At 62.1% G+C, this 110,369-nt stretch carries 113 protein-coding genes, 2 tRNA genes and 5 pseudogenes (2 of these 120 running past the window's edge); 73 read left to right on the forward strand and 47 right to left on the reverse strand.

What is annotated here, in order from left to right; genetic code table 11:
* Positions 1–252 carry the final stretch of an APC family permease gene (locus BPNPMPFG_RS03775; protein WP_258593290.1) on the forward strand. 1,170 nt of this gene lie to the left of the window's left edge, so the window shows 252 of its 1,422 coding nt (coding positions 1,171–1,422); its start codon lies off the left edge, out of view; the stop codon is at positions 250–252.
* Positions 253–909: 657 nt separating this feature from the next.
* Here BPNPMPFG_RS03775 and glnA read toward each other — a convergent pair.
* Positions 910–2,319, reverse strand: a complete 1,410-nt coding sequence (gene glnA, locus BPNPMPFG_RS03780; RefSeq protein WP_258593291.1) for a type I glutamate--ammonia ligase — start codon at positions 2,317–2,319, stop codon at positions 910–912.
* A 64-nt stretch (positions 2,320–2,383) separates the two neighbouring features.
* Positions 2,384–2,722: a P-II family nitrogen regulator gene (locus BPNPMPFG_RS03785; RefSeq protein ID WP_006205430.1), complete on the reverse strand. Its 339-nt coding sequence runs from the start codon at positions 2,720–2,722 to the stop codon at positions 2,384–2,386.
* A gap of 357 nt (positions 2,723–3,079) precedes the next feature.
* On the opposite strand from BPNPMPFG_RS03785, the gene BPNPMPFG_RS03790 reads away from it, so the two are divergent.
* A complete protein-coding gene (locus tag BPNPMPFG_RS03790) occupies positions 3,080–4,627 on the forward strand; it encodes an NAD(P)H-hydrate dehydratase (protein WP_258593292.1) in 1,548 nt (515 codons plus the stop codon).
* 2 nt (positions 4,628–4,629) lie between these two features.
* On the opposite strand, the gene BPNPMPFG_RS03795 is transcribed toward BPNPMPFG_RS03790, so the two are convergent.
* From BPNPMPFG_RS03795 to BPNPMPFG_RS03805, 3 genes are all read right to left on the reverse strand, one after another.
* Positions 4,630–6,162 carry an acyl-CoA carboxylase subunit beta gene (locus BPNPMPFG_RS03795; RefSeq protein ID WP_258593293.1) on the reverse strand — a complete coding sequence of 511 codons (1,533 nt, stop codon included), beginning with the start codon at positions 6,160–6,162 and terminating at the stop codon, positions 4,630–4,632.
* A 168-nt stretch (positions 6,163–6,330) separates the two neighbouring features.
* Complete coding sequence (locus tag BPNPMPFG_RS03800; protein WP_258593294.1) at positions 6,331–6,639, reverse strand: addiction module antidote protein; 309 nt, start codon at positions 6,637–6,639, stop codon at positions 6,331–6,333.
* The gene (locus tag BPNPMPFG_RS03805) at positions 6,636–6,926 is read right to left on the reverse strand and encodes a type II toxin-antitoxin system RelE/ParE family toxin (protein WP_258593295.1); all 291 of its coding nucleotides are present in this window, start codon (positions 6,924–6,926) and stop codon (positions 6,636–6,638) included. The genes BPNPMPFG_RS03800 and BPNPMPFG_RS03805 overlap by 4 nt, the downstream gene beginning before the upstream one ends.
* Before the next feature lie 548 nt (positions 6,927–7,474).
* Here BPNPMPFG_RS03805 and BPNPMPFG_RS03810 point away from each other — a divergent pair.
* On the forward strand, positions 7,475–8,896 hold the full coding sequence (locus BPNPMPFG_RS03810; RefSeq protein WP_258593296.1) for a DEAD/DEAH box helicase: 1,422 nt from the start codon (positions 7,475–7,477) through the stop codon (positions 8,894–8,896).
* Between the two features lie 108 nt (positions 8,897–9,004).
* Here the strand turns inward: BPNPMPFG_RS03810 and BPNPMPFG_RS03815 are convergent, their stop codons facing one another.
* Together BPNPMPFG_RS03815 and BPNPMPFG_RS03820 are read right to left on the reverse strand one after the other, a co-directional pair.
* Positions 9,005–9,979, reverse strand: coding sequence for an alpha/beta hydrolase (locus BPNPMPFG_RS03815; protein ID WP_258593297.1), 975 nt, complete (start codon positions 9,977–9,979; stop codon positions 9,005–9,007).
* A 95-nt stretch (positions 9,980–10,074) separates the two neighbouring features.
* Positions 10,075–10,896 (reverse strand): SDR family oxidoreductase, encoded by an 822-nt coding sequence (locus BPNPMPFG_RS03820; protein WP_258593298.1) that lies wholly within the window; start codon positions 10,894–10,896, stop codon positions 10,075–10,077.
* Positions 10,897–11,123: 227 nt separating this feature from the next.
* Between BPNPMPFG_RS03820 and BPNPMPFG_RS03825 the strand changes: the two genes are divergently transcribed.
* From BPNPMPFG_RS03825 to BPNPMPFG_RS03855, 7 genes are all read left to right on the forward strand, one after another.
* Complete coding sequence (locus BPNPMPFG_RS03825) at positions 11,124–12,158, forward strand: cysteine synthase A (protein ID WP_258593299.1); 1,035 nt, start codon at positions 11,124–11,126, stop codon at positions 12,156–12,158.
* Positions 12,158–12,901, forward strand: a complete 744-nt coding sequence (locus BPNPMPFG_RS03830; RefSeq protein WP_258593300.1) for an alanyl-tRNA editing protein — start codon at positions 12,158–12,160, stop codon at positions 12,899–12,901. The genes BPNPMPFG_RS03825 and BPNPMPFG_RS03830 overlap by 1 nt, the downstream gene beginning before the upstream one ends.
* A 140-nt stretch (positions 12,902–13,041) precedes the next feature.
* On the forward strand, positions 13,042–13,893 hold the full coding sequence (sseA, locus tag BPNPMPFG_RS03835) for a 3-mercaptopyruvate sulfurtransferase (RefSeq protein ID WP_258593301.1): 852 nt from the start codon (positions 13,042–13,044) through the stop codon (positions 13,891–13,893).
* Positions 13,894–13,898: 5 nt separating this feature from the next.
* A complete protein-coding gene (locus tag BPNPMPFG_RS03840) occupies positions 13,899–14,462 on the forward strand; it encodes a GNAT family N-acetyltransferase (RefSeq protein ID WP_258593302.1) in 564 nt (187 codons plus the stop codon).
* Between the two features lie 97 nt (positions 14,463–14,559).
* Positions 14,560–15,117 (forward strand): OmpA family protein, encoded by a 558-nt coding sequence (locus BPNPMPFG_RS03845; RefSeq protein WP_258593303.1) that lies wholly within the window; start codon positions 14,560–14,562, stop codon positions 15,115–15,117.
* A 165-nt stretch (positions 15,118–15,282) separates the two neighbouring features.
* Positions 15,283–15,750 carry a DUF1203 domain-containing protein gene (locus tag BPNPMPFG_RS03850; RefSeq protein WP_258593304.1) on the forward strand — a complete coding sequence of 156 codons (468 nt, stop codon included), beginning with the start codon at positions 15,283–15,285 and terminating at the stop codon, positions 15,748–15,750.
* Between the two features lie 118 nt (positions 15,751–15,868).
* Positions 15,869–16,003 (forward strand): hypothetical protein, encoded by a 135-nt coding sequence (locus tag BPNPMPFG_RS03855; RefSeq protein WP_258593305.1) that lies wholly within the window; start codon positions 15,869–15,871, stop codon positions 16,001–16,003.
* A 22-nt stretch (positions 16,004–16,025) separates the two neighbouring features.
* Here BPNPMPFG_RS03855 and ald read toward each other — a convergent pair whose 3' ends face one another.
* On the reverse strand, positions 16,026–17,141 hold the full coding sequence (gene ald / locus BPNPMPFG_RS03860) for an alanine dehydrogenase (RefSeq protein ID WP_258593306.1): 1,116 nt from the start codon (positions 17,139–17,141) through the stop codon (positions 16,026–16,028).
* Between the two features lie 156 nt (positions 17,142–17,297).
* Between ald and BPNPMPFG_RS03865 the strand changes: the two genes are divergently transcribed.
* Complete coding sequence (locus BPNPMPFG_RS03865) at positions 17,298–17,771, forward strand: Lrp/AsnC family transcriptional regulator (protein ID WP_010909317.1); 474 nt, start codon at positions 17,298–17,300, stop codon at positions 17,769–17,771.
* A gap of 49 nt (positions 17,772–17,820) precedes the next feature.
* On the opposite strand, the gene BPNPMPFG_RS03870 is transcribed toward BPNPMPFG_RS03865, so the two are convergent.
* Positions 17,821–18,474: a 5-formyltetrahydrofolate cyclo-ligase gene (locus BPNPMPFG_RS03870; RefSeq protein ID WP_258593307.1), complete on the reverse strand. Its 654-nt coding sequence runs from the start codon at positions 18,472–18,474 to the stop codon at positions 17,821–17,823.
* Positions 18,475–18,639: 165 nt separating this feature from the next.
* On the opposite strand from BPNPMPFG_RS03870, the gene BPNPMPFG_RS03875 reads away from it, so the two are divergent.
* Both BPNPMPFG_RS03875 and BPNPMPFG_RS03880 read left to right on the forward strand, forming a co-directional pair.
* Positions 18,640–19,905: an NAD(P)/FAD-dependent oxidoreductase gene (locus tag BPNPMPFG_RS03875; RefSeq protein ID WP_258593308.1), complete on the forward strand. Its 1,266-nt coding sequence runs from the start codon at positions 18,640–18,642 to the stop codon at positions 19,903–19,905.
* Positions 19,906–20,055: 150 nt separating this feature from the next.
* On the forward strand, positions 20,056–22,035 hold the full coding sequence (locus tag BPNPMPFG_RS03880; RefSeq protein ID WP_258593309.1) for a bifunctional 2',3'-cyclic-nucleotide 2'-phosphodiesterase/3'-nucleotidase: 1,980 nt from the start codon (positions 20,056–20,058) through the stop codon (positions 22,033–22,035).
* Positions 22,036–22,081: 46 nt separating this feature from the next.
* Here the strand turns inward: BPNPMPFG_RS03880 and BPNPMPFG_RS03885 are convergent, their stop codons facing one another.
* The 3 genes and pseudogenes from BPNPMPFG_RS03885 to BPNPMPFG_RS03895 form a co-directional block, all read right to left on the reverse strand.
* Positions 22,082–23,338: an SAM-dependent methyltransferase gene (locus BPNPMPFG_RS03885; RefSeq protein ID WP_258593310.1), complete on the reverse strand. Its 1,257-nt coding sequence runs from the start codon at positions 23,336–23,338 to the stop codon at positions 22,082–22,084.
* 59 nt (positions 23,339–23,397) lie between these two features.
* A pseudogene (locus tag BPNPMPFG_RS03890) lies at positions 23,398–24,243 on the reverse strand (DUF1365 domain-containing protein).
* Positions 24,244–24,255: 12 nt separating this feature from the next.
* Positions 24,256–25,600: pseudogene (locus BPNPMPFG_RS03895) on the reverse strand (NAD(P)/FAD-dependent oxidoreductase).
* Between the two features lie 293 nt (positions 25,601–25,893).
* Here BPNPMPFG_RS03895 and BPNPMPFG_RS03900 point away from each other — a divergent pair.
* The 17 genes from BPNPMPFG_RS03900 (at position 25,894) to BPNPMPFG_RS03980 (ending at position 39,949) form a co-directional block, all read left to right on the forward strand.
* On the forward strand, positions 25,894–26,028 hold the full coding sequence (locus BPNPMPFG_RS03900; protein WP_258593311.1) for a hypothetical protein: 135 nt from the start codon (positions 25,894–25,896) through the stop codon (positions 26,026–26,028).
* A 97-nt stretch (positions 26,029–26,125) separates the two neighbouring features.
* Entirely contained in the window at positions 26,126–26,416 is a 291-nt protein-coding gene (locus tag BPNPMPFG_RS03905; RefSeq protein ID WP_258593312.1) for a Dabb family protein, read from the forward strand.
* Positions 26,417–26,460: 44 nt separating this feature from the next.
* On the forward strand, positions 26,461–27,351 hold the full coding sequence (locus tag BPNPMPFG_RS03910) for a VOC family protein (protein WP_258593313.1): 891 nt from the start codon (positions 26,461–26,463) through the stop codon (positions 27,349–27,351).
* Complete coding sequence (gene kdsA, locus BPNPMPFG_RS03915) at positions 27,348–28,193, forward strand: 3-deoxy-8-phosphooctulonate synthase (RefSeq protein WP_258593314.1); 846 nt, start codon at positions 27,348–27,350, stop codon at positions 28,191–28,193. The genes BPNPMPFG_RS03910 and kdsA overlap by 4 nt, the downstream gene beginning before the upstream one ends.
* Before the next feature lie 163 nt (positions 28,194–28,356).
* Positions 28,357–28,560: a dodecin family protein gene (locus BPNPMPFG_RS03920; protein ID WP_027045027.1), complete on the forward strand. Its 204-nt coding sequence runs from the start codon at positions 28,357–28,359 to the stop codon at positions 28,558–28,560.
* A 185-nt stretch (positions 28,561–28,745) separates the two neighbouring features.
* Positions 28,746–29,111 (forward strand): PRC-barrel domain-containing protein, encoded by a 366-nt coding sequence (locus tag BPNPMPFG_RS03925; RefSeq protein WP_258593315.1) that lies wholly within the window; start codon positions 28,746–28,748, stop codon positions 29,109–29,111.
* A 390-nt stretch (positions 29,112–29,501) separates the two neighbouring features.
* On the forward strand, positions 29,502–30,776 hold the full coding sequence (gene eno, locus BPNPMPFG_RS03930; RefSeq protein WP_258593316.1) for a phosphopyruvate hydratase: 1,275 nt from the start codon (positions 29,502–29,504) through the stop codon (positions 30,774–30,776).
* Positions 30,777–30,940: 164 nt separating this feature from the next.
* On the forward strand, positions 30,941–31,264 hold the full coding sequence (locus BPNPMPFG_RS03935; protein ID WP_258593317.1) for an FtsB family cell division protein: 324 nt from the start codon (positions 30,941–30,943) through the stop codon (positions 31,262–31,264).
* Between the two features lie 194 nt (positions 31,265–31,458).
* Positions 31,459–32,496, forward strand: coding sequence for a pyruvate dehydrogenase (acetyl-transferring) E1 component subunit alpha (pdhA, locus tag BPNPMPFG_RS03940; protein WP_258593318.1), 1,038 nt, complete (start codon positions 31,459–31,461; stop codon positions 32,494–32,496).
* Positions 32,497–32,511: 15 nt separating this feature from the next.
* Positions 32,512–33,939 carry a pyruvate dehydrogenase complex E1 component subunit beta gene (locus tag BPNPMPFG_RS03945; RefSeq protein WP_258593319.1) on the forward strand — a complete coding sequence of 476 codons (1,428 nt, stop codon included), beginning with the start codon at positions 32,512–32,514 and terminating at the stop codon, positions 33,937–33,939.
* An 18-nt stretch (positions 33,940–33,957) separates the two neighbouring features.
* On the forward strand, positions 33,958–35,382 hold the full coding sequence (locus tag BPNPMPFG_RS03950) for a pyruvate dehydrogenase complex dihydrolipoamide acetyltransferase (RefSeq protein WP_258593320.1): 1,425 nt from the start codon (positions 33,958–33,960) through the stop codon (positions 35,380–35,382).
* A gap of 14 nt (positions 35,383–35,396) precedes the next feature.
* A complete protein-coding gene (locus BPNPMPFG_RS03955) occupies positions 35,397–35,813 on the forward strand; it encodes a hypothetical protein (RefSeq protein WP_258593321.1) in 417 nt (138 codons plus the stop codon).
* The gene (locus BPNPMPFG_RS03960; RefSeq protein WP_258593322.1) at positions 35,810–36,445 is read left to right on the forward strand and encodes an SGNH/GDSL hydrolase family protein; all 636 of its coding nucleotides are present in this window, start codon (positions 35,810–35,812) and stop codon (positions 36,443–36,445) included. The genes BPNPMPFG_RS03955 and BPNPMPFG_RS03960 overlap by 4 nt, the downstream gene beginning before the upstream one ends.
* A gap of 16 nt (positions 36,446–36,461) precedes the next feature.
* Positions 36,462–37,925, forward strand: a complete 1,464-nt coding sequence (gene lpdA / locus BPNPMPFG_RS03965; RefSeq protein ID WP_258593323.1) for a dihydrolipoyl dehydrogenase — start codon at positions 36,462–36,464, stop codon at positions 37,923–37,925.
* Between the two features lie 89 nt (positions 37,926–38,014).
* Positions 38,015–38,272: a GlsB/YeaQ/YmgE family stress response membrane protein gene (locus BPNPMPFG_RS03970; RefSeq protein ID WP_258593324.1), complete on the forward strand. Its 258-nt coding sequence runs from the start codon at positions 38,015–38,017 to the stop codon at positions 38,270–38,272.
* Positions 38,273–38,410: 138 nt separating this feature from the next.
* A complete protein-coding gene (lipA, locus tag BPNPMPFG_RS03975) occupies positions 38,411–39,376 on the forward strand; it encodes a lipoyl synthase (RefSeq protein WP_258597055.1) in 966 nt (321 codons plus the stop codon).
* A 114-nt stretch (positions 39,377–39,490) separates the two neighbouring features.
* Positions 39,491–39,949, forward strand: coding sequence for a type II toxin-antitoxin system RatA family toxin (locus BPNPMPFG_RS03980; protein ID WP_258593325.1), 459 nt, complete (start codon positions 39,491–39,493; stop codon positions 39,947–39,949).
* 78 nt (positions 39,950–40,027) lie between these two features.
* On the opposite strand, the gene BPNPMPFG_RS03985 is transcribed toward BPNPMPFG_RS03980, so the two are convergent.
* Positions 40,028–40,516 carry a CinA family protein gene (locus tag BPNPMPFG_RS03985; protein ID WP_258593326.1) on the reverse strand — a complete coding sequence of 163 codons (489 nt, stop codon included), beginning with the start codon at positions 40,514–40,516 and terminating at the stop codon, positions 40,028–40,030.
* Positions 40,513–41,742 carry a bifunctional 2-C-methyl-D-erythritol 4-phosphate cytidylyltransferase/2-C-methyl-D-erythritol 2,4-cyclodiphosphate synthase gene (locus BPNPMPFG_RS03990; RefSeq protein ID WP_258593327.1) on the reverse strand — a complete coding sequence of 410 codons (1,230 nt, stop codon included), beginning with the start codon at positions 41,740–41,742 and terminating at the stop codon, positions 40,513–40,515. The genes BPNPMPFG_RS03985 and BPNPMPFG_RS03990 overlap by 4 nt, the downstream gene beginning before the upstream one ends.
* 243 nt (positions 41,743–41,985) lie before the next feature.
* Here BPNPMPFG_RS03990 and dusB point away from each other — a divergent pair, with 243 nt between their 5' ends.
* The 8 genes from dusB to hflX all read left to right on the forward strand — a co-directional run bounded on the left by dusB (position 41,986) and on the right by hflX (position 52,184).
* Positions 41,986–43,014 (forward strand): tRNA dihydrouridine synthase DusB, encoded by a 1,029-nt coding sequence (gene dusB / locus BPNPMPFG_RS03995; protein WP_258593328.1) that lies wholly within the window; start codon positions 41,986–41,988, stop codon positions 43,012–43,014.
* Positions 43,011–44,153, forward strand: a complete 1,143-nt coding sequence (locus BPNPMPFG_RS04000; protein ID WP_258593329.1) for a two-component system sensor histidine kinase NtrB — start codon at positions 43,011–43,013, stop codon at positions 44,151–44,153. The genes dusB and BPNPMPFG_RS04000 overlap by 4 nt, the downstream gene beginning before the upstream one ends.
* The gene (ntrC, locus tag BPNPMPFG_RS04005; protein WP_258593330.1) at positions 44,150–45,610 is read left to right on the forward strand and encodes a nitrogen regulation protein NR(I); all 1,461 of its coding nucleotides are present in this window, start codon (positions 44,150–44,152) and stop codon (positions 45,608–45,610) included. Before BPNPMPFG_RS04000 ends, ntrC begins: the two co-directional genes overlap by 4 nt.
* Before the next feature lie 130 nt (positions 45,611–45,740).
* The gene (locus BPNPMPFG_RS04010) at positions 45,741–48,026 is read left to right on the forward strand and encodes a sensor histidine kinase NtrY-like (protein WP_258597056.1); all 2,286 of its coding nucleotides are present in this window, start codon (positions 45,741–45,743) and stop codon (positions 48,024–48,026) included.
* Positions 48,016–49,377, forward strand: a complete 1,362-nt coding sequence (gene ntrX / locus BPNPMPFG_RS04015) for a nitrogen assimilation response regulator NtrX (RefSeq protein ID WP_258593331.1) — start codon at positions 48,016–48,018, stop codon at positions 49,375–49,377. Before BPNPMPFG_RS04010 ends, ntrX begins: the two co-directional genes overlap by 11 nt.
* Before the next feature lie 160 nt (positions 49,378–49,537).
* On the forward strand, positions 49,538–50,401 hold the full coding sequence (locus tag BPNPMPFG_RS04020; RefSeq protein WP_258593332.1) for a D-amino-acid transaminase: 864 nt from the start codon (positions 49,538–49,540) through the stop codon (positions 50,399–50,401).
* 145 nt (positions 50,402–50,546) lie between these two features.
* Positions 50,547–50,792, forward strand: a complete 246-nt coding sequence (hfq, locus tag BPNPMPFG_RS04025; RefSeq protein WP_006202172.1) for an RNA chaperone Hfq — start codon at positions 50,547–50,549, stop codon at positions 50,790–50,792.
* A complete protein-coding gene (hflX, locus tag BPNPMPFG_RS04030; protein WP_258593333.1) occupies positions 50,793–52,184 on the forward strand; it encodes a GTPase HflX in 1,392 nt (463 codons plus the stop codon). It abuts the gene before it with no gap.
* Positions 52,185–52,250: 66 nt separating this feature from the next.
* Here hflX and mazG read toward each other — a convergent pair whose 3' ends face one another.
* Both mazG and BPNPMPFG_RS04040 read right to left on the reverse strand, forming a co-directional pair.
* On the reverse strand, positions 52,251–53,075 hold the full coding sequence (mazG, locus tag BPNPMPFG_RS04035) for a nucleoside triphosphate pyrophosphohydrolase (RefSeq protein WP_258593334.1): 825 nt from the start codon (positions 53,073–53,075) through the stop codon (positions 52,251–52,253).
* 168 nt (positions 53,076–53,243) lie between these two features.
* A complete protein-coding gene (locus tag BPNPMPFG_RS04040) occupies positions 53,244–54,428 on the reverse strand; it encodes an amino acid aminotransferase (protein WP_258593335.1) in 1,185 nt (394 codons plus the stop codon).
* A gap of 337 nt (positions 54,429–54,765) precedes the next feature.
* Here BPNPMPFG_RS04040 and BPNPMPFG_RS04045 point away from each other — a divergent pair, with 337 nt between their 5' ends.
* The 7 genes and pseudogenes from BPNPMPFG_RS04045 to BPNPMPFG_RS04075 all read left to right on the forward strand — a co-directional run bounded on the left by BPNPMPFG_RS04045 (position 54,766) and on the right by BPNPMPFG_RS04075 (position 59,144).
* Complete coding sequence (locus BPNPMPFG_RS04045) at positions 54,766–55,014, forward strand: GNAT family N-acetyltransferase (protein WP_258593336.1); 249 nt, start codon at positions 54,766–54,768, stop codon at positions 55,012–55,014.
* 7 nt (positions 55,015–55,021) lie between these two features.
* Positions 55,022–55,204, forward strand: coding sequence for a histidine phosphatase family protein (locus BPNPMPFG_RS04050; RefSeq protein ID WP_258593337.1), 183 nt, complete (start codon positions 55,022–55,024; stop codon positions 55,202–55,204).
* Between the two features lie 131 nt (positions 55,205–55,335).
* Positions 55,336–55,888, forward strand: a pseudogene (locus BPNPMPFG_RS04055) (sigma-70 family RNA polymerase sigma factor).
* Positions 55,885–56,658: an anti-sigma factor family protein gene (locus tag BPNPMPFG_RS04060; RefSeq protein ID WP_258593338.1), complete on the forward strand. Its 774-nt coding sequence runs from the start codon at positions 55,885–55,887 to the stop codon at positions 56,656–56,658. Before BPNPMPFG_RS04055 ends, BPNPMPFG_RS04060 begins: the two are co-directional and overlap by 4 nt.
* A gap of 22 nt (positions 56,659–56,680) precedes the next feature.
* Positions 56,681–57,397 carry a Bax inhibitor-1/YccA family protein gene (locus BPNPMPFG_RS04065; RefSeq protein ID WP_258593339.1) on the forward strand — a complete coding sequence of 239 codons (717 nt, stop codon included), beginning with the start codon at positions 56,681–56,683 and terminating at the stop codon, positions 57,395–57,397.
* A 176-nt stretch (positions 57,398–57,573) separates the two neighbouring features.
* A complete protein-coding gene (locus BPNPMPFG_RS04070; RefSeq protein ID WP_258593340.1) occupies positions 57,574–58,446 on the forward strand; it encodes an aldose 1-epimerase family protein in 873 nt (290 codons plus the stop codon).
* Positions 58,447–58,490: 44 nt separating this feature from the next.
* The gene (locus BPNPMPFG_RS04075) at positions 58,491–59,144 is read left to right on the forward strand and encodes a glutathione S-transferase family protein (RefSeq protein WP_258593341.1); all 654 of its coding nucleotides are present in this window, start codon (positions 58,491–58,493) and stop codon (positions 59,142–59,144) included.
* On the opposite strand, the gene BPNPMPFG_RS04080 is transcribed toward BPNPMPFG_RS04075, so the two are convergent.
* On the reverse strand, positions 59,089–59,439 hold the full coding sequence (locus tag BPNPMPFG_RS04080) for a pentapeptide repeat-containing protein (RefSeq protein ID WP_413776831.1): 351 nt from the start codon (positions 59,437–59,439) through the stop codon (positions 59,089–59,091). The two genes, BPNPMPFG_RS04075 and BPNPMPFG_RS04080, sit on opposite strands and share 56 nt — an antisense overlap.
* A gap of 201 nt (positions 59,440–59,640) precedes the next feature.
* Between BPNPMPFG_RS04080 and BPNPMPFG_RS04085 the strand changes: the two genes are divergently transcribed.
* Complete coding sequence (locus BPNPMPFG_RS04085) at positions 59,641–61,170, forward strand: winged helix-turn-helix domain-containing tetratricopeptide repeat protein (RefSeq protein WP_258593343.1); 1,530 nt, start codon at positions 59,641–59,643, stop codon at positions 61,168–61,170.
* 154 nt (positions 61,171–61,324) lie between these two features.
* On the opposite strand, the gene BPNPMPFG_RS04090 is transcribed toward BPNPMPFG_RS04085, so the two are convergent.
* From BPNPMPFG_RS04090 to BPNPMPFG_RS04110, 5 genes and pseudogenes are all read right to left on the reverse strand, one after another.
* Positions 61,325–61,654: a hypothetical protein gene (locus tag BPNPMPFG_RS04090; protein ID WP_258593344.1), complete on the reverse strand. Its 330-nt coding sequence runs from the start codon at positions 61,652–61,654 to the stop codon at positions 61,325–61,327.
* A 42-nt stretch (positions 61,655–61,696) separates the two neighbouring features.
* Positions 61,697–62,413, reverse strand: a complete 717-nt coding sequence (locus tag BPNPMPFG_RS04095) for a L,D-transpeptidase (protein ID WP_258593345.1) — start codon at positions 62,411–62,413, stop codon at positions 61,697–61,699.
* Positions 62,410–63,378 (reverse strand): ABC transporter substrate-binding protein, encoded by a 969-nt coding sequence (locus BPNPMPFG_RS04100; RefSeq protein WP_413776832.1) that lies wholly within the window; start codon positions 63,376–63,378, stop codon positions 62,410–62,412. Before BPNPMPFG_RS04100 ends, BPNPMPFG_RS04095 begins: the two co-directional genes overlap by 4 nt.
* 157 nt (positions 63,379–63,535) lie before the next feature.
* A pseudogene (locus tag BPNPMPFG_RS04105) lies at positions 63,536–63,766 on the reverse strand (hypothetical protein); the annotation flags it as partial.
* A 173-nt stretch (positions 63,767–63,939) separates the two neighbouring features.
* A pseudogene (locus BPNPMPFG_RS04110) lies at positions 63,940–64,421 on the reverse strand (ISNCY family transposase); the annotation flags it as partial.
* Between the two features lie 417 nt (positions 64,422–64,838).
* Between BPNPMPFG_RS04110 and BPNPMPFG_RS04115 the strand changes: the two are divergent.
* A complete protein-coding gene (locus BPNPMPFG_RS04115) occupies positions 64,839–65,486 on the forward strand; it encodes a GNAT family N-acetyltransferase (protein ID WP_258597058.1) in 648 nt (215 codons plus the stop codon).
* A 13-nt stretch (positions 65,487–65,499) separates the two neighbouring features.
* Here the strand turns inward: BPNPMPFG_RS04115 and BPNPMPFG_RS04120 are convergent, their stop codons facing one another.
* The 9 genes from BPNPMPFG_RS04120 to BPNPMPFG_RS04160 all read right to left on the reverse strand — a co-directional run bounded on the left by BPNPMPFG_RS04120 (position 65,500) and on the right by BPNPMPFG_RS04160 (position 75,276).
* Positions 65,500–66,318 (reverse strand): MBL fold metallo-hydrolase, encoded by an 819-nt coding sequence (locus BPNPMPFG_RS04120; protein WP_258593346.1) that lies wholly within the window; start codon positions 66,316–66,318, stop codon positions 65,500–65,502.
* Positions 66,315–67,133, reverse strand: a complete 819-nt coding sequence (locus tag BPNPMPFG_RS04125; protein WP_258593347.1) for a TatD family hydrolase — start codon at positions 67,131–67,133, stop codon at positions 66,315–66,317. Before BPNPMPFG_RS04125 ends, BPNPMPFG_RS04120 begins: the two co-directional genes overlap by 4 nt.
* Positions 67,133–68,683 carry a methionine--tRNA ligase gene (metG, locus tag BPNPMPFG_RS04130; protein WP_258593348.1) on the reverse strand — a complete coding sequence of 517 codons (1,551 nt, stop codon included), beginning with the start codon at positions 68,681–68,683 and terminating at the stop codon, positions 67,133–67,135. Before metG ends, BPNPMPFG_RS04125 begins: the two co-directional genes overlap by 1 nt.
* Before the next feature lie 138 nt (positions 68,684–68,821).
* The gene (locus BPNPMPFG_RS04135; RefSeq protein ID WP_258593349.1) at positions 68,822–69,877 is read right to left on the reverse strand and encodes a DNA polymerase III subunit delta'; all 1,056 of its coding nucleotides are present in this window, start codon (positions 69,875–69,877) and stop codon (positions 68,822–68,824) included.
* The gene (gene tmk / locus BPNPMPFG_RS04140) at positions 69,874–70,542 is read right to left on the reverse strand and encodes a dTMP kinase (protein WP_258593350.1); all 669 of its coding nucleotides are present in this window, start codon (positions 70,540–70,542) and stop codon (positions 69,874–69,876) included. The genes BPNPMPFG_RS04135 and tmk overlap by 4 nt, the downstream gene beginning before the upstream one ends.
* An 81-nt stretch (positions 70,543–70,623) precedes the next feature.
* Positions 70,624–71,787, reverse strand: a complete 1,164-nt coding sequence (locus tag BPNPMPFG_RS04145) for a D-alanyl-D-alanine carboxypeptidase family protein (protein ID WP_258593351.1) — start codon at positions 71,785–71,787, stop codon at positions 70,624–70,626.
* A gap of 114 nt (positions 71,788–71,901) precedes the next feature.
* Positions 71,902–73,134 (reverse strand): septal ring lytic transglycosylase RlpA family protein, encoded by a 1,233-nt coding sequence (locus tag BPNPMPFG_RS04150; protein ID WP_258593352.1) that lies wholly within the window; start codon positions 73,132–73,134, stop codon positions 71,902–71,904.
* A 464-nt stretch (positions 73,135–73,598) separates the two neighbouring features.
* Complete coding sequence (locus BPNPMPFG_RS04155; RefSeq protein WP_258593353.1) at positions 73,599–74,186, reverse strand: DUF1003 domain-containing protein; 588 nt, start codon at positions 74,184–74,186, stop codon at positions 73,599–73,601.
* A 412-nt stretch (positions 74,187–74,598) separates the two neighbouring features.
* Positions 74,599–75,276 (reverse strand): hypothetical protein, encoded by a 678-nt coding sequence (locus tag BPNPMPFG_RS04160; RefSeq protein WP_258593354.1) that lies wholly within the window; start codon positions 75,274–75,276, stop codon positions 74,599–74,601.
* Between the two features lie 400 nt (positions 75,277–75,676).
* Here BPNPMPFG_RS04160 and BPNPMPFG_RS04165 point away from each other — a divergent pair, with 400 nt between their 5' ends.
* The 9 genes from BPNPMPFG_RS04165 to BPNPMPFG_RS04205 all read left to right on the forward strand — a co-directional run bounded on the left by BPNPMPFG_RS04165 (position 75,677) and on the right by BPNPMPFG_RS04205 (position 82,482).
* Entirely contained in the window at positions 75,677–75,931 is a 255-nt protein-coding gene (locus BPNPMPFG_RS04165) for a tyrosine-type recombinase/integrase (RefSeq protein WP_258593355.1), read from the forward strand.
* 119 nt (positions 75,932–76,050) lie between these two features.
* A tRNA-Ser gene (locus BPNPMPFG_RS04170) sits at positions 76,051–76,140 on the forward strand.
* Positions 76,113–76,751: a beta-barrel domain-containing protein gene (locus BPNPMPFG_RS04175; RefSeq protein WP_258593356.1), complete on the forward strand. Its 639-nt coding sequence runs from the start codon at positions 76,113–76,115 to the stop codon at positions 76,749–76,751. The genes BPNPMPFG_RS04170 and BPNPMPFG_RS04175 overlap by 28 nt, the downstream gene beginning before the upstream one ends.
* 40 nt (positions 76,752–76,791) lie before the next feature.
* A complete protein-coding gene (locus BPNPMPFG_RS04180; RefSeq protein WP_258593357.1) occupies positions 76,792–77,589 on the forward strand; it encodes a sterol desaturase family protein in 798 nt (265 codons plus the stop codon).
* A 171-nt stretch (positions 77,590–77,760) separates the two neighbouring features.
* Positions 77,761–78,459, forward strand: a complete 699-nt coding sequence (locus BPNPMPFG_RS04185) for a DUF2161 domain-containing phosphodiesterase (protein ID WP_258593358.1) — start codon at positions 77,761–77,763, stop codon at positions 78,457–78,459.
* A 100-nt stretch (positions 78,460–78,559) separates the two neighbouring features.
* Positions 78,560–78,967, forward strand: coding sequence for a DUF930 domain-containing protein (locus BPNPMPFG_RS04190; RefSeq protein WP_258593359.1), 408 nt, complete (start codon positions 78,560–78,562; stop codon positions 78,965–78,967).
* Positions 78,968–79,154: 187 nt separating this feature from the next.
* Positions 79,155–79,814, forward strand: coding sequence for a TerC family protein (locus BPNPMPFG_RS04195; protein ID WP_258593360.1), 660 nt, complete (start codon positions 79,155–79,157; stop codon positions 79,812–79,814).
* Positions 79,815–79,960: 146 nt separating this feature from the next.
* Positions 79,961–81,274, forward strand: coding sequence for a 30S ribosomal protein S12 methylthiotransferase RimO (gene rimO / locus BPNPMPFG_RS04200; protein WP_258593361.1), 1,314 nt, complete (start codon positions 79,961–79,963; stop codon positions 81,272–81,274).
* Between the two features lie 101 nt (positions 81,275–81,375).
* Entirely contained in the window at positions 81,376–82,482 is a 1,107-nt protein-coding gene (locus BPNPMPFG_RS04205; RefSeq protein ID WP_258593362.1) for an acyltransferase family protein, read from the forward strand.
* Positions 82,483–82,528: 46 nt separating this feature from the next.
* Here BPNPMPFG_RS04205 and BPNPMPFG_RS04210 read toward each other — a convergent pair whose 3' ends face one another.
* The 8 genes from BPNPMPFG_RS04210 to BPNPMPFG_RS04245 form a co-directional block, all read right to left on the reverse strand.
* Positions 82,529–83,596 carry a BMP family ABC transporter substrate-binding protein gene (locus BPNPMPFG_RS04210; RefSeq protein ID WP_258593363.1) on the reverse strand — a complete coding sequence of 356 codons (1,068 nt, stop codon included), beginning with the start codon at positions 83,594–83,596 and terminating at the stop codon, positions 82,529–82,531.
* 50 nt (positions 83,597–83,646) lie between these two features.
* Complete coding sequence (locus BPNPMPFG_RS04215; protein WP_258593364.1) at positions 83,647–84,567, reverse strand: ABC transporter permease; 921 nt, start codon at positions 84,565–84,567, stop codon at positions 83,647–83,649.
* Positions 84,567–85,697, reverse strand: a complete 1,131-nt coding sequence (locus tag BPNPMPFG_RS04220) for an ABC transporter permease (protein WP_258593365.1) — start codon at positions 85,695–85,697, stop codon at positions 84,567–84,569. Before BPNPMPFG_RS04220 ends, BPNPMPFG_RS04215 begins: the two co-directional genes overlap by 1 nt.
* Positions 85,694–87,271, reverse strand: coding sequence for an ABC transporter ATP-binding protein (locus BPNPMPFG_RS04225; protein WP_258593366.1), 1,578 nt, complete (start codon positions 87,269–87,271; stop codon positions 85,694–85,696). Before BPNPMPFG_RS04225 ends, BPNPMPFG_RS04220 begins: the two co-directional genes overlap by 4 nt.
* Positions 87,272–87,549: 278 nt before the next feature.
* Positions 87,550–88,527 carry a quinone oxidoreductase family protein gene (locus BPNPMPFG_RS04230; RefSeq protein ID WP_258593367.1) on the reverse strand — a complete coding sequence of 326 codons (978 nt, stop codon included), beginning with the start codon at positions 88,525–88,527 and terminating at the stop codon, positions 87,550–87,552.
* Positions 88,528–88,556: 29 nt separating this feature from the next.
* Positions 88,557–89,363 carry a phosphatidylcholine synthase gene (pcsA, locus tag BPNPMPFG_RS04235; protein WP_258593368.1) on the reverse strand — a complete coding sequence of 269 codons (807 nt, stop codon included), beginning with the start codon at positions 89,361–89,363 and terminating at the stop codon, positions 88,557–88,559.
* Positions 89,360–89,974: a DUF1326 domain-containing protein gene (locus tag BPNPMPFG_RS04240; protein ID WP_258593369.1), complete on the reverse strand. Its 615-nt coding sequence runs from the start codon at positions 89,972–89,974 to the stop codon at positions 89,360–89,362. Before BPNPMPFG_RS04240 ends, pcsA begins: the two co-directional genes overlap by 4 nt.
* Before the next feature lie 14 nt (positions 89,975–89,988).
* Positions 89,989–90,885, reverse strand: coding sequence for a DUF2182 domain-containing protein (locus BPNPMPFG_RS04245; RefSeq protein WP_258593370.1), 897 nt, complete (start codon positions 90,883–90,885; stop codon positions 89,989–89,991).
* 112 nt (positions 90,886–90,997) lie between these two features.
* Here BPNPMPFG_RS04245 and BPNPMPFG_RS04250 point away from each other — a divergent pair, with 112 nt between their 5' ends.
* Positions 90,998–92,206, forward strand: coding sequence for a UbiH/UbiF family hydroxylase (locus tag BPNPMPFG_RS04250; RefSeq protein ID WP_258593371.1), 1,209 nt, complete (start codon positions 90,998–91,000; stop codon positions 92,204–92,206).
* A gap of 178 nt (positions 92,207–92,384) precedes the next feature.
* The gene (gene hspQ, locus BPNPMPFG_RS04255) at positions 92,385–92,708 is read left to right on the forward strand and encodes a heat shock protein HspQ (protein ID WP_258597060.1); all 324 of its coding nucleotides are present in this window, start codon (positions 92,385–92,387) and stop codon (positions 92,706–92,708) included.
* Positions 92,709–92,781: 73 nt separating this feature from the next.
* Here hspQ and BPNPMPFG_RS04260 read toward each other — a convergent pair whose 3' ends face one another.
* Positions 92,782–93,411 carry an invasion associated locus B family protein gene (locus BPNPMPFG_RS04260; protein WP_258593372.1) on the reverse strand — a complete coding sequence of 210 codons (630 nt, stop codon included), beginning with the start codon at positions 93,409–93,411 and terminating at the stop codon, positions 92,782–92,784.
* Positions 93,412–93,643: 232 nt separating this feature from the next.
* On the opposite strand from BPNPMPFG_RS04260, the gene BPNPMPFG_RS04265 reads away from it, so the two are divergent.
* Together BPNPMPFG_RS04265 and BPNPMPFG_RS04270 are read left to right on the forward strand one after the other, a co-directional pair.
* Positions 93,644–95,464, forward strand: coding sequence for an extracellular solute-binding protein (locus BPNPMPFG_RS04265; RefSeq protein WP_258593373.1), 1,821 nt, complete (start codon positions 93,644–93,646; stop codon positions 95,462–95,464).
* Positions 95,465–95,481: 17 nt separating this feature from the next.
* Positions 95,482–96,162: a DsbA family oxidoreductase gene (locus BPNPMPFG_RS04270; protein WP_258593374.1), complete on the forward strand. Its 681-nt coding sequence runs from the start codon at positions 95,482–95,484 to the stop codon at positions 96,160–96,162.
* Between the two features lie 216 nt (positions 96,163–96,378).
* Here BPNPMPFG_RS04270 and BPNPMPFG_RS04275 read toward each other — a convergent pair whose 3' ends face one another.
* Positions 96,379–96,579, reverse strand: coding sequence for a hypothetical protein (locus tag BPNPMPFG_RS04275; protein WP_258593375.1), 201 nt, complete (start codon positions 96,577–96,579; stop codon positions 96,379–96,381).
* Between the two features lie 199 nt (positions 96,580–96,778).
* Between BPNPMPFG_RS04275 and BPNPMPFG_RS04280 the strand changes: the two genes are divergently transcribed.
* Positions 96,779–98,671 carry an ABC transporter ATP-binding protein/permease gene (locus tag BPNPMPFG_RS04280; RefSeq protein ID WP_258593376.1) on the forward strand — a complete coding sequence of 631 codons (1,893 nt, stop codon included), beginning with the start codon at positions 96,779–96,781 and terminating at the stop codon, positions 98,669–98,671.
* Between the two features lie 270 nt (positions 98,672–98,941).
* Positions 98,942–100,306 carry a magnesium transporter gene (mgtE, locus tag BPNPMPFG_RS04285; protein WP_258593377.1) on the forward strand — a complete coding sequence of 455 codons (1,365 nt, stop codon included), beginning with the start codon at positions 98,942–98,944 and terminating at the stop codon, positions 100,304–100,306.
* Positions 100,307–100,367: 61 nt separating this feature from the next.
* On the opposite strand, the gene gor is transcribed toward mgtE, so the two are convergent.
* From gor to rpiA, 3 genes are all read right to left on the reverse strand, one after another.
* Entirely contained in the window at positions 100,368–101,759 is a 1,392-nt protein-coding gene (gene gor, locus BPNPMPFG_RS04290) for a glutathione-disulfide reductase (RefSeq protein WP_258593378.1), read from the reverse strand.
* Positions 101,760–101,997: 238 nt separating this feature from the next.
* Complete coding sequence (locus BPNPMPFG_RS04295) at positions 101,998–102,618, reverse strand: DUF2059 domain-containing protein (RefSeq protein WP_258593379.1); 621 nt, start codon at positions 102,616–102,618, stop codon at positions 101,998–102,000.
* Positions 102,605–103,336 carry a ribose-5-phosphate isomerase RpiA gene (rpiA, locus tag BPNPMPFG_RS04300; protein WP_258593380.1) on the reverse strand — a complete coding sequence of 244 codons (732 nt, stop codon included), beginning with the start codon at positions 103,334–103,336 and terminating at the stop codon, positions 102,605–102,607. The genes BPNPMPFG_RS04295 and rpiA overlap by 14 nt, the downstream gene beginning before the upstream one ends.
* 175 nt (positions 103,337–103,511) lie before the next feature.
* Here rpiA and BPNPMPFG_RS04305 point away from each other — a divergent pair, with 175 nt between their 5' ends.
* Positions 103,512–104,192 carry a phosphoglycolate phosphatase gene (locus BPNPMPFG_RS04305; RefSeq protein ID WP_258593381.1) on the forward strand — a complete coding sequence of 227 codons (681 nt, stop codon included), beginning with the start codon at positions 103,512–103,514 and terminating at the stop codon, positions 104,190–104,192.
* 141 nt (positions 104,193–104,333) lie between these two features.
* Positions 104,334–104,408 (forward strand) — tRNA-Val (locus tag BPNPMPFG_RS04310).
* Positions 104,409–104,848: 440 nt separating this feature from the next.
* Here BPNPMPFG_RS04310 and BPNPMPFG_RS04315 read toward each other — a convergent pair.
* Positions 104,849–105,187 carry a hypothetical protein gene (locus BPNPMPFG_RS04315; RefSeq protein ID WP_258593382.1) on the reverse strand — a complete coding sequence of 113 codons (339 nt, stop codon included), beginning with the start codon at positions 105,185–105,187 and terminating at the stop codon, positions 104,849–104,851.
* Between the two features lie 157 nt (positions 105,188–105,344).
* On the reverse strand, positions 105,345–105,827 hold the full coding sequence (locus BPNPMPFG_RS04320; protein ID WP_258593383.1) for a helix-turn-helix domain-containing protein: 483 nt from the start codon (positions 105,825–105,827) through the stop codon (positions 105,345–105,347).
* Between the two features lie 164 nt (positions 105,828–105,991).
* Here BPNPMPFG_RS04320 and BPNPMPFG_RS04325 point away from each other — a divergent pair, with 164 nt between their 5' ends.
* Positions 105,992–106,282, forward strand: a complete 291-nt coding sequence (locus tag BPNPMPFG_RS04325; protein WP_258593384.1) for a helix-turn-helix domain-containing protein — start codon at positions 105,992–105,994, stop codon at positions 106,280–106,282.
* Between the two features lie 39 nt (positions 106,283–106,321).
* Here the strand turns inward: BPNPMPFG_RS04325 and BPNPMPFG_RS04330 are convergent, their stop codons facing one another.
* Complete coding sequence (locus BPNPMPFG_RS04330; protein WP_258593385.1) at positions 106,322–106,615, reverse strand: hypothetical protein; 294 nt, start codon at positions 106,613–106,615, stop codon at positions 106,322–106,324.
* A gap of 153 nt (positions 106,616–106,768) precedes the next feature.
* Here BPNPMPFG_RS04330 and BPNPMPFG_RS04335 point away from each other — a divergent pair, with 153 nt between their 5' ends.
* The 8 genes in view from BPNPMPFG_RS04335 to BPNPMPFG_RS04370 are tightly spaced (at most 11 nt apart) and all read left to right on the forward strand, a layout consistent with a single transcriptional unit that may run on beyond the window.
* The gene (locus tag BPNPMPFG_RS04335; protein ID WP_258593386.1) at positions 106,769–107,614 is read left to right on the forward strand and encodes a ParB/RepB/Spo0J family partition protein; all 846 of its coding nucleotides are present in this window, start codon (positions 106,769–106,771) and stop codon (positions 107,612–107,614) included.
* Positions 107,614–108,072, forward strand: a complete 459-nt coding sequence (locus tag BPNPMPFG_RS04340; RefSeq protein WP_258593387.1) for a hypothetical protein — start codon at positions 107,614–107,616, stop codon at positions 108,070–108,072. The genes BPNPMPFG_RS04335 and BPNPMPFG_RS04340 overlap by 1 nt, the downstream gene beginning before the upstream one ends.
* 11 nt (positions 108,073–108,083) lie before the next feature.
* Positions 108,084–108,215, forward strand: a complete 132-nt coding sequence (locus BPNPMPFG_RS04345) for a hypothetical protein (RefSeq protein WP_258593388.1) — start codon at positions 108,084–108,086, stop codon at positions 108,213–108,215.
* Complete coding sequence (locus BPNPMPFG_RS04350) at positions 108,212–108,379, forward strand: hypothetical protein (RefSeq protein WP_258593389.1); 168 nt, start codon at positions 108,212–108,214, stop codon at positions 108,377–108,379. Before BPNPMPFG_RS04345 ends, BPNPMPFG_RS04350 begins: the two co-directional genes overlap by 4 nt.
* The gene (locus BPNPMPFG_RS04355; protein WP_258593390.1) at positions 108,376–108,666 is read left to right on the forward strand and encodes a hypothetical protein; all 291 of its coding nucleotides are present in this window, start codon (positions 108,376–108,378) and stop codon (positions 108,664–108,666) included. Before BPNPMPFG_RS04350 ends, BPNPMPFG_RS04355 begins: the two co-directional genes overlap by 4 nt.
* A complete protein-coding gene (locus tag BPNPMPFG_RS04360) occupies positions 108,663–108,848 on the forward strand; it encodes a hypothetical protein (RefSeq protein ID WP_258593391.1) in 186 nt (61 codons plus the stop codon). The genes BPNPMPFG_RS04355 and BPNPMPFG_RS04360 overlap by 4 nt, the downstream gene beginning before the upstream one ends.
* Positions 108,841–109,221, forward strand: a complete 381-nt coding sequence (locus BPNPMPFG_RS04365; RefSeq protein ID WP_258593392.1) for a helix-turn-helix domain-containing protein — start codon at positions 108,841–108,843, stop codon at positions 109,219–109,221. Before BPNPMPFG_RS04360 ends, BPNPMPFG_RS04365 begins: the two co-directional genes overlap by 8 nt.
* Positions 109,218–110,369 carry the 5' portion of a TnsB C-terminal domain-containing protein gene (locus BPNPMPFG_RS04370; protein ID WP_258593393.1) on the forward strand. Its footprint extends 1,023 nt past the window's final position, so only the first 1,152 of its 2,175 coding nucleotides appear in the window; it begins with the start codon at positions 109,218–109,220; its stop codon lies beyond the right edge, outside the window. The genes BPNPMPFG_RS04365 and BPNPMPFG_RS04370 overlap by 4 nt, the downstream gene beginning before the upstream one ends.

Consider the following 110,369-nt stretch of genomic DNA (forward strand, 5'->3'; position numbering starts at 1 on the left):
GCGTTTGTCGGCCGCCGCGCCGGCACCACCGATGGCGGGCATTACCGCATGCCGCTGTTCCCGGTCCCGGCCGTCCTCGCTTTCCTGGCGCTGATCTACGTCGCTTACCAGAACTATCTGGATGTCGCCTTCGGCCGTCCGAGCCTGATCGCAACGGGCCTGATCATGGTCGTGGCGGCGGTCTATTACCTGCTGGTCCTGGCCAGGCGAACGGACTGGAACCTGCACGGTCCCGACGAACTCGCAGGGTAGATCCACGTCCCTCCGACGGTCTGCTCCTGCAGGAGCCCCGGCCTATGCCGGGGTTCCTTTTTGCGCTTGCCTCGAAGATCTGATCTCGGGCAAAACATACCCAGAAAAAGTCAGGCAATTCAGGCGGTCGCAAATCCTGCCGGCCTTGGCATGCCGCCATGGCCGTTTCCAACGACAATCTGTCGAAAAGCCCGGAAAACCGCCCTTTCCAGCATTCTTCGGCGCTGCAACCGCTCCATAAGCACTTGCTAAAGCTACGAAATCGACTGTCCACGGCTCGGTTGGCGGCGTTGACAGATCGCAGTGCAGCATGGCGTATTCGTAGCTCTTGGGGTTACGTCACGCGATGCTGTTCGGACGGGCGGGGTTTTCTTGAACGGCAGCATTGGCGGGGGCGCCGGACGAGCGGGCACTGTAGCCTGAGGCAGTGCGCCGCTCGCTCCTGGCTTTATCTTCATGATCGACTGACCTGTCGGCACCTGCCCGGCAGCGCGCTGGGTTGATCAGCCCAAGGCACTCACACCATCGTCGAAAAGCTCACTGACAAGAAAGCGCGCGGTCGCGATCGCTTGATCGGCATGCGCGTGGCTATGAGACGGCAGCAAAAGGCCCTTGAAAGAGGAAGCTCCTTCAAGGGCCTTTTGTGTCAATCGGATCTTAGACCGAGTAATACATGTCGTACTCGATCGGATGCGGGGTCATCTCGAAGCGCATCACCTCGGCCATCTTCAGCTCGATGTAGCTGTCGATCTGGTCGTCGTCGAAGACGCCGCCGGCCTTCAGGAAGCCGCGATCCTTGTCGAGGCTCTGCAGCGCTTCACGCAGCGAGCCGCAGACGGTCGGGATCTTCTTGAGCTCCTTCGGCGGCAGGTCGTAAAGGTCCTTGTCCATCGGTTGGCCGGGGTGGATCTTGTTCTTGATGCCATCGAGGCCGGCCATCAGCATGGCGGCGAAAGCGAGGTAGGGGTTCGCACCCGGATCGGGGAAGCGGATCTCGACGCGCTTGGCCTTCGGCGACGAGCCGAACGGGATGCGGCAGGACGCCGAGCGGTTGCGCGCCGAATAGGCGAGCAGCACCGGCGCTTCGTAGCCGGGCACCAGACGCTTGTAGGAGTTGGTCAGCGGATTGGTGAAGGCGTTGATCGCCTTGGCGTGCTTGATGATACCGCCAATATAGAACAGGCAGCTTTCCGACAGGCCGGCATACTCATTGCCGGCGAAGGTCGGCTTGCCGTTCTTCCAGATCGACATGTGGACGTGCATGCCCGAGCCGTTGTCGCCGAAGATCGGCTTCGGCATGAAGGTCGCCGTCTTGCCGTAAGCGTTGGCGACCTGGTGCACGACGTATTTGTAGATCAGCATCTTGTCGGCATTGCGCACGAGCGCGTCGAACTTGATGCCGAGTTCGTGCTGGGCGGCTGCGACTTCGTGGTGATGCTTCTCGACGCGCACGCCCATTTCGGCGAGCACCGTCAGCATCTCGGAACGCATGTCCTGCGCGGAATCGATCGGCGGCACCGGGAAATAGCCGCCCTTGACGCGCGGACGATGACCGAGATTGCCGGTCTCGTAATCGGTGTCGTCGTTCGACGGCAGTTCGGTGGAGTCGAGCTTGAAACCGGTGTTGTAGGGATCGACCTTGTACTTCACATCGTCGAACACGAAGAATTCGGCTTCCGGGCCGACGAAGATCTGGTCGCCGATGCCTTCCGACTTCATGTAGGCCTCGGCCTTCTTGGCCGTGCCGCGCGGATCGCGGTTGTAGGATTCGCCCGAAACCGGATCGAGGATGTCGCACAGGATGACCATGGTCGACTGCGCGAAGAACGGGTCCATGTGAACCGTGTCCGGATCGGGCATCAGCACCATATCGGACTCGTTGATGGCCTTCCAGCCGGCAATCGAAGAACCGTCGAACATGACGCCATCGGCGAACATGTCTTCCTCGACCTCGATGACATCCATCGTCACGTGTTGCAGCTTGCCCTTCGGGTCGGTGAAGCGCAGGTCGACGAATTTCACGTCGTTGTCCTTGATCTGCTTCATTATGTCTTTGGCTGTCGTCATGTCATGTATCCCTGTGTGATGACGTTTTTTGATGATGATTTTTTCAGGCGGATGGCCGGTCGGATCAGACCGCGTCCATGCCGGTTTCGCCGGTGCGGATTCGCACGACTTCCTCGATGTTGGAGACGAAGATCTTGCCGTCGCCGATGCGGCCCGTCTGGGCCGCCTTGCGGATGGCCTCGATCGCGCCTTCGACCGCGTCGTCGCCGAGAACGACCTCGATTTTCACCTTGGGCAGAAAATCGACGACATATTCGGCGCCGCGGTAGAGTTCGGTATGGCCCTTCTGGCGACCGAAGCCCTTGGCCTCGGTGACCGTGATGCCCTGCAGTCCGGCCTCCTGAAGCGCTTCCTTCACTTCGTCCAGCTTGAATGGCTTGATGATCGCTTCGATCTTTTTCATGTAAAAAGTGGCCTCCACTGCCAAAAAACGGGTTGTGAGCCCCCGCTTGCGCCTCCATCAAGCACGAACTGTGCCAATTGGACGAATTTGAAGCGGTCTCATTCGATTTCGAAGCCGCGCCGCACCGGGATGCAAATTCGCGTCATTCACTGCATCAGGTGCGGCATGGGCTGCTGGAACCTACACAGTGCCAGTGATTGCGTCCGCACAATAATTAGGCAAATCGCCCATCCGGTGGGCAGTTTTGCGCCCGCGATGCCCGGTCTCGCCGATAGGACCGCAAGTCGCGCCAACTCCTCTTTGTTTGCTTCGGATCGGAAACTGGACAATGCTTGATCGAATGCGGATCGGCAATCCATGAGCAACGAACTTCTTTCCCCCGCCGAAATGAGCGAAGCCGATCGGCTGACGATTGCCGCCGGTCCAACCGACGGTATCGGCCTGATGCGCCGCGCCGGCGAAGCGGTTGCGGCCGAGATCCTCAAGCACTTTCCGGCGGCGGCGCACGTCCATGTGCTTTGCGGCCCTGGCAACAATGGCGGCGACGGCTATGTCGTTGCCCGCATCCTGGCTGCCAGCGGCGTCGGCACGACGGTCTGGGCAAGCGGAGCACCGAAGCCGGAAAGCGACGCGGCTCTCGCTGCCGCGCAATGCCCGGTCAAGCCTCGGCCACTGTCTGGTTTCGACGCCGAGGCCGGCTCGATCGTGGTCGACGCGCTCTATGGGGCAGGGCTGTCCAAGCCGCTGTCCGGCGATGACGCGAAAGCCGTCGATGTCGCCACAGCGCTGCGCCTGCCCGTGATCGCGGTCGACCTGCCGTCAGGCGTTTCAGGGGCCAGCGGCGAAATATTGGGCAGCACGTTTCGCGCCGACATCACCGTGACCTTCGCTCGGAAAAAGCCTGGCCACCTGCTGCTCCCGGGACGCGGGCAATGTGGTGAAGTCGTGCTCGCCGATATTGGCATCGGCGACGACATCATCGCCCAGCTCGCCGTGTCGACCTTCGAGAACGGGCCGGACCTGTGGTTACGGGAATTTCCCGTGCCGGCGGTGGACGCACACAAATACAAGCGCGGCCATGTCGGCGTCTTTTCCGGCGGCCCGAGCGCGACGGGCGCGGCGCGGCTGTCGGCACTTGCCGCCGCGAGAAGCGGGGCAGGGGCGGTCACCGTGCTGTCGCCGGCCAATGCCATGCAGGTCAATGCCGCGCATCTCACCTCGATCATGCTGCGCAAGGCCGACGACGTTGCCGAGATCGAGGCGTTTGTTGGCGGCCATCGGCCGTCGGCCTTTGTTCTAGGACCCGGATTCGGTGTCGGCGAAAGAACACGGGATTTTGCGCTGAAGCTGCTCGCCTCTGGCCGGTCGAAGGATGCCTCCGCTCGGCTTGACGGCCTGGTGCTCGACGCCGACGCGATAACCTCGTTTCGCGACGCGCCGGACGTTTTGTTCAAAGCCGCCCGGCAACCGAACGCTCCGGCCCTGGTGATGACGCCGCACGAAGGGGAGTTCGCCAAGCTGTTTCCCGACATCGCCCGGAACATCGCGTCCTCCAAGCTGGCCAAGGCGCGCGCCGCAGCCAAGCTTGCCAATGCCGTCATCGTCTACAAGGGCGCCGACACGGTGATCGCGGCTCCCGATGGCCGAGCGGCGATCAACAGCAACGGCGCGGCCTGGCTTGCCACCGCCGGGTCGGGCGACGTGTTGTCGGGCATCACTGCCGGGCTGCTCGCACAAGGCATGCCGGCGTTCGAAGCGGCCTGCGCCGCGGTGTGGATCCATGCCGAGGCCGGCAGCCGGTTCGGGCCGGGACTGATCGCCGAGGATCTGCCGCTGGTGCTGGTGCCGGTGCTGCGCGAACTGGTTGAAGCCTCAACGCAGGTACTGAACACACACCACAGTTGAACTCACAGCGGGATGTTGTCGTGCTTCTTCCAGGGGTTCTGCATGTCCTTGTTGCGCAGCATCCGGAGAGCGCGCGCGATGCGGCGGCGGGTCGAGTGCGGCATGATCACCTCATCGACATAGCCGCGCTCGGCGGCGACGAAGGGCGACAGGAAGCGATCCTCATAAGCCTTTGTATGGGCCGCGATCTTTTCCGCGTCGCCGATATCCTTGCGATAGATGATCTCGACCGCACCCCGGGCGCCCATCACGGCGATCTGCGCCGTCGGCCAGGCGTAATTCATGTCGCCGCGCAGATGTTTTGACGCCATCACGTCATAGGCGCCGCCATAGGCTTTTCTGGTGATGACAGTGATCTTCGGCACGGTGGCCTCCGCATAGGCGAACAGGAGTTTCGCGCCGTGCTTGATCAAGCCGCCATATTCCTGCGCCGTGCCGGGCAGGAAGCCGGGGACATCGACAAAGGTGACGATCGGGATCGAAAAGCAGTCGCAGAAGCGCACGAAACGCGCCGCCTTACGGCTGGCGTCCGAGTCGAGCACGCCGGCCAGCACCATCGGCTGGTTGGCGACGAAGCCGACCGTGCGGCCCTCGACCCGCCCGAACCCGGTGACGATGTTCTTGGCGAAATTCTGCTGGATCTCGAAGAAGTCGCCCTCGTCGGCGACCTTCAAGATCAACTCCTTGATGTCGTAGGGCTTGTTTGCATTGTCGGGAATCAGCCGGTCGAGCGACAAATCGTGGTCGGTGACCGACTGGTAGCATTCGATCTCGGGGAGTTCCGATGTGTTGGAGGCGGGCAGCAGGTCGACCAGCCGGCGCATCTGCAAGAGCGCCTCGACGTCATTGTCATAGGCGCCGTCGGCGATCGAGGATTTCGTCGTGTGGACGGAGGCGCCGCCGAGGCTCTCGGCCGTCACCGTCTCATTGGTGACGGTCTTCACCACATCCGGTCCGGTGACGAACATGTAGGAGGTGTCGCGCACCATGAAGATGAAGTCTGTCATGGCAGGCGAATAGACGTCGCCGCCGGCGCAAGGACCCATGATCAGCGAGATCTGCGGAATGACACCGGAGGCGAGCACATTGCGCTGAAAGATCTCGGCATAGCCGCCAAGTGCCGCCACGCCTTCCTGGATGCGCGCGCCGCCGGCATCGTAAAGGCCGATGATCGGCGCACGGTTGCGCAGCGCCATCTCCTGGACCTTGATGACCTTCTCGGCGTGCGCCTCCGACAGCGAACCGCCGAACACGGTAAAATCCTTGGCGAAGAGGTAGATCGGGCGGCCATTGACGGTGCCCCAGCCGGTGACGACGCCGTCGCCGGCGATCTTGGTCTTCTCCATGCCGAAGTCGGTCGAGCGGTGCTCGACATACATGTCGAACTCCTCGAACGAGCCCTCGTCGAGAAACACCTCGATGCGTTCACGCGCGGTCAGCTTGCCCTTCTTGTGCTGCGCATCGATGCGGGCCTGGCCGCCACCCATGCGGGCGATGTCGCGGCGGCGCTCGAGTTCCTTGAGGACGTCTTTCATGGCCGATCTCCCGAGCAGGCTTACATTTTGTGGTAATGGCAGCCGCGGGAGAGCGCAAGCGTAACGCGGACGAGATCCGTCCAACGCACGAGCATCTTGGCAGGCTTCGCCGGGCGTGGCGGGGATACGGGTAGAAGCTTGGCTGTTACCCAGGCAACTTTTGGCGCGTTAGCCGGCTATCCCGGGCTCCGCAGGTACAGCCTCAGCCGTCAACCTGAGCCCGAGCGCCTTCATGACGCCAAGCAGGGTTGATAATTTGGGATCGCCCTTCTCGCTCAACGCTTTGTATAGCGCCTCACGCGTGACGCCAGCATCCTTGGCGATCGATGTCATGCCTCGCGCCCTGGCAACGTTGCCGAGCGCATGAGTGATGATGGCAGGGTCGCCGTCTTCGAATGCCGCTTCGATATAGGCAAAGATCGCCTCCTCGCCATCAAGGAATTCGGAAGCGTCCCATTTGGTGGTTTCGATGGTCACTTGACCTCCTTCGCCATGGTGATGGCTTTCTTGATGTCGGCTTTCTGCGATGACTTGTCGCCGCCGCAAAGCAGGATGATGATCGTGTTGCCCGCCTTGACGAAATAGACGCGGTAGCCCGGACCATAGTCGATCCGCAATTCGCCGATGCCGTCGAAAAACTTGGTGTCACCGAGATTGCCAAGCTCGACACGGTCAATCCGAACCTGAATGCGCGCCTTGGCCCGGATGTCCTTGAGGGACTTGAACCATTCGGAGAATTCAACGGTTTTGCGAACTTCAATCACGGTAATTTGTAATCCGCAGTTCACAGCTAGTCAAATGGAAAGTGAACTGTAGTTCACGAACTGTCCATCTGTCTCGCACTGTGTCAGTGCTTTGAACCCCTTAGCCAGCCGGCCGTGTTGACTGGACTGACCATGATGCAATCCAGTTCTCGGCCGCCGGTACCCTTGCCGACGGGCGTGGCAAACGACGAGCCTCCTTATCTCCGATGCCGGGTTTTGCTGCGCTGCAGCATAACGCCCCTTGCATTTGGCCGCGAACTGGGCCATATGCGGCGACATAGGCGCTTGGGCCGGGAACAATCCGGCCTTCTCGACAAATGAGACTGGTTGCGTCTGTTTTCCCTCTTTCCGGTATATCGGCCCCTCTTTCCGGTACATCACAAAGTGGCGAAAAAGCCCCGTGGCATGATGCCTGCGGGCACGACAGCGCAGCCGAGTGGACGAAACCGTCCGCCCGCCTTGTCGTTCCATGACAATTTATCCGACGGCAGGTTGCGCCCTGCCGCCATTGATGTTTGCGGCCAGGAGCCGCGTGAAAGAAGAATATTTTGACCAACGAAAACACTTTGCCCGGTACGGAAACTGGGGAACTCTCCGGTTTCGCAGCACTGGGAATTACGGGCGCGCTGCTCAAGGCGACCCATGCGGCCGGCTTTACCGAGCCGAAGCCTATCCAGGCGCAGGCGATCCCGCCGCAGATGGAAGGCCGTGACATTTTCGGCATCGCCCAGACCGGCTCGGGCAAGACCGCGGCCTTCGCGCTGCCGATCCTGTCGAAGATTATAGCGCTCGGCACCAAGCGCCGGCCGAAGACGGCGCGTGCGCTGATTCTCGCGCCGACGCGCGAACTCGCCGTGCAGATCGAGGACACCATCAAGATCCTCGCCAAGGGCGCGCATGTTTCGACCGCGCTCGTGCTGGGCGGCGTCTCCCGCTTCAGCCAGGTGAAGAAGGTTGCGCCCGGCGTCGACATCCTGATCGCAACACCCGGTCGCTTGACCGATCTGGTGCGAGAAGGCGACCTCATGCTTGCCGACACCAAATGGCTGGTGCTGGACGAGGGCGACCGCATGCTCGACATGGGTTTCATCAATGACGTCAAGCGCATCGCCAAGGCGACCGCGCCCGACCGTCAGACGGTGCTGTTCTCCGCGACCATGCCCAATGAAATCGCTGAACTGGCGAAAGGCCTGCTGAAGAACCCGATCCGCGTTGAAGTCGCGCCGCAAAGCACGGCGGCGGCCGAGATCGTTCAAGGCGTCGTCTTTGCCCGCACCAAGCAGAAGCGCCAGGTGCTGTCGACGATGCTCGCCGACGAAGCGATGAAATCCGTCATCATCTTTTCGCGCACCAAGCACGGCGCCGACAGGGTGACCAAGGACCTCGAGCGCGACGGCTTCAAGGCCGCCGTCATCCACGGCAACAAATCGCAGAATGCTCGCCAGAAGGCGCTCAACGATTTCCGCGAGGGTTCGGTCCGCATCCTGGTGGCGACCGACATCGCGGCGCGCGGCATCGACGTGCCCGGCATCAGCCATGTCGTGAATTTCGACCTGCCGGACGAAGCCGAAAGCTATGTCCACCGCATCGGCCGCACCGGCCGCAACGGCATGGACGGCATCGCCATCACGCTTTGCGATCCTTCGGAAAACAGCAAGCTGCGCCAGGTCGAGCGCATCATCCGCACCAAGCTGCCGATCGTTGCCGACCATCTTGGCAGCCCTGATCCGTTGCGCAATCCGGCTGAAAAGAACGAGCGCTTCGAGCCCGCCAATGACCGCAACGACCGCAATGGTCGGCGCGACGGCAGGCGGCCCGGTGGCGAGAACAAGGGCAACGGATTTGGCAAGAAGCGCTTCGGCGACAAGCCGGCCTTTGCTGGCGAGCGCAAGCCGGAAGGCGCCAAGCCCTTCAAGGGCAACAACAAGCGCCGCTTCGGCGGCAAGCGTCCGGCGGCGCGGGCTGCGTAAGCCACGCCGTGTTGCATCAGCCAGGCCTTGAGGCTTGGCCGATGGCCACTGAATGACCAGAAAAGGGCGCCCGCGGCGATGCTGCGGTCGCCCTTTTCGTCAGGAGGCTTACTTGGCCACCGCCTCGATCCAGACAGCGATCCGCTGCGCCAGAAAGGCCGTGGTCGATGGCGACAATGCATCGCCGGCAATGACGTGGTTGTCGGGATCGCCGGTGTTTTCGACCGGAACCAGTTCATGCGGCGCACCCCAGCGCGAGGCGATTTCGCGCGTGCGGTCCTCGCGCACCACCTTGTCGGAGTCGGAGAAGATGAAGAGAGCCGGTATGGTCGCCTTTTCCACCGGCGCGGCGTAGGCGAGCTCGGTCAGCGCCGCCATCGGCAGTGTCGCGGCCATCGGGTATTTGTGCGTCCAGAATTTCTCGTGCAGCGCGTTGCGCGGCACGAAACTGTGCTCCTTTCCGGCGACGAGTTCGGCGATCTGTTTGCCCCATGGCATGGTCAGGAGTTCGGCGCCGGAAGCCCTGACACCGAAATTCGGCGAGATGAACGCAATCGCCGCCACCCCGTCCGACGCGCCCGGCTGTGTTGCCGCCCATACCGCCAGCGAGCCGCCGGTCGAGGTCGAGATGACGATCACCTTGTCGCCGATCGCGCGGCCGATGGCGAGCGCCTCCTCATAGTCGTTGATCCAGGCATTGACGCTGCCTTGCGTCATCGCCGCACCGTCCTGCCCGTGTCCGGTAAGGCGGGTGTAGAAGAGGTTGGCGTCGAGCTGGTCGGCCACCTCGTCGGCCAGCGGGCGAATCTCGCCCTTCGATGCCGAAAAGCCATGGATATAGACGATCGACAGCCGCGTCCTGGCATGCACCATCGGATCGGCCCAGACGATCTCCTTCTCCAGCCCGTCGCGGATTCCAGGCACGGCGGCTTCTGTCTTCGCCACATAAGCCTGCGGATCATCGCCGATGACCGAGGGATCGAAGCGGATCGTGGTGTCGACTTGAACGCGCGGGCCGAGCATCAAGGCCAATGCAAGGATGGCGACAAGGCCCAGCACAGCAAGCACGATCCGTCGCCCCATCGCAGACTCCACGCAACAATTTCTCAACCTATGGCGGCGGCCACGAACAGACAACGACCGGTCCGGAGAAGGGGCCCGCCAATCTCGATGACGTTCTATTCGCTTTGTGGCTTGCGGTCGTAGTGCAGCGGCCTCGCCTTCCAGCTGGTCATGAGGCTGATCACCCCTCTGCATAGCGGCCTGGGCAGCACGCTGAGCAGTTTCAGAGGCCAGCTCAGCCGGCGCGGGAAGGTGACTTCAAAGCCGCCGGACTTGATGCCCCGCGCCATGCGGCGCGTCGCGCGGCTGACCGGCATCAGTCCCGGCATCGGCAGCATGTTCTTCTCGGTCAGGGCGGTGTCGATGAAGCCTGGGTTGATCACCTGGATGCGCACATTCATTTTGTCGAAGTCATATTTCAGCGACTCGGCCAGGATGTTGATCGCCGCCTTGGTGCCGCCATAGGCGGCCGTGGTCGGCCAGCCGAAATAGGCAGTGACCGAGCCGACCAGCACGACGTGGCCGCGCGCCCGCACACGCATGCGCTCGATGGCGGGCACCAGGCCGTTGATGATGCCGAAATAGTTGACATCGAAGGACCGGCGAAAGTCGTTGACGACAAGATTTTCACCCGGCGTCGAAATGTAGTTCCCGGCATTGAAGACGGCGAGCACGATAGGCCCGAGTTCCTTCTCGATCGCGGCGACCGTTCGTGCCATGCGCGGCTCGTCGGTGACATCGCAGGGAAAGGCCGTGACGCTGCCCGGCATCTGCGCGGTCTCGACGATAAGCGTGTCGATCGCATCTTCGTCGAGCGCCGTCACCGCGACGGCATAGCCCTGGGACGCAAGATCCCTGGCCAGCGAACGGCCGATGCCGCTGCTTCCGCCCGTGATCCAGGCGACGCCGTGCTTCGGGTTGGCCCGATAGAGTGTCATGCTGCGCCCTGTCAACTTGTTCGTGTCTTGCTCTAGCGATGAAAAAATCGAATGAAAAGAGTGCTTTTCATCGCCATGCGGAAATGAACTGTGCGGCATGAAAGCGATATTGAGAAGCGTCGGCGCGATAACAGAGCTGCAAATGCGACTGGACCAGACAAATTCTTGCCTTGAAACCGAAGCTTCGGGTTTCTAGGGTTTCGACGCAGCTAGACAAGGAATCCTGAATGCCCCGTTCTGTGATCGACGCGATCGGCAACACGCCTCTGATCCGCCTCAACAAAGCTTCGGAAGAAACCGGCTGCGAGATCCTGGGCAAGGCCGAATTCATGAATCCGGGCCAGTCGGTCAAGGATCGCGCCGGTCTGTTCATCATCCGCGACGCCGAGCAGCGCGGGCTGTTGAAGCCCGGCGGTGTCATCGTCGAGGGAACGGCTGGCAATACCGGCATCGGGCTGACGCTGGTCGCCAAGGCGCTCGGCTACCGCACCGTCATCGTCATTCCCGACACGCAGAGCCAGGAAAAGAAGGACACCATCAAGCTGCTCGGCGCCGAGCTGATCGAAGTGCCGGCGGTGCCTTACAAGAACCCGAACAATTATGTGAAACTGTCGGGACGGCTGGCCGAACAGCTGGCGCGGACGGAGCCGAACGGCGCCATCTGGGCCAACCAATTCGACAATGTCGCCAACCGCGACGGCCATGTCCGCACCACGGCGCAGGAGATCTGGAACCAGACCGGCGGCAAGGTCGACGGTTTTGTCTCGGCCGTCGGTTCTGGTGGAACGCTGGCCGGTGTCGCCTTCGGATTGAAAGCCAGGAGCAAGGACGTCAAGATCGCGCTCGCTGATCCGCTGGGCGCCGCGCTCTACAGTTTCTACACCAGCGGCGAGCTGAAGTCCGAGGGCAGCTCGATCACGGAAGGCATCGGGCAGGGGCGTATCACCGCCAATCTCGAAGGGTTCACGCCGGATTTTTCCTTCCAGATCCCGGATGAGGATGCGCTGCCGATCGTCTTCGACCTGATCCAGGAAGAAGGCCTTTGCGTCGGCGGTTCGACCGGCATCAACATTGCGGGCGCGATCCGGCTGGCCAGGGAATTAGGCCCCGGCCACACCATCGTGACCATTCTTTGCGACTACGGCACGCGCTATCAGTCGAAGCTGTTCAACCCGGAATTCCTGCGTGAGAAGAACCTGCCGATACCCCGCTGGATGGAGCAGCGGAGCACGATTTCGGTGCCGTTCGAAAAGGTCGCGTGATGGCGCACAAGACGCAAACGCTGTTTCGCGACGACGCCTATCTGCGTACGGCGGAGGCGACGATCGTTGCCGTCAACGAGCGCGGCGGCATCATTCTCGACCGGACGATCTTCTACGCCACCTCGGGCGGCCAACCGGGCGACACCGGTTATTTTCAACGTGCTGACGGCAGCCGCATCGCCGTCGCTGCCACCATTGCGGGTGAGACCAAGGACGAGATCATCCATGTGCCGACGCTGGAGCAAGCGGTGCCTGAGGTCGGCGAGAAGGTGAGGCTGGCGATCGACTGGGAGCGGCGGCACCTTTTGATGCGCATGCACGCGGCCTGTCACCTGCTCACCGTTGTCTGCCCGTTCCCGATCACGGGTGCGGCGGTTTCCGAGGACGACAGCCGTGTCGATTTCGACATTCCGGATGCCAGCTTCACCAGGGAAGACGTGACGGCCAGACTGATGGATCTGGTGCGGGCCGATCACCCGATCTTCACCAGGCTGATCAGCGACGAGGAACTGGCCGCCAATCCCGGCCTGGTGAAGTCCAAGAACGTCCGGCCGCCGGTTGGGACGGGCAAGATCCGCCTGGTCTGCATCGGTGACAACGCTTCGGTCGATAGCCAGCCCTGCGGCGGCACCCATGTCAAAAGCACCGGTGAAGTCGGCGAAATCCATATCGGCAAGATCGAGAAGAAGGGCCGCGAGAACCGGCGCTTTCGCATCCGCTTCGGCCCGATGCCGGTGACCTGATGCATGTCGCCCAAAAGTGGCCCCGGTTTTGGGACAACGATATGCATAAAAACAAAGACTTTAAGCGCGTCGCCTGAATCCGCTTCAACGCGACGCGCTTCAATCAGACAATCGCCGCAAAAGGCGGTCAGGAGAAGAAGATGGCCGAGGACAGCCCTTTTACCGTCGACGCGGACTGGCTGCAGCAGCGCCTGGGCGAACCGGGCCTGACGATCATCGACGCGTCCTGGTATCTCCCGGCGCAAAAGCGCGATGGGCGCGGCGAATATCAGGCTGCCCACATTCCGGGAGCGCGGTTCCTGGACCAGGATGCAGTTTCGGACCCGGATTCGCCGTTGCCGCACACGCCGCCGTCAGCGCGGCATTTCGCGCAATATGTCGGTTCGATGGGCGTTTCTGCCGACGACACCATCGTCGTCTATGACGGTCCGGGTTTCTTTTCGGCGCCCCGAGCGTGGTGGATGTTTCGGGTGATGGGCGTCTTCCAGACCTATATTCTGGACGGCGGCTTCGACGGGTGGAAAGCGGCCGGCCGGCCGGTAACGGCCGAACCGACCAAGATCGCCCCAAGCGTGTTTCATGCGGATTTCGACGCCGGTCGCGTCGCCAGCCTCGCCGACATGCGCCGGATCGTCGACACCGGGGAAAGCCAGATCGCCGACGCCCGCGGACCTGGCCGCTTTACCGGCACGGAACCCGAACCGCGCGCCGGTATCCGCTCCGGCCATATGCCGGGCGCGCGCAATCTGCCCTATTCGGCGCTGTCGGAAAATGGCGAGCTGTTGTCGAAGGACCGCCTGCGCAAGGCGATCGAGGCGGCCGGCATCGATCTGTCGAAACCCGTCATCACCTCGTGTGGTTCCGGCATTACAGCCGCGGTGGTGACGCTGGCGCTGGAAACGCTTGGCCATACCGACAACAGGCTCTACGACGGCTCATGGACGGAATGGGGTGGGCTCTCCGACACGCCGGTCGTGACCGGCAAGGAATGAAGACGATGGAAAACGGCGCGCTGGAAGACATCGAAGTCACGGTGACGTTCCTTGAGATGCACGTGCCGCCGGCCTATTCGCCGCCTGTGCCCTACAACCGCCAGGTCGCGCTGCTGAAGACCAAGGACATTCCCCTGCATTTCTACCGCTATTTGATGGATCGGGTGGGTCGCAAATGGCACTGGGTCAATGTGCTGAGGCTGGATGATGAAGAGCTCTCGGCCGGCATCCACCGCGAGGACCGCGACATCAGGGTGCTCTACCTCGACGGCGCGCCGGCCGGCTTCTTCGATCTCAAGCCGCATCTGCCGGAAGAAGTCGAACTCGCCTATTTCGGCATGATGGAACATGCGACCGGGCAAGGCATCGGCCGCTGGTTCCTGGGCTCGGCGATTGCCGCGGCGTGGGCGTATGGGCCGAAGCGGGTGACGGTGCAGACCTGCACGCTCGACCATCCGGCGGCGCTGCCGCTCTACCAGAAGCTCGGTTTTTCACCGGTGGCGCAGAAGAAGGAAACTGTGCATCCGCTGCCTTTCGATGAGCGCTCGGCCAGCGTCATGCGGCCGTGACATCTGAAATCTGAACCTTTCGTTCATCGCCGCTTCAGGCTGGCTTTGGCATCTTGCCCGCACCACCAATGCGGCCGAGGCCGAAGGAGACAAAAAGATGCTGACCCGTCGTACACTTGCCGCCGCGCTCATTGCAGCCATTGCCATGCCGAGCCTTGCCGCTGCCCAGGCGACTACGCCTTCGGCAGCAGCGATCGAGCGGAAGCTCGAGGCAGCACCGCGGGTGAAGCTGCGGCCGAACGAGCGCGTCACCATCCGTGAATTCAAGCGCCGGCCCGATCTGCGCCGCATGGCCCGCTCGATCGACATCCAGTCGATCAATTTCGCTTTCGGCTCGGCGGCCATTTCCAACTCGCAATACGACAAGATCGAGAACATTGCGGATGCGCTGCAGCGTATCCTGCGCCGCGATCCCGGTGCCCGCGTGCTGATCGAGGGGCATACCGACGCCGTTGGCTCCTTCCAGTCGAACCAGGTCCTGTCCGAACAGCGCGCCGCTTCGCTGAAGCGCACACTGGTGCGCGAATTCGGTGTGCCCAGCCATGCACTGGAGACTGTTGGCTACGGCGAAGAGTTTTTGCTCGTGCAGACGCAGAACGAAAACTGGCAAAATCGCCGGGTGACGTTGCGTCGTTTCGACGATTTCATCCGTTGATTCGCGAGCGTCGATACATTTACTTAGCCGGCTTATCGTCGGATTGAGAAGATCGCTGACCCGGACGGAGTTGGTCCGTTCGGGTCAGCGATACTTGGCAGGAATCGGGTGGGAAGCGTGGACTTGAGGGCATAATTTCCGGTCGACAACACCGGAGATTTTACCATGACCATTCAGTTCAAAGCTCTACCGACCCAAGATGTCAGGGCCCTGCAGTTTGGCGGTCCCGATGCGTACGGCCACACGCCCGAACGCAAGATTTCCGACGGTGACGGCATGCCTTGCCGGCACTGTCTGAAGAACATCGTCGCTGGCGACGCCTACCTCGTTCTGGCCTATCGGCCGTTCCCGGACCTTCAGCCCTATGCCGAAACCGGGCCGATCTTCCTGCATGCCGAGGAATGCGAACGCGCCGCCGAGACCGAGGCGCTACCGGAAGTTCTCGAAAGCCCCGACTATATCGTGCGCGGCTATGGCAGGGATAATCGCATCATCTACGGCAGCGGCGGCGTCATCCCGACAGCCGAGATCGCGGCACGGGCCGAGACCTTGTTCGACCGCGACGATATCGCCTACGTCCATGTCCGCTCGGCGCGCAACAATTGCTACCAGTGCCGCATCGAGCGCGCTTGAGGCGTTGATGCATGTCGCCCAAAAGTGGCCCGGTTTGGGAGAACGACATGCATAAAACAAAGATCGCAGGGCGGAGAGGGTTGTCGTACTCCCGTCGCATACCGGCGATAGAAAGCGAATGTCGATCGATTTGCCGACCGCGGATGAACCGGCGGGAAATCTCGATATCGAGGAAGCGGGGCTTTGGCTCCGCTTTTTTGTTGCCCGCCGCCAGGTCAAGAAAAAAACCCGCCGGAATGAACCGGCGGGCTGACGGAGGAAATATTGAAGCAGAATCAGGCCGCGAGAACGGCTTTCGGCTCGACCAGCTCGTAGCCGAGCGCCTCGGCGACCGCGCGGTTGGTGATCTTGCCCTTGTGGACATTGAGGCCATTGCGCAGATGGTGGTCGTCGACCAGAGCCTTCAGGCCCTTGTCGGCGAGCTGCAGGCCATAGTGAAGCGTCGCGTTGTTGAGCGCGTGGGCCGACGTCACCGGCACCGCGCCGGGCATGTTGGCGACGCAGTAATGGATGACGCCGTCGACCTCGTAGGTCGGGTCGGCATGGGTGGTGGCGTGCGAGGTCTCGAAGCATCCGCCCTGGTCGATGGCGACGTCGACCAGCACGGAACCCTTCTTCATGCCCGAGAGCATTTCACGCGAAACCAGCTTGGGGGCCGCAGCGCCAGGAATCAGCACCGCGCCGACGACGATATCGGCCGAAAAGCACTCTTCCTCGAGCGCCTCGACGGTGGAGTAACGGGTGTGGACGCGGCCGGCAAAGAGGTCGTCGAGCTGGCGCAGGCGCGGAATCGAGCGGTCGATGATGGTGACGTCGGCGCCAAGCCCCGCCGCCATCCTGGCGGCGTGCAGGCCGACGACGCCGCCGCCGAGCACGGTGACCTTGCCGGGCAACACGCCGGGCACGCCGCCCAGCAGCACGCCGCGGCCGCCATTGGCCTTCTGCAGCGCCGTCGCGCCGGCCTGGATCGACAGGCGACCGGCAACTTCCGACATCGGCGCCAGCAACGGCAGGCCGCCACGGTCGTCGGTTACGGTTTCGTAGGCAATTGCGGTCACGCCGGAAGCGAGCAGGCCCTTGGTCTGCTCTGGATCCGGAGCCAGGTGAAGATAGGTGTACAGGATCTGGCCTTCGCGAAGCTGGGCCCATTCATTGGGCTGCGGCTCCTTGACCTTGACGATCATGTCCGACTTGACGAACACATCGGCAGCCGTCTTGGCGATCGTGGCGCCTGCGGCGCGGTAGGCGTTGTCATCGGCGCCGATGCCGGCACCGGCGCCGGTCTCGACCAGCACTTCATGGCCATGGGCGACATATTCGCGGACCGAGCCGGGCGTGAGGCCGACGCGATACTCGTGGTTCTTGATTTCCTTGGGGCAGCCGACGCGCATTTTCTTCTCCTGATCAGGCCCTTTTGGGCTCGTTCCCTGTATGGATGGAGTGAACCACGAATCGCTGCGCAGGTGTTTGCGAATGCGCTTGCGCGAACAGCCCGATTTCGATAATCGTTGCGTAAAATAGCAACATATTCGCAGGATTCACGAAAAATGCCGCTCGACAGGATTGATATCGCCATTCTCGAGACTTTGCAGAAGGATGGCAGGATACCCAATGCAGCACTTGCCGAGAAGGTTGGCCTGTCGCAGTCGGCCTGTTCGCGCCGGCTCGACAATCTGGAGAAGTCCGGAACCATCCGCGGTTACCACGCCCGGCTTTCCAATGCAGCGCTTGGCCACCAGATGACGGCGATCGTGCATATATCGCTGTCAGGGCAATTCGAGAAGACGCTGTCGGATTTCGAGGCGGCGATCAAGCGTTGCCCGAATGTGCTGTCCTGCCATCTGATGTCGGGCGAATACGACTATATCCTGCGCATCGCGGCCAAGGACCTCGTCGACTATGAGCGCATCCACAAGGAGTGGCTGTCGGCAATGCCGCATGTGACCAAGATCAACTCGTCATTCGCCTTGCGTGAGATCGTCGACCGCACGGCCATGGGAATGAAGCCGGAAATGGCCTAGGCTGTGTTGATATCGGGCGATGCCGGCCTGACCTGAATCTCGACACGGCCTAGCTTGCCTCGGTAACAACCCGATCCATCGGGATATCGTGCGGCTGCGGATAGATGGTCGCTATACGCTGCAGCTCGTAGCCGACGCCGATGACCAGTGGCTTGAAAGGCATCGCGGCGAGCGTGCGGTCGAAGAAGCCGCCGCCATAGCCCAGACGGTAGTTTGCGGGATCGATACCGACGATCGGCGAGATGACGATGTCCGGCAGCACCGGATCGCCCTCGGCCGGGATCGGGATGTTCCAGACACCTTTTTCCAGCCGGTCGCCCTGCGCGTAAGCGCGAAAGATCAGCGGCTGCCCTTTCTCGACAACGATGGGCAGGGCGGTGCGGCCGCCGCGTGCGTTGATGGACGCCATCCATGGCCGCAGGTCCGGTTCGCCGCGAAACGGCCAGTAAAGACTGACCATGCGGCCGGCGATCTCGCCGACGATCGCATCGAGACCTTCCGCGATGCGCTGCGACATCACCGTGCGCGCGTCGGCCGAAACGGCAAGGCGCGCGGCGATCAGGCGCTCGCGCTCGGCCTTGCGCCAGCGCCGGACGTCGGTCCAGTTGGTTGGTGGTGTCTGAAACGCGGGATCGAGTTCATGCATGAAGCAGGGAGGAGAGGCATATTGCGCCGGCCCCTGGTTGTCATGATTGTCAGCCATGCTTTACCTCATCGCGTATTTGATCACGCTATACCTCGTGACACGATACGACATGTGCATTCACGACATGGAACGACGAGTCTCAGGCACCAGCCTTCCGTTGCTGCAATGCACAAAAGTACCTACATCTAGGCTAGGCAATCTTGCCGATCTGGGGTGAATGAGATGAACCAGGCCAGCCATCATGTCGTCGTTGTCGGCGCGGGTTTCGGCGGTCTCGAATTCACGCGCGCGCTTGCCGGCCTACCGGTGCGCATAACCATGATCGACAAGCGCAACCATCACCTCTTCCAGCCGCTGCTCTACCAGGTGGCGACCACGGCGCTGGCGACGTCCGAGATTGCCTGGCCGGTCCGCCACCTCCTGCGCAAGCGCAAGGATGTGACGACACTGCTCGCCAACGTCGTCGGCGTCGATCGCACCGGCAAGCGCGTGCTGCTCGATGATGGCAGTGCGGTCGCCTACGACACGCTGCTGCTCGCCACCGGTGCCCGCCACGCCTATTTCGGCCATGACGAATGGGAGCCTTTCGCGCCCGGCCTGAAGACGCTGGAGGATGCCACCACGGTTCGGCGGCGCATTCTGCTGGCCTTCGAGCAGGCCGAGCGGGAGACCGACCCCGCCAAACGTCAGGCGTTGCTGACCATTGCGATCGTCGGTGGCGGGCCGACTGGCGTCGAACTGGCCGGCACCATCATCGAGCTGGCGCATGACACGTTGCGCGGTGAATTCCGCAACATCGATACACGGCAAACGCGCGTGGTGCTGATCGAGGCCGGCGAGCGCATCCTGGCCAATTTTGCGCCCAAACTTTCCGACTATGCCGAAAAGGCGCTCGAGCGGCTCGGCGTGACGATCGAACTCGGCCGCGCCGTTACGCGGTGCGACGCCGAGGGCGTCGTCTTCGGCGACAAGCATCTGGCGGCAAAGACAATCCTTTGGGCGGCGGGCGTCGCCGCCTCGCCAGCCGCCGAATGGCTCGGCGTGGCAGCGGACCGGGCGGGCAGGGTGCTCGTCGAGCCCGACTTGACCGTACCGGGCAGTCCTGAGATCTTTGTCATTGGCGATGCCGCGCATGTCTTGCGGCCGGACGGGCGGCCCGTTCCCGGCGTGGCGCCTGCCGCCAAGCAGCAGGGCAAGCATGTTGCCGCCACGCTCAGGGCAAGGCTTGCCGGCGACTCCAGCCCACGGCCATTTCGCTACCGGCATGACGGCGATCTCGCGACGATCGGCAAGCGGGCGGCCGTGATCGATTTCGGCTGGCTCAAGCTCACCGGCTGGGCGGCCTGGTGGCTATGGGGCGTCGCCCACATCTATTTCCTGATCGGCTTTCGCAACCGGCTTGCGGTTTCGCTGAGCTGGCTATGGATCTACGCGACGGGTCAGCGCAGCGCGCGGCTGATCACGCAAGGCGACGACGACAAAAACTGATTTCTTCACCCGGGCCGTTCATCCGCACGTCATCTGTTCCTGATCGACTGGCGGCTTGATGTGCGCGACTTATTGAATGGACTCAGGCGGGTTTCAGCGCGAAGTTCGCTTCGGGGCAGGGCCTGTCAATTTGTCGAAGAAGGAGGGAACATGTCCCATCTGCTCCATGCCGTCTCCCGCCGCGATCTCCTTGGCGGCGTTGCCGCCGCAGGGGCGCTGATCATGCTGCATCCGTTCTCCGCCCGTGCCCAGGCCAATCAAGCGCATCTGCGGATCATGGAAACCACCGACATCCATGTGAACGTGTTGCCTTACGATTACTACGCCGACAAAGCGAATGACACGATGGGCCTGTCGCGCACGGCTTCCCTGATCGACGCGGTGCGCAAGGAAGCCGTCAATTCGATGCTGATCGACAATGGCGACCTGCTGCAGGGCAACCCGATGGGCGACTACATCGCCTATGAAAAGGGCATGAAGGATGGCGATCTGCATCCGATCATGAAAGCCATGAACCTGCTCGGCTACGAGTGCTCGACGCTGGGCAACCACGAGTTCAATTACGGCCTGTCATTCATGGACAAGGTGCTGGCCGGCGCCAATTTTCCCTTCGTCTGCGCCAATCTGATCCGTGGCACCGAACTTGCCGCGAACCCGCGCGACGACAAGCTCTATCTCAAGCCCTATGTCATCCTCGACAAGAAGATCAAGGACGGTTCAGGCGCCGAGCAGCCGGTCAGGATTGGCATCATCGGTTTCGTGCCGCCGCAGATCATGGTCTGGGATCTCAAGAATCTCGAAGGCAGCGTCAAAACGCGCGACATTGTCGAGGCGGCCAGGGCCTGGGTTCCGCAGATGAAGGAGGAAGGAGCCGACGTCGTTATCGCGCTCTCGCATTCCGGCATCGACGTGAAGCAGGGCGAGATGATGGAGAACGCATCCTTCTTCGTCGCCGGTGTCGACGGCATCGATGCGGTGTTCACCGGCCACCAACATCTGGTGTTCCCCGGCAAGAAGGATTTCCAGGCGCTGGACGGCGTCGACACGCAAAAAGGCACGCTGCAGGGCAAACCCGCCGTTATGGGCGGCTTCTGGGGCTCGCATATGGGGCTGATCGACCTGATGCTGGAGCGCGACGGGTCGAAATGGAAGGTCGTTTCCGCCACCTCCGAGGCACGGCCGATCTTCGAACGCGTCGACAACAAGAATAAGCCGACGGTCCCTGATGACAAGCGCATCATTGCGGCACTCGAGCAGGATCATCAGGCAACTCTGGCCTATGTGCGCCGTCCCGTCGGCAAGACCTCGACGCCGCTCTATTCCTATTTCGCGCTGGTCGCCGACGACCCGTCGGTGCAGGTCGTCAGCCAGGCACAGACCTGGTATCTCAGGGATATTCTCAAGAACACGCAATGGAAGGATGTGCCGCTGCTGTCGGCTGCCGCACCCTTCAAGGCCGGCGGCCGCAACGGCGCCGACTATTATACCGACGTGCCGGCGGGCGACATCGCCATCAAGAACGTTGCCGACCTCTATCTCTACCCCAACACCGTGCGGGCCGTCGAAATCACCGGCGCCGAGGTTAAGGAATGGCTGGAAATGTCGGCCGGCATCTTTAACCGGATCGAGCCCGGCAAGGCCGATCAGGCCCTCATCAACACTGACTTCCCATCCTACAATTTCGACGTCATCGACGGTGTCACCTACAAGATAGACCTGTCGCAGCCGCCGAAATACGATGCCAAGGGCGGGCTGGCGAATGCCGCCGCCAACCGCATCGTCGACCTGATGTTCGATGGCAAACCAGTTGATCCCAAACAGAAATTCGTCGTTGCCACGAACAATTACCGTGCCGGCGGCGGTGGCAATTTCCCTGATATCAACGCGTCGAAGATCATCTACGAGGCGCCGGACACCAACCGCGACGTCATCGTCCGCTACATCGTCAGCCAGGGCACGATCAACCCGTCGGCGGACGGCAACTGGTCGTTCGCGCCGCTGCCCGGCACCAGCGCCGTGTTCGAAACCGGCGCCAAGGCGAAGGATTTCATTGCCGCAGTGAAGTCGCTGAAGATCGAGCCGGCGGGTGAGGGCGAAGCTGGATTCGCGAAATACCGCATCCTACTCTGATTGCTGCCATGCGGACTCGAATCCGCGCCGTCACTGCGGCGTGGACTTACGCCTTGTAGATCACCTGGCGCACGTCGATGTAGCTGGCCCGGAAGCCCGCTTCGCAATAGTGAAGATAAAATTCCCAGAGCTTCTTGAAGCGGTCGTCGAAGCCGAGCGGAACGATCTTCTCCCACGACGCCCAGAACCGCTGGCGCCATTCGGCGAGCGTGCGGGCATAGTCGTCCGGAAACACGCGCTCGCGCAGATGGGCAAGGCCGTGATCCTTGCCGAGTGCCTTCAGGATCGACGGCGTCGGCAGCATGCCGCCCGGGAAAACGTAGCGCTGGATGAAATCCGGCCTTGCGCGATAGGTGGCGTAGGCGGCTTCGTTGATGGTGATGATCTGCAGGCCCGCGGTGCCGCCTGGCCTCAGGCAGGCCTTCATCTTGCCGAAGAACACCGGCCAATATTTCTCGCCGACCGCCTCGAACATCTCGATCGAAGCGATGCGGTCGTAGGTGCCGGTTTCGTCGCGATAATCCTGCAGCTTGATGTCGACCTTGTCGGCGAGCCCGGCCTTGGCGATGCGCGCCTTGGCGAAGTCGTGCTGCTCCTGGCTGATCGTCAGCCCGGTCACGCGGCAGCCGATCTCGCGCGCCGCGAATTCAGCGAAGCCGCCCCAGCCGCAGCCGATTTCCAGCACGTGGTCTTTCGGGCCGATCCCGGTATCCTTCGCCAGTGCGCGATATTTGGCGGCCTGGGCGCTTTCCAGGTCGTTGGCACCCGTCGCGTAGAGCGCCGAGGAATAGGTCATGCTTGGATCGAGCCATTCCTTGTAGAAAGCATTGCCAAGGTCGTAATGCGCCGAGATGTTGCGTTTCGAACCGGTACGCGTGTTCTCGTTGAACCAGTGGCGGATGCGCTGAACGGTGTTGATGAGCCAGCTGGCGCCGCCGGCAATGCGTTCGCCGGTCGCTGAATTGACCACGAACAGCTCCAGGAAGCTGGTCACGTCAGGGCTTTCCCAATCGCCGTCCATGTAGGATTCGGCAACGCCGATCGTACCGCCGGAAAAGGCGCGGCCGGGCAAACGCCAGTTCTTGAGCACCAGTTCGGCATCCGGGCCAGGCCCCTTGCCACCGACCAGCACGGCACGGCCGTCCGGCATCCTGACCTTGAGCGAACCGCGCGGCAGGTTCATCGCCGCCGACAGCACCATGCGCGCCTTCGCCGGCAAACCCTTGACGATCTCGGCGAAATTGAACTCGTCCAGCCGGACAGCGTCGCTCGACGCTATGCCATGATGTTCCTTGTGTACCATCTCACGCCCCTGGACTTCCGCGGTGTCGACGCAACGTGCCGAGCCCCGGTTCTCGCGGTTCATTCGCCAGGTTCGAACGCCGTTGCCTGATCCCGGTAGCTGACCGGTTCGGCGGCGGGCGGGCTCGAACGAAAGCGCGCACCCTTTAACCAGAGCTTCAGCGCTTCCCAGTGAATCCCTGCGACAATCTTCCACGTCATGAGGGGGAACTTCAAGAGGCAGGCTGCAAGCTGGGCTGTGCCAAGGGGCCGGCTCTCGCCGGCAAAGGTCGCCGACAGCAATGGCTCGTCCTTTTCCGTCTCATGAATGCGCAGGCGCACCACCTTTCCCGGTGGCAGGATGTGGAAGTGATAGCGCGTGCCCATGTCGATGAAGGGCGAGACATGAAAGATCTTGGTCCGCGTCTGGCGCACGCCGGCGGGACTGAGGTCGCCGGCCTCGATCGGGGCGACATAGCTGTGCCGTTCGCCGAACGTGTTGCGCACCGCATAGATCATGGCGATCAGCGTGCCAGCTCTGTCGTAGCAGAAATAGACCGAGATCGGATTGAAGACTTAACCCAGTATGCGCGGGTAGGCGAGCAGCAGGATGCGCGCCGCCGGTTCGCTCAATCCAGCACCGGCAAGCAGCCGGTCGGCAAAGCTGCGCAGGGTCTCGCCTTCGCGCTCGATATGGTCGCTTTCGTGGAACGAGGACAGACCGCGGCTGTTGACGCCGAGCAGCCAGGTCTGGCGGCCCATCTCGCTCAACCGGTCGATGTCGACCAGCAACGAGAATACCGAATAGACGAAGCGGTGGCCGAACGGCTTCAGCCGTGCATGCATGACCTCGCCGGGGTAGAGCACGCCAGCGGCCTGCGGCGGCGGTCCGTTTTCCGTCATGGTCGAGATGCGCTGCCTGGTCATTGCGGTCGCCTGCTATTCCGCCGCCATGGCGCGTTCGGGCAATTCCTGCGGTACGGCACGCCACGGCACCCTTGCACCAAGGGCGACCGCTGCTTCCAGCCCGGAACGCAGTCCGTCTTCGTGAAAACCATGGCCGGTCCATGCGCCGGCAAAATAGGTGCCGCGCACGCCCTGGATATCATCGAGGCGGGCTTGCGCCGAGAGCGAACGGGCATCGTATTGCGGATGGTCGAAAACCCACTCACCGAACACCAGGTCCTTTCGCGGTTCGATCACCGGATTGAGCGAAACGAAGAGTGGCTTGCTCTCATCGATACCCTGCAGTCGGTTCATCCAGTAGGTGACGGAGACCTCCGGCTCGTCGCGATCGCTGGAAGAGCGCAGATAGTTCCAGGCCGCCCATGCGGCCCGGCGCTTCAGCATCAATCTGGTTGTCACGATGCAGCACGACGCGGTTCGGACGATACGGAATGGCGGAGAGGATCGTTTCCTCGACGCTGGAGGCGTCGCCCAGCATGGCCAGCGCCTGTTCGCTATGGGCGGGCGATGATCACATTGTCGAAACGGTCGGGCGGCTGGTCTCCGGCCCACACCGTGATGCCAAACGCGTCGCGAACCATGGTCCTGACTGGTGTTGCCAGCCGCAAACGGGAACCGAGCGGCTCCAGCAGCTTCCGCAGGTAATTTCGCGAACCGCCGCTGACGGTACGCCATGTCGGGCGCTCGCCGTGGATCAGACGATGATTCTCGAAGAAGGAGATGAAGCTTGCGGCCGGATAGTCGAGCATCCTGGCCCGCGGCGTCGACCAGATCGCGGCTGCCATCGGCATCAAATAATTGTCACGGAACGCGGCTGAATATCCTTTTGTACTGAGATAGTTGCCGATGGTGGTGTGGCCGAGCGAGCCGTTGTCGCGGTCGACAACGCATTCCTTGTTGAAGCGCAGGATTTCGCGCAGCATCCACAGAAAGCCGGGTGAGAGAAGTTGCGCTTCTGGGCAAATATCGTGCGCAGCGTCGATCCGCACCATTCGAGCTTGCCGCCGTCGAGAGACAGCGAGAAGCCCATGTCGCCCTCATGGGTGGCGACGCCGAGGTGCGAGAACAGTGCCGAAAGATTGGGGTAGGCGAGTTGGTTGTAGACGATGAAGCCGGTGTCTACGGAGATCGCGGTACCGTCATAGTCGATGTCGACGGTCGCGGTGTGCCCGCCGGGGCGGGCAGACGCCTCGAACAACGTCACGTCGGCCGTTGGATGAAGCGCCCATGCCGCGGCGGCCCCCGAAATTCCCGATCCGATGACGGCTATTTTCTTTCCGCCGCCGTCCCGGCCGCGGTTGATAGGCACGATGTTCATCTGGTCCCCTTGCGTTGACTTTTCTGCAGGGCGCGCTGGCGCGCCGGGCCGTGGTCAATGAAAGGTACGGGGCAATCGACGCCGAGTTTCATCGCGGCAGCCGGTCTTTCGGACAACGCCGAGCCGATGAATGTATTTTGCCGGATTGCTGGTCGGGGTTGGCTGGCCCCGAGCGCCGAGGCATGCGACGATAATCGTCGGTCGACCGCCGCGGATCTGTCGTCTTGCAGCAGAGGCCAAACGCATTAAAAAACGCCTTTGGCTGCAGCCGCGCTTATGCGATAGTTTTAGCCATGCGTTACGTAATCGTCATTTCCGCCGTCGCCTTTTTCCTGATCTGGGACGGCCTCTATAATCATGGCCAGTATCTCGACACCGCGGTGAGGGGGATCACCCACGTCGTGCGATCCGTCACCGGCAACGCCTGACGTCCATCCGAACGACTGTTGCCGCGACATCCTTGTCGATTGACGCGGCTGTCCGGTCGTCCCAAAAGACCCCGGCACTTAGATCGAGGAGGCGGGGTTGATCCGGCATATCGTTTTCTTCAGCGCGCAACATAAAGAAGATGTCGAGGCCGTGCGCACTGGCCTGCTGGCGCTCGGCGACATTCCCCACTCCAGCCTTTTCGAGGTGACCCTCAACACCAAGGTGGACCCGCTGTCGGACGAGATCGATGTGGTCGTCTATGCCGAGTTCGCCGATGACGCGGCGTTGGCCGCCTACAAGGCGCACCCGCTCTATGCGCGGACCACCAGCAAGGTCAAACCGATGCGCGAACTGCGCTATTCCGCCGATGTCGTGGCCGGCAGCTGATCAAGTCTTGAACCGGTTTGCGGAATGATGCACATCGCGCCTGCATGACCCGAACAACAGCCGCCGGCACTCATCCGCTCGATCACCTGGTGCTGCCCACGCAGAGCCTCGATGTGGCGCGAGCCCGGCTCGCCGCGCTCGGCTTCGTCGTTGCCTCGACCGGCATTCATCCCTTCGGGACCGAAAATTGCTGTGTTTTCCTAGCCGACGGCACCTATCTCGAACCGCTTGCGGTCGGCAATGAACAGGCAGCGACGACGGCCATTGCCGAGGGCAATGTCTTCGTCGCGCGCGACCGCATCTATCGCGGCAACTGCGGCGATGAGGGATTTTCCGCTGTGGTTTTTGCCACCGGCAATGCGGACGCCGACCATGCGCGCTATGTCGAAGCCGGTCTGTCGGCGGGAGACGTGCTGAGCTTTTCACGCGCCTTCACCGACACGGCGGGCAAAAGCGACGTGGCATCGTTCAAGCTCGCCTTTGCTTCAGCGGCCAATGCGACAGACGCCTTCCTGTTTGCCTGCGAGCGGGTCAACGCGCCGAAAATGGACCGCACGGCTTTGCAGGCTCACGCCAACGGCGCCACGGGAATTGTCGAGATCGTGGCGGTCAGCGACAGCCCTGCCGAACAGCATCGATTGATTTCCGTAGCGATGGACGATCCGGCCGCTAGCGGGCAGGGCGGCGCGTTTCACTTGCCGAATGCGAGCCTGAGCGTGCTCGCCCCCGCGTCTTTTGTAGCGCGCTTTGGCATGCCGGCCGGTGCGCCGACAGGCCTTCGCTTCGCCGCGGTGGTCTTTGCGGTCCGCAGCGCCGATGTCACCTTGAGGCGGCTTGCAGCCAATTCCATCAAGCACGATATAGCGGGCAATGACATTGTCGTGCAGCCGGCACCCGGACAGGGCGCGGCTTTCATCTTCCGGGAGATCCAATGAGCAAGTCCCTGGCGCCCAATTCGTCGGTAACGGTCGGCAATGTCGTCTTCGACAACAACGCGGCTCTGTCGCTGATCGCCGGCCCTTGCCAGTTTGAATCGCGCCAGCATGCCTTCGACATGGCCGGCGCACTGAAGGAACTGACGGCCAAGCTCGGGATAGGCCTCGTCTACAAGACCAGCTACGACAAGGCCAACCGCACCTCGCTGTCGGCCACGCGCGGCGCCGGCATGGACGCGACACTTCCCGTCTTCGACGAACTGCGCAAGGAATTTTCGCTCCCGGTGCTGACCGATGTCCACACCGAGGAACAGTGCGCGATCGTCGCGCCGCATGTCGATGTCCTGCAGATTCCAGCTTTCCTGTCGCGCCAGACCGACATGCTGGTCGCCGCCGCCAGGACGGGCAAGGTGATCAACGTGAAGAAGGGGCAGTTTCTTGCTCCCTGGGACATGAAGAACGTCGTCGCCAAGATCACCGGTTCCGGAAACGCCAACGTGCTGACCACCGAGCGCGGCGCGTCGTTCGGCTACAACACGCTGGTGTCCGACATGCGTGCTTTGCCGATCATGGCGGAGATCGGTGCGCCGGTGATCTTCGACGCCACGCATTCGGTGCAGCAGCCGGGCGGGCAGGGCGGCTCTTCGGGTGGCGAGCGTCGCTTTGTCGAGACACTGGCCCGCGCGGCTGTGGCAGTCGGCGTTGCCGGCGTGTTCATAGAGACCCACCAGGATCCGGACAATTCGACCTCTTCCGACGGCCCGAACATGGTGCCGTTGAAGGATATGCCGGCTTTGCTCGAGAAGCTGATGGCGTTCGATCGCATCGCCAAGGGTCGCTAAGGCGTCCTGAGGATGCGATGCCCTTTGGTCACCAGACGACGGGGCGCTCCTTCAGCGCCACGCTGAGTGGCGCGACAATGGCCCCAGGCCGCCGGCGCTTGTGGAAGACATAGGCCGGCTGTACGCTTGCCCGGCAAATGAGCGTTTTGGCAGGAGGAAGCCCATGTCTGTTGCCCGCGTCACCGAAATCACATCGTCGTCGAAGAAGAGCTTTCAGGACGCCATCGAAAAGGGAATCGCGCGCGCCTCAAAAACCCTGAAGAACGTCGAAGGCGCCTGGATCCAGGATCAGAAGATCGTCGTCGAGGACGGCAAGATCGCCGCCTATCGCGTCAACATGAAGGTCACCTTCATCCTGGCGGAGTGACCCGCTGCCGCCGAAAAAGTCGGGAACTTTCGATCGCCCCCCTCATTGTCAAAGTCTAATGCATGTCGCCCAAAAGTGCGCAGCGGTTTTGGGACAACGACATGCATAAAACAAAAACCTAAAGCGCGCGCGTGAATCCGCTTCAACGCGACGCGCTTTAGGTCAACGACAACGAGGAGCACATCATGACAACCCAGACAGGCCATACCAAAGCCATTGCCGCTTCGCGAGTCATCGGCACGTCGGTCTACAACACCGAAGGCAAAAGTATCGGCAGCATCGAGGACATCATGCTCGACAAGACGTCGAACGGCATCATGTTCGCGGTGATCGGTTTTGGCGGCTTTCTCGGCATCGGCGAGAAATACCACGCCATTCCGTGGGCCAGCCTCGACTATGACAAGGACAAGGGCGGCTATGTCGTGCCTTTCTCCAAGGATCAGTTGAAGGCCGCACCCGCCTATTCGATCGACGAACTGGCCGGTGCGGATGGCGAGACGGCGCGCGACGCGTCCTATGACTACTACAAGGTCACGCCTTACTGGCATTGACGGCCAAAGCAAAAAGGCCCGTCGAGACAGACCGTCTCGACGGGCCTTTTGGGTTCGATGCGGCGCCTATTCGCTGATGTGCAAGGGCGCTACCGCCTTGGGCGGCGACTGCTGATTGTCGCACGACGTCAGAAACGCCGCCGCGATCAGGAACAAACTCACGATACCGCTCAACTGGGACATGGCGAAACTCCTCCTGTTTCGCCCCGCGCACACGCACCATAGCGGCAAGCTGGGTCCACCGTACATGACTTATGATGACAGCGATTTGCGCTTCGTGAATCGCCTGATCTGAGGCCCCGGCAATAATCGCGAGCCGGCCGATTGCCTTTTGCGGCACTTTGGCTAAGACGTGCGCGACGCTTTTTCAGATCAATCGAGGACATCGCAATGACCGCCATCATCGACATTGTCGGGCGTGAAATCCTGGACAGCCGTGGAAATCCGACCGTTGAGGTCGATGTCGTTCTCGAAGACGGCTCGATGGGCCGCGCGGCGGTGCCGTCCGGCGCTTCGACCGGCGCGCACGAGGCCGTCGAACTGCGCGATGGCGGTGCCCGCTATCTCGGCAAGGGCGTGCTCAAGGCCGTTGAGGCCGTCAATGGCGAGCTGTTCGAGGCGATCGGCGGCATGGAAGCCGAGAACCAGATCCACATCGATCAGACCATGATCGAGCTCGACGGCACGCCCAACAAGAGCCGGCTCGGCGCCAACGCCATCCTCGGCGTCTCGCTGGCGGTGGCCAAGGCCGCGGCCGATGCCGCCGGCCTGCCGCTCTACCGTTATGTCGGCGGCACCAAGGCACATGTCCTGCCGGTGCCGATGATGAACATCATCAATGGCGGCGCCCATGCCGACAACCCGATCGACTTCCAGGAATTCATGATCCTGCCGATCGGTGCACCGACGCTGCGCGAAGGTGTTCGCTGGGGCTCGGAAATCTTCCACACGCTGCGCAAGAAGCTGAAGGATGCCGGACATAACACCAATGTCGGCGACGAAGGCGGCTTTGCCCCGAACCTGAAGAGCGCGCCGGTGGCGCTCGACTTCATCATGGAATCGATCGAGAAGGCCGGCTTCAAGCCGGGCGAGGAGATCGCGCTCGGCCTCGATTGCGCGGCGACCGAGTTCTTCAAGGACGGCAACTACGTCTATGAGGGCGAGAAAAAGACGCGCGACCCCAAGGCCCAGGCCAAATACCTGGCCAAGCTTGCCGCCGACTATCCGATCATTTCGATCGAGGACGGGCTTGCCGAGGATGACTGGGAAGGCTGGAAGTACCTGACCGACCTGATCGGCAAGAAGACCCAGCTGGTCGGCGACGACCTGTTCGTCACCAACACCGCGCGTCTGCGCGACGGCATCCGCATGGGCGTTGCCAATTCGATCCTGGTCAAGGTCAACCAGATCGGCTCGCTGACCGAAACGCTCGACGCTGTCGAGACCGCGCACAAGGCCGGCTACACCGCCGTCATGTCGCATCGTTCGGGCGAAACCGAGGATTCGACCATCGCCGATCTCGCCGTCGCCACCAATTGCGGGCAGATCAAGACCGGCTCGCTGTCGCGCTCGGACCGCATGGCCAAATACAACCAGCTGATCCGCATCGAGGAAGAACTCGGCAAGCAGGCGCGCTATGCCGGCAAGTCGGTGGTGAAGGGCTGATCCGAAAACACGCGTATCCCCGGATAGCGCATGAAAGGGCGGGAGCATTCCCGCCCTTTTTCATTTCGGCACCCCCAGGTCGGTCATCCGTAACCGTCCGTTAAGCACAATCGGGCGAAAAAGACCGTGAGCCGCATGAGTTCGCGGCCGCGAGGATTCGGGTCATGTGGACGCGTCAGCACAAGCAGAGAAACACCGGTCGGCTGATCATTCCCTCGCTCTGCGTGGCGTTCCTGGCCTATTTCGGCTTTCACGCCTATCACGGCGAATTCGGCATCAATTCGAAATATCAGCTGGAGGCCCAGACGGTTGCGCTGCAAGGTCAGCTCGATAAGATCAAGGCACGTCGGATGGAGCTCGAACGCCGCGTTCGGCTCATGCACGAAGGGACGCTCGAGAAGGACATGCTCGACGAGCAGGCGCGCAAGGCGCTCAATCTGTCCCAGGCTGACGAAATCACCATCATGTTGCCGGCCTCGACAAAGTAACCGATATCAAGTTAATCGCCAATATTTTCAATGTTTTTAATCGCTTAGGAGCATGCCAGCTATGCAAATTCGGCATAGCGCAACGCTTTAACGCATGTTAGCCTCCCTGAAATCGGTGGGGAGGGAGCTGATCTCCCCAGAGCAGGTTCATCTTGCTCTAATGTCCGCAAAGAGACGCCAACAGGGAGTGATGCATGGCTACCGCCGCCAGAAAAGCGCCTGCCAAATCCAAATCCGACGGTAAATCGGGGCTTTCGGCCCCCAAGCCAGCCGAATTCACCAAGGATGAAGAGCTTGCCGCCTACCGGCATATGCTGCTCATCCGCCGTTTCGAGGAAAAGGCCGGCCAGCTCTACGGCATGGGTTTCATCGGCGGCTTCTGCCACCTCTATATCGGCCAGGAAGCGGTCGTCACCGGCATGAAGATGGCGCTGATCGAAGGCGACCAGATGATCACCGCCTATCGCGACCATGGCCACATGCTGGCGATGGAACTGTCGCCGCGGGGCGTCATGGCCGAACTGACCGGGCGTCGTGGCGGCCTGTCACGGGGCAAGGGCGGCTCCATGCACATGTTCTCCAAGGAGAAGCATTTTTACGGCGGCCACGGCATTGTCGGCGCGCAGGTGTCGCTCGGCACCGGCCTCGCCTTCGCCAACCGCTATCGCGACAACAACAATGTGTCGCTTACCTATTTCGGTGACGGCGCGGCCAACCAGGGCCAGGTCTATGAAAGCTTCAACATGGCCTCGCTGTGGAAGCTGCCGGTGATCTACATCATCGAGAACAACCGCTATGCCATGGGCACCTCGGTCTCGCGCTCGTCGGCGGAGACAGACTTCTCGCATCGCGGCGCCTCGTTCAAGATTCCCGGCATCCAGGTCGACGGCATGGATGTGCGCGCCGTCAAGGCGGCCGGCGACCTGGCCACCGAATGGTGCCGCTCCGGCAACGGCCCGCTGATCCTCGAAATGCAGACCTATCGCTATCGCGGCCACTCGATGTCCGATCCGGCGAAATATCGTTCGAAGGAGGAAGTGCAGAAGATGCGCTCCGAGCACGACCCGATCGAACAGGTCAAGGCGCGGCTGATCGAGAAGAAGTGGGCTGGTGAAGACGAACTCAAGACCATCGACAAGGAGGTCAGAGACATCGTCGCCGACGCCGCCGAATTTGCCCAGAACGACGCGGAGCCGGATCCGTCCGAGCTCTGGACCGATATCGTATTGTAACGGGAGGGCAAGGACATGCCGATCGAAATTCTCATGCCCGCTCTCTCGCCGACCATGGAAGAGGGCAATCTTTCCAAGTGGTTGAAGAACGAGGGTGACAAGGTCGTCGCCGGCGACGTCATCGCCGAGATCGAAACCGACAAGGCGACGATGGAAGTCGAAGCCGTCGACGAAGGCACGCTGGGCAAGATCCTGATCGCCGCCGGCACCGAAGGCGTCAAGGTCAACACACCGATCGCGGTGTTGCTGCAGGACGGCGAAAGTGCCGCCGCTCTTACCTCCCCCTCTGATGGGGGAGGTCGCGCCGCAGGCGCGGGTGGGGGTGAACCCGCCGCCGTAACCCCCACCCCGGCCGGCGCGCCGGCCGACCCTCCCCACAAGGGGGAGGGTAAGGCTGCACCTGTCGCGGCCGCCCCGAAGACGGAAATCGCCGCCGATCCGGACATTCCGGCCGGCACGGAAATGGTCTCGACCACGGTGCGCGAAGCGTTGCGCGATGCCATGGCCGAGGAGATGCGCCGCGACGGCGATGTCTTCGTCATGGGCGAGGAGGTCGCCGAATATCAGGGCGCCTACAAGATCACGCAAGGGTTGCTACAGGAGTTCGGGCCGCGACGCGTCGTCGACACGCCGATCACCGAACACGGCTTTGCCGGCGTCGGCGTCGGCGCGGCGATGGCCGGGCTCAGACCGATCGTCGAGTTCATGACCTTCAACTTCGCCATGCAGGCGATCGACCAGATCATCAATTCCGCAGCCAAGACGCTTTACATGTCCGGCGGCCAGATGGGTGCGCCGATCGTGTTCCGCGGACCGAACGGCGCCGCCGCACGCGTCGCCGCCCAGCATTCGCAGTGCTACGCCGCCTGGTACAGCCACATTCCGGGCCTTAAGGTCGTGATGCCCTACACCGCCGCCGACGCCAAGGGTTTGCTCAAGGCGGCGATCCGCGATCCCAATCCGATCATCTTCCTCGAGAACGAAATCCTCTACGGCCAGTCCTTCGATGTGCCGAAGCTGGATGATTTCGTGCTGCCGATCGGCAAGGCGCGCATCCACAAATCAGGCAAGGACGTCACCATCGTTTCCTTCGGCATCGGCATGACCTATGCGGTGAAGGCTGAAGCCGAGCTGCGCGGCATGGGTATCGATGCGGAGATCATCGACCTGCGCACGATCCGCCCGCTCGACCTCGACACCATCATCACCTCTGTCAAGAAGACCAACCGGCTGATCGTCGTGGAAGAGGGGTATCCGCAGAGTTCGGTGGGCGACCATATCGCCAACCAGGTGTCGCAGCGCGCCTTCGATTTCCTCGATGCGCCGGTCATCACCATTGCCGGCAAGGACGTGCCTATGCCCTATGCGGCGAACCTCGAAAAGCTGGCATTGCCCAATGTCGGCGAGGTCATCGAGGCGGTCAAAGCCGTCACGTATCGCTGAATCGGGCGGGAGGACAAAATGCCAATCAACATCACCATGCCGGCGCTCTCCCCCACGATGGAAGAGGGCAATCTGTCCAAGTGGCTCGTCAAGGAAGGCGACAAGGTTTCGCCGGGCGATGTCATCGCCGAGATCGAGACCGACAAGGCGACGATGGAAGTCGAGGCTGTCGACGAAGGCATTGTCGCCAAGCTCGTCGTTCCGGCCGGCACCGAGGGCGTCAAGGTCAATGCGCTGATCGCCGTGCTTGCTGCCGAAGGTGAGGACGCAGGAGCCGCCGCGAAAAGCGGTGGTGCCGCCGCACCAGCGAAAGCGGAAGCCAAGCAGGACAAAGCGCCAATCTCCCCACCTGTGGGGGAGATGTCGACGAAGTCGACAGAGGGGGGCGCTGTCTCGCCTGCGTCTCAGCCTGTCGCGCCCCCCTCTGCCCTGCCGGGCATCTCTCCCTCAAGGGGGGAGATCGGCCAATCACAGGGTGAAGGGCGCACCTTCGCCTCGCCGCTCGCGCGCCGTATCGCCAAGGAGGCCGGCGTCGATGTTTCTGCCGTGACCGGCACCGGCCCGCATGGCCGCGTGGTGAAGGCCGATGTCGATGCGGCGATTGCCGGTGGCGGCGCCAAGCCTGCCGCCAAGGCAGCGCCCGCAGGCGCACCAGTGGCTCCGGCTGCTGCTCCTGCCCCGGCAGTAAAGGCGATGTCGGACGAGCAGGTGCTGAAACTGTTCGAGCAAGGCTCTTATGAGCTCGTCCCGCATGACAACATGCGCAAGACCATCGCGCGCCGCCTCGTCGAGGCCAAGACCACCATCCCGCATTTCTACCTGACGCTCGACTGCGAGCTCGATGCGCTGCTGGCCCTGCGCACGCAGATCAACGCGGCAGCGCCAATGAAGAAGACCGACAAGGGTGATGCCCCCGCCTACAAGCTGTCGGTCAACGACATGGTGATCAAGGCGATGGCCATGGCGCTGAAGGCGGTGCCGGATGCCAATGCCTCATGGACCGAAAGCGCCATGGTCAAGCACAAGCACGCCGATGTCGGCGTCGCCGTGTCGATCCCGGGTGGCCTGATCACGCCGATCATTCGGCATGCGGACGAAAAGACGCTTTCCACCATCTCCAACGAGATGAAGGATCTGGCCAGCCGCGCCCGCAGCCGCAAGCTGAAGCCGGAAGAGTATCAGGGCGGCACCACGGCGGTGTCGAACCTCGGCATGTTCGGCATCAAGGACTTTGCCGCCGTCATCAACCCGCCGCATGCGACGATCCTGGCGGTCGGCGCCGGCGAGGAGCGGGCGGTGGTCAAGAATGGCGAGATCAAGATTGCCACCGTGATGTCGGTGACGCTGTCGACCGATCATCGCGCCGTCGATGGCGCACTCGGTGCCGAACTGCTGGTCGCCTTCAAGCGGCTGATCGAAAACCCGATGGGCATGCTGGTCTAGGAAGGGAGAGGGCGGTGCGGACATTCTTCACCAGCCTTTTCGCTTTCATCATTTCCGGTTTGGCCGGCGGCCTGGTCGCCCAGCAATTGGCCGTCATTACCAACGCGCAGGAAGAATATATCCTCGTCTTCATGGCGTCGGTGCTGGTGACGATCGTCTTGACCTTCATCTTCTTCGTGGCCCAGTTCATGACCGATCCGCTGGCTGCGGTCGACAAAACGGGGATGTGGTCGCTGATCGTCCTTGCCGTGCTGATTGGGCTGCTGATCGCCCTCATCCTCTACACTGACGCCAGCATGACGGCAGTGAAGGGGGACATTCCGATGATTATCGGCCTTGGCCTGCCGGGCCTGGTGACCATTCTGGTGCAATGGCTGTTCGTGCACTGGCGGGTGAGACACGGTTTGACTAACGCGCGGGTGAGCGGATGAAGACGGTTCTTTGCTACGGCGACTCGCTGACCTGGGGCTACAACGCCGAAGGTGGCCGCCATGCGCTGCAGGACCGTTGGCCAAGCGTACTGCAGGCCGGGCTCGGCGGTGGCGTCGAAGTCATCGCCGAAGGCCTCAACGGCCGCACCACGGCCTTTGACGATCATCTGGCCGGCGCGGATCGCAACGGCGCCAGGCTGCTGCCGACAATCCTGATGACGCATGCGCCGATCGATGTGGTTGTCATCCTGCTCGGCGCCAATGACATGAAGCCGTGGATCCACGGCAATCCGGTCGCCGCCAAACAAGGCATCCAGCGGTTGATCGACATCGTGCGCGGCCACGACTATCCGTTCGACTGGCCGGCGCCGCAGGTCCTGATCGTTTCGCCGCCTGCCGTCAGCCGTACCGACAATGCCGAATTCAAGGAAATGTTCGCCGGCGGCGACGAGGCTTCGACGCGGTTGGCGCCGCTCTACGCCGCTCTTGCCGATGAGGCCGGCTGCGGCTTCTTCGACGCCGGCAGCGTGGCGCAAACCACACCGCTCGACGGCGTCCACCTCGATGCCGAAAACACGCGAAACATCGGCACGGCGCTGGCGCCTCTCGTGCGCATCATGCTGGAATTGTGAATCAAGGAGAAGAACCGTGGCTGAGAACTACGACGTCATCATCATCGGCTCCGGCCCTGGCGGCTATGTCACGGCGGTGCGTTCCGCCCAGCTCGGCTTCAAGACGGCGATCGTCGAGCGCGAGCATCTCGGCGGCATATGCCTCAACTGGGGCTGCATTCCGACCAAGGCGCTGCTGCGCTCGGCCGAGATCATGCACTATTCGGATCACCTGAAGGATTACGGGCTGAAGCTCGACGGCAAGGTCAGCGTCGACACGTCAGCCGTGGTCGACCGCTCGCGAAAAGTCTCGCTGCGGCTCAATGGCGGCGTTGCCTTCCTGATGAAGAAGAACAAGGTCGATGTGATCTGGGGCGAGGCCAAGCTCTCGAAGGCTCCTTCCGGTGACAAATTGGGCGAAATCGTCGTCTCCAAGACGGCCAAGAAGCCGATGGAGCCGCAGCCGCCGGTGCCGAAGGGCGTCAAGGGCGAGGGCACCTACACTGCCAAGCACATCATCCTGGCGACCGGCGCCCGGCCGCGCGCGCTGCCCGGCATCGAGCCGGATGGCAAGCTGATCTGGACCTATTTCGAGGCGATGGTGCCGAAGGAAATGCCGAAGTCGCTGCTGGTGATGGGTTCGGGCGCCATCGGCATCGAATTCGCCTCCTTCTATCGCACCATGGGTGCCGAAGTGACTGTCGTGGAATTGCTGCCGGCGGTGATGCCGGTCGAGGACGCCGAAGTCTCGAAATTCGCGCAAAAGCAATTCGAAAAGCAAGGCATGAAGATCATCCTCGAGGCTAAGGTCACCAAGGTCGAGAAAGGCGCGAACTCGGTCACCGCGCATGTCGAGATGAAGGACGGCAAGGTCGAGAAGATCACCGCCGACCGCATGATCTCGGCCGTCGGGGTGCAGGGCAACATCGAGAATCTCGGGCTCGAGGCGCTCGGCGTGAAGACCGAACGCGGCTGCATCGTCGTCGACGGTTACGGCAAGACCAACGTGCCCGGCATCTATGCCATCGGCGATGTCGCGGGCCCGCCGATGCTTGCCCACAAGGCCGAACACGAGGGCGTTGTGTGCGTCGAAAAGATCGCCAGCTTCCCCGGCGTTCATGCCATCGACAAGCTGAAGATTCCCGGCTGCACCTATTGCAATCCGCAGGTCGCCTCCGTCGGCCTGACGGAAGCCAAGGCCAAGGCCGAGGGCAAGGACATCAGGGTCGGACGCTTCCAGTTCGCCGCCAATGGCAAGGCCATCGCGCTCGGCGAGGACCAGGGATTCATCAAGACCATCTTCGACAAGAAGACCGGTCAGTTGCTCGGCGCGCATATGGTTGGCGCCGAAGTGACCGAATTGATCCAGGGTTTTGTCGTGGCGATGAATCTCGAAACGACCGAGGAAGAACTGATGCACACCATCTTCCCGCATCCGACGCTGTCGGAGATGATGAAGGAAAGCGTGCTTGACGCCTATGGCCGTGCGCTCAACGCGTGATAGATTGAGCGCGCTGGACCCGATGGAACCCAGTGGCAAGGCAGTTCGTTTGCGGATGCGTTTTCATCCATCACACAAGGAGAAGGCATATGCACTTGAATGGCGTCGGCTGGATAGCAGCAATCATTATCGGCGGCCTGGCAGGCTGGTTCGCCGAAATGTTCATGAAGAGCAACACCGGCATCGTCATGAACATTGTTCTGGGCATCGTCGGCGCGATCGTGCTGAACGCCATTCTGCAGGCGCTCAACATCGGTGTCTTCGGTATCGGCTGGACCGCCTATCTGATCACCGGCTTCATCGGCGCCTGCCTGCTGATCTGGGTCGGGCGCCTGGTGCGCCGTTAACATCGCTGAAGAGCTGCTATGCGAAAAAGGCTGTCGCGGCATGCATTGCGGCGGCCTTTTTCTTTGCGCTGAAAAGTCTTAGATGACGTTATGACAGCGAGCGCCGGGCTGGCGGTCGCCAATAAACCAGGTTTCCAGATGGTCACTGTCCTCGATACGATCGCCAACGCACCGCGCTTGCGGCACCCGGAAAAGGCGCACAAGCCCGATCAGGAGGTGCTGCGCAAGCCCGACTGGATCCGCGTCAAGGCGCCGGTCTCGAAGGGCTATGCCGAGACCCGCGAGATCGTGAAGTCGCACAAGCTGGTGACGGTCTGCGAAGAGGCCGGCTGTCCCAACATCGGCGAGTGCTGGGAGAAGAAGCACGCCACCTTCATGATCATGGGCGAGATCTGCACGCGCGCCTGCGCCTTTTGCAACGTCGCCACTGGCATCCCGACAGCACTCGATGCCGACGAGCCGGCCCGCGTCGCGCATGCCGTCAAGCAGATGGGCCTGACCCATGTCGTCATCACCTCGGTCGACCGTGACGATCTGGCCGATGGCGGCGCACGGCATTTCGCCGAGGTGATCCGCGCCATCAGGGCGGCGACGCCGTTGACGACGATCGAAATCCTGACGCCAGATTTCCTGCGCAAGGAAGGCGCGCTGGAGATCGTCGTGGCGGCCAAGCCTGACGTGTTCAATCACAATCTGGAGACAGTGCCGTCGAACTATCTGACGGTTCGTCCGGGCGCCCGCTATTTCCACTCGATCAGGCTGTTGCAGCGGGTCAAGGAACTCGACCCGTCGATCTTCACCAAGTCCGGCATCATGGTGGGTCTGGGCGAAGAGCGGAACGAAATCCTGCAGCTGATGGACGATCTGCGTTCGGCCAATGTCGACTTCATGACCATCGGCCAGTATCTGCAGCCGTCGAAGAAGCACCATCCGGTGATCCGCTTCGTCACGCCGGAGGAGTTCAAGTCCTTCGAGACGATCGGCCGGACCAAGGGATTTCTGCTGGTGGCGTCGAGCCCGCTGACGCGCTCGTCGCATCACGCCGGCGACGATTTCGCCAGGCTGCGCGCGGCGCGGGAAGCGCTTCTCAAGAAATCGCTCTAGTGCATGTCGCCCAAAAGTGACCTCGGTTTTGGGAGAACGACATGCATAAAAACAACGAACCTAAAGCGCGTCGCATGAATCCGCTTCGACGCGACGCGCTTTAGAGCGGGTTTCATGCCGAAATTCGAAGCCACCCGCCGCGTTGCCCATACGCCGCAACAGATGTTCGCACTGGTTGCCGATATCGAGGCCTATCCGCAATTCCTGCCGCTTTGTGAGGCGCTGTCGGTGCGCTCGCGCAAGGAGCGTGATGGACGCACGGTTCTCCTCGCCGACATGAGCATCGGCTACAAGGCGATCCGCGAAACCTTCACGACGCAGGTGCTGCTGAAGCCCGACGAGAACACCATCGACGTGAAGTATATCGATGGCCCGTTCAAATATCTGAGCAATGTCTGGCGTTTCGAACCGGATGGCGGCGGCTGCGCCGTCCGCTTCTTCATCGACTATGAGTTCAAGAGCCGCATTCTGGGCGCGGTGATGGGAACCATGTTCGATCGCGCCTTCCGCATGTTCGCCGAGGCTTTCGAGAAGCGCGCCGACGTCATCTACGGTACAGCGCTGTCGGCCTGATGCATGTCGCCCAAAAGTGCGCAGCGGTTTTGGGAACGACGACATGCACAAATACAAGGACTTAAAGCGCGTCGCGCTTTAACGCTGGCCGAGCGCCCGCAGACCCAATTCCAACGCATGCCTGACCGTTTCCTGGCGGATGAAATCGCGACCCTTGTCGGCAAACAATTTGTGTTCGGCGGTCACGGTCTCGCCGTCTATGCCAACGCCGAACCAGACCAGGCCGACGGGTTTTTCCGCCGAACCGCCGCCGGGGCCGGCGATGCCGGTGACCGCCAGGGTCAGCCCCGCGCGCGAACGGGCAAGCGCGCCCTTTGCCATCTCGATCGCCGTCTCGCGGGAAACCGCGCCATGCGCATCAAGCGTGGCAGCGGACACACCGAGCATGTCCATCTTGGCCTCGTTTGAATAGGTGATGAAGCCGCGATCGACAACGGCGGAGGAGCCGGCGATGTCGGTGAGCGCTGCGATGATCATCCCGCCTGTGCAGCTTTCGGCCGTCGCCAGCATGATGCCGCGCTTTTGGCAGGCTTGCAGCAGCGCATTTGCCATGTCGTTGCTGTTCATTCCGGCACCTCGCCCGGAAACACCACGCTGGCGGTGGCGATGGCAGCTATGCCTTCCTCGCGCCCGACAAAGCCGAGCTTTTCGTTGGTTGTCGCCTTGATCGAGATGCGGTCCGGCGAAATTGCCAGCATCCGCGACAGGGCCGCCGTCATCGCCTCGCGATGCGGGCCGACGCGCGGCGCCTCGCAGATCAGCGTGATGTCGGCATTGGCGATGCGGCCGCCGCGCTCGCGCACAAGTTTTGCCGCATGCTCGACGAAGATATGTGAGGCAGCGCCTTTCCACTGCGGGTCGGATGGCGGGAAGTGCGTGCCGATGTCGCCGGCGCTGCACGTCGCCAGCAACGCATCGGTCAATGCGTGCAGGCCGACATCGGCGTCGGAATGGCCGGACAGTTTCCTGTCATGCGGAATAGCGACGCCGCACAGTGTGACGCGGTCGCCGGGTTCGAAGGCGTGGACGTCGTAGCCATTGCCGGTTCTTATGTCGGGAAAGCGCACGCGTTCGCCGGAAAGCCGCTGGTCAGCCATCGCAATATCCCGTGCCCAGGTGAGTTTGACATTGTCCGGCGAGCCCGGAACGATTTTTACCGGCATTTGCGCCCATTCGGCGATTGCCGCGTCGTCGGTGAAGTCCGTCTTTCCCAGATGATGGGCTTTCTCGTGCGCGGCGAGGATCAGCCAGAACGGAAAGCCCTGTGGCGTCTGGGCGGCATGAAGCCCGCTGCGCGAAACGGTTTCCCCGACCGCGCCGCCCGCCGACTCGCGCTTCAGCGTGTCGGCGACGGGTAGGGCGGGCAAGGCGCCCTCGTGTTCGCCGATGGCGGCGATGGTGCGGTCGATCAACTCCGCATCGACGAATGGACGGACGGCGTCGTGGATCAGAACCTGGTCCGGCGCGTGGCCTCTCAACGCAAGCAGGCCGAGCCGGACGGATTCCTGCCTGGTTGCCCCGCCAATGACGGCGGTCACGCGCTCAGCATTGGCGCCCGCCGCTTGCCGGAACAATTCGTGGTCGTCGGCGTGGATGGCGACAACAATCTGGCCCGTTTGCGGATGGGCCAGAAACATGTCCAGCGTATGCGCAATCACGGCGCGGCCGCCGATGTTTTGGTATTGCTTGGGACCGTTGGCCTGCCCGGCACGCGCGCCGCGGCCGGCGGCGACGATCACCACCGCGACCTTGCCGTCCTCACTCGAAACGTGATTTTCACTTGCGACAGTCATGCCGATTGGCTTAGCGCACGATCCCGAAAAGTGTAATCGGTTTTCGGAAAAGATCGTGCGCCAAATATGAACATCCAAAGCGTCCCTTGCGCGTCCTGAAGGGCGCGCGGCGCTTTGGTCGCGGCCAAAGCCGAAGGCCAGCATTTTCCCAATTGCGCCTTAATGTGGCGTCATTCCGCGTTGCACATTGCGACGGTTCTGGCTAGAGAATGTGCAACGAATGAACATGCTTGGTTTTTGTGCATGCCTGACTTGACCAAATTGGCCGCGCCTCTCGATGTCGGCGGCGTGCAAATCCGCAATCGCGTGTTCCTGGCGCCGATGTCGGGGATATCGGATGAGCCGTTCCGCCGGCGTGCCCACGCACATGGCGCCGGCTTGGTCGTGTCCGAAATGGTGGCCAGCGGCGAGCTTGCCAAGGGCAGGGCGGGTTTCGACCTGCGCATCCGTCATTCCGGCCTGCCGGTTCACATGGTGCAGCTTGCCGGCCGCGAGGCGGCGCATATGGCCGAGGGCGCGCGTATAGCCGCTGGCGAAGGCGCCGACATCATCGACATCAACATGGGCTGCCCGGCCAAGAAGGTCACCGGCGGCTATGCCGGCTCGGCACTGATGCTGGATCTCGACCATGCGCTGTCGCTGATCGACGCCGTGGTCGGCGCGGTCAAGGTGCCGGTAACGGTCAAGATGCGGCTCGGCTGGGACGAAGGCGCGCTCAACGCGCCAATGCTGGCGCGCCGTGCCGAACAGGCAGGCGTCAGGATGGTGACCGTGCACGGTCGCACGCGCTGCCAGTTCTACCAGGGCAAGGCCGACTGGCGCGCCATCGCCCGGGTCAAGGAAGCGGTGTCCATCCCGGTCGTTGCCAATGGCGATGTTTGCTCCCCGGCTGAAGCCATCGAAATCCTCGACCAGTCCGGCGCCGACGCGGTGATGGTCGGCCGCGCGCATTATGGGGCGCCCTGGATCGCCGGCAGCATCGCGGCGGCCGCGATAGGCGCAACAGTGCCTAACGTCCCGCAGAGCCCTACGGCGCTGGCTGACTATATCGTCTCCCACTACGAGGACATGCTGGCGCTCTATGGCGTCGAGAGCGGCCTGCGCCAGGCGCGCAAGCACCTTGGCTGGTATCTCGATCGTCATGCCGGCGGCATCGCCGACGACAGCCGAAAAGCCATTCTGACGACATTCGAGCCCGCGCGCGCCATCGCGTTGCTGCGTGATGTGTTTTCGCGCGATCCGCAACCGTTGAACCTGCGGAGCGCCGCATGAACGCCGCCGCGGGCCAGGGTACCGAAATGGCGGATGCCGCCCAGATCGTGCTCAACACCATCCGCCGCCCGGTGATCATGATCAGCGAACAAGGGTTCATCACCTTCGCCAATGCCGATGCCGAGGACTTTTTTCGCTCGAGCGCGACAATGCTGGCGCGCAACACGCTGTCCAAGTTGATCCCCTTCGGCAGCCCGCTGCTGACGCTCGTCGATCAGGTGCGCGAGCGTCGCGCTCCGGTCAACGAGTATCGGGTCGACGTGTCGTCGCCGCGTCTCGGCATCGAGAAGGTCGTCGATCTCTATGTCGCACCGGTGCCGGAATTTCCGGGCTCCGTCGTGGTGATGTTCCAGGAACGGTCGATGGCCGACAAGATCGACCGGCAGATGACGCATCGCGGCGCGGCACGCTCGGTGACCGGTCTGGCGGCGATGCTCGCCCATGAGATCAAGAACCCGCTTTCCGGCATCCGCGGTGCCGCCCAGCTGCTCGAACTGTCGGCTTCCGACGAGGACCGCGCGCTGACGCGGCTGATCACCGACGAGACGGATCGCATCGTGTCGCTGGTCGATCGCATGGAGGTGTTTTCCGACGAGCGGCCGATCGATCGCTACCCCGTCAACATCCATGTCGTTCTCGACCATGTGAAGGCGATCGCCAAGAACGGTTTTGCCAAGAGAATCAAGATAATGGAGGACTATGATCCTTCATTGCCTCCGGTATTTGCCAACCGCGACCAGCTCATCCAGGTGTTCCTCAACCTGGTCAAGAACGCCGCCGAGGCGATCGGCAGCGACCCGCAGGGCGAGATCGTACTGTCGACCGCCTTTCGGCCTGGCATCCGCGTTTCCGTTCCGGGCACGCAGGATCGCGTATCGCTGCCGCTGGAATTCTGCGTGCGCGACAATGGCTCGGGCGTCTCGGAAGATATCTTGCCGATCCTGTTCGATCCGTTCATCACCACCAAGCCGAACGGCTCGGGGTTGGGTCTGGCGCTGGTCGCAAAGATCGTCGGCGAGCATGGCGGCATCATCGAATGCGAATCGACACCGCGCGGGACCACCTTCCGCATCCTGATGCCGGCGTGGAAAGAAGCGCCATACGGCGCCGATGAAGACGGTGAAGGAGACCGCAAATGACCGTTCGCGGCAATATTCTCGTCGCCGACGACGATGCGGCGATCCGCACCGTTCTCAACCAGGCGCTGTCGCGCGTCGGCCACGAGGTGCGCGTCACCTCCAACGCTTCGACATTGTGGCGCTGGGTGGCGGCCGGTGAGGGCGATCTGGTCATCACCGATGTGGTGATGCCGGACGAAAACGCCTTCGACATGCTGCCGCGCATCAAGAAAGCGCGGCCGGAACTGCCCGTCATCGTCATGAGTGCCCAGAACACCTTCATGACCGCTATCCGCGCATCCGAAACCGGCGCCTACGAATATCTGCCCAAGCCATTCGACCTGACCGAGCTCCTCAACATCGTCAACCGGGCGCTTTCCGAACCGCGGCGGCCGAAGATCGAAGTGCGGCCGGAAGAACAGCCCGACGCGATGCCGCTGGTCGGCCGCTCTGCTGCCATGCAGGACATTTACCGCATGCTGGCGCGCATGATGCAGACCGACCTGACGGTGATGATCTCAGGCGAATCCGGCACCGGCAAGGAGCTGGTGGCGCGCGCGCTGCATGAATATGGCCGCCGTCGCGGCGGGCCCTTCGTTGCCATCAACATGGCGGCGATCCCGCGCGACCTGATCGAATCGGAACTGTTCGGCCACGAGAAGGGCGCCTTCACCGGTGCGCAGAACCGCTCGACCGGCCGCTTCGAGCAGGCCGAGGGCGGTACGCTGTTCCTCGACGAGATCGGCGACATGCCGATGGAGGCGCAGACGCGGCTGCTGCGCGTCCTGCAGCAAGGCGAGTACACGACCGTCGGCGGCCGCACGCCGATCAAGACCGACGTGCGCATCGTCGCCGCCACCAACAAGGATCTGCGCACCCTCATCAACCAGGGGCTCTTCCGCGAGGATCTTTTCTATCGCCTCAACGTCGTGCCGCTCAGGCTGCCGGCGCTGCGCGAGCGCTCCGAGGACGTTCCCGATCTCGTCCGGCATTTCTTCAAGCTTGGCGAGATGGAAGGTCTGCAGACCAAGCGCATCTCCTCCGGCGGCATCGAATTGATGAAACGCTACCCGTGGCCCGGCAATGTGCGCGAGCTGGAAAACCTCGTGCGCAGGCTCGCCGCGCTCTATTCGCAGGACGAGATTTCCGCCGAGATCATCGAGGCGGAGCTCAAGACCGGCGAGCGCCCTGTGGTGCCGGGCGGCGGCAATCTCATTCCCGACGACCTGTCCATCGGCCAGGCGGTCGAGCACTTCCTGCAGCGTTATTTCGCTTCGTTTGCCGGCGACTTGCCGCCCGCGGGGCTCTACCAGCGGATTTTGTCCGAGGTCGAATATCCGCTGGTCCTGGCCTCGATGACGGCAACCCGCGGCAACCAGATCAAGGCCGCCGAATTGCTGGGGGTCAACCGCAACACGCTGCGCAAGAAAATCCGCGATCTCGGCGTCAACGTCTACAAATCATCGCGACAGTCCTGAACTCCTGATCCGGGCTCAGGCCTGTTTTCAGGGGACGGCTGGCGAAAGATTCCCGTCTCGGTCACACTTGTTGCATAATCGCCACAATGCGTTGCATACATCGGACGCAATCATGGCTCTAGACGGCGACATGGCTCCGCAGGCACCGACACTCAACCAACCGCTTTTCAGCGAACCCGGCACGCGTGACGGGCGCCGGCTGCTTGCGCTGCCGGGCGTGGTCGCGGTCGGCGGCGCGCTGGTGACGGCGGCGATCTCATTCGCCATCCTTGTCGGCGCCACGCCGATCACACCGAACGAATCGACGACGCTGGCGTTGATTGCCCTCAATGCCGCTTTCGTCCTGTTCCTCACCGCGCTGGTCGGACGTGAAGTGCATCGCATCCTGATGGCGCGCCGGCACGGCAAGGCGGCCTCGCGGCTGCACGTGCGCATCGTCGCCATGTTCGCACTGGTCGCCGCAATTCCCGCCATCATGGTGGCGATCATCGCCTCGATCACGCTCGACATCGGCCTCGACCGCTGGTTCGAGATCCGGACTAAGACGATTGTCAATTCGTCGCTGTCGATCGCCGACGCCTATGTCCAGGAAAACGCCCGCAACCTTCAGGGCACGACGCTGTCGATGGCCTATGATCTCGACGCGTCCAGGACGCTCTACGGCCTTGATCGGACTGGCTTTCTCGATCTCATGAACAAGGAAGCGGTGGGCCGGTCGCTGGCCCATGCGGCGCTGATCAAACCTGACGGCTCTTTCGTCATGAGCGCCAAGACCGACACAGATTTTGCCATGCCCGAGCCGCCGGAAGGCGCCGTGGCCAGCGCGGCCGACGGCAGGCCGGTGCTGATCGAGCCGAAAACGCGCAACATCATGGGCGCCATCGTCAAGCTGCGCGAGATCGAAGGCCTCTATCTCTACACCATCCGTCTCGTCGATCCCGAGGTGATCAAGGCGCGGCAGATCGTCAGATCCAACACCGATGAGTACCGCGGTCTGGAAGATAACAGGCGCACCTCGCAGGTTGCCTTCGCGCTGCCCTATCTGTCGCTGACGCTGATCATCATCCTGTCCGCCATCTGGACCGGCATCGCCGTCGCCGACCGTCTGGTGCGGCCCATTCGCCAGCTGATCGGCGCCGCCGACGAAGTCGCAACCGGCAATCTCGATGTCGCGGTTCCCGTCAGGCCTTCGGACGGCGATGTCGCCTCGCTCGGCGACACCTTCAACAAGATGTTGCTGGAACTGAAATCACAGCGCAACGAGATCCTGTCCGCAAAGGACCTGATCGACGAGCGGCGGCGCTTTTCGGAGGCGGTGCTTGCCGGTGTCACCGCCGGCGTCATCGGCGTCGATCCCTATGGCATCGTCACCATCGTCAACCGCTCGGCCGAGGCGATGCTGGCCATATCCGCCAGCGCGGCACTTGGGCAAAATCTCTCCGCCGTACTGCCGCATGTCGGCCGCGTCTTCGAAATCGGCCGCAAGTCCGGCAAGCCTGTCTACCGCGAGCAGGTGACCTTCTACCGCGCCGGCGCCGAGCGGACCTTCAACGTGCAGATCACCATCGAGGCCGGCAATGACGGCTCGGAGGAAAAATCCTATGTCGTGACGGTCGACGACATCACCGATCTGGTTCAGGCGCAACGCTCCTCCGCCTGGGCCGACGTGGCGCGGCGCATCGCGCACGAGATCAAGAATCCGCTGACGCCGATCCAGCTGTCGGCCGAGCGCATCAAGCGACGCTTCGGCAAGGTCATCACCGAGGATCGCGAGATTTTCGATCAATGCACCGACACCATCATCCGGCAGGTCGAGGACATCGGCCGCATGGTCGACGAATTCTCCGCTTTCGCTCGCATGCCCAAACCCGAGATGAAGTCCATCGACCTGCGCGAATCCCTGCGCGAGGCTTCGTTCCTGGTCGAAGTCAGCCGCGCCGACATTGCTTTCGAACGCGTGTTCGGCAACGAGCCGCTCAAGGGCACTTTCGACAGCCGTCTGATGGCGCAGGCTTTCGGCAATGTGATCAAGAACGCCGCCGAGGCGATCGACGGGCTCGAACAGAAGGACGGTTCGCACGGCATAATCCGGATTCAAGCCGGGCGCCAGAATGGCGCGATTCGCATCGACGTCATCGACAATGGCAAAGGCCTGCCGCGCGAGAATCGCCAAAGGCTGCTGGAGCCCTATATGACCACACGCGAGAAGGGCACCGGGCTCGGTCTCGCTATCGTCAAGAAGATCGTGGAGGACCATGGTGGCAGGCTGGAACTTCATGACGCCCCCGCGGATTTCCACAATGGGCGGGGCGCGATGATCAGCATCATCCTGCCGCCTGCCGTCGCCGCGTCTCCACGTAGCGACAGCAGGACGCAGAACGAACGAGAAACTGAAAAGGTCGGTAATGGCGTCTGATATTCTCATCGTCGATGACGAGGAAGACATCCGTGAACTCGTCGCGGGCATCCTGAGCGACGAAGGTCACGAAACCCGTACGGCATTCGATGCCGACAGCGCGTTGGCGGCGATCGCCGACCGGGCGCCGCGGCTGATTTTCCTCGACATCTGGCTGCAGGGCTCGCGTCTGGACGGGCTGGCGCTGCTTGATGAGATCAAGACGATGCACCCGACCTTGCCGGTGGTGATGATCTCCGGCCACGGCAACATCGAAACGGCGGTCTCCGCTATCCGTCGCGGCGCCTATGACTTCATCGAAAAGCCGTTCAAGGCCGACAGGCTGATCCTCATCGCCGAGCGTGCGCTCGAGACCTCGAAATTGCGGCGCGAGGTTTCCGACCTCAAGCAGCGCAGCGGCGAAACCTTCGATCTGATCGGCATGTCGTCGGCGATGAGCCAGTTGCGCCAGACCATCGAGCGCGTCGCGCCGACCAACAGCCGCGTCATGATCATCGGCCCCTCCGGCTCAGGCAAGGAACTGGCCGCGCGCGCCATCCACACGCTGTCGGCGCGCAAGACCGCACCGTTCGTGACGCTGAGCGCCGCCAACATCACGCCCGAGCGCATGGAGATCGAGCTGTTCGGCACCGAATCGAATGGCGTCGAGCGCAAGGTCGGCGCGCTCGAGGAGGCCCATCGCGGCATTCTCTACATCGACGAAGTGGCCGACATGCCGCGCGAGACGCAAAACAAGATCCTGCGCGTGCTGGTCGAACAGCAGTTCGAGCGGGTAGGGGGCACCAAGCGGGTCAAGGTCGACGTCCGCATCATTTCCTCGACCTCGCAGAACCTCGAAGCGATGATTGCCGACGGGCGTTTCCGCGAGGATCTCTATCATCGCCTGGCGGTGGTTCCGGTCATGGTGCCGGGGCTGGCCGAGCGGCGCGAGGACATTCCCTACCTCGTCGACAATTTCATGAAGCAGATCGCACGCCAGGCCGGCATCAAGCCGCGTCGCATCGGCGATGACGCGCTGGCGGTGCTGCAGGCACACAACTGGCCGGGCAACGTCCGCCAGCTGCGCAACAATGTCGAACGCCTGATGATCCTGGCGCGCGGCGACGATGTCGATGCACCGATCACCGCCGACCTGTTGCCATCCGAGATCGGCGATGTGATGCCGCGCACGCCGAATCAATCCGACCAGCACATCATGGCGCTGCCGCTGCGCGAGGCGCGTGAACAGTTCGAGAAGGACTATCTGATCGCCCAGATCAACCGCTTCGGCGGCAACATCTCGAAAACCGCCGAGTTCATCGGCATGGAGCGCTCCGCTTTGCATCGCAAGCTGAAGTCGCTGGGCGTCTAGAGCAATTCCAGGAAAAGTGTGAAACGGTTTTCCGTCCGGAATTGCGTCAACGCTCTAGACAGGCGCGACGCCCGTTCAGCCGCGCGTGGGCCAAGCATTTGCCGGTTACGGCGGCGGCGGAATCGCATAAGAAAGCCCGAGAGCTTTCCAGGGGTTGCCCATGCCGCGCATTGCCTATGTCAACGGGCGCTACGTCGCTCACGCGGACGCTGCCGTGCATATCGAGGACCGCGGCTATCAGTTCGCCGACGGCGTCTATGAGGTCTGCGAAGTGGCGCGTGGCTTTATCGTCGACATGCCGCGCCATCTGGCCCGGCTGAACCGCTCGCTGACCGAACTGTCGATCGCCTGGCCGGTCACCCGAGGCGTGTTGCCGCTCGTCCTGCGCGAAGTGGTCAACCGCAACCATGTCGCCAACGGCCTGGTCTATGTCCAGGTGACGCGCGGCGTCGCCAGCCGTGACTTTGTCTTCCCGTCGGCGGACACCAAGCCGTCTTTGGTGGTAACCGCGAGGAAAGCCGATCCCGCCGCTGGAGCAAAGCGGGCTGAAACCGGCATCGCGGTCATCACCGTGGCTGAGAATCGCTGGGATCGCGTCGACATCAAGAGCGTCGGACTGCTGCCCAACGTATTGGCCAAGCAGAAGGCCAAGGAAGCCGGTGCGCAGGAGGCGTGGTTCGTCGACGGCGACGGCATGGTCAAGGAAGGCGGCTCGTCGAACGCCTGGATCGTCAGCAGGGATGGCGTTCTGGTCACCAGGCCGGCCGAACATGGCATCCTGCGCGGCATCACCCGCACGACCATGTTCGAAGTGGCGGCCAGCCTAGGCTTGAAGATCGAGGAGCGCGGCTTTTCCGTCGCCGAGGCCAAGGCGGCACGCGAGGCGTTCATCAGTTCCGCGACGACAATTGCGATGCCGGTCGTGGCCATCGACGGCGATCCGGTTGCCAATGGACACCCCGGCTCGGTAACACTTTCGTTGCGGCAGGCCTTTTTTGACATTGCGGAAAAAAGTCCAGCCTGATAACCGCACAGGTGGAATGAACATCAATATATCTCGTTCTGCTTGTCGTTACTGACGACAAGACGGTGTTTGCGAGCTTGACATGTGCCGGTTAATTTGGCGCATTGGCTTGCAAACCGAAGGGGATCGGCGAAAGACAAGAACAATGGCGGAACGATCGCAAAACCTTCAGGACCTGTTCCTGAATTCAGTTCGCAAGAGCAAGAACCCGCTCACCATCTTCCTCATCAACGGCGTGAAGCTGACCGGCGTGGTCACTTCGTTCGACAATTTCTGTGTCCTGCTGCGCCGCGACGGTCATTCCCAGCTCGTCTACAAGCACGCCATTTCCACGATCATGCCGAGCCAGCCGGTTCAGATGTTCGATGGCGAGGAAAGCCAGGGCGCCTGATTGGCACGTGAGAAAGACGCGGACGCCACGGTTCGCGGAAAACCAGCGCATCATCCCGGGACGGAAGCCAAGGGTCCGACCAGGGCTGTAGTCATTGTGCCCGTGCTTACCCGCCACCAGCGCAACGACGACGAGACAAACCGTCCAAGGCTGGTGCGTTCGGCTGAGGCCCGCCACGATGAAGCGGTCGGCCTTGCCCGCGCAATCAACCTCGATCTGATCCACACGGCAGTGGTGACCGTCAACGATCCGCGCCCGGCGACGTTGCTCGGCAGCGGCAAGGTCGCCGAGTTCGCCGAAATCGTCAAAGAGGGTCATGCTGAAGTGGTCATTGTCGACCATCCGCTGACCCCGGTGCAGCAGCGCAATCTCGAAAAGGAACTGAACGCCAAGGTGCTGGACCGCACCGGGCTGATCCTCGAGATCTTCGGCGAGCGCGCGCGCACCAAGGAAGGCACGCTGCAGGTCGAACTCGCCCATCTCAACTACCAGAAGGGCCGCCTCGTGCGCAGCTGGACCCACCTCGAGCGCCAGCGCGGTGGCGCCGGCTTCCTCGGCGGCCCCGGTGAAACCCAGATCGAGTCCGATCGGCGGCAGTTGCAGGAAAAGATCATCAAGCTGAAGCATGAGCTGGAAACGGTGCGCCGCACCCGTGACCTGCATCGCGCCAAGCGCAAGAAGGTGCCGTTTCCGGTGGTGGCGATCGTCGGCTACACCAATGCCGGCAAATCGACGCTGTTCAACAGGCTGACTGGAGCGGACGTCCTGGCGCAGGACATGCTGTTCGCGACGCTCGATCCGGCGCTTCGGCGCGTGCGCCTGCCGCATGGCACGCCGATCATCCTTTCGGACACAGTCGGTTTCATCTCGGACCTGCCGACGCACCTGATCGCCGCTTTCCGCGCCACCCTGGAAGAGGTGGTCGAGGCCGATCTCGTCATTCACCTGCGCGATATTTCCGATCCCGACACTGCCGCGCAGGCAGAGGATGTCGAGCGCATCCTCGCCGATCTTGGCGTCGATGCCGGCGACGCCAAGCGGGTCATCGAAGTGTGGAACAAGATCGACCGGCTCGACGAAGGCAACAGGAACCGGCTGCTTGCCGATGGCGCCGACGCGAGCAAGGCGCCGCCGATTGCGGTGTCGGCGGTGACCGGCGAGGGCATCGATGCGCTGAAGGCGATCATCGAAACGCGGATGGCGGGCGAGCTCGAAGACCTGACGGTGACGATCGAGCCGGCACAGTTCGGCCTTGTCGACTGGCTTTATCGCAATGGCGACGTCGTTTCGCGCACCGACAATGACGACGGCAGCGCCACCATCTCGCTCAAGGCGACGCAAAGCGCCCGCGAAGAGATCGAAAGCAGATTGCGACGCAAAAATCAGGGCTAATGCATGTCGCCCAAAAGTGGCCCCGGTTTTGGGAGAACGACATGCATAAACAAACCCAAAAGCAGGTTACTTCGCGGTTTTTGCTTCCTGCCAGAGCGCTTCCATCTCGGCCAGACCGGCCTTTTCCAGCGTGTTGCCGGACTTCTCCAGAGCCTGCTCGACATAGTGGAAGCGTGAGCGGAATTTTTCGTTGGTGCCGCTCAGCGCGGCTTCGGAATCGAGCTTGAGGTGACGGCCGAGATTGACGACGGCAAACAGCATGTCGCCGAACTCGTCCTTGATCGACGCCGTCTCGCCTTTCGCCAGCGCCTCGCGTAACTCGCCGATCTCTTCCTCGATCTTGTCGAGGATGGGGGCTGCCTCGCTCCAGTCGAAACCGACGCGGGCGGCCTTCTCCTGAAGCTTCAGCGCCCGCGTTAGCGCGGGCAGGGCGACCGGTACACTGTCGAGAAACCCCTTGCCATTGTCTTCGGGGTCGAGGCCGCGGGCAAGGCGAGCTTGCCGCTTCTCCGCCTTCTCTTGGCCCTTGATCTTTTCCCACATGCCCTTGGCCATGCCGGCGCTGCGGGCTTCTTGGTCGCCAAAAACATGCGGATGGCGACGGATCATCTTCGTCGTGATGGCCTGGACCACATCGCCGAAGGCGAACTCGCCAGCCTCCTCGGCCATTTGCGCGTGATAGACGACCTGCAGCAGGAGGTCGCCGAGTTCGTCGCGCAGATCGCCGAGATCGCCGCGCGCGATGGCGTCCGCCACCTCATAGGCTTCCTCGATCGTATAGGGCGCGATGGTCGAAAAATCCTGTTCAATGTCCCATGGACAACCGGTCTTCGGCGCCCGCAGCGCCGCCATGATCTCGATCAGGCGCGAAATGTCTTTTGATGGCGTCATCTAGAGCTATTTTCCGTCCGGAATTGCGTCAAAACGGAGAGATAGAGCGGTTCTGCGTTTCCGTGAGACGCAGAACCGCTCTATCGGATGCTATCGCGTGGCCGCCCGCGCGGCCAACGCTGTCAGCCGGCGAGGCGGCCTTGTCCACAGGTGCTGGGTGCCCAGCAATCAATCAAGAACGGAAATGATCGCCTTGGCGAGTTCGCCCATGCCATCCTCGGGCAGGCCTGCCACGTTGATGCGGCTGTCGCCGACCATGTAGATGCCGTGTTCGGCACGCAGCCGCTCGACCTGCGCTTCCGTGAGGCCAAGCCGGGAGAACATGCCGCGATGGCTGGCAACGAAATCGAACCGATCGGAATTGGACTGGCGCCGCAACGCCTCGGCGAACTGTACGCGAAGTCTGAGCATGCGCAGCCGCATCTCCTCGAGTTCAGCCTCCCAGTCCGCACGCAAGGCGGCGTCTTCCAGCACGATGCGCACCGCGGCGGCACCATGGTCCGGCGGCATCGAATACATGGCGCGCGCCGCCGACAGCATCTGGCTCATCGCCACATCGGCCTGGGCGCCGTCCTTGGCCAGGATCATCGCCGCACCGACACGGTCGCGGTAGACGGCGAAATTCTTCGAGCAGCTGGACGCGACGACCATTTCCGGAACCTTCGCCGCCAGCAGGCGCAAGCCGGCGGCATCGGCCTCAAGGCCATCGCCAAAGCCCTGATAGGCGATGTCGACAAACGGCAGCAGGCCACGCTCGACGACCAGATCGGCGACGGCCGCCCACTGGGCCACATTCAGATTGGCGCCGGTCGGGTTGTGGCAGCAGCCATGCAGCAGCACCACGTCACCGCTCTTTGCCGTCCGCAGCGCCGCCAGCATGTCGTCGAAGCTGACAGCGCCCGAAGCCGCATCGAAATAGGGGTAGTCACGGATATTCAGCCCAGCGGCGCGCATCACCGGCATGTGGTTCGGCCAGGTCGGATCCGACAGCCAGACGGCCGCGTCCGAACGTGTCCGCTTCAGCAACTCCGCCACCAGCCGCAGCGCGCCGGAGCCGCCCGGCGCCTGCGCCGCCCGGATGCGCGTCATGTCGGCGCCCGGACCGAAAGCCAGCTTGGCCATCACCGTGTTGAAGCCGACATCGCCGGCAAGGCCGAGATAGGTCTTGGTGTCCTGGCCCTGCAGCAGCCGCTTTTCGGCCTCGCGCACGGCGCGCATGACCGGCGTCTTGCCGTCGCGATCCTTGTAGACGCCGACACCGAGGTCGACCTTGTCGGGGCGCGGATCGGCGCGATAGAGGCCGATCAGGGCAAGGATCTTGTCGGCGGGAGCTGGCTGCAGGTCTTCAAACATCGCTATGGTTCCGTTAGCGCGGCGGAGTGATACGCAAATCGGTGGCGCTTCGCCAGCGGTTTTCCTGCGCGTCGGGGGAGCGCCATGGACTTGACCAGACCCAAGGCGTACTGCCCGGGATCTGTCATGGGGAGGCAAGGTGATGATAATCACACGCAGAGCCGCGCTTGCGGACATGACCGCCGTCAAAGAGTGCGTTGAGGCTTCGCTGGACGCCACATATGGCGGGCTCTGGACTTCCGAGCCGCTAAAGGCTGGCGATGATGATTGGATGAGCGCGTGAGTAGCTTGCGATCCTCAACGCATCATTGGGGTCGGGCTGTCTCAAGCGGACGTGGTGAGCGATTTGTGGATTCACCCATCCGCGCAGGGTCTCGGCGCGGGAACGGCTCTATTGGCTGATTTGGAAAACGAAATTGCCTCGCGTGGGTTCGCGAAAGGCCGTTTGCGCTGCCTCGAACCCAATGTGAGATCCCGGAGCTTCTATGCCTCACGAGGCTGGACGGAGGTGCGAGTCTATCCGCACGAAACAATACCCTTGAACACCGTCGACATGACGAAGTGGATTGGCTCAAAGGAAAAATGAGGTTGCCGTGACTCATGCCAGCGTCATCCGCACCGCGATCCTGCATGTTCTCGGCGCGCCGCTTGCCGCCTGTTGGAAGATCGACATCGAGCCGCTGAGCGTCACCGATTTTCGCAGCGACGGCCGCAGGTGGGTGTTGCGTGCCTGCGGTGTGACCACGCCGAAGCCGGCAAAACTACCTAAGGCCTGAGGATTGAGGCACGACGGTCGACCACCTGAATCGCAAAAGTGCGCGGTTTTGTCGGCGAGGTGAGGTAGCCGCGAACAATGTCCGGCGGGCCAAGCGAAAAAAATTGGCGCGGCAGGGATTAAAACCACCACATGCTCCGTAAACAGGACATGAAACGGTCGATGCCACGCTTTGACATCATAGGACAGCTCGGTTCGCTGCGCCGCTACGCGCGCTCGCTGACGCGTGACAGCACGGACGCCGAGGATCTCGTGCATGACGCGCTGGTGCGTGCCTACGAGCGGCGCGGCACCTTCCGCTCCAGCGGCAATTTGCGCGCCTGGCTGCTGTCGATCGTCCACAACACTTTCGTCGACCGCATGCGCTCGCGCCGCTCGGAAGCCGCGCGTATCGAGCAGGCCGGATATCTTGCCGATGGCAGCACGCCGGCACCGCAGGAACATGCGGTGCGCCTGGCGCAGGTGCGTGAAGCCTTTTTCAGCCTGCCGGAAGAACAGCGTTCGGCACTGCATCTCGCTTGCTATCGAGGGGCTTTCCTACCAACAGGCGGCCGATGCCAGCAGCGTACCGCTGGGAACGCTGATGTCGCGCATCGGCAGGGCGCGCGCCGCGTTGCGAGAGATGGAGGACGCGGCTCCCTCGAAGACGAAAAACCACCTCAGGATCGTTGGAGGCCCGTCATGACTGGAACTGTCGATCCCGTGGCCGATGCCGACCTCGACGCCTATGTCGACGACCAGCTCGACGTCACCCGCCGCATCGATGTCGAGGCGTTTCTGTCCGCTCGTCCAGAGGCGGCGGCGCGCGTGATGTCGGATCTGCGGACCCGCGACGAGCTGCGCGTGTCGCTTGCCGGCTCCAAGGGCATGGCGCGACCGGCAACCGCCGACGCCGCACGGCGGCTGGAGAGGGGGCTTGCCCGGGGCCGCATCTTCGGTGTGCTGCAGCGCGCGGCTGCGGTGGCCGCCTTCGTTGCCGCCGGCTGGCTGGCGAACGGCATCATCGGGCCGATGTCGGTGACCAAGGTCGTCGCCTCGCCACAACCGCCCGCCTATGTCGATGAGGCGGTGCGGGCACACAGGACCACGCTGGTGCGCGAGACCATGCCGTCGCAGCCGGAAGCGCCCAACTACAATGCCGGCGAGATCCGCGCCGCGACCGCCATCGTCATGCCGTCGCTGCCCAAGGACTGGAAGGTGCGCGACGTGCAGGTCTATCCGTCGCGTTTCGGCCCGAGCGTCGAGATGGCGGTCGATACCAAGGACATGGGGTTGGTGTCGCTGTTCGCGATCCGGCCGGGAACCTTCGACGTCGTCAAGCCGACCGTCGCGCCCTCGGGCGACATTTCCTCGGCCTATTTCCAGATCGGCGAGGTCGCCTATGCGCTGGTCGGACAAAGCGAGGTCCGCGACCTCGATCGCGCCGCCGAGACGCTCGCCAAAACGCTTTACTGATCGATCCACAAAGGAGACTCCAATGAACACTCCCAATCTGGGATACCGCGTCGGCGCCGGCGCCCAAGCCGGCGCCGTCTTCGACGAGGGCCTGCGCCAGCACATGCTGCGCGTCTACAACTATATGGGCGTTGGCCTGGTAGTTACCGGTCTGGTCGCCTTCATGATCTCGTCGACGCCCGCGCTCTATGTGCCGATCTTCTCCAGCCCGCAGAAATGGGTGGTGATGCTGGCGCCGCTCGCCTTCGTCATGCTGTTCTCGTTCAAGATGCAGACCATGTCGGCGGCAAGCGCCCAGGCGATGTTCTGGGCCTTCTGCGCGGTCATGGGCCTGTCGCTGGCCTCCGTGTTCCTGGTCTTCACCGGAACCAGCATCGCACGCACCTTCTTCATCGCCGCCACCATGTTCGGCGCCACCAGCCTCTACGGCTACACGACCAAGCGCGACCTGACCCAGTTCTCGTCGTTCCTGATCATGGGCCTGATCGGCGTGGTGATCGCCAGCATCGTCAACATCTTCCTCGGTTCGACCGCGCTGCAGTTCGCCATCTCGGTGATCGGCATCGCCGTCTTCATCGGCCTGACCGCCTGGGACACGCAGACGATCAAGGAACAGTATGCCGAGAATTTCGACGCGGAATCGCGCCAGAAGCTCGCCGTCTTCGGCGCCTTCTCGCTCTATCTGAACTTCATCAACATCTTCCAGCTGCTGCTGAATTTCACCGGCGAGCGCGAGTAACGAACGGTCCGCTGTGGGCAAGGGCGAGGACTTTCGCCCCTGATGCGGAGAGGTGGCCGGAGGGAGATCCTCCGGCCACAATTCGTTCTGGCAGGACCCGGCTGCACCTTGAGTCCCCAGGAGCTTTTGCTAGTCTGGCCATCGCACCAGCCTTCAACTCCGACCCGCGAGGACATGTGGCACAAGACAGCCAAACGCTTCATGGCGACGGCATCTCGGCGACCATCGTCGCGCAGGGCGCCGAACTGGTTTCGCTGCAAGATGCCGAAGGATTTGAACTCCTGTGGCAGGCCGGGCCGGCTTGGCGGCGGCATTCGCCAGTGCTGTTTCCGATCGTTGGCAGGCTGAACGGAGACCAACTGCGCCATCGCGGCCGGACCTATCCGATGACGCAGCACGGATTCGCGCGCGACAAGCCGTTTGCCTGGGCGCAGAGGGGGCCCCGGTCCTGCACGCTGGTTCTCACCGACGACGCCGATACAAGCACGCACTACCCCTTCGCCTTTCGCCTCGCCGTGACCTACACGCTGGACCGCCGGCAGCTTGGCGTGACCTTCGACATCACCAACACCGGCGACGAGATGCTGCCGGCGTCGATCGGCGCGCACCCGGCGTTCAATTGGCCGCTGCTGCCGGAACTTGCCAAGACGGATTACCAGCTGACCTTTGCCGATGACGAGCCGGCTCCGATCCGTCGGCTGAAGGACGGTCTGCTGCTGAAAACACCGCAGCCGACGCCCGTCGAAGGCAACGTCCTTGCGCTCTCCGAGCGGCTGTTCGACGAGGACGCGGTGATCCTGGATCAGCCCGCCAACAACAGCGTACGTTACGCCGCCAAGGATGGTCCGGCGATCGAGATGTCGTGGCAGGGATTTCAGGAGTTGGGCATCTGGTCAAAGCCGGGCGGCGCGCCGTTCCTATGCATCGAGCCTTGGTACGGCGTCGCAAGTCCCGTGGACTTCGACGGCGATTTTGTCGACAAGCCGGGCCTGATGCTGATCGCGCCGGCCGCGAAGCGCGTGCTGAGCTATCAGATCCGGCTGCTGTGAGCTTTGCTTCAAAATCGTAGGTGCCATTCAAGGACCGTCATGGAATGAAGCTGTACTTCAGCCGCAATCCCAACCCTCGGCTCGCGGTCGCGGCGGCACGCTATCTCGATGCGAAGGTCGAATTCGAATTCGCCTCGCCATTCGCTGCGGGCCAGGCAGAGAAATATCGCCCGTTAAATCCCAATCTCTCACTGCCCATACTTGTCGAAGACGGGAGAAAAAGCCTCTGGGAAGCGGACGCCATAGCCTGCCGGCTCTCACGCGCCGCGCATTCGGATTTCTGGCGAACCGGCGATGACGAACCCGAGATGATCCGATGGCTCAGTTGGGGCAAGGAGCACTTCGCATTCGCTTGCGACACGGTGCATTTCGAGCGTGGCACCAAACAGCGGTACGGCATAGGCCCGATTGATCGGAAGCGCGTGGAAGAGGGGCTGACACATTTCCGCACGGCCGCTGCAATTCTCGAGGCCGTGCTTTTCGAACGAGAATGGCTGGTCGGAAATTCGGTTTCCTATGCCGACTTCCGAATGGCGACCTTTCTGCCGTTCAACGATGTCGCCGGATTGCCGCTCGACGATTATCCCTCTGTCGGTCGCTGGTATCGCCGCCTTGAAGAGATCGACGCCTGGCGCGATCCCTTCAGGGGACTGGGTGCGCCTGAATTGCCACCGGTCCCGCAAACGGCTGCAAAGTAGCGGGCAGGGGCGGATCGTGTTGGCCGGGCGGCAGGAGGCTGCATGTGACTCCCATGATCCGCCTTATGTTTCCCAGAAGCGCTTGGCGATCTCTGCCTCGACCTGCCGTCTGGTCAGGCCGATATCGTCGATCAAATGGGGATTGTCCTTCGACATTTGCCTGAGTTGCCAGCGAAAGCGTATCCGCTCGCGCCAGGTCCGCTCGCGCCAGGTCCGCTCGCGCCAGGTCCGCTCGCGCCAGGTCCGCTCGCGCCAGGTCGCGACAATGCTTCGCAGGGTCGTCAGGTGCCGACACGACACTTCCGCCGGTGCCACGGGCGTTCCCGGCCGCGCTACCTGGTGCGAGGCCGATGCAATTGTATCGTTCACGACAACCTCCATATGGTTTGAAGGTCCGGGGACCCTCGACCTGAAAGAGGTTGAATTCTGCAGGATACGAACAGCGCCGTAATTAAGCGCTCCCAAATAGTTCTCAAAAGTTCCAAACGGGCTATAGATGCGCCCTATGCAGGGATCGCGCTTTGCCTTTGGTCCGTTCGTGCTTGATTCCGGTGCGGGAACGCTGCTTCGGAACGATGTCCCCGTTGCCGCTGGCTACCGCGGGCTGAAGCTGCTTGCGGCGCTGGTCGGACGGCCCGGCGAAATCCTTGAGAAGGCCGAGTTGATGGACGCGGCGTGGCCGGGCACGGCCGTCGAGGAGGGCAATCTCACCGTCCAGATCGCTCAGTTGCGCAAGCTGCTTGGTCCGGCCGGGGATGGCAGTGATGGGGGCGGCGAATGGATATCAACGGTTCCGCGCGTCGGCTACCGCTTCACCGGGGCCGTCGAACAGCTCGGTGACGCCATGCGAAAACCTTTGCCGCTGCCCAGCACGCCATCGATAGCCGTGCTGCCCTTCGTCAATATCAGCAACGATCCCGAGCAGGAATCCTTCGCGGATGGGTTGACCGAGGACCTGATCACCGACCTGTCGAGGATCTCCGGCCTGTTCGTCATCGCGCGCAACTCGGCCTTTGCCTACAAAGGAAAGGCGATGGACGTGCGTGCAATCGCCGAGGACCTTGGCGTGCGCTACCTGCTGGAGGGCAGCGCGAGACGTGCCGCAGGGCTCGTGCGCATCAACGCCCAGCTGGTCGACGCGGTGAGTGGCGATCATCTCTGGGCGGAACGCTTCGATCGCAGCCTGGAAGATATCTTTGCCGTTCAGGACGAGGTGACAGCCAAGATCGTGGAGGCGTTGCTCGGCCGGCTGCGCGCACCGCTGCCACGCAACCGGCCCAAAAATCTCGAGGCTTACGATCTCTGCGTGCGGGCGCGCAAGCTGATCGATGATTCGCCGCAGATGGCGCGGGAAGCGCATCTGATGCTGACGCGCGCGGTCTCGCTCGATCCGGAATACGCCGAGGCCTATCGCTGGCTGGCCATGAACCACTGGATGGGATGGGTGCATTGGGGCGGACCAACCGAAGCTGCCCGCAGCGTTGCCTTGGAAATGGCGCGCAAAGCCGTGGCGATCGATCCCAACGATGCTGGTTGCCGCTGGATCCTGGCTTACCTGCTTGCCTATGAGCGCAGCTTCACCGAGGCGGATGCGGAATTCGCCAAGGCGATCGAACTCGACCCGAACGAGGCCGACACCTGGGCGGCACTATCCGACATCGCTGTCCTGGCCGGGCGGGTCGGAGAGGGCCTCGAGCACATTCGCAAGGCGTTCCGGCTGAACCCGTTTCCGGCCAGTTGGTACTATTTGACGCTCGGCCAGGCACAATATGCGGCGCGCGATTACGAAGCCGCTATCGAGACACTGCGCAGGGACGAGACCTATCGCACAAGCTCACGCCGTTTCCTGGCGGCAAGCCTTGCGCAACTCGGCCGGCTCGACGAGGCTCGCGCCGAGGTCGAACTGTTCCTCGTCGGCAACCCGCATTTCACTACCCGCCACTGGGCCACGACGGAGCCATTCCGCGACGCAGCTGTGCTTGAGCATTTCGTTGATGGCTACCGCAAGGCCGGTCTTCCGGAGTGACGCGCCGGCGACTGTGGCTTTCACGATAAATGGAGTCTGGCTAAGGAAAAAATACAATGAAAACAGAAGGTCCTATAGCTTATCCCTGAATGAAGGATCAGCTTGTGCATCTCGATTATCGTCGCCCCTCTTCGACGCATTTCGGCTCTGATCGTCAGGCCGGCTGAACCGAAGCCACCTTGCCGTCGGTATCGACGATGCAACTCGTTGGCTTTCCCGCGACATTGAGTTCGACCTGGTAGCTCTTGGAATCGAGCTTGCGCGAACTGGTCGGCAACGCCTTGCTGCTATCGACCCCGCTCGCCTTTGCCGCTTCGCCGGCACAAAGAAGCTGGAGATCGGCCGGTGCTGTCTCGACCGTGGTCCTCGACATCTGGTCGGGCGTCGGCGCGCTCTGGCACGCTCCGAGAACCGTTGCGATGACGATTGAGGCTGACCCGTAGACGGCCCAGTGCCTCATCCTGATCTGCCTGCCGGTCACCATGGTCTTGTCCTCTGTTTATCGAACTATACGTCCGTCCTTTGATCACACACCCTTGTAGAGCGCCGCGCCCTGCATCAGCACGATGACCTTCGCCCCGACCTTGATGCGGGAATGCAGGTCGATGATGTCGCCATTGTTCATGCGGATGCATCCGGAAGACACGTCCAGACCGATGGTCCACGGTTCGGGCGTGCCGTGGATTCGGTAGATGGTGTCGTGGCCGTCTTCATAGAGATAGAGCGCCCGCGCGCCGAGCGGATTGTCAGGCCCCCCGGGCATGCCGTTGGCCCAAGGCCGGGCTTTTGGATCCCGGGCAACCATTTCGGCCGGCGGTGTCCAAGTCGGCCACTCCGCCATGCGCCCGACCTTGACGATACCGGCCCATCCGAAGCCCTCCCTGCCCACGCCGATGCCGTAGCGGATCGCCTGCTGGCCGGGCTGGACGAGATAGAGGAAATGCTGGTTGCCATCGATGATGATGGTGCCGGGCTGCTCGGCGGTCCGGAACTTGACCACTTGCGGACGGAAGGATTCCGGCACCTGTTTGTGAAGCTTGTAGTACTGGTAGGCCTTGGTGCGATTGTAGTCCGTCCACTGACGTGTCTTGGGATCGTAGACCTGCGTCCCGGCGGCAAGGGACGCGGCGGTGGAAAAAACCAACCCCAGCGCCAACACAACCGCGAGGCTTGCCGCATGCCTGCCGCCAGTCCCGATCGCCCGTTCGTCCCTGCCGAACCTTGTCTTCGAGCGCCCGGTCATTGCTTGGCCCATCCTTCGACGCGCGCCTCGTTCCTGGCCACCCATTGCTCGGCGTATGCATAGGGCGCCTGCCGCTCGACCTGGAGCGCATAGCTCATGTCGATCGCCTCCTCCGGCTTGAAGTCGACGTGCTCCAGGAAGCGAACCACCTCCGGATGTTTCTTACGCAGCGAAGTCGCATAGGCGATGTGGTAGTGGGCCGTGTCCCAGCCAACGGCGGCGTTCGACTTCGAAAGCCACTGCGGGTCTTCCGTCGGCAGGACGATCTTCCATTTGGCGGCATCGTATGGCGGTTCCGTCAGGCGGACGATGTCGTGCAATTTGAAGACGACATGCGGCGCATAGCAAGCGAAGACCATCGGCCGATCCGAGGCCTCCGCCGCATCGACAGCCGCCATGCCCACATCTTCCGGCATCTCCAGCAACGTCAGGTTTTTGGCATAGCCGTAGCTGTTGGCGCGGATGCGCTCGATTGTGGTCGACGACCACGTCTGGGCGCCAATCCACATCTCGCCCTTGCCGTCCCCGTCCGTGTCGAGAGCCTCGGTCTTCTTCGGATCACTGAGGTCGGAAATATCCTTGAAGCCGTATTTGTCGGCTGCTGTCCGGTTAGCGCAGATGCCCTGCCAGGCCGGAACGCCGATCGGGCTGATCGCGACCGTGCCGGCATCGGTGACATACTTCTTGACCAAGGTGTCGAGGTTCGGCAGCCAGACTTCCGGATGGATGTCGACCTGCCCGGAGTTCAGGCCGGCGAATGCGATCATGGTGCCCATCTCCACCACATCCGCATCGATCCCGAACTCCTTCTTGAGACTCACTTTCAGGATGTTCGCTGTCGCCTGGCCCGACGACCAGTTTGGCATGGCTATAACGAGATCGGCGGCGTGAACGCCGATACTACCGAGCACATTCGCCAAGGCTGCTACCGCCACCTTCAATGCCAGTTTCACCAAATCGGCCACCAGGTGATCCTCTCCAAGTGCTTTTTAGAATCCTGTCGAAGACAGCGATGCGTTTCCCCACCGCTTGTACAACCCTTTGGCGAAGGCACTCGACGTTGGGCTGTCTGAGTTCCGTCGCGGTCGAGGAACAAGCTATGTTAGCTTACCCACGACAGAATTATTGCACGATCACTTCGACATAGACGCCGCTGCTGCGGGCGTAATACACCCCGGCGCAATTGTAGTAGTAGGCACCGTAACAATAGCCATAGACACAGCCGGTGGACAAGACCGAAAGGCGCCGCAACTCCCTTCTTGTCGTGCGCCTAACCTCGCGGCGGGCCACTCCGGCGTAGGAAAGCGGCGTAAGCGGGTGGCCAATCCTGGCTTCGGCGGGCGCGACGAAGCCTGTGTTTGGGAATTAGCTCTGATAAACGCTGAGCAAGAAGCTTGGCGAAGGGCGATGATGAAAAGCGAGCCAAGTCCATCAATCTACATGGACACTCGAGCTGACTTCGCAGCCGCATAGAGACCTACCTTTGCAAACCTGATGCGGCTGGAATCCACCTGATTGCTATACGATCATTCCGCAGCTTCCAGCCTCGCCAACGCCTGTTCACGCCGGGCGATCACGGCGGGATCGTTCACGAAATCCGTCCTTCGGCCAGGCTTGCGGCCAGGCTTCACATAGCCGTTGGCCTGGCTGCCATCGGGAATCCCGAACATGTGGTTCGTCTGCCCGGTTCGCCGCGGTCCGTGCTGGCTGCGTGTCAGCTCACGGCCGTCCTGCATCTCGGCCACCATTGCAAGCGCTTCATCCAGGCGTTTGTTCTCGACGATCTCGGATCTGTGAACCGAGCGCAGCTTGTCAAACGTTCTGTAGGGTAGGGACGTGCTGCCTCCACGATCTCAAGACGGCCGTCAGGATAGCCGCAGACAACAACCTTCTTGCCGGCCAGGCTCTTCGCAAAGGCACAGCACCTTGTCGTAGTGCAGCGTCAAGGCTGCGACAGCGTGCGGAACTCCTTGCGGCACATCGCACCGTCCAGATTCTCATGATCTGCTTGCGACAAGGTGACCAAAGGCATGACGACTCCGCAATGCGCCCGGTCTCACGCCAGGCTCTGTGAAGTCGCCAGCCTTCCTTTCCAGCTTCACGTTGACCAGCCTCGGAAGCGGGAAGTGTCGCATCTCTAACTGGGGCAACTGTCGCACTACTAAATAGCTGCTACACTCGAAAGTCGCATAAGATAGATTATGGAACTTATGCATTGGGCCTGAGCTACAAATTACCGATGTTTTTCATCGGCTTGATGCCAGGCCGTGTGTTGCCTTGATCCGTCCAGCAACGCTACGGTGCTGCGATGACGAGGTCAAACCGAGCGATTGAGTCTGCGATCGAGGTGTTCGTGCACGGGCACAGCGCCGGCAAGAGCCGTACCTTTCCCTATGAGGCAAGTCGCGTCGGGCCCTTGTGGTTGATGCGCGACGCGCCGCGCAAGAACCCTCGCGATTACCGCAAGGAGGAATGGATAGCGTATGACGTCGCCGCCGAGGATGTCGATGCGATTGCGCGCCAGCATGCGCGCGGAAGATTCTATGTGGGCGCCATGATCGCGACAGCGGAGCCAGACCAGCCGACGAGAAGCGCTTACAAGGCTCTCGGCTATAGGCTGCTCGGCACGGAAGGCTTCTTCGTGCGGCGAATGGGTCAGATTCCCAAGCCGCCGCCGGCTGCCGTCCCGATCGAACGCGTGCGTACAGCTGAACTTGCGGCCTGGTTGGGAAAGACCACGCGTACGCGACCGATCCCGGACAATCTGCTCGGTGATGACGCTCCGTTCCGCCAGTATGTGGCCATCGACGGAGCGGATATTGTCGGGCGTGTGCGCAGCGTGGACGCTGTTGGAGCTACGTGGTGCGCGGACATGTTTGTCGACCCCTCTCACCGGCGCCGTGGCATCGGCCAGGCGCTGCTCTTGAGCATGTTGTGGGACGATCAGGCGCTTGGTTCGAGGTGCTCGGTGCTGACTGCGACTCACGCAGGAGCGCTTCTGTATCCTCGTGTTGGCTATGACCGGATTGGCACGCTGTTCATGTTTGGGCCAAGGAGCACAGCACTCAGATAAAGTTCCCTTCCTATCATGCTGACTCAAAAGGAATTTCGACCACCATGCCGTCATAGGCGGGTTCGACATTGGCAGGTGTCTCGGCCATCACCGTGGCGTAGTCCAGCGGCCCATGCATGTGCGTCAGAACGGAGTGTTTTGGCGCCAGCCGCTCGATCCATTCCAGCGCCTCGCCAAGCGACAGATGGCTTGGATGGGTCCGGTACTGCAGCGCGTCGATGATCAAAACGTCGAGGTCGCGCAGCCGTTCGGCGGTTGCCTCCGGAAAGTCGCTGATATCAGGGCAATAGGCCAGCGCGCCGATGCGAAAGCCCAACGATATGATGTCGCCATGAACCTGCGGCAGCGGCTCGAGGGTGAGGGCACCGCCCTCTCCTTCGATGACCACCGGCTTTGCGTGATCGACGATATGAGCGTCGACGATCGGCGGATAGGAACTGCCCGCCGGTGTCTCGAAACAATAGCCGAACGCCTGGCGCAGGCGCAGCATTGTCGGCTGGTCGGCATGGATATCGATCCTGTGACGCTGATCGAGAACGAAACCACGCAGATCGTCGATGCCGTGGATGTGGTCGGCATGCGGATGCGTGTAGACGACCGCATCTATGCGCCTGACGGAAGCCATCAGCATCTGCTGGCGGAAATCCGGTCCGGTGTCGATGACGACACTGGTGCGGCTGCCATTCGCGGCAATCCGTTCGACAAGCGCGGCGGTGCGCGTGCGCTGGTTCTTCGGGTTGTCCGGGTCGCAATTGCCCCAGTCGCCGGTGATGCGCGGCGTACCTGGCGACGAGCCGCAGCCGAGAATGGTAAGGCGCAGCCGGTCGGTCATCGTTCAGGCGCTTTGCTCGGCCGCGCACTTTGCTCGGGAGGTCGCGGCATCTTGCCGAACAGCCGGAAGAAGTTGTTCGTCGTCAGATCGGCGATTTCAGCCTCGCTGACGCCGATTGTTTCGGCCAGCACTCTTGCCGTGTGCGCGACATAGGCCGGCTCGTTGCGCTTGCCGCGAAACGGGATCGGCGCCAGATAGGGTGCGTCGGTTTCGACCAGCAGCCGGTCATGCGGCACATCGGCGGCGATGGCGCGCAATTCGGCCGAGTTCTTGAAGGTCAGGATGCCCGAGAAGGAGACGTAGCCACCCAGCGAGACGCCGATTTCAGCCAGCCGACGCCCCGACGAAAAACAGTGCAGGATGAAGGGGAAGGCGCCCTTCCCTGTTTCGTCTTCGAGAATGGCCGCCATGTCGTCGTCGGCATCGCGCGAATGGATGACCAGCGGCAGCCCCGTTTCTCGTGCGGCGGCGATATGGCTGCGAAACCCTTGCGCCTGCGCCTCGCGCGGCGCTTTGTCATAGAAATAGTCGAGACCGGCCTCGCCGATCGCCACCACCTTCGGATGAGCCGACAGACGGACAAGGTCCGCGACGGTGACGTCGAGTTCCTCGGCGGCGTTGTGCGGATGAGTGCCGACTGAGCAGTACACTTCATCGAAAATCTTAGCGATTTCAAGTATTTGCGGAAATCGCTTCACACGAGTCGAGACTGTCACCATGCGGCCGATACCGGCCGCTTTGGCGCGGGCGACAATGGCAGCCCGCTCCTCGGCGAAATCTGGAAAATCCAGGTGGCAGTGACTGTCGACGAGCATCAGGCGTTCGCGTCCGGCTGTTCGACGTAACGCGGAAACACGCCTTCCGGTACGGGCAGGGCAACTCCCGGCACAAGCGCGTATTCGTCAACGACATGCACGAAATCGCGGCTGTCCGCCGGCACCGCCAGCAGGTCGAGCAGCTTGTTGGCCGATCCCGGAATGAAGGGTTGGCACAGCAGCGCCACGCGCCGGACGACTTCGGCGGTCGTCCACAGCACGGTTTCCATGCGCGCCGGATCGCTCTTCTTCAGTGTCCATGGTGCCTGTCCCGCGAAGTAGCGGTCGGCTTCCGCCACCACGCCGAAGATTGCCGCCAGCGCCAGATGGATGCCTTGCTCAGCCATGGTCTTGCGCGCCACGGCAAGCACGGCACTTGCCTGGTCGAGGATAGCCTTGTCCTCATCCGCCAGGGTGCCGCGCTGAGGCACGACGCCGGCGCAGTTCTTGGCGATCATCGACAGCGAGCGTTGCGCCAGATTGCCGAGGCCATTGGCAAGATCGGCGTTTGTGCGGTTGACGATCGCTTCGTGGCTGTAGCTGCCGTCCTGGCCGAACGGCACCTCGCGCAGGAAGAAGTAGCGCACCTGGTCGAGGCCGTAGTGCTCGATCATGGTGAACGGGTCGACGACATTGCCGACCGATTTCGACATCTTCTCACCGCGGTTGAACAGGAAGCCGTGGGCAAAGACACGCTTCGGCAGTTCGATGCCGGCCGACATCAGGAAGGCCGGCCAGTAGACCGCATGGAAGCGCACGATATCCTTGCCGATGATGTGCATGGCCGGCCAGTAGCGCCATTGCTCGGCCTTTGTGTCGGGATAGCCGGCGGCGGTGATGTAGTTGGTCAGGGCATCGACCCAGACATACATCACATGCTTGTCGTCGCCTGGCACGGGCACGCCCCATTTGAAGGTCGTGCGCGAGATCGACAGATCCTTCAGCCCGGACTTGACGAAACTGAGCACCTCGTTGCGGCGCTCGGTCGGGCCAACGAAGTCGGGCTGGCTCTCATAGAGTGCCAGCAATTTGTCCTGATAGGCGGACAGCTTGAAGAAGTAGCTTTCTTCTTCGTTCCATTCGACAGGCGAGCCAAGCGGCTCGCGCCGCACCCCATCGTCTCCGACCGTGGTTTCGCTTTCGTCGAAATAGGCTTCCTGGCGGACCGAATACCAGCCGCTATACCGGTCGAGATAGATGTCGCCATTGGCGGCCATCGCCTTCCAGATCGCCTGGCAGGATTCATAGTGGCGCGGTTCCGTCGTGCGAATGAACTCGTCATTCGACCCCCCCATTGCCTCGGTCATCGAACGGAAGATCGCTGAATTGCGGTCGGCCAGCGCCAGAGGCGTGATACCCTCCTTCTCAGCCGTCTGCTGCATCTTCAGGCCGTGTTCGTCGGTGCCGGTAAGAAAGAACACATCCTTGCCGTCCAGGCGCTGGAAGCGAGCCAGCGCGTCGGTCGCAATGACGGTATAGGCGTGGCCGATATGCGGCTTGCCGTTCGGATAGAAAATCGGCGTGGTGATGTAGAATGTGTCGCGTGACATGAATGAACCGTCATGAATGTCTGAATGGAAGGCGTGGCGGTGGATATCGCATCGGGGCGGCGATTGCCATCCCGAGGCCAATGCATGCCGCCCAAAAGTGGCCCCGGTTTTGGGGCAACGGCATGCACAAGGAAACCGTCACATTCGCATTGCAGAATTCAGGCGGTCGATCATGGTCAAGGCGTGCTGTTTCTTGTCGAGATTGTAGGTGTCGGTCTCAGATATAGCGTCCAGCGCCTCATGCCAAGTGTCTGACAGACTTTTGGCCCGGGCGAGGTCGCCCGCCAGCGCTGCCTGGCTTGCCGCATCCGACAACAGCTCCAGCGCCCGGCGGTTGAAGATGTCGAACTGGATCGCCTGGTCGCGGCCGGCGACAGCCTCGGCAAGGCGAAACGCCCCGCCGACATCGCCCTTTCTTGCAACCACCAGGGCATCGAGCGTCGAGGCAATCTCCAGCCCGCCATATTGCGTCAACAGGATCGCGCTGCGCGCGCTGCCCCCTGCCCGCTCGACCAGTGCCGCGCGTGCTGCCGGATCGTGCGGTGGCGGCGGCTCGGTCGTTTCCAGAACCGCCATCAGGTCGTCGGCACCGAGCGGCGTCAATCGCACCACCTGGCAGCGCGACCGGATTGTCGGCAGCAGGCTGCCCGGCGCGTGGACGATGAGAATGAACAGGGTTCGTGCCGGCGGTTCCTCCAGATTCTTCAGCAACGCATTGGCGGCATTGGTGTTCATGTCGTCGGCCGGATCGATGATGACGACCCGGTAGCTGCCATCATGCGAGGTCAGCGACAGGAAGCGGCTGACCTTGCGGATTTCGTCGACGGTGACGACGGTCTTGAAGCTCTTGGTCTTGTCGTTGAGCGGACGGGTCAGATGCAGCACCGATGGATGCGCGCCGGTGGCGATCTGGCGAGACAGCGACGAGGCCGGGTCTGGAACGGCAAGGCTTTCCGGCGCCTGCCCGAAGGCCGGGTGTTTCAGCAGATGGTGCGCGAGATGGAAGGCGAGCGTCGCTTTGCCGATGCCGACCGGTCCGGAAAAGATCAGCGCATGCGGCAGCTTTCCCGCACGATAGGCTGATGTCAGCATTCCGGCAGCCTGTCCGTGCCCGACCAGACGCGGCGTTTCGGAAGGCTCGGGCACGCCATCCAGCGTGTCGTGCTGTTCCGGTGCGATGCGTTCGAAGGTCATGCCGGCTGCCTGTTGCGCGAAGGCGTTCTTGCCTCCAGCGCCGCGAAGACGGCGGCGGTGACGACATGCTCCACCGTATCGGGATCGGCGGCTGCGTCGACGACGATACAGCGTTCCGGCTCCGCCGCCGCGATCGCCAGAAACGCCTCGCGGCGGGCCTGGTGGATCGCCAGCGTCTCCTTTTCGAAGCGGTCGGCGCTTGCTTCGGTGCCGCGCCGCAGCGTTGCGCGCCTCAAGCCTTCCGCCGGATCGATGTCGAAGATCAGCGTCATGTCGGGCATCATGCCGTTGATGGCGACCTGCTCCAGCGTATCCATGAACGCCGGGTCGATGCCGCCGGTAACACCCTGGTAGACACGTGAGGAATCCAGGAAGCGGTCGCAAAGGACGATGGAGCCAAGCTCGACCGCCGGCCGGATGACCTGCTCGACATGGTCGGAACGCGCGGCGGCGAACAGCAGCGCCTCCATCTTCGGCCCGAATGGTTCGGCGGCGCCCGAAAGCAGCACATGCCTGACCGCTTCGGCGCCCGGCGATCCGCCCGGTTCACGGGTAAGCAGGACATCATATTTCTTGGCACGCATCTTCCTGGCCAGCCGCTCGATCTGCGTCGACTTGCCTGCTCCTTCGCCGCCTTCGAAGGTGATGAAAAATCCGCGTGCCAACCGAGAGGCCTTTTGTCCATGCTTGCGTGGATGTAGCGCTCTAGATAGTCCGCGTTTGGGGAAACGTCCATGCCGTCGGCGCTAGCGCAACCAGCCGATCGCCAGTTCCTTGACGGCGTCGAGCGCGCGCTGCGGCAATGTGCCGACGCCGATCGACTCGGCGGCGAAAAGCGGCGTCTCCTGGCTCAGCGTATCGCCGATCCAGACGCGCAGCGCCCCCACCGGCTGGCCTTCCTCGACCGGAGCGGCAACCGGACCATTGTAGACGATCCTGGCCGTCAGCTTGTCGCGGTTGGTGATCGGCAGGAAGATGTCGATCGGGCCCTTGGCCTTCAGCGTCACCCCTGATTTCGCGCCGCCAAAAACCTGGGCCTCGCCGACGACCTCGTCCTTTGCGAAGATTTCGGTCTTCTCGAAAGAGCGAACGCCCCAGTCGAGCAGCTTTCGCGCCTCCTCGGCGCGCTCCTTGTCGCTGGCCAGCCCGCTCATCGCCGCGATCACCCGCGTGCCGTTGTGGCTGAGCGAACCGACAATGCCGAAGCCCGACACCTCGCTCGCGCCGACCGCCAGGCCGTCGGCGCCGATGTCCATCGCCAGCAGCGGATTGCGGTTCCTCTGCGAGATCTTGTTCCAGGCAAATTCCTTCTGGCCATAGTAGCGATAGAAATCCGGATAATCGCGCCACAGGTGCACGGCGAGCAGCGCCAACTCGCGCACGGTCGTCTGCTGGCCATCCGCCGGCAGGCCGGTCGAATTGACGAAGGTCGATGTCTCGAGGCCGATCTGGCGGGCGCGCTCGGTCATCTGCGCGGCAAAATTGTCTTCGGATCCGGCCATGCCTTCGGCAATGACGATGCAGCCGTCATTGGCCGCCTGCACCGTTACGCCCTGGATGAGGTCCTCCAGCCGGATCGACGATTTGAGCTTGGCAAACATCGTCGATGTTCCCGAAGGCGCCCCGCCTTTGCGCCAGGCGTTTTCGCTGACCACGAATGTATCGTCGAGCTTCAGGCGTCCGGATTTTATGGCGTCGAAAACCACTTCCATGGTCATCAGCTTGGCCATCGAGGCCGGCTGTATAGGCTTGTCTGCATCCTTCGAAAACAGCACCGTCCCGGTCTCGGCGTCGATCATGAAGACTTGGGCTGCCTTGGTCTCGAAAAGCTGCGCGCCGGCCTCGGCCAGCGACAGAACCAGCATGCCGAGCCCCAGAAATGCGGTCACAAACGCAGAACGAAATGTCATGAAGCTCAACCCGTTGGCCGGTATTGCCGGCAACCGCGGCAAGGCTATCAGGCTTTCTCCCGGCGGATCAACCGCATGGCCGAGATACTCGCCAAGACTTTGAGGTTTATCGGGTCAATTGCGCACGACGAGTGCATCCGGCGCGCCGTGCGACCATGCCGCCTGCAGCATTTCGTCCAGATTGCGATGGCCATCGGGATAGAGATTGACCGAATACCAGTCCTCGCCATCGAGTTCGGAACGCTGGATCTCGATCTTGCCGAATACGGCAAGCTGAGTAGCGATGCGCCTGGCCTGCGCGGCATCCTCGAACGAGCCTGCCGCGACGTAGTCGGTGGGCGAACCGGCCGGCGGCGACTGCCGCTTCCACGATTGAAGCACATCGGCCGGAGACATGCCGTCGCCGCCCAGTGCCGCGAAGGCGTTGGAGGCACGCTCTACCCGCTCGTCCGCATAGGACAACGAGGCCACGGCAAATGGCGATTGCGGCGGCAGGCCGATCCCCGGGCGTTCCGGCACGATCGGGCCGAAATCGGGCAATGCCAGATCGCCAAAGGCCGGCGATTGAGTCGACATGACCGGCTGAACGATCCCTGAATCGGTCAACTGGCCCGGAAACGGTATGGCGGCGGCACCGACGGACAAGCTCGGCGACGGCCCGTTCATGGCGACCATGACGCCGGTTGGCAGCCCATCCGACGGATCCGGCGCCCGGTTGCCGGGATGGTAGGAGGCCATCAGATACCGGTCGTCATCACCGTCGAGCGGCGCACGGCCGACATACTCGACCTTCACTTGGGCCGTGCCGATGTTGGCATAATCGAGCATCTGGGCGGCGCGCTCCGACACATCGATGATGCGGCCTTCGTGATAGGGGCCGCGATCGTTGACGCGCACGATGACCGAACTGCCGGTCTTGAGATTGGTAACACGGGCGTAGCTCGGCAGCGGCATGGTTGGATGCGCCGCCGTCAGATGCGTCATGTCGTAGACTTCGCCATTGGCGGTAAGCCGGCCGTGGAAGGCGTCACCATACCAGGACGCCAGACCGACCTTAGCGTAGTGCCTCTCTTCCTTGGGGTAGTACCACTTGCCGCGGACCTGATAGGGCTTGCCGAGCTGGTCCCGGCCGCCGCCACGCTGCAGCCGCCCGCTCCGGAAGGCCAAGCGCGGACTTGCCTTCACGCCATATTCGGATTCGGAGAAATATTCCTTGGAGCGGGTCTTCTTGTAGACCATCGCTTTCGGTTCAGGCTGCGACGCGCAAGCCGCCAGCAAGGCCGCCGACACGGCCAGCAACGCGACTGTAGCGGCGCGACGAAGACGCGGGTGCGTCACAGCCTGCATTTTCTGGTGTTCCCCTACAGTCTCAATCGAAGACGCCGCTTGAGCATCAGAGGAGCCAAAGCACTCACTCGAAAATACCAACGACGCCTTGAACCCCGGTCCCTTGTGCGCAGGAATTGTTTATCACGGTATTAACCGATTGTGGCCGGAACCGGGCAAGATTGTGACGTCGTCTCCGAGCCGAGCATCCTGAAAAAGTTGCGGCTTTTCGTTCTTTTGCGCGAAGGTCATGTCGGCGGGCTGTCGCAGGGCGCCTGGTCCCCGCCCCTGCCGCAGGGCAATCGCATACGGGAAGCCGAGGCTTCCGCCCTACGAATACCCCACCCCTACCCCCCGCGCAAAACTGTTCGCGATGTCCTCGCACACCTGTTCGCGATGTCTCCGGTCCCGCCACCGTGAGGCAGCGGGCCAAATGCGACAAGCGTGTCGTATTTGTTCAGTTTGCCTTCTCGCTTCATCAATCCCTACCCGTTGTGGGCGATCTCTATGCCGCCCGCAGGGGGCGTAGTCGCCGACGCAATCACCTGCTTATGCACTTCGATCGTCAATATTTCGACGCGCTCTGTCAAAGCCTTGATCGTTTCCGTCAGCTTCGTGTTCTGCTTCACCAGATCGACGAGCATGGTTGTTTGGTGGGCCGCAAGAGACAGCCGCTCTTCGCTGGCGCGTGCAAGATCCTCGCGATGCAATGCATCGGCTTCGGCGTGCGCCTTGTCCCGATCGGCCTGACGCGTCTGCGCCAGCAGGATCAGCGGCGCTGCATAGGCAGCTTGCAAGCTGAACGCGAGGTTCAGCAGGATAAATGGGTAAACGTCGAACTGGGTCACCCCAACAATGTTGACAAGAATCCATGCGCCGACAATCACCGATTGCGCGATGAGGAAGGTGGGCGTGCCGAAGAAGCGAGCAAATTTCTCTGCTTTCAGTGCAAACCAGTCATCCCCATAAGGCGAGTGAAGGTGTACATGGGGCAGATGAAAGCGGAAGAAATGCCGATCCCCTTTATGGCCGCCTTTGTGTGTGTCTTGAGCTGGATTGGTTTCATCGGTCATGGTGCCTGATCCCTCATTTGTGCCCGTCTCGGCGCTCGTGGATCGCAACCGATATTGGTTTCAAGCGCTGCCATTTCCGCTGTCCGGAAAGGCTGCCGCAAAACATCTTCGGACCACTACCAGCGTCCCTTTGCCCAAATTGTGACTCTGATGCTCTTTCTTAAGCTTTTTATCAAAAACCGGCCGTCGAGGCCAATCTGGCCAAAAAGCTTTCCTGACCTTAACGGCAAGGTCGAACCGACCATCGCGCTTACCGTGATTCCACTTATTGAGGCATGTGGCGAGTTGTTCCAGCGCTATGGCGATATAGGTTAAGTGCAAGCTCGCTGGCTCCGGCCGGCGAGCTTTTTACGTTTTGGGCAAGCCGGCCGGGCGACCCGCGCGCTTGATGGTCGGATTAGCGGAAACGCGCCTATTTCCGCTTTGTCTTCTGCCCCGTCGCCTTCTTCGCGGCGGGCTTGGCCTTCGCCGACAGACCGCCCTTCGGCTGATGCGAGTGGGTCATGACCGTCTTGAGTTGGCCCTTGATCTTGGCGTGCAATTTGGCCTTGTCGACGCCCGCGGGGTAAATGCCCTTCTCGATACTGGTGGCCATCCGCTCCAGCAGGTCGGTATCGTGTTCGTCGCGGTAGGGTTTTAGGTCGAGGTCTGCCGGCACTTTGGTCAGCCGTTCATCGTCCATCGTCTTCACGTACTTCTGCATGAAGCGGTCATAATCACGCCAGGAGATGCCGGCCGCCCGCACCGCGGCTTCTTCCGCCCGAGTGGCGATTTGGTGGGCGTGCAGATAGTGCAGGTCCAATTGGTCGATCAACGTCTTCTCGACCTCCTCGTGCAACAACAGGAAACGGTCGGTGTTGATCGTGCGGCCCTTGTATTCCCATTCGCTGGGCATATGCCGGTCGATATAGATCGTCTTCCCATCTTTCGAATAGCCGGCGAGATAGGGGATGTCGTGCTTGCGGTCGAGGGTCTTGACCTTGCGCGCCACGGCATCGAGCGCCCGATCCATCATCAGGCTCGACACGTACCAGTTGGGCAAGCGTAGCTTCTTGTGCGGTGCGGTCGGATGGCAATAATCGAACGCCATGGATGTTCCCCTGCGAAGCGGTTGAATGATATTGCACTTCACTCCATGTCGGGCAATTCGCCGTCGATATGGGGCATGCTGTAGTTGTCGGTGCAAAGGAATGAAATGCACCCTACCGGCAGCGTGTTGAACCATCATGAGCGCGCGGAGATGAAGACGGCTGCGCAGGCCGGCGATGAGCCTCATGTTACCGCACCGCCTTTCGGATGGCGCGGGATCGAAGCAGAGATTTGGCCGTGCCAGTCCAGGCCATGCTGGAAAGCCATCTTCTTCATTTTCCGATCGCAGGCGCGGTCCCATTCGGACAAGGCCTGCGCCTTGATGACGAGGCCCTCCATAGTCCAGTCAGGGCCGAGGAGCAGTTGCGCCTGGCATTCGACCGGATGCTGACAGCTTCGTTGTGGCCCAAGTCGACGGCCAGCCGCTGCAACGCCGCTCCCCTCACGCATCAGTGGGTGCGCGTTCTCGGCAAGACCTCCCTGCCCGCATCCGGTTCCATGACCTTCGCCATACCCATGCCACGCAGATGCTTTCGGCCGGCGTCCACCCGAAGATAGCCAGCGAGCGCCTGGGCCATCCGAACATCGGCATAACCTTGGATCTTTATTCGCATGTCATGTCAGGGATGCAGGGCAGACGCGGCAGAGCAAGTTGACGTTGCGCTTCAGGCCGCTATAAGCAGCGAGCAAAAAGGCAAATAGTTGCAAAGTGCGTAGCAACGGGCTTCTTGAGGCCGACGGCAAATAGAGAAAAGCGCAATGATTGCAATTAGTTGGAGGAATGGCCGAGCGGTTTAAGGCACCGGTCTTGAAAACCGGCGTGGGTGCAAGCTCACCGTGGGTTCGAATCCCACTTCCTCCGCCAGATTTTTAATTAAGGTATTGATTATAAATCAGAAAAAATGCGACGGCACGAGTTGCCCGACATTCATCACCCCTACTCTTTCATTAGCTATTCCACCGAAAAATATTGCCCCCGCAATCAGGCGTGTGCAGGAACTTGCGATCCACACAGTTGGCGGCGTTGTCGCGTCTGGCGAGACCATGATGCTGATCGTGCCGCAGACGGACGATCTGGTGATCGATGCTCAGGTTCCGCCCATGCGCATCGACGATGTCAGCCTTGGCCAGTCAGTCGTCATCCACTTCTCGGCCTTCGACCGCAACACCACGCCGGAGTGTCATGGAACGGTAAATCGGCTCTCTCCCGATCTGGTCGAGGACGCAGCCAACAACACTGCCTACTACGAGGCCCGCATCAACATTACGGACGAGGCGATCTGCCTGAAAGCGGCAACCCGGCTCATTCCGGGCATGCCTGCCGAATTGCATATCCAGACCGGTGACCGCACTATCTGGTCTTATCTGATGAACCCATCACCGATCAGCTCTCCCGGGCGTTCGGGGAATAAATGGGAGACCGGCATTCAGCCTTTGGAAAGGGAGATGTGGTTCTGTTCAGAAGCAGAGGCTTAGGCGGCGCACTGGCGAAAGACAGGGCGATAGAGGCGGGTGAATGGATATCTTCGGTATCAAGGCGCTGTTGATCTGCGCGCTGATCTTCATTCCGTTCGAACATCTGCTTGCCGAGCGGCCGCAAAAGATCTTCCGCAAGGGCTGGGCTGTCGATCTGATCTATGTGCTGTTCAACGGCTTCATCCTGAAGGCTGTCATCGTCATGATGGTGGCCGGTGCCCTCGGCGTCGCGGCGATCCTTGTCCCGCAATCGATAACGCAAGCCGTCAGTGGCCAGCCCATCTGGCTGCAGGTTGCGGAAATCATCCTGATCACCGATATCGGCGTCTATTGGGCACATCGAGCCTTCCATAAAATCCCTGCGCTTTGGAAGTTCCATGCAATTCACCACGGCATCGAGGAGTTGGACTGGCTCGGTGCTTTCCACTCTCACCCGATCGACATCATCGTCACAAAGGCAGTATCGCTGACCCCGGTCTTTTTCCTTGGCTTCTCCAAGGCCTCGATCGCCATCTTTTCGGTGATCTATTTCTGGCACACGATGCTTGTTCACTCGAACGTTCGGCTACGGTTCGGCCCTTTGAAGTGGCTGATCGCCAGCCCGCAATTCCATCGCTGGCACCATGCCAACCAGCGCGAAGCCTATGACAAGAACTTCGCCGGGCAGTTGCCCTTCCTCGATGTGATGTTCGGCACCTACAATGTCACCGGCGACAAGGTTCCGGAGAAATACGGCGTCGACGATCCAGTCCCCTCCACCTATTTCGGTCAGGCCGGCTATCCGCTCCTGCCCCGCAGGAAGCGATCGAATCGAGTAGCATCGAGCACCGAAACCTGACCGCCAACATCGCGCCTGGTCCGTTTCTCGATCGGTGTTTTCGGCGGCACGGCCAAGGACTACGCCGGACTATCGGTCAGACTACGCTTCCATACCGGTCCGCTTTCGGTATGCCATAAGACGCAGCACCGCCGGAGGCTTTTGGCGCCGAATCGGCTAAGCCTTTGAGGCATGAACGAGACCTCACTCTATGCGCCGGTGAAGCGGTTCCTCGAAAACCTCGACTACGTCGTCAAGGGCGAGATCGGTGGCTGCGACATCGTCGCGCTGCGCGAAGGGGAGCCGCCGGTCGTTGTCATCTGCGAGCTGAAGCTGCAATTCAATCTCGAACTTGTGCTGCAAGGCGTCGATCGTGCGACGGCCTGCGACGAGGTGTGGTTGGCCGCACGCCTGTCGGCGCGGGGCAAGGGACGCGAAGGCGATGCGCGATTCCGCAATCTGTGCCGCCGGCTTGGCTTCGGCCTGCTTGGCGTCAGCGCGAACGACCGGGTCGAGGTTCTTCTCAGCCCGATCGCACTGACGCCGCGCAAGAATGAGCGCCGGCGCTCTCGCCTTGTCGACGAGCACCGGAGCCGCCGCGGCGATCCTGTTGCGGGCGGTGGATCGCGCAATCCGATCATGACCGCCTATCGGCAAAGCGCCCTCGCCTGCGCCGCCGCGATGGAGGATGGACCCCGGCGCCCCCGCGATCTGAAGGCGCTGACGCCGATCGCGCCCAAGATCCTGCTGCACAATGTCTATGGCTGGTTCGCGCGCGTCGACCGTGGCCTCTATGAACTCACCGACGCCGGCCGCGCCTCTCTGGTTCGTTGGCCGCAATTGCCTGACACGGTCGAGCAGGCGAAAGATTTGAACGTGTCGAACGCATGACAATGAGCGCATGTCCGGTGCGCCTGACGCCGACCACTTTCCGACAGTTCAATTCTGATCGGCGTGAAACGGCCCGTCATGTTGATTTTTCTGACAAAATATGTTGCTTGTCCCGCCCATGAAGAAGCTCTGCATGATCGCCTTGGCGTCTGTGACACTGAGTTTTCCAGCCAGCGCAATGGATAGTGCATTGCGCGCCGGCCTGATGAAGCTCGATCCCCAAACCCGCCTTGAACAGCGTTGTGACGCCGAAGTGCTCGACCGGATCACACACGACGATCGTAAGTTCAAAGCGGATCGTGTCGTCGCTTACGCCTTCGCGACGCCCGAGATGGGCGCTGATGCAATCAGGAGTCCGGGTGCCGCGTTTCGCAGCAAGGGGCAATGGTACCGGCTGAAATTCAAGTGCCAGACGGCGCCGGACCATATGGAGATTTTGCAGCTCCGCTACCGGATCGGCGATGAGATTCCGGAAGCCGATTGGTCAAAGTATAATCTCTACGATTGATGTGTTGTCGGCCGTGGTGGTTTTGCCCGGCTACCGGCGAGTGTCGCGGATCCTATAATCCGGCCTCGGCGTGAATATGGTTCGATCACGCCGCCGTGAACGATCCCTTGACGCCAGGGGACCACCAAGTTAGGGCCGTCTGGATAAATCGACGAACACTCGGCAAACACGCAAGGGCTTCCGGTCGATGGACATTTTCAGCGCTGCCAGCCTGACGGCCCTGCTCCAGGTCATCGCCATCGACCTCGTGCTTGCTGGCGACAATGCGATCGTCATCGGCCTTGCTGCCGCCGGCCTGCCGGCCGAACAGCGCAAGAAGGCGATCCTCATCGGTGTGCTGGCGGCGACGGTGCTGCGCATCGGTTTTGCCGCGGTGACCGTCAAGCTGCTGGCAATCGTCGGCCTGCTGCTGGCCGGCGGCATCTTGCTGCTGTGGGTTTGCTGGAAGATGTACCGCGAATTGCGCACGTCCCATGCCGATGAACTGGAAGCAACCGAGGCGCTGTCGAACTCCGATCTCAACAGCGACAAGAGGGTGGCCGGCAAGACGAAGCGCAAGACGCTCGGCCAGGCAGCATTGCAGATCGTCGTCGCTGACGTGTCGATGTCGCTCGACAACGTGCTGGCGGTCGCCGGTGCTGCACGCGATCATTTCCCGGTGCTGGTCATCGGCCTGGTGCTGTCGATCGCGTTGATGGGGCTCGCCGCGACATTCATTGCCAAGCTGCTGCATCGCCATCGCTGGATCGCATACATCGGGCTGCTCATCATCTTCTATGTGGCGGTGGACATGGTTTATCGCGGCATGATGGAAGTCTGGCCCCATGTCAGCGATGCGGTAAGCTGAGACGGCTGCGCCGCCGCTTCTTCGATCCGGAAGCATGGCCCGCGGCGCAATTGCCGTGCGTTTTGCCGCATCGAAGGCGTGCCCATACCAATGCCGCAATAAGTGTGGTACTGCGCCGGCAATCCTGAAAAGCCCGGAAACCCTATATGTCCGCTCCTCGCGTGAGTTTTGTCAGTCTTGGATGCCCTAAGGCCCTTGTGGATTCGGAACGCATCATCACGCGCCTGCGTGCCGAGGGCTACGAGATCGCGCGCAAGCATGACGGCGCCGACCTTGTCGTCGTCAACACCTGCGGCTTTCTCGATTCCGCACGCGACGAGTCGCTCAACGCCATCGGCTCCGCGCTTTCGGAAAACGGCAGGGTCATCGTCACTGGCTGCCTCGGCGCCGAGCCGGATGTCATTCGCGAGAGGCACCCCAATGTACTGGCGATCACCGGGCCGCAGGCTTACGAGAGCGTGATGGCCGCTGTGCACGAGGCGGCACCGCCTTCGCACGATCCCTATATCGACCTGCTGCCGCCGCAGGGCGTCAAGCTGACGCCGCGCCACTATGCCTATCTCAAGATTTCCGAAGGCTGCAACAATCGCTGCACCTTCTGCATCATTCCCGCACTGCGTGGCGACCTCGTCTCGCGGCCGGCCGCCGATGTGCTGCGTGAGGCAGAGAAACTGGCCAAGGCAGGGGTCAAGGAGCTCCTCGTCATCTCGCAGGACACCAGCGCCTATGGCATCGACATCAAGTATCAGACCAGTATGTTTGGCGACCGCGAGGTCCGCGCAAAATTCCTCGACCTTTCGCAGGAACTGGGCAAGCTCGGCATCTGGGTGCGCATGCACTATGTCTACCCCTACCCGCATGTCGCCGACGTCATCCCGCTGATGGCCGAGGGCAAGATTCTTCCTTATCTGGACATCCCGTTCCAGCATGCCTCGCCGCAGGTGCTGAAGAACATGCGCCGGCCCGCGCATGGCGAAAAGACGCTCGATCGCATTCGCGGCTGGCGCGACGTGTGTCCGGACCTCGCGATCCGCTCGACTTTCATCGTCGGGTTTCCCGGCGAAACGGACGACGATTTCGAGATGCTGCTCGATTGGCTGGACGAGGCCAAGATCGATCGCGCCGGCTGCTTCAAATACGAACCGGTTCGGGGCGCTCGCTCCAACGATCTCGGCCTCGAGCAGGTCCCGCAGGAGATCAAGGAAGCGCGCTGGCATCGCTTCATGCAGCGCCAGCAGAAGATTTCGGCGACGCAACTGGCCAAGAAGGTCGGCAAGCGCCTGCCGGTGCTGATCGATGAAGCGCATGGCACGTCGGCAAAGGGCCGCACCAAATACGACGCCCCCGAGATCGACGGCTCGGTCCACATCCAGTCGCGCCGTCCGCTGCGCGCCGGCGACATCGTCACCGTCAAGATCGACCGCGCCGATGCCTACGATCTCTACGGCTCGGCGGTCTGACCGCCTGCCGTATTTACTACATTCAGCGATAGTTCGGGCTTCTTAACCCGCTCAGCCGCGATCCGCATTATGGTTTCCAGGCCGTAAATGCGGGAATTCGGATGGACACCAGACCTGCCGCGCAGGATTACATCGCCACGCTGGACCTGCTCAGGCTGGCAGCGGCGCTGGCCGTCGTGCTCTTTCATTATTTCTTCCGTGGCGCGGCCGCCGACGGCTTCCTCCGCGAGGGGTATCCGCTTGCTGCGCCGTTCGCCATTTACGGCTATCTCGGCGTCAATCTGTTCTTCCTGATCAGCGGTTTCGTCATTGCCTGGTCTGCGCAAAACCGCAGCTGGGAGCAGTTTGCCCTCGCGCGTTTCGTTCGCCTCTATCCCGGATTCCTGCTCTGCATGACGATCACCTTTGCGATTGTCGTCCTTGCCGGCACCCCGCCGTTTGCGGCCTCTTTCGTCCAGTATATCGCCAACCTGTCCATGTTTGCGCCTGCCCTCGGCCAACCCTTTATGGACGGCGTCTACTGGTCGATCGTTCTTGAACTGGTCTTTTACGGCTGGGTGACGCTGACCCTCTTCACCGGGCTCTTTCGGAAACGCAAGCTGGAGTTGATCTTCATCTGGCTGGCGATCTCGGTCTTGAACGAATTCTTCCTTGGCAGCGGCGCGGCGCGGCTGCTGTTCATCACCGAGTTTGGGCCGTTCTTCGCCGCCGGCGTGCTGGTCCACCATCTCCATGCACATGGCCGTTCATTGCCCGCTGTGCTGCTGCTTGCAGCCGCGTTCCTGGTTTCCTGCGGCACACTATTCGTGACGCAGCGCTGGATGCTGGACCATTACGGCGTTGCCGTTTCGACGGCCAATCTCGTCGTCGCCAATGTCGTCATGCACGCGGCCTTGATCGGCGCGGTGCTGCTGCGCAACCGTGTCAGGCCATCGACACTCACGCTGGCGCTGGGCGGGCTGACCTATCCGCTCTACCTGCTGCACCAGAACATCGGCTATCTCGCCATCAATACCGCCACACCTCTGGTCGGCAAATGGTTTGCCGCCCTTGGCTGTGTCGCACTCATGCTCTCTGTTTCCTGGGCGATCTGGCGCACCTGCGAACGACCGGCGCAGCGGCTGCTCCGGATTTGGCTCGGCCACGCGGTTGACGCCGGGCTGGCGAGATTTCGTCGCATCCACCCCTGGTCGCAACCCGCCGAATGAAAAAGGGCGCCGCGCGGCGCCCTTTCCCTTGGGTATGTCGCGCCGCTTACTGCGGCAGCTTGTCGTCGACACCCTTGACGTAGAAATTCATGCCGAGCAGCGTGCCGTCATCGGCGACTTCGCCATCCTTCAGCCACGCCGTGCCGTCCTGCTTGGCGATCGGTCCGGTGAAGGGATTCCAGCCGCCGGCGATCTTCTTCTCGGTCGCCTCGGCCATCGCCTTCACGTCGTCGGGCATGTTGGTGTAGGGTGAGAGCTTGACCGCGCCGTCCTTGATGCCAAGCCAGACATTGTCCGGCTTCCAGGTGCCGTCGAGGGCGGCCTGGACCCGGCTGATGTAGTAAGGACCCCATTCGTCGGTCAGCGACGTCAGCTGCGCTTTCGGCGCGAACTTGATCATGTCCGAGGACTGGCCGAAACCGTGCAGCTTGCGCTCTTCGGCCACCTGCAGGGCAGCGGTCGAATCGGTGTGCTGGACGATGATGTCGGCGCCCTGGTCGAACAGCGCCTTGGCAGCGTCGGCTTCCTTGCCCGGATCGAACCACGAGTTCACCCAGACGATCTTGGCCTTGAAGTTCGGGTTGATCGACTGTGCGCCGAGCATGAAGGAGTTGATGCCCATCACCACTTCGGGAATGGGGAAGGAAACGATGTAGCCGGCAACGCCAGCCTTCGATTCCTTCGCGGCGATCTGGCCAAGCACGTAGCGGCCTTCATAGAAACGCGCATTGTAGATGCCGAGATTGTCACCGGTCTTGTAGCCGGTGGCGTGCTCGAACATCACCTTGGGGAATTTCTTGGCCACCTTCACTTCCGGATCCATGAAGCCGAAGGAGGTGCCGAAGATGATCTTGCAGCCTTCGCGCGCCAGACGCTCGAAAGCGCGGTCGGCGTCGGGGCCTTCCGAGACGTTCTCCAGATAGGCGGTTTCGACCTTGTCGCCGAGCGCCTTTTCCACTTCGAGACGGCCCTGGTCGTGCTGGTAGGAGTAGCCGAAATCGCCGATCGGGCCAGTGTAGACCCAGCAGGCCTTCAGCTTGTCCGCAGCCTCGGCGGACGCCGCAAGCGAGACTGCGGTCGTCGTGGCCATCAGGGCAATAAGCAGTTTTTTCATTGTGTTACCTCTCTGTGTTAAGCCTTGGAGCTTCCCGTTTGTTTTTATTGTCAACGATCCGGAACGAATGGCTGCCCCAAGGAAGCCGGCGTGTTCATCATCGTCAGACGCTTGTTGCGCGAGATTAGAACGAGAACCACGACGGTTGCCAGATAGGGCAATGAAGAAAGCATCTGCGAGGGCACAGGAATGCCAAAAGCCTGTGCATGAAGCTGGCCGATCCACACCGCGCCGAAGATGTAGGCGCCGGCCAGCACCCGCCATGGCCGCCACGACGCGAACACGACCAGCGCCAGCGCGATCCAGCCGCGACCGGCGGTCATGTTCTCCACCCATTGCGGTGTGTAGACCAGCGACAGATGGCCGCCGGCGAGGCCTGCACAGGCGCCGCCGAAGATCACCGCGAGATAGCGGTAGCGGATCACCTGGATGCCCAGCGCATGGGCCGATGTGTGGCTGTCGCCGATCGAGCGCAGCGTCAGCCCGGTCCGGGTCTTGAACAGGAACCACATGACGGCTGCGGTCAGCGCGATCGAGATGTAGAAGATCGGATCCTGGCCGAACAGCAGCCTGCCGATCACTGGGATCGAGGTCAGCCCGGGGATGTCGAGGTTGGGCAGTCGCTCACCGGGTTGGCCGACGAAACCCGTCCCCATCATGCCAGAGAGGCCGAGGCCGAGCAGCGTCAGCGACAGGCCGGTCGCCACCTGGTTGGTGGCCAGCGACAACGTCATCACGGCAAACAGCAGCGAAAACACCGCGCCCATGGCGATTGCCGCCAGAAGGCCGATCCAGGGCGAGCCGGTCAGATAGCTGGCGCCGAAGCCACCGACGGCTCCCATGATCATCATGCCTTCGACGCCGAGATTGAGCACGCCGGAGCGCTCGACCACCAGTTCGCCGATTGCCGCGATCAGCAAGGGTGTCGCCGCGGTGGCGATGGTCAAGAGGATGTTGACGGCGATGTCCATCAGCGGGCTTCCTTCAACTTTGGCGTGGCTTCGAGTTTCGCAGGACCTTCCGGCTTGGTCAGCGCCAGGCCGATCAGACGAATGCGGTAGTGGATGAGCGTGTCGCAACCGAGCACGAAGAACAGCAGCATGCCCTGGAACACCCGCGCCACCTTGTCGGAGATGCCGAGCGCGCTTTGCACCGCTTCGCCGCCGAGATAGGTCAGCGCCAGCACCAGACCGGCGGCAACGATGCCGAGCGGATTGAGGCGGCCAAGGAATGCCACGATGATGGCGGTGAAGCCGTATCCTGGCGAAATGACGGGCTGCAGCTGGCCGATCGCGCCCGAGACTTCCGATATGCCGGCAAGGCCTGCCAAGGCACCCGACAGCAGGAAGGCGAAGAACACCATGCGATTGAGGCCGAAGCCGGCGAAACGCCCCGCCCGCGGGCTCGAGCCAAGCACGCGCACCTCAAAACCCTTCAGCGTGCGGCTCATCAGGATCCAGACCAGCACCGCAGCGACCAGCGCGAAAACAAAACCCCAGTTTGCCCGCCCGGCATCCGGCATCAGCTCCGGCAGTACGGCCGAGTCGCCGAACTGGATGGTTTGCGGGAAGCCATGGCCCTGCGGATCGCGCCATGGGCCGCGCACCAGCCAGTCGAGGAACAGCTGGGCGACATAGACCAGCATCAGGCTGGTCAGGATCTCGTTGGTGCCGAAACGCGTCTTGAGCAAGGCCGGGATTGCCGCATAGGCCGCGCCGCCGACCATGCCGAGCAACAGCATCAGCGGCAGCACCAGCGGGCCCTCGAACTGTGGAAACAGCACCGGAATGATCGAGCCGACAATGCCGCCGAGGATGAACTGGCCTTCGGCGCCGATGTTCCAGATGTTGGCCTTGTAGCAAACCGACAGGCCGACAGCGATCAGGATCAGCGGCGCTGCCTTGATCGCCAGCTCATGCAACTGCCAGACCTGGCTGATCGGCTCGATGAAGTAGATCCGGAACGCAGTCAACGGGTTGACGCCGAGCAGCGCGAACATGATGGCGCCGGCGATAATCGTCAGTGCGAAGGCGATGAATGGCGACAGGGCCGAGAACAGCACGGAGCGCTGCGGGCGTTTGACGAGTTCGAGGCGCATCATGCCGTCTCCAGCGTGTGTTCGGCGTGGCCGGGCTCGGCGCCGCCCATCAGCAAGCCAACCTTCTCGAAGGTCGCCTCGGCGATCGGCATCGGCCTGGACAGCTCGCCATTGTGCATGACCGCGATCGCATCCGAGATCTCGAACAGCTCGTCCAGGTCCTGGCTGATCACCAGCACCGCCGATCCGCTGCGCGACAGCTCGATCAGGGCCTGGCGGATGTGGGCGGCAGCGCCCGCGTCGACACCCCAGGTCGGCTGGTTGACCACCATGACGCTTGGCCGGCGGTCGAGTTCGCGACCGACGATGAATTTCTGCAGATTGCCGCCCGAAAGCGCTACGGCCTCCGGATCCGGCGCGCTCTTGCGCACGTCCATCGCCTCGATGATGCGTTGGGCGGCGGCATAGATGGCGCCGCTCTTGACCATTCCGCCGGTGCCGACAAACGCCTTGCCGTCAGTAGCATGGCGCGACAGCAACAGGTTTTCGGAGAGCTTCATGCGCGGCGCGGCGCCATGGCCGAGGCGCTCTTCCGGCACGAAGGCAGCACCCAGCAAGCGGCGTCCGGTGATGGTGAGGCCCCCGGCGTCCTTGCCGCGAATGCGCACGGAGGCAGCATCTTGCTGCAACACCTCGCCAGAGACGGATTCGAAGAATTCGCCCTGGCCGTTGCCGGCGACGCCCGCGATGCCGATCACCTCGCCGGCGCGAACATTCAGGCTGATGTCCTTGAGCGGAATCGAGAACGGCGTTGCCGGCTTGCGGCTGAGGCCGCGGATTTCGAGCAAGGGCTGCGCCTTGTCGATCCCCTCGACCGGTGCACGCACCACGGCCTGCACCTCATTGCCGACCATCATGCGGGCCAGCGACGAGGCTGTTTCCTCACGCGGATTGCAGTGGCCGACCACCTTGCCATGGCGCAACACGGTGGCGCGGTCGCAGATGCGTTTGACCTCTTCGAGCCGGTGCGAAATGTAGAGGATGGATTTGCCTTCCGAGCGCAGGCGCTCCAGCGTCTCGAACAGCTTGTCGGCCTCCTGCGGCGTCAGCACAGAGGTCGGCTCGTCGAGGATGATGAGCTGCGGCGTCTGCAGCAGGCAGCGGATGATCTCGATGCGCTGGCGCTCGCCGACCGACAGGTCGCCGACCAGCGATTCAGGATCGAGCGGCAGGCCGTAGCTGTAGGATAGCGCCCTCGCCTTCGCCGCGATGCTGTTGATCGGCGCGCCATCGTCCAGCGACAGCGCGATGTTCTCGGCCGCGGTCAGCGCCTCGAACAGCGAAAAGTGCTGGAACACCATGCCGATGCCGAGTTTTTTCGCGACGCCCGGGCTGGTAATCCTGACCGCCTGGCCGTTCCAGAAGATCTCGCCGGAATTAGGCTCCAGCGAGCCGAACAGCATTTTGACCAGCGTCGACTTGCCGGCGCCGTTCTCACCCAGCAGCGCGTGGATTTCACCCTTGGCGATGTCGAGATCGATATGATCGCACGCCGTCAGCGTGCCGAATATCTTGGTAAGGCCACGAACCTCGAGCAGGTTCGTGCCGTCCTGATTTGCACTCACAGTGCCTCCCATCTGGTTAGCCAGATATGTTCTGTGTTCCCGCAAGCATGGTAGGCGCGGCCGGCTCTCATCGGAAAGCGGCACGCGTCTTGAAAGAGCTTCAAGAATTTCAGCGGAAATTCAAGGGATAGCAAGGCAGAACGGACCAGGCTGCGTTGAGATTCAGGTCAGGCCGAGTCGAAAATGGTGGTTTCCGAGAACCGGAGCGGAGCGTACCTTTGGGTACATGAGCACCGGAAGCGCAGGAAGCCGCCGTTTGCAGGCCGGCATCACCTGAATCTCAACGCAGCCTAAGGGATGAGAATGGTGGTCCCGGTCGTCCTGCGACCCTCGAGGTCGGAATGCGCCTTGCCCGTGTCCTTGAGTGCATATCGCTGGTTGATCTTGATCTTGACGGCACCTCTGAGCACGACCTCGAACAAGGCGGCCGCGGAGGCATCGAGATCCTCGCGTTTCGCATTGTAGACGAACAGCGTCGGTCTTGTGGCGAACAAGGAGCCCTTCTGGGCCAGCAATGACATGCTGAACGGCGGGATCGGTCCCGAGGACTGGCCGAAGCTGACGAACATGCCGAGCGGTTTCAGGCAGTCGAGCGAAGCCGGAAACGTGTCGTGGCCGACCGAATCGTAGACGACGTCGCATTTCCTGCCGCCGGTGACGGCGGCGACGCCGGCAACGAAATCCTGCTCCTTGTAATTGATGACATGATCGAAGCCATGCGCCTTGGCCAGCTCGATCTTGTCGGTTGAGCTGGCCGTGCCGATGACCGTCGCGCCAAGATGTTTCGCCCATTGGCCGAGGATAAGCCCGACGCCGCCTGCCGCGGCATGAAACAGGATCGTGTCGCCTGCCTTCACTTTGAAAGTGCGCCGCAGCAGATATTCTGATGTCATGCCTTTCAACATCATCGCGGCCGCCTGTTCGTCGCTAATGCCGTCTGGCACCTTGACGACGCGGCTGGCATCGATCACCCGCTCTTGCGCATAAGCACCGTTCGTCACGGCATAGGCAATCCGTTCGCCCGGCTTCAGCCAGTCGACGCCCTGGCCGACCTCCAGCACCACGCCCGCCGCTTCACTGCCCGGAATCAGCGGGAACCCGCTCGGCGGCGGATACAGGCCCGTGCGATGATAGACATCGATGAAATTGAGGCCGATCGCCGTGTGCCTGATCAGGATCTGCCCTGCTCCCGGCTGGCCGGGATCGGTGTCCTCATAGGCCAGGACTTCCGGGCCGCCATGGGCGTGGATACGGATCGCTTTGGACATGGGCTGGGCTTCCCTCCGGGAGTGGCTGATCAGGCCTTCTTGGCACCGAGATTTGGAAAGAACTGCATGACGCCACCGATGCAGGCAAGGTAGAGGCCGGTGATGGTGATGCCGATCTTGGTGAAGTCGCTGACCTGTTCGCCCAGCACGCCGATCTGATCGTAGAAGGCAGCGAGTGCTGCTTGCGCCAGCGCAAGCGCCCCGAAAGCGCACCACAAAAGGGTCATCGCAAGATTGATGCGCCGCAGCCGCACCACCCGCACCGGATGGATGAAGTTGATCGGGACGAAAGTCAGAATGCCGGCCACCACCACCACCGCGAACGAAACCCATTGCCCCGGCTCGATGACGAACAGCGTGAACACCACCATGTTCCAGACTACCGGGAAGCCCTTGAAGAAATTCTCCTTCGTCTTCATCCCGGTGTCGGCATAGTAGATGGCGCTGGAGACGACGATGATCGCCGCCGACAGGAACGACAGGCCCTCGCCCATGAAGCCACGCTGATAGAGCGCGAAGGCGGGGATCAGCACGTAGGTGACGTAGTCGATGATGTTGTCGAGCAGTTCACCCGACCATGTCGGCAGGATTTCCTTGACCTCGAGCTTTCTGGCGATCGGCCCGTCGATGCCGTCGACGAACAATGCCAGCCCGAGCCACCAGAACATTGCCGTCCAGCTCTCTTCGCTCGCCGCCACCAAGGACAGGAAGGCCAGGAACGAGCCTGACGCGGTCAGCAGATGGACGGAGAACGCCCTCGCCTGCGGCCATGTGACTTTCTTCTTCGGCCGCGGGATCCGGTCCCTGATCTTCCTGGCCGTTGTGTTCTTGCTCACGGGCCCCGCCAATCCAGCTTGCAGATTTCGGCCGAACGGCCTGCGAAATTCCAGTTGCGGCCGAAAGCCCGCATCTTGCTCTTGTCGGACCTCGCCACGATGATCTCGGGCGCAATCCAGTATTCCGAATTGCTGATCACCGTATCCTTGTCGCGGTCCTTGCCGGGGATCGGTGTCACCGCCCCGTCGATGATCTTCGGTATCTGGAAGATGCGTGTCTTGTCACGCGTCTCATAGGTGATCGGCACTTGTTCGACGCCGAGGAATTTGCCGACAAGGATGGAGAGCAACGATGTGGTCCCACCCGCCTTGCCGGTGAAAATCTTCGTCAGCGCCTTGACCGCATAGACCGAGGCGCGTTTGTCGATGAACAGGCCGGCAGTCCAGTTGCCGCGGCTCATATAGCCGGGGATTTCCATGACCAAGCCGAGATTGAGACCCGACAGGTCGACGTCGCCGAAATGGCCGGCATCGATGCGGAAGCCCGCCCAGGTCTGGCAATAGCCTTCGGTCGGTGGATGATTCCCGAGGGATAACACACAAGGGCAAAAAACCGTGCAATTGCAGGAGAGTACGAGCTCTCCCTTCATCGCCCAGCCTTGATCTGCCATGGAAATTTCCCCCACTATGCCGAGACTACTAGCAGGGCGGCTGCCCAGACAAGCAGTATCGCACCGGCCAGCCGGGTTGGAACCCTGCTCGCAGTTTGTTTTTCGATCAGGGTGAACAGACCGATCAACGCCATCCAGAAGACGTTCATCACGCCGACGGCGAACATCACAAGCATCAATGCCCAGCAACAGCCGAGGCACCATATGCCTTGCGCGACGCCAAGCCGGAAGATGTGGGCGGGCCTGGCGCTCCAGTTCGCGAACAGGATCGAGAACGGGTTCTTGCATTTCTTCAGGCAGGCTTCCTTCAGGCCGCTGAACTGGTAGAGGCCGGCAATCAGCAGAGCGAGCGCACCGGCAATGCCGATGACCGGGTCGAGCATCCCCCTGGGCGCGGCGGATGCATGGGCGGCCAAGGTCAGCGCCGCGAACATCACCGAGGCGGCGAGCCAGACACTGAGGTAACCGGCGACCAGCACCAGCGGAAGGACCACCGGCTCGCCTTTGATCCGAGCCGTATCGGCGATTTCGCAATAGGTGCGGATCATCGGCGCGGCGGAAGGCAGCATCGTCGCGATCGCCATCAAGAACCACATCAAGACGAGCGCACCAGCCAGCAGGCCGACACTTGCGTCCAACGGTGCCGGCGAGAGGCAGAGCGTGAAGAACCGTTCCAGGAAATCCGGCAGCGGCAATTGCGGCAGGTTACGCAGCATCGTGTCGCCGGGGGCGCCGAGGCCTGCACCCCGCCCTTCGGCGCCGCGGATTGCTATCGCCGCAAGGGACAGCCACGCGAGCAGGATACAGGCGCCGATGACGATGTTCACGGTTACACGGGGACTGCGCGCGATGTTCGCCATGGCGCGGCCGGCGCGGTCGAGATGGCTGAAATCGTCTTGCTGCCCGGTCATGACATCCGAATGGGCCGAATCTCCGCGTTGATCAAGCGGCATGAATTGACCTATATGCTCATCGACTGGCAGGTCGAATGGCCTGCCTCGCATTGCAAGCCGGAAGCCGATCTTGGAGCATCAGCAAACTGCGCGGATATTGATCGCTGGCACGGGGCCGGCGGGGCTGATCGCGGCGCTTGGTTTTGCCGATGCCGGTTTCCCGGTGACGCTCGCCGGGCCTGAGGCCACTGCCCCCGACGGCCGCACGACAGCCCTGATGAACCCCGCCTTGAAGGTGCTTGCGCGGCTGGGCGTGCTCGATGCCGTCAAGCCCAAGGCGGCGCCTCTGAAGGTGATGCGCATCGTCGATGCGACCAGGCGACTGCTCCGCAGCCCCGTCGTCACCTTCCGCGCCAGCGAGATCGACGAGGATCAGTTCGGGCTGAACCTGCCCAACAGCGTCCTCAATCCGGCACTCGCCAGCACAGTTGCCGCGCATGCTGGCATCGAATGGCGACGGTCGATGGTGGCGAGCTGGCATCTCGATGCCGGGCACGCCCGTGCCGTCCTGAGCGACGGCAGCACGGTGGACGCATCGCTGGCCGTGGCCGCCGACGGACGCCTGTCGCCGGCTCGCCAGGCGGCCGGCATCTCGACCTCGGCCCGCTCCTACCCGCAGGCAGCGTTTGTCCTCAATTTCGGTCACAGTGGCGACCACGCTTTTACATCGACCGAGTTCCACACCGAGACGGGTCCGTTCACGCAGGTTCCGCTGCCCGGCAATCGCTCGAGCCTTGTCTGGGTGGTGAAACCCGAGACCGCTACGGAACTCGCCGCATTGGACGATGCAACGCTTTCGCTGCGGGTCGAACAGCAGATGCAGTCGATGCTGGGCCGGGTGACGGTCGAGCCGGGCCGGCAGATCTATCCGCTTTCGACGGTGACGCCGTTGTGTTTCGCTCGGGAGCGTGTGGCGCTGGTCGGCGAAGCCGCCCATGTGTTTCCGCCAATTGGCGCCCAAGGCCTCAACCTCGGCATCAGGGACATCGACGATCTCATTGGGATTGCTGGTGAAAATCGCACAGACCCTGGCTCAGCCAAGGCGCTTGCAGCCTACGACTTCAAACGCCGCCCCGATATTCTGGCGCGCAGCAGCGCGGTCAATCTGCTCAACATGTCGCTGCTCTCCGACATGCTGCCGGCCCAGATGGCCCGCGTTGCCGGGCTCGGCGTGCTCGGCGGCTTCGCGCCGCTTCGCGCTTTTTTCATGCGCGAGGGGCTTCGCCCCGGCAGCGGCTTCGCGGCGCTGGCCGGCGGCCTGCGAAGGCAAGTGCGCTGACAGCGATCTCCCGGACGTTTCCGATAATCCGCGTCGTCGACGATCGTCGGCATCCACCGCATGCGACAAAACTTTTGCGCCGCATCCTGCGTAGCTTCAAGGCGCGCCCAAACGCTTCGGGATTGAATTGGCGCACGGTCTGCGCCAAATAAGTCTAAGGAATTCAGTGGTGAGTACGATGAAAACGGCCAAATTCGCAATCGGACAGGTGGTGCGCCACCGGCTGTTTCCATTCAGGGGCATCATTTTCGACGTCGACCCGCAATTCGCCAACACCGACGAATGGTACGAAGCCATCCCCGCCGACGTGCGGCCACGCAAGGATCAGCCTTTCTATCATCTGCTCGCCGAGAATTCGGAGACCGAATACATCGCCTATGTGTCCGAGCAGAATTTGCTGGAGGATCAATCAGGTGAGCCGGTCCGGCATCCGCAGATCAAGGAGATGTTCGACAAGAAGCCCGATGGGCGCTACGAACCGAAACGGCATTCCAGGCATTAATCGACCAAATGACAGGTGCAAAAAAAGCGGGGCATGACCCCGCTTTTTTATGAGCCCGACAAAAATCGGCTGATCAGTTGGCGGTCTTCGCCTTGTCCTGCTCGTCCTTGAGCTTCTTGGCGAAATCCTGGTTGTTCTTGGCGACGAAGTCCTGGAGCTTCTTCTGCCGGTCCTCGATGTCCGACTGCTGCAGCGCCGGGCCGTCATAGGCGCCGCTGAAGCCCTGCAGGGCGACCTTGATCGGATTGGGCTGGTTCTGGAAATTGACCGAGGTCAGCGTAATCGCCTGGCCCTTCTTGAAAGCTGCCACGAGCTGATCGGTGAGCGGCACTTCCGCCACGCAACGATCCGGAAAGCAGATCACATAGTCGAGCTTCACCGCCTTGCCGGTGTCGATCTGCAGGCCGATGCCGGGAGGCACCAGACGACCGGTCGGGACCGTGACCTGGAACACCTTGCGGTTCACCTTGCCCTTCAGCTCGATCAGGCTGACACCGGTGACCAGCTGGCCGTTGCCGGCGGTGGTGATGTTCTGGACGTTGCAGATGTCGACGTCTTCCTGCTTGGTGCAAGCCTTGAACCAGCCTTGCGGAATCTGCTGTTGCTGCTGTGCGGAAGCAGCGGGAAGCCCTGCGCCCAGAAAGCCGATCACGCCAGCGGCCATGACCGACAGGCGGTACGCGTTGCTGTTCAGGCTCGTCATGTGGTTTACTTCCTCTCAAATGATCCCGGGACCGGCTTCTTCGCGCCGTGTGGTCCAGCTACCTGTTGCCGAAATGAGGCAACAGAATGACTTCGGACGGCGTGTTACACTGCAAGCGATGTCGAATCCAGCCCGATACTCGCAATTGTTGAGCGCGCGGTTGGCCGGCGCCTAGCCGCCTCATGCTAGGGTGCGCACCGAATCATCAAGCCGACCCAGTAAGGAGACGGTCATGGGCCGCGTTCTTGTTTGGCTGATCGCCGCGATATCGTTTCTCGCCCTTTCGCATCAGCCGGCCGCATCGGAGCCGAAGCACGCCATCGCCATGCAGGGCGAGCCGGCGCTGCCGCCCGACTACACGCATTTCAACTACGTCAATCCGGATGCGCCGAAGGGTGGCTCGATCACCTATTGCGTGGTCGGCAGTTTCGACAATCTCAACCCTTTCATCCTCAAGAGCCTGCGCACGACGGCGCGCGGCATGATGGATCAGAACTACGGCAATCTCGTCTTTGAGCCGCTGATGCAGCGCAATTACGATGAGCCCTTCAGTCTGTATGGCCTCCTTGCCGATACGGCCGACATGGACCCCGAGCGCCAAAGCATCGAGTTTCATCTCAACCCAAATGCCAAATGGTCGGACGGCCAGCCGGTGACGCCGGAGGATGTGCTGTTCACCTACGATGTCTATACCGACAAGGGTCGCCCGCCCTACAGCGCGCGGATGAGCCTGATAGCCAAGCTTGAAAAGACCGGCGACCACAGCGTGCGCTTTACCTTCAACGACAAGGCCAATCGTGAGACGCCGCTGATCATAGCGCTGACGCCGATCCTGCCGAAACATGCCTTCAACAAGGAAACCTTCGACAAGACGACGCTGAAGCCGCTGATCGGCAGTGGCCCTTACACCGTTGCGCAGGTACAGCCTGGCCAACGCATCGTTTTCAAACGCAACCCGGACTATTGGGGCAAGGACATCCCGGCCAAGCGTGGTTTCGACAATTACGACCAGATCACCATCGAATATTTCCTCAACGCCAACGCCAAGCTCGAAGCCTTCAAGAAGGGCCTCTGCGCCATCGACGATGACAGCGATCCGGTGAAGCGCGAGCGCGATCTCGATTTCCCGGCCTTCCACAAGGGCGACGTGGTCGCCGAAACCTTCGACACCGGCATTCCACCTGTTGTGACCGGTTTCCTGTTCAACATGCGGCTGCAGAAATTCGCCAGCCCGGTGGTGCGGCGTGCACTCGGCATGCTCTACGACTTCGAATGGGCCAACAAGAACCTGTTCGGCGGCAAATACGCGCGCGCGATGAGTTACTGGCAGAATTCCGAGCTTTCGGCGCTCGGCCACCCGGCCGACGACAGGGAAAAAGCACTTCTGGCGCCCTACCCCGGCCGCGTACCGGCCGATGTCATGGATGGCACGTACCGGCCACCGATCACCGATGGTTCAGGGCAGGATCGCAAAGTGCTGAAAGCGGCCTTCGATCTTTTGAAAGGCATCGGCTATCACGTGCAGAACGGGACAATGCTCGATCCAGACGGCAAACCCTTCGGCTTCGAAATTCTGGTTGCTTCGCAGGACGAGGAGCGCCTCGCGGGCATCTACCAGCGTACGCTGGAGAAGATCGGCATCGACGTCACCATTCGCAGCCTTGACGGCGATCAGATCCAGTCGCGCAAACAGCGCTTCGATTTCGAGGCGCTGATCGGATCGAGTGGCTTCAGCAATTCATTGTCGCCGGGAATAGAACAACTCGGACGCTGGGGATCCGAAGCGGCCAGGGCCGAAGGTTCGTTCAACCTCGCCGGGGTAGCCGATCCAGCGGTTGATGCGGCGATCGACGCCATGCTGCGTGCTCGTTCGAAGGAGGACTATGTCGCTGCCGTCAGGGTCCTCGACCGGCTGCTGATCTCCGGCAACTACATGGTGCCGACGCAATACAACACGCAGCAATGGATCGCCTACTGGAACTATCTGGCACATCCGCAAAAGACGCCCATATTTGGGTATCAACTGCCGACCTGGTGGCGCAAGCCGAACTGAAGATTCAGGAGATAGAGATGAGCGAGCTGAACGCCATCACCGTCGATGTGGTGTCCGACGTCGTCTGCCCATGGTGCTTCATCGGTCAGAAGCGGCTCGACAAGGCGATATCAGCGGTTGGCGATACCAAGGTGCATGTCCGCTGGCGGCCGTTCCAGCTCGATCCGACCATTCCGCCGCAGGGCAAGGACCGCCACGACTACATGCTGGCCAAGTTCGGTAGCGACGAACGCATCCGCGAGATTCATGCCCGCATCGAACCGCTGGGCGAAGCCGAAGGCATTGCCTTCGCTTTCGACGCCATCAAGGTCGCCCCCAACACTTTGGATGCGCACCGCCTGATCCGCTGGGCTGGTGCTGCCGGCGAAGCCGTGCAGAACCGGCTGGTGCGCCGCCTGTTTCAGATGAATTTCGAGGAAGGTGTCAATATCAGCGATCACACCGTGCTGGTCGAAGCCGCGCGCGAGGCCGGCATGGATGCATCCGTGGTCGAAACACTTTTGCCGACCGATGCCGATGTCGAGGCGGTTCGCACCGAGATCGCCACCGCCTCGCGCATGGGCATATCAGGCGTGCCCTGCTTCCTGCTCGAGGGCAAATATGCGGTCATGGGCGCGCAGGATGCCGATACCCTGGCCGACGCCATCCGTCAGGTGGCGGCAGCCAAGGCGCGCGGCGAATTGGAAAAGGTCGGCTGAGGCCGGCCGTCGTTCCTTATACGAAAAGAGCTGGAGATGGTGGGCAAGCCCGTGTTGACCCTATCGGGGACAACAGGGCTCGCCGACGACAACGTTTAACTCGATGCTCGTGCTGAAAACGCCCGGCGGCGATGTCGGCACCTCGATTCCGGCGCCTGTTCGGGCGTGTCGGGTTCCAGATGGCGGCAAGCCTAGCGAGTCACGAACAGCACATTTTCAGGCGTTCAGGTCAGCCCTCGATAGGAAAATCGACCGCCCCTGACGATTTTCGAGTTCACAAAGCCGTGTGAAAGGCTTCCCCGGGGGAAGCTGCGCCGTCGGCGCGTTCGCGCCGAGCAACAGCTTGAAATCAATGGTGATATTCTGATTTTTCCGATCGTTTTGACGGCGTTTCAGCCCTGCAATCTGTTGCCTCATGGCAACGGCCGCGGAGGCAATCCGGTCGGCCTGGTTTTTAAATTAATAGAAAATGATCAATTGGTGTTACCATCCGTAACAAAAGAAAAAAGGTTTGGGCGGGATCGTGATTCGGGTCGGTAGACCATCGCAAGAGTCAGTACCGGAAAAAACACCTCGCGATGCCGCACGGCCATCGCTTCTGACGCCGGTATCGTCGATGCGCAGCTTCTGGGGGCTGATGCGGGCCTACTGGGTCTCGGACCGCTGGAAGGAAGCCTGGACACTGACGCTGGTGATCGCGCTGCTCACGGCGCTGTCCAGCAAGGCTGGCGTCTGGTTCGCCGTGGCCTCCGGTGAGCTGGTCAACTCGATCGCCTTCTTCCACGACGCCGCCAACACCACGCCGCTTCGCACGCTGCTGGTCAATGCCGGCATACTCGTGCTGCTGGTTGTGCTCAAGGACGCCGGCTTTACCGGCATCCGCAATCTGGTCTCGGCGACATTGCACCGCAAATGGCGCGGCTGGCTGGACAGCCGCTTCAACGAAGCGTTGCTGGACACCAATCATACGCATTTCCACGCCCAGCATGCCTCGACCGGCAGCGGCGCACCGGCGCCCGACAACATCGACCAGCGTGTCCAAGAATCCATCAAGGACATGACCGGTGGCGCCATCGGCCTCGCCATGGGCGTGCTGGGTGTCGCCACCTCGCTCTATTTCGTCGGCCAGAAGCTGCTCGAAACCTCGGTCGAGGTGAAGGGGCTGGAGTTCCTCGGCAGCTATGGCAGTGCCGTCCTCGCCTTCCTGGCGGTCGCCACCTATGTGCCGCTGAACACATGGATCGCGGTCAAGCTCGGCGGCCTGCTCGAGCGCCTCAACGTCAGGATGCAGCAAGCGGAAGGCAGCTACCGCGGTGAGCTGACGACGTTCCTGCGCCGCAGTTTCCATGTCGCGGCGTCGCAGGGCGAAGGCGTGCAGAGGACCATGCATGGCCGGCTCTATGTCGATATCGACGGCACCTGGACGCGCCTGAACATCGTCAACACCGTCTACATGTCGTTCGAACTGATCTACAATTTCATCGGCGCCCGCATTGTCGCCTATGGGCCGGGCCTGGTGCCGTTCATCCACAACGGCCTCGACCTCAAGGGCTACATAACCGGCTCCGAGCTGGTCAATTCTCTGATTGGCCAATGTTCGTGGTTCATCCACGTCATGCCGGCCATCGCCACGCTGCGTGCCAACAGCCAGCGCGTTACCGAGCTCGCCAACGCGATCGAGAATGTCCAGCACCCGCGGGAGTTCTACAGCCAGACCGGCCGTTCCGACTTCCGCTACGCCAGCCAGAACCCGGTTTTCGGCCTGACCATCCAGAAGCTCGAACTGGCGCATCAGGGCGAGGACGCGACGCCCTTCCTCAGCGCCGCCAATTTGCGCTTCCGGCGCGGCGAATGGACGTTCCTGAAAGGCGAATCCGGTTGCGGCAAGACCTCGCTGATCAAGGCGATCAACGGCCTGTGGCCCTATGGCCACGGCACAATCGTCTTCCCCGAGGGCGTGAAGAGCTTCTATGCCGCCCAGGAGGTCAAGCTGCAGCAAGTGTCGCTGAAACAGCTGGTCTGTCTGCCGGGCTCCGAGCACGACCATGGCGATGCGCAAGTCGCGGCGGCGCTGTACAAGGCCGGGCTTGGCGACTTCATCTCGCATCTTGCCGACGAAAGCCGCGAAGGCAAAAGCTGGGATCAGGTCCTGTCAGGTGGCCAGAAACAGAAGCTGGTGGTGGCTCGCATCGTGCTGCAGCAGCCGGGGCTGCTGTTCCTCGACGAGGCGACCGGGGCGCTCGACCCGGAGGGCAAGGTCGCCTTCCACCAGGCCATCAAGGACAACTGTCCCGATGTTACGGTGATCAGCGTCATGCACGAGGCTGTTGCGCCGAGGTCGCTGACCGGCAGCGAGTTCTATCACAGCATCGTCGCGATCGCCGACGGCGTCGCCACCAAGAAGCCCCTGGTTCCGACCCTGCCTGTCGAACTCACCACCATTCTGGCCCAGCCAAGGCCGGTCGAGGACAAATGGCTGCGCTTCTCACGCCGGCTGAAGCAGAAATAACGATGCTTTCACCGTGACTTGCCGGATCGCGCGGCAGCCGGCGATCACAGTCTCGCGATTGAAGCCATTCGGCACCGTTTTCCGTCTTGCCGCGATTGACTCGGCAAGGCGCGCTCCTATGTTGCGCCGGCTTGCAGATAGTCAAACGCGCACCCGCAAGTGGAAAGGTCACCGCGCCATGCCTGGCGACAGTATTAGTCGAACGCAACCGCCGTCCGCCTAGACGTGACCTCGATGGTTCATGTCCTGCCGGACGGCAAGGAGTGAGCCATGAACGAATTAGTCCCTGTGGCGAGCGACGAAGCCGTAGCAATCGCCCGTATCCTTGCCAACGATCACGTCGCCGACATTGTCGAGGCCCTGAACAGGGCGCCGCGAGAAATCGCGACGGAACTGCTCTGTGAAGTGACGTTCGAGCGGCTGGTCGAGATCTTCGACCAGCCGGAACTCGACGGCGCGTCCGAACTCATGGAGGCGCTGCCGCGCGGCAAGGCGGGCAAGCTGCTCACCGCGATGTCGGAAGACCGCGCCGCCGACATCCTGCGCGAACTTGAGGAGCCGGCCCGTTCCGAGCTGCTCGGCGGGCTTGCGCCACCGCTGCGCGCCACGCTGCTTGCCATTCTGGGTTATCCCGAAGGCAGCGCCGCATCGATCATGACGACGGAGTTCGTCAGCGTGCCCTCGGACTGGACCGTGGGCCGCACGCTCGACTACATTCGCAAGGTCGAGCGGACGCGCGAAACCGTCTACGCGATTTATATCGTCGATCCGGAAACGCACCTTCTGGTGCGGTCGACCGGCCTGCGCCGGCTGATCACCGGTGAACCGGACGACTCGATCATGACGGTGGCGCCGGATCGTGTCCCGGTGACGGTCACACCGCTGACCGATCGCGAAACCCTGGCGCAGACGATCTCGAAATACGATCTGCTCGCCGTCCCGGTCGTCGACCACGGCAAGATCCTCGGCATCGTCACCATCGACGACATTATCGACGCGATGATCGAGGAGACGACGGAAGACGTGCATCGTTTTGGCGGCATGGAAGCCCTGGACGAGCCGTATATGAAGATGAGCTTCCTCGCCATGATCAGGAAGCGGGGCGGCTGGCTGTGCGCGCTGTTCATCAGCGAGATGCTGACGGCCAATGCGATGCAGAGCTACGAGAGCGAGCTGGAAAAGGCGATCGTGCTGACGCTGTTCATCCCGCTGATCATGAGCTCGGGCGGCAATTCCGGTTCGCAGGCGACCTCGCTGGTCATCCGGGCTATGGCGCTGCGCGAGATCGGGCTTCGCGACTGGTGGCGGGTGGCGCTGCGCGAGCTGCCCACCGGCCTCGTACTCGGCGCCATGCTCGGCGTGGTCGGCATCTGCCGCATCGCGCTCTGGCAATACATGGGCTTCTATGACTATGGGCCGCATTGGCCGCTGATCGCCACGACGGTCGGCGTGACGCTGGTCGGCATCGTCACCTTCGGCTCGCTGTCGGGCTCGATGCTGCCGTTCGCCTTGAAACGTATCGGCTTCGACCCGGCCAGCGCATCGGCCCCGTTCGTCGCCACATTGGTCGATGTCACCGGGCTGGTGATCTATTTCTCGGTGGCGCTGGTGATCCTGCGCGGCACGCTGCTGTAGCATGCGGAATCCCCATCGCGGCAACGGGGCGCCGCAATGGCTCTTCCTCAAGCGCATTGCTTCAATCCACGCGCTGGCCGTCCTTCACGCGGTAAGTCGGCTTGTACATGGTGACCAGCTCTTCCGCCGCTGTCGGGTGCACTGCCATCGTGCGATCAAAGTCGTCCTTGGTCAGCCCGGCCTTCAGCGGAATGCCCAGAAGCTGTGCCATCTCGCCGGCATCCGGCCCCAGTATGTGCGCGCCGAGCACCTTTTTCGACGTGCCGTCGACGACCAGCTTCACTAGCATCTTCTCGTCGCGGCCGGACAGCGTGTGGCGCATCGGTCGGAATGTCGCGCGGTAGATCTCGATGTCCGGGAAGCGCTTGGCGGCATCATCCTCCGACAGGCCGACCGTGCCGATTTCGGGCTGTGAAAAGACGGCGGTCGCAATCGTATCGTGGTCGGGCGCCGTCGGATTTCCCTTGATGGCTGTTTCGATGAAACACATCGCCTCGTGGATCGCCACAGGCGTCAGCTGGACGCGATTGGTGACGTCGCCGATCGCCCAGATGTTGTCGATGTTGGTGCGCGAGTATTTGTCGACCGCGATCGCACCGGTCTTGGTCATCTCCAGGCCGATGCCTTCCAGACCCATATTCTCGGTGTTTGGAATGCGGCCAATGGCCAGCATCACCTGGTCGACCGTCAGCACCTTGCCGCCGGTGACGAGGGCGTCGAGCCGGCCGTCCGGCCGCTTGCGGACCCATTCCGACACGGAATGGCAAAGGATTTTTATCCCCTTCTTTTCCATCGTCTCGTGCAGCATGCGCCGCAGGTCCATGTCGAACCGACTGAGGATCTCCTTGCCGCGGTAGACCAGCGTGGTGTCGACGCCGAGGCCATGGAAGATGTTGGCGAATTCGACGGCGATGTAGCCGCCGCCTTCGATCATGATCGCCTTGGGCAATTGCTTGAGATCGAAAGCCTCGTTGGAAAAGATGCAATGTTCATGGCCGGGCAGCGCCGGATGCGCCGCCGGGCGGCCGCCGGTGGCGATCAGGATCTGGTCGGCAGTAACGGTGCGATCCTCGCCCAGGAGATGCACGACATGCGGATCGACGACCATGGCGCGCGAGTGAAAGGTCTCGCCGCCGGCGCCCTCGACATTCCTTTTGTAGATCGACTCCAGCCTGCTGATCTCTCGGTCCTTGTTGGCGACCAGCGTCTGCCAGTCGAAACTGGCCTCCGGCACCGTCCAGCCGTAACCGGCGGCATCGGCAAAATGCTCCGGAAATTGCGAGGCATAGACATAGAGCTTTTTCGGGACGCAGCCTCTGATAACGCAGGTGCCGCCATAGCGGTATTCCTCGGCGATGCCGACGCGCTTGCCCAGTGCCGCCGCGACGCGCGCCGCCCTCACCCCGCCCGAGCCGCCGCCGATGACGAAAAGATCGTAGTCGTAACCGGCCATGTAGCGGCTCCCCAAGCTTCAGAAATCCACAGACAGGTAGGCCGCAAAGCGTCAAAAGAAAAGCCCGGACAAGCCGGGCTTCATCGATGGCCGCTAGAGCATGGTCCCGAAAAGTGGAATCCGGTTTTCTCGGACAAACGGAAACCGTTTGTCCAGAGATCATGCTCAAACAAAGAGCTAGAGCCCGGCCCGATTCCATCGGGATGGAACAGGCTCTAGCCCGTTTGAAAACGCAGGATCAGTTCTGCGTGTCGTCTGCTGGGGCCGAACCATCGGCGGGCGCGGCGCCGTCCGCCGGGGCGGCTCCGTCCGTAGGCGCCGTGGCATCGGCAGGCGCAGGCGCTGCCGGCGCATTTGCCTTGGCGGACGCGGCCAGCGTTTCGCCGACCTGCTGGGCGAGATCGCGGGCAAGGCCGTTCTGCCAGATGTCGGCTGCCTTGACCAGTTCGCGGGTCACCGTCGGGCCGCTGTCGAGCAGCTTCTTGCCCGAATCGGAATTGTAGAAGGCGGCGATATCGGTCAGTTCCTTTTCGGAGAACACTTTTGCATAGGCGAGTGCGGCTTCCTTTTCGAGGTCGGCGCGGCGCGAGGCCAGCGCCAGCGCCTTGTCGTTGATGGTCTTGCCGATCAGCTCCTGCATGTCCGGGTTCTTCTGGATGAGCTGCGATTCGAGCGCGGCTGCCGCCTGCGGCAGGATGCTGTCGAACGGGTCGGTCGCGTGGATCGCCGCGACCGCGGCGCGGGCGGCCTTCAGGTGCGAGTCCGTGACATCCTGCGAAAACGCCGGCGAAGAGAAGGCGAAAACGACTGAGGCCGCCAGAAAGATGGAAAGGCTGCGAACCCGGTTATGCAACATCATGATCGATAGAACTCCCTGGTTTTCGGGCGGCATGGACAGTTTGGATACCGTCGCCGCCGGCGATGATGGCCGCTGACGCCAGCCCGATGAAAAGACCATGCTCGACCACGCCCGGAATGGCGTGGAGAGCATTCGAAAGCGCTCTTGTATCCGGAATGCGGCCAAAAGATGCATCGAGGATAAAATGGCCGCCGTCTGTAACAAAAGCCTGCCCCCCCGTCATCCTCAATATGACCGGACCTGAAAGGCCGAGTTCTTCGGCCGCGTGGCCGATCGCGATTTCGGTTGCGCGCAAGCCGAACTGGTTGACTTCGATCGGCAGCGGAAACCGGCCGAGCGTGTCGACCATCTTCGACCGGTCGGCAATGACGATCATGCGCTGGGAAGCCGCCGCAACGATCTTCTCGCGCAACAGCGCGCCGCCGCCGCCCTTGATCAAGGTCAGCGCCGGATCGACCTCGTCGGCGCCGTCGATGGTGAGATCGAGCTCGGGCGTTTCCTCCAGCGTCGACAGCGGCACGCCAAGCTCGCGGCAGAGCGAAGCGGTGCGCTCCGAAGTCGGCACGCCGATGATGGTCATGCCGGTGGCGACCTTGTCGGCAAGCAGCCGCACGAACTCTTCGGCGGTGGTGCCCGAGCCGATGCCAAGCCGCATGCCGTCGCTCACATGGGCGAGCGCCGCGCGTGCGGCTTCAACCTTCAATTGTCTTGCATCCATGCCGCTTGCTACCCCGGAAACTGCTGAGGGCTCCTAGCATTTTTGCCGGTCTGGTCAAAGCCCTTGGCCGCGATCTCGCCCGCCGGCTTGCACTCACGAGCTTGCCCAGCCGCTTGCCTTGACGCGCCGCAGCCTTTATCGCCTGCCACTTGTACAAACCTGCGCAGGACAGACCATGACCCGACCGATCATCGTGTTCGACCTCGACGGTACGCTGATCGATACGGCGCCGGACCTGCTCGACAGCCTGAACCACAGCCTTGCCGCCAGCGAGATCGCGGCGGTCGACGAAACCGGCTTCAGGCGCTTCGTCGGTCACGGCGGCCGCGTGATGATTGAGCGGGCGCACGCAGCCCAGCAGCGATCCCTTGATGTCGAGGAGCACGACCGGCTGCTCAAGCTTTTCCTCGATCACTACACAGACAACATCCCCGGCAAGTCGCGCCCCTACCCCGGTGTCGTCGAGGCGATCGCGCGCTTCGAGAAGGCCGGCTATCTCCTGGCCATCTGCACCAACAAATACGAAGCCAACTCGCTGGCGCTGATCGAGGCGCTCGGCCTGACGAAGCATTTCGCGGCAATCGCCGGACAGGACACATTCGCCTTCCGCAAGCCCGATCCGCGCCATCTCATTGAAACCATCAAGCTGGCCGGCGGCGACCCGCACCGCGCCCTGATGGTCGGCGATTCGCAAACCGACATCGACACCGCCAAAGCCGCCGGCATTCCGGTGGTGGCGGTCGATTTCGGCTACACCGACCGCCATGTGCGCGAATTCGAACCCTCGGCGGTGATCTCGCATTTCGACGCGCTGACGCTCGATCTGGCGCAGAAGCTGATTGCCGCCGCAGGGTAGTAACGGAAAGCAGCCGGCGCCACGTCGGAGACACGTGCCAAAGGAAGGCAAATCGATCCTTGTCGGAACGCAGGACACTGCCTTGACTTCCCGCACCTGCCTCCCTTATATCGCGGCTCGCTTGGCCTTCGGGCAACGAGCGGGCGATTAGCTCAGCGGGAGAGCACACCCTTCACACGGGTGGGGTCGCAGGTTCAATCCCTGCATCGCCCACCATTTACTTCCCTGAATACCAGACACCTAACAACAACAGCTTGCCCCTTCCCCGCCAAGTTCTTCTGGGCGAAATTCAAGTGTGACCCGCAAGATCGGATGGCATCTGCCGGCTAAGGCTGGGAAAAGGTGATAATTGGCGGGAACAGCCGCAAGAAGCCCGGAAAACAAGGGCTTTGCGGGCGAAATGGCGGGGCCGGAACGGCGGAGAGCCAGATACCGGCCGCGCAACTTCACTTGGCACCAAACCTGCCAAACCGGCCATCCCGGCGCAACTTCACATGGCACCAAACCAGGCCGTAAAGCCGCATAAGACCGGCATTTCAGGGGTTTTAACGCCAATCCCAAGGTGGGAACTCACCTCCCACCTTGGATGTGAGGAAAATCAACGACTTAGCAATTTGAGGTGGGAACTGACCGAAATGGTCGACTTTGCCCCCGGTTCACTCCGGAAGGCACTGCCCATTGAAGGCGATGGATTTGTAAGGTGGCAGATATACAAAGTGCTGGAAGCCGACATAGCCGCCGAAACCATTCTTGCCGTTGAACTCGCCGCAGACCACGTCGTAGTCACTGCCTGATAATTTTGCCATCCTGAGCCGGCGCAACTGAAGCGAAGTCGGATCGGTGAGACGTTCGGCGAAGGCATCCCTAATACCCAGCATCAGTTCCGGTCCTATCGCGACTGCAGTGGTGTCTACGACTTCCTGGGCGAAGGACCTATCCAACGACCCGAACAACAATGCCGTCGTCGTGAACAAACCCAGGCCGGCAGCCGCCAATGATACAGACCTCGTCATAACTTCCCCCTTGAAAAACCAGTGAATACATTCACCGGTTGTGAACCATTGCTGGATCAATCGACAGTACCGCCTCAGGCCAACAACGCAGCGACGGTCGGGCAGTAGTATGATGCGAAAATCCACGCTTTTACGACCATCAAGCCGAACGTTTGCCGGTACCGGGAGCGGCGGCCGCTTCATGCAATTCCTTTCGTATTCGGTTTTCGAGCCACGGCATCAACGCCTTCGCTTCGTTGACGTCCCCAGGTTCCTCCATTCGCTCGATCAGGTCCGGGTAGTAGCGAGCAATCTCCGACACCAGTGAAACGCCGGGCAGCTTCACCTTCGCGTCGCGGTAGCTCGCTGCGATGGTATCACCCACTAGTTTTATGATCTCGCCGATCGTCTCGACCACCTGCGTCGATCTTGTATTCGGCGATGGCACGTCCAACCCAAATAGCCAATCGATGCTAACTCCGTAAGTTGCAGCGATGTGCCCGGCAACGTCCAACGGCGGAAGGTTTCTGCCCGTTAGATAGTTCTTCATCGTCGTGTACTTCACGCCGCATCGCCGTGCGAACTCGGCATCCGAGGCGTCGCCCTGCAAGACCCTCAAGCGCTCCAAAAATCTGGTGGTCATAGCACCATTACCCAAATCCGTAGATTTTTACGCATTTGCGTTGACTCCTACGCAATTATGGAGCTATGCCTTGTTCGCGGCCCGATTTGCCGGGCCACCTTTGTACCGCGTCGATCAACAAAAAGCGGCCTGCTCCAACAGTCCGCCTCAAGTCAGGAAGTCCTATGGCCAGAAAGAAGTGGAACCGGCACCTGATCCTCGCCGAGCTGCGCAGCAGGGGCATGACCCTGGCGAAGCTGGCGGAAATCTCCGGCATCAGCCCTCATTCCGTCCGGCACATCTGGAACCGGCCCAACCAAAAGGCCGAAAGCGCCATCGCCGATTTTCTCGACATACCCGCCGAGGAACTCTTCGAAGACCGCTATCCCAAACGAACCGCCACCATCCTCTCTAGCAGATGGGACGATGCCGTCGCGAGTCCGAATTCTCCGCGCGCCGTGAGGGACGCGGCATGAGCGGCGGTTCGCCGCTGATCGAGCGCATGATCGAGGCTGCTAGCCGCGACCGCGCTTTCGAGCAAAGTGCGCCGACTGCCGTCGAGCGCCAGCCAGACGTTCCGACAGGTTCGTCCCAATCAGATGAACCCTGCCTCGCATCTCCTCGTCAGGAATATCCGGAAGGTGAGCGTTGATGTGCTCGCTCGAATATTCACCATCAAGGTGTCGGCGAAATGCCGGACTAGCGCCTATGCGCTCAGCCAGAAGCGTCTCTATCAACATCTCGAGTGCCCCGACGCGCGTGGCCAGCACCGCGACACGCGTTTTCAGGAATTCAATCTCCTGCTCCATCGGTGCCTCTCAGGTCATGTGTGAGGTTTCGGTAGGTTCCGGGCTGCGTTGCCTCGCGGCCCGGAACCGAATTGCCCGGCGACCTAGCCCGGAATTGTGCGGCGCCACCAGAGCAAATCGCAGCGCTGTTTTTGACATGGGAGGCCGCTCCTGATGGCCGATCTGTCAAAACCCGCCGTCATTTCTGACATTGACATCGCGCTGGTGGACGTCGCAGACGGCCGGCGCCGCCTCGACCCGGCCTGGGTCAAAACGCTATCCGACCTGTTCGCCAGCCAAGGGCAGCTCTCGCCCATAGAGGTCGTCGACGCTGATGGCCGCTTCAAACTTGTCTTCGGCGGTCACCGCCTGGAGGCAGCCAAGCTGGTCGGATGGACCAAGATCGCGGCGGTCGTCAAGGATACCGCCGCCTTTGCCGGCGCGGCGGAAATCATGCTGCGCGAGATCACCGAGAACATCGCCCGGCGCGACCTTTCGGCGCTTGACCGGTCGGTCGATGTCGCCCGCTGGCGCGAGCTTTTTGAGGCGGCGAAGGGAACCGTAAGACGCGGCCGGCCGTCGAAATTGTCGCAAGTTGCGACAATTTCCGATGACGTTGTCGACCGGTTTGCGGCGAGCTTCTCGGAGACGGCTCGTAAAGTGCTTGGGATGAACCGCGACGCGATTTCGCGTGCGATGCGCATTGCCTCGATCCCGGCCAGCGTCCGCGACGAAATCTCCCTTCGTCCAATAGCCGACAACCAGTCGGACCTACTGCTTCTCGCGGCTATCGACGATATCGGGCGGCAGGCGGCCATTGGAGTGGTGATCGGCAGCCAGCAGGCAACAACATTCGCCGAAGCCATCGCCATCCTCGACCGCGCACCGAAGCCACGTCCGGAGCCGAAATGGCAGAAGCTCGCCCAGGACTTCTCAAAGATGAAGGATGGCGAACAGGACCGGTTCTTCGAGCTGCATGAAGCAGCCATTCGGCGGTGGCTGAAAGGGCGCGCCTCCTGATGAGCCGTCGCCGCGACCAGCTGACCGCAGACTTGTTCCGGGACTACCGGCCGGAACCGGTTGTCGAGCGGTTCGACGCGGCTGCGGTGCAGGCCTGGTCGCCGGAGGCCCGGCTCTCCAAGGCCGTGGCGCTGACCATGGATGAAGCCGGCATGTCGCGCGACGAAATCGCTGCGGCGATGTCGGCGGCACTCAAGGCGACAGTCTCGAAGGCGACGCTGGACGGATACGCCAGCCAGGCGCGCGAGCAGCATTCGATTTCGGCCGTGCGCCTCGCCGCCCTGATCGAGGTGACCGGCGACGCCCGAGCACTCAACGTCCTTCTCGAACACTCGGGGCTGATCGTCGTCCCGCAAAAATACGAAGCGCTCCTGCGTCGCGAAAAGGCTCGCGAACTCAAGGACCGCGCCGAGCGTGAAGAACAGGCGGCCGACGCAGAGTGGAAAGCAAAACGATGAAAGGCTTTCACATGAAACGCGCACTTCTCGACCTGGCGCAAGACGTCGCCAGCTTGCTCGCCATGGCCGCTTTCCTGGCCTTCGCCTTTTACGGCTCCGCCGGCCTGTCGGCGGCGACGATCGCTTCGAGGATCGGCCAATGAACCCGATCCTCGTCGCCTGCATCAGCGGCACGATCGCCTGGGCCATCGTCCTCGTCGGCGTCCATTGCCTCTACACGGCGCACTATCGCCGTCGCGCCGCCACCGGCGCGGCCTTCCGCCGTCGCCTCGACAAGCACGTCCTACGCGGAGGCATCTGGTCGTGACCCCGCACCGCTGCGCCATGCCTGAGTGCCCGAACGAGGCGACCGGCATCTTCTGCCCCGACCACTACGTCAAGCTTCAGCCGACACAGGCGAAGTGGCTGGTGCGCTGGCAAATCAAGATGATGCGCTGCGACGACGCCGACACCAAGCAACACATGCGCGAGCAGCTGCACGGCTACACCCAGGAAGCCATTCGCGCGATCCAATCCGCCGAGGCGATCTCCCAAGCCGCCACGGCCAGCGCCCGCCGCTCGGCGGCGGGCGCCAACCCACAGGCGCATCCATGAAGACGCTGAAATCCAGATTGACCGACGCCATGGCTCTGCTGGTCCACGCCGAGCAGATCATGAGCACCAACAGCCAGGACGATGACGGCAAGGCCCGCAGCCTCCTGAACGACCTCCGCTGGCTGCGCGATCGCTACGTCGATCGGCTGCGGATCGAACAGGAGATCCGCACCAATGGCTGACGGCATCCACCCCGATCTCGTCATCCCCTGCCGTTGCTGCGGTCGGCCGCTGATCTCTCAACTGACCGTGGACGAAACCATCATAGCCGCGAGGCTCGCGCCGACCATGGCTGCCATCCTGCGCATTTTGGGCGATGCGAAAGGCCATTGGGTGTCCGGCTCGGAGCTGGTCGAGCGGCTATACGCGGAGGGCGGGCCCGTTTCGGCAAGGAACGCCATTAGCGTCCACATCCATCATATGCGCAAGCTGCTCGCAACGGTCGAGGCGGCCTTCGAGATCGACAACCACTCAAACTATGGCCGCCGGTTGATTGCCGTCCCTGAGAGCCAGCGCGGACGCAATGCCACCGGCTACCGATTGGTGATGGAATGAAAGAGTGGCTGACCGCCCGCGAGATCGCAGCGGAAGCGTTGCCGGACTTGCCGACCTCGAAGCGAGGCGTCAACGAATTGATCGATCGCGAGGGTTGGAGCCAGAGCGCTCTCTGCCGCAAACGCATGGGTCAGGACGGCGGCGGCGGGCTGGAGTACCACTTCGAACTCTTTCCGGTGCTCGCCCAGGTCGCCTATTCCCAAAAGTACATGGTGGTCGAGCCGGCGCCCGTGATGGCGCCGCCTGATCCCGATAACACCGTCTCCGCCAGGGCACAGGAAGAACGCGACGCAAGGCTGGCGATCGTCGCCGCCTTCGAGAAATTCAGTCATGGCCTCCAGCTCGGCTACGCGACGCGCGTCCAGGTGTTCTGCGACCGCTACAATGTCGGCATGATCGAGGTTTCAAAGTTCGTCCGCGAGACGATGCCCGCGATCTCCAAGCGCTCGCTGGCGCGCTGGCAGGCGACCAAGCGGGCCGGGAAAGCCAATTCGCTCGGTCACGATCCGGCCAAATCGCGCAAGGGCACCGGCGCGCTGGAAACAGCCAATGGCGGAGCCGTCAAGGCTTACATCCTCGGCCTCATAGCGCACCGGTCGCATTTGTGTGCCGACGATGTCCGGGTGCAGTGCCGGGCTGAGTTCGGCGATGTCCTGACGGTCGTTTCAAAAGGCGTTGAAACGGTCATTCCGATGCCGCCAGTGCGGACCTTCCAGCATGCTCTCAAGCATCTGAAGGTTCGATACAAGGTCGAGCTGCTCAAGCTCACCAACCCGGATCTCTATCGGTCGACAATGGCGCCGGCCGGCGTCGGCATGCTGCGCCACATCACGGAGCCGAACCAGATGTGGCAGATCGATGCCTCGCCGGTCGACGCGCTCTGTGTCGACGGCCGCCACTCGATCTATGCCTGCATCGACATCGCGACCAGGCGCATGATCTTTCACGTCAGTCGCACACCTCGCGCTTCCGCCGTGGCGTTGCTGCTGCGCAAGGCCATCATCGCCTGGGGCGTTCCGGATCTCGTCAAGACGGACAACGGGTCCGATTTCGTGGCGCGCGAGACCGAGCGGCTGTTCGCCTCGCTCGGCATCGAGGTCCGGAGATCCCGCGCCTACAGCCCGCAGGAGAAGGGGCATATCGAGCGT

This window comes from Mesorhizobium sp. AR07 (genome assembly GCF_024746815.1).
Lineage (GTDB): Bacteria > Pseudomonadota > Alphaproteobacteria > Rhizobiales > Rhizobiaceae > Mesorhizobium.

Bases quoted from the DNA above. Each gene is read 5' to 3' on its own strand.
- BPNPMPFG_RS03945 (WP_258593319.1), top strand. From the start codon at position 32,512: ATGCCGATCGAAATTCTCATGCCCGCTCTCTCGCCGACCATGGAAGAG.
- BPNPMPFG_RS04275 (WP_258593375.1), bottom strand. From the start codon at position 96,579: ATGAGGCAACAGATTGCAGGGCTGAAACGCCGTCAAAACGATCGGAAA.
- BPNPMPFG_RS03785 (WP_006205430.1), bottom strand. From the start codon at position 2,722: ATGAAAAAGATCGAAGCGATCATCAAGCCATTCAAGCTGGACGAAGTG.
- BPNPMPFG_RS04095 (WP_258593345.1), bottom strand. From the start codon at position 62,413: ATGACCGGGCGCTCGAAGACAAGGTTCGGCAGGGACGAACGGGCGATC.
- BPNPMPFG_RS04350 (WP_258593389.1), top strand. From the start codon at position 108,212: ATGAACCCGATCCTCGTCGCCTGCATCAGCGGCACGATCGCCTGGGCC.
- BPNPMPFG_RS04065 (WP_258593339.1), top strand. From the start codon at position 56,681: ATGAACACTCCCAATCTGGGATACCGCGTCGGCGCCGGCGCCCAAGCC.
- BPNPMPFG_RS04210 (WP_258593363.1), bottom strand. From the start codon at position 83,596: ATGAAAAAACTGCTTATTGCCCTGATGGCCACGACGACCGCAGTCTCG.
- BPNPMPFG_RS04090 (WP_258593344.1), bottom strand. From the start codon at position 61,654: ATGGTGACCGGCAGGCAGATCAGGATGAGGCACTGGGCCGTCTACGGG.
- BPNPMPFG_RS04230 (WP_258593367.1), bottom strand. From the start codon at position 88,527: ATGTCCAAAGCGATCCGTATCCACGCCCATGGCGGCCCGGAAGTCCTG.
- BPNPMPFG_RS03950 (WP_258593320.1), top strand. From the start codon at position 33,958: ATGCCAATCAACATCACCATGCCGGCGCTCTCCCCCACGATGGAAGAG.
- BPNPMPFG_RS03825 (WP_258593299.1), top strand. From the start codon at position 11,124: ATGCCCCGTTCTGTGATCGACGCGATCGGCAACACGCCTCTGATCCGC.
- BPNPMPFG_RS03875 (WP_258593308.1), top strand. From the start codon at position 18,640: ATGAACCAGGCCAGCCATCATGTCGTCGTTGTCGGCGCGGGTTTCGGC.
- BPNPMPFG_RS03795 (WP_258593293.1), bottom strand. From the start codon at position 6,162: ATGAAAGACGTCCTCAAGGAACTCGAGCGCCGCCGCGACATCGCCCGC.
- BPNPMPFG_RS03885 (WP_258593310.1), bottom strand. From the start codon at position 23,338: ATGGTACACAAGGAACATCATGGCATAGCGTCGAGCGACGCTGTCCGG.
- BPNPMPFG_RS04195 (WP_258593360.1), top strand. From the start codon at position 79,155: ATGGACATTTTCAGCGCTGCCAGCCTGACGGCCCTGCTCCAGGTCATC.
- BPNPMPFG_RS04010 (WP_258597056.1), top strand. From the start codon at position 45,741: ATGGCTCCGCAGGCACCGACACTCAACCAACCGCTTTTCAGCGAACCC.
- sseA (WP_258593301.1), top strand. From the start codon at position 13,042: ATGGCCGAGGACAGCCCTTTTACCGTCGACGCGGACTGGCTGCAGCAG.
- BPNPMPFG_RS04135 (WP_258593349.1), bottom strand. From the start codon at position 69,877: ATGACCTTCGAACGCATCGCACCGGAACAGCACGACACGCTGGATGGC.
- BPNPMPFG_RS04145 (WP_258593351.1), bottom strand. From the start codon at position 71,787: ATGACATTTCGTTCTGCGTTTGTGACCGCATTTCTGGGGCTCGGCATG.
- BPNPMPFG_RS04120 (WP_258593346.1), bottom strand. From the start codon at position 66,318: ATGACCGACCGGCTGCGCCTTACCATTCTCGGCTGCGGCTCGTCGCCA.
- ntrC (WP_258593330.1), top strand. From the start codon at position 44,150: ATGACCGTTCGCGGCAATATTCTCGTCGCCGACGACGATGCGGCGATC.
- BPNPMPFG_RS04190 (WP_258593359.1), top strand. From the start codon at position 78,560: ATGTTGCTTGTCCCGCCCATGAAGAAGCTCTGCATGATCGCCTTGGCG.
- BPNPMPFG_RS03900 (WP_258593311.1), top strand. From the start codon at position 25,894: ATGCGTTACGTAATCGTCATTTCCGCCGTCGCCTTTTTCCTGATCTGG.
- BPNPMPFG_RS04265 (WP_258593373.1), top strand. From the start codon at position 93,644: ATGGGCCGCGTTCTTGTTTGGCTGATCGCCGCGATATCGTTTCTCGCC.
- BPNPMPFG_RS04215 (WP_258593364.1), bottom strand. From the start codon at position 84,567: ATGGACATCGCCGTCAACATCCTCTTGACCATCGCCACCGCGGCGACA.
- BPNPMPFG_RS03855 (WP_258593305.1), top strand. From the start codon at position 15,869: ATGTCGATCGATTTGCCGACCGCGGATGAACCGGCGGGAAATCTCGAT.
- BPNPMPFG_RS04225 (WP_258593366.1), bottom strand. From the start codon at position 87,271: ATGGGAGGCACTGTGAGTGCAAATCAGGACGGCACGAACCTGCTCGAG.
- BPNPMPFG_RS03815 (WP_258593297.1), bottom strand. From the start codon at position 9,979: ATGGGGCGACGGATCGTGCTTGCTGTGCTGGGCCTTGTCGCCATCCTT.
- BPNPMPFG_RS04000 (WP_258593329.1), top strand. From the start codon at position 43,011: ATGAACGCCGCCGCGGGCCAGGGTACCGAAATGGCGGATGCCGCCCAG.
- BPNPMPFG_RS04360 (WP_258593391.1), top strand. From the start codon at position 108,663: ATGAAGACGCTGAAATCCAGATTGACCGACGCCATGGCTCTGCTGGTC.
- kdsA (WP_258593314.1), top strand. From the start codon at position 27,348: ATGAGCAAGTCCCTGGCGCCCAATTCGTCGGTAACGGTCGGCAATGTC.
- BPNPMPFG_RS04240 (WP_258593369.1), bottom strand. From the start codon at position 89,974: ATGGCAGATCAAGGCTGGGCGATGAAGGGAGAGCTCGTACTCTCCTGC.
- BPNPMPFG_RS04270 (WP_258593374.1), top strand. From the start codon at position 95,482: ATGAGCGAGCTGAACGCCATCACCGTCGATGTGGTGTCCGACGTCGTC.
- BPNPMPFG_RS04020 (WP_258593332.1), top strand. From the start codon at position 49,538: ATGCCGCGCATTGCCTATGTCAACGGGCGCTACGTCGCTCACGCGGAC.
- ntrX (WP_258593331.1), top strand. From the start codon at position 48,016: ATGGCGTCTGATATTCTCATCGTCGATGACGAGGAAGACATCCGTGAA.
- mgtE (WP_258593377.1), top strand. From the start codon at position 98,942: ATGAACGAATTAGTCCCTGTGGCGAGCGACGAAGCCGTAGCAATCGCC.
- glnA (WP_258593291.1), bottom strand. From the start codon at position 2,319: ATGACGACAGCCAAAGACATAATGAAGCAGATCAAGGACAACGACGTG.
- BPNPMPFG_RS04305 (WP_258593381.1), top strand. From the start codon at position 103,512: ATGACCCGACCGATCATCGTGTTCGACCTCGACGGTACGCTGATCGAT.
- BPNPMPFG_RS04320 (WP_258593383.1), bottom strand. From the start codon at position 105,827: ATGACCACCAGATTTTTGGAGCGCTTGAGGGTCTTGCAGGGCGACGCC.
- BPNPMPFG_RS03845 (WP_258593303.1), top strand. From the start codon at position 14,560: ATGCTGACCCGTCGTACACTTGCCGCCGCGCTCATTGCAGCCATTGCC.
- BPNPMPFG_RS04180 (WP_258593357.1), top strand. From the start codon at position 76,792: ATGGATATCTTCGGTATCAAGGCGCTGTTGATCTGCGCGCTGATCTTC.
- BPNPMPFG_RS04335 (WP_258593386.1), top strand. From the start codon at position 106,769: ATGGCCGATCTGTCAAAACCCGCCGTCATTTCTGACATTGACATCGCG.
- BPNPMPFG_RS04220 (WP_258593365.1), bottom strand. From the start codon at position 85,697: ATGATGCGCCTCGAACTCGTCAAACGCCCGCAGCGCTCCGTGCTGTTC.
- BPNPMPFG_RS04185 (WP_258593358.1), top strand. From the start codon at position 77,761: ATGAACGAGACCTCACTCTATGCGCCGGTGAAGCGGTTCCTCGAAAAC.
- BPNPMPFG_RS04040 (WP_258593335.1), bottom strand. From the start codon at position 54,428: ATGTTTGAAGACCTGCAGCCAGCTCCCGCCGACAAGATCCTTGCCCTG.
- BPNPMPFG_RS04325 (WP_258593384.1), top strand. From the start codon at position 105,992: ATGGCCAGAAAGAAGTGGAACCGGCACCTGATCCTCGCCGAGCTGCGC.
- hfq (WP_006202172.1), top strand. From the start codon at position 50,547: ATGGCGGAACGATCGCAAAACCTTCAGGACCTGTTCCTGAATTCAGTT.
- BPNPMPFG_RS03830 (WP_258593300.1), top strand. From the start codon at position 12,158: ATGGCGCACAAGACGCAAACGCTGTTTCGCGACGACGCCTATCTGCGT.
- BPNPMPFG_RS04330 (WP_258593385.1), bottom strand. From the start codon at position 106,615: ATGGAGCAGGAGATTGAATTCCTGAAAACGCGTGTCGCGGTGCTGGCC.
- BPNPMPFG_RS03790 (WP_258593292.1), top strand. From the start codon at position 3,080: ATGAGCAACGAACTTCTTTCCCCCGCCGAAATGAGCGAAGCCGATCGG.
- BPNPMPFG_RS03990 (WP_258593327.1), bottom strand. From the start codon at position 41,742: ATGACTGTCGCAAGTGAAAATCACGTTTCGAGTGAGGACGGCAAGGTC.
- BPNPMPFG_RS03925 (WP_258593315.1), top strand. From the start codon at position 28,746: ATGACAACCCAGACAGGCCATACCAAAGCCATTGCCGCTTCGCGAGTC.
- BPNPMPFG_RS03935 (WP_258593317.1), top strand. From the start codon at position 30,941: ATGTGGACGCGTCAGCACAAGCAGAGAAACACCGGTCGGCTGATCATT.
- BPNPMPFG_RS04115 (WP_258597058.1), top strand. From the start codon at position 64,839: ATGCGCGACGCGCCGCGCAAGAACCCTCGCGATTACCGCAAGGAGGAA.
- BPNPMPFG_RS04085 (WP_258593343.1), top strand. From the start codon at position 59,641: ATGCGCCCTATGCAGGGATCGCGCTTTGCCTTTGGTCCGTTCGTGCTT.
- BPNPMPFG_RS03865 (WP_010909317.1), top strand. From the start codon at position 17,298: ATGCCGCTCGACAGGATTGATATCGCCATTCTCGAGACTTTGCAGAAG.
- BPNPMPFG_RS04150 (WP_258593352.1), bottom strand. From the start codon at position 73,134: ATGCAGGCTGTGACGCACCCGCGTCTTCGTCGCGCCGCTACAGTCGCG.
- BPNPMPFG_RS03985 (WP_258593326.1), bottom strand. From the start codon at position 40,516: ATGAACAGCAACGACATGGCAAATGCGCTGCTGCAAGCCTGCCAAAAG.
- rpiA (WP_258593380.1), bottom strand. From the start codon at position 103,336: ATGGATGCAAGACAATTGAAGGTTGAAGCCGCACGCGCGGCGCTCGCC.
- BPNPMPFG_RS04205 (WP_258593362.1), top strand. From the start codon at position 81,376: ATGGACACCAGACCTGCCGCGCAGGATTACATCGCCACGCTGGACCTG.
- BPNPMPFG_RS03980 (WP_258593325.1), top strand. From the start codon at position 39,491: ATGCCGAAATTCGAAGCCACCCGCCGCGTTGCCCATACGCCGCAACAG.
- BPNPMPFG_RS04160 (WP_258593354.1), bottom strand. From the start codon at position 75,276: ATGGCGTTCGATTATTGCCATCCGACCGCACCGCACAAGAAGCTACGC.
- BPNPMPFG_RS03910 (WP_258593313.1), top strand. From the start codon at position 26,461: ATGACCCGAACAACAGCCGCCGGCACTCATCCGCTCGATCACCTGGTG.
- BPNPMPFG_RS04075 (WP_258593341.1), top strand. From the start codon at position 58,491: ATGAAGCTGTACTTCAGCCGCAATCCCAACCCTCGGCTCGCGGTCGCG.
- BPNPMPFG_RS03920 (WP_027045027.1), top strand. From the start codon at position 28,357: ATGTCTGTTGCCCGCGTCACCGAAATCACATCGTCGTCGAAGAAGAGC.
- hspQ (WP_258597060.1), top strand. From the start codon at position 92,385: ATGAAAACGGCCAAATTCGCAATCGGACAGGTGGTGCGCCACCGGCTG.
- BPNPMPFG_RS03850 (WP_258593304.1), top strand. From the start codon at position 15,283: ATGACCATTCAGTTCAAAGCTCTACCGACCCAAGATGTCAGGGCCCTG.
- BPNPMPFG_RS04340 (WP_258593387.1), top strand. From the start codon at position 107,614: ATGAGCCGTCGCCGCGACCAGCTGACCGCAGACTTGTTCCGGGACTAC.
- BPNPMPFG_RS03880 (WP_258593309.1), top strand. From the start codon at position 20,056: ATGTCCCATCTGCTCCATGCCGTCTCCCGCCGCGATCTCCTTGGCGGC.
- BPNPMPFG_RS04155 (WP_258593353.1), bottom strand. From the start codon at position 74,186: ATGACCGATGAAACCAATCCAGCTCAAGACACACACAAAGGCGGCCAT.
- metG (WP_258593348.1), bottom strand. From the start codon at position 68,683: ATGTCACGCGACACATTCTACATCACCACGCCGATTTTCTATCCGAAC.
- lipA (WP_258597055.1), top strand. From the start codon at position 38,411: ATGGTCACTGTCCTCGATACGATCGCCAACGCACCGCGCTTGCGGCAC.
- BPNPMPFG_RS03970 (WP_258593324.1), top strand. From the start codon at position 38,015: ATGCACTTGAATGGCGTCGGCTGGATAGCAGCAATCATTATCGGCGGC.
- mazG (WP_258593334.1), bottom strand. From the start codon at position 53,075: ATGACGCCATCAAAAGACATTTCGCGCCTGATCGAGATCATGGCGGCG.
- BPNPMPFG_RS04245 (WP_258593370.1), bottom strand. From the start codon at position 90,885: ATGACCGGGCAGCAAGACGATTTCAGCCATCTCGACCGCGCCGGCCGC.
- BPNPMPFG_RS04365 (WP_258593392.1), top strand. From the start codon at position 108,841: ATGGCTGACGGCATCCACCCCGATCTCGTCATCCCCTGCCGTTGCTGC.
- BPNPMPFG_RS03840 (WP_258593302.1), top strand. From the start codon at position 13,899: ATGGAAAACGGCGCGCTGGAAGACATCGAAGTCACGGTGACGTTCCTT.
- BPNPMPFG_RS03960 (WP_258593322.1), top strand. From the start codon at position 35,810: ATGAAGACGGTTCTTTGCTACGGCGACTCGCTGACCTGGGGCTACAAC.
- pdhA (WP_258593318.1), top strand. From the start codon at position 31,459: ATGGCTACCGCCGCCAGAAAAGCGCCTGCCAAATCCAAATCCGACGGT.
- dusB (WP_258593328.1), top strand. From the start codon at position 41,986: ATGCCTGACTTGACCAAATTGGCCGCGCCTCTCGATGTCGGCGGCGTG.
- BPNPMPFG_RS04060 (WP_258593338.1), top strand. From the start codon at position 55,885: ATGACTGGAACTGTCGATCCCGTGGCCGATGCCGACCTCGACGCCTAT.
- eno (WP_258593316.1), top strand. From the start codon at position 29,502: ATGACCGCCATCATCGACATTGTCGGGCGTGAAATCCTGGACAGCCGT.
- BPNPMPFG_RS04345 (WP_258593388.1), top strand. From the start codon at position 108,084: ATGAAACGCGCACTTCTCGACCTGGCGCAAGACGTCGCCAGCTTGCTC.
- BPNPMPFG_RS04295 (WP_258593379.1), bottom strand. From the start codon at position 102,618: ATGATGTTGCATAACCGGGTTCGCAGCCTTTCCATCTTTCTGGCGGCC.
- gor (WP_258593378.1), bottom strand. From the start codon at position 101,759: ATGGCCGGTTACGACTACGATCTTTTCGTCATCGGCGGCGGCTCGGGC.
- ald (WP_258593306.1), bottom strand. From the start codon at position 17,141: ATGCGCGTCGGCTGCCCCAAGGAAATCAAGAACCACGAGTATCGCGTC.
- BPNPMPFG_RS04260 (WP_258593372.1), bottom strand. From the start codon at position 93,411: ATGACGAGCCTGAACAGCAACGCGTACCGCCTGTCGGTCATGGCCGCT.
- BPNPMPFG_RS04280 (WP_258593376.1), top strand. From the start codon at position 96,779: ATGCGCAGCTTCTGGGGGCTGATGCGGGCCTACTGGGTCTCGGACCGC.
- BPNPMPFG_RS04125 (WP_258593347.1), bottom strand. From the start codon at position 67,133: ATGCTCGTCGACAGTCACTGCCACCTGGATTTTCCAGATTTCGCCGAG.
- BPNPMPFG_RS03870 (WP_258593307.1), bottom strand. From the start codon at position 18,474: ATGGCTGACAATCATGACAACCAGGGGCCGGCGCAATATGCCTCTCCT.
- rimO (WP_258593361.1), top strand. From the start codon at position 79,961: ATGTCCGCTCCTCGCGTGAGTTTTGTCAGTCTTGGATGCCCTAAGGCC.
- BPNPMPFG_RS03820 (WP_258593298.1), bottom strand. From the start codon at position 10,896: ATGACACTCTATCGGGCCAACCCGAAGCACGGCGTCGCCTGGATCACG.